This window comes from Variovorax sp. 10L426, assembly GCF_056395305.1.
Map to the genome: position 1 here is coordinate 172,421 of NZ_JBFTJF010000007.1, position 113,449 is coordinate 285,869.

The following is a 113,449-nucleotide window of genomic DNA, read 5'->3' on the forward strand; positions in this document are numbered from 1 at the left end:
CCGGCTTGGCAGCCGTCGATGCACGCACCGTGTTCGCCAGCGCCCGAAGTGACATCCACTCGGGCGCCGAGCGCTTCATGCGTTGGGCGTAGCGCGTGCTGGTGGCCACATACTTCTCGGCGTCGCCGGTCGCCTGGTAGAAGTCCAGCAGCGTTCGCCAGATGTCGTCCTGGCCGCCGGTCGGACTGTCCGGCGCGAGTGCCTGCAGCAGGATGGCCTCGGCCCCGGCGTCATCGCCGTGGGCGAAGCGGATCGCGGCTTCCTCGATGCAACCGTCGTGTCCCTGCGCCTGGGCGGGAGCGGCCTGTCCGGGGACCTCGCCCTGCGGCACGCCGGGCACGGTATCGGCGTAGGCCCGCGCATGCTGCTCGGCCATGGGCGCAGCCTCGCCGGGCGCGCCTTCGGGCTTTGGCTCGGTCTGATTGCCGCGGGCCTTCCACCACTGCTGCGACATCTGCTCTTCGATCTCGTCGATCTTCTTGAGCGTGAGTGCCCTGCCTTCGGTCTTGCCGGAGGTGCTGCTGACATTGAAGGAGGATGGCGTCCCGGCAGCGTCGCCGCCTCCGGCCGCTTCCCGCTGCCGGAGCTTGCGGAGCATGTCGAACTCACGGCGGCGCACGAAGTCGTTGCGCTGCCGCCGCTCGATCATTTCCTTGAGCATTTCACGGCTGTAGCCGTTTTCAAGATTGGACGAGTCCTCGGCGTCGAGCTCGGACCAATCCTTCAGCGGATTGCGCACGAACTTCGCAACCTTGGACAGCAGGCGACCGGTTTCTTCCTTGGCCATGCGCTTCGTCTCCCCTTCGGCTCCCGTCGTGATCAGTCGCCGAACATTTTCTGCTTGAGCTCGCGGCGCTGCTGAGCTTCGAGCGACAGCGTGGCCGTCGGGCGGGCCAGCAGACGGCCGACACCGATCGGTTCACCGGTCTCGTCGCAGTACCCGTAGTCGCCGGCATCGATGCGCTGGATCGACTGCTCGATCTTCTTCAGCAGCTTGCGTTCGCGGTCGCGGGTGCGCAGTTCGAGCGCGTGTTCTTCCTCGATGGTGGCGCGATCGGCCGGGTCCGGCACGACCACGGTGTCCTCGCGCAGATGCTCGGTCGTCTCCCCGGCGTTTTCAAGGATGCCGCGCTTGAGTTCCTGCAGCTTCAGGCGGAAGAACGCCATCTGCTTGTCGTTCATGTATTCCGAGTCCGGCATCGCGATGACCTCGGCGTCGGTCAGCTCCTCGGCCGATTTGGCCTTCCAGTTGTTGGCGAGCTTGGGATCTTTCTTGATCGCGACGGGCGGCGGCGGGACCAGCGGGTTCGACGAGATCTGCACGAAGCTGGATTTCGCCGCGGTGGAAGCCACCGTCTGGGGCATGGACGGCACGGTCAGCTGCGACAGCCGCGAGACGCGCCCGCCACGTGCGGGTGCAGGCGTGGTGGTCGTGGCGGTTGCTTGGGATGTCACCGTGGCGGTAGAAGTATCGGAGGCGGCAGCCGTTTTTTTCATGGGAGTCGGTGGTGCAGGTGGCGCGGTGTGAGGGCCGGCCGGTTTGGATGACGAGACGCCCGCGCTCACTACCTTGGCCTTGCTTGTGGCGTGGGCCTCGGATGGCGCTGCGGACTGGGCGGGCTTTGCGGCGGAAACCTTCTTCGCTGCGGGCACAGCCTGCTTGGCAACCTCCGTCTTCTTGACGGCCGGCTTCGATGCTGGCTTGGCTTTGGCGACAGGTTTCTTCACAGTGACTGGCTCCTTCGACGAACTCGAACGCACATTCTCAGTGGTGTCTCCCCCGTGGAAACCACGGGCGCTCGCCATTGGCGAACCCAGGGGTTATACCCCCGAAAACGGCCCGAAAACGCGTGCAGTCCTATGCCGGATGTCACACATCGCCCTTAAAGAAGGACGGGGTCTCCCCGGAACAGGCGCGCGATTGTATAGAGAACTGGGAACGGGCGGGGGAAACCGCCCCCGCGATGACGAATGGCTCGGCGCGGGCCTCAGACCAGGCACTGGTCGAGACCCTGTTCCAGGATCTCGCGCGGCAGGTCGATGCCGATGAACACCATGCGGCTGTTGCGTTTTTCGTCGGGGCCCCAGGCCGGACCGAGGTCGCTGCCCATGAGCTGGTGCACGCCCTGGAAGATCACCTTGCGCTCGGTGCCCTGCATGTGCAACACACCCTTGTAGCGCAGCATCCGGGGACCGTAGATATTGACGATGGCGCCGAGGAAGTCCTCCAGGCGAGCCGGGTCGAAGGGGCGATCGGCGCGGTAGACGAAGCTCTTCACGTCGTCGTCATGGTGATGATGATGGCCGTGGCCTTCGTGCGCGTGCGAGGGATGGTCGCAGTTCTCGCCATGCGCATGGTCATGGTCATGGTCGTCTTCCTCCTTGAGGAAGTCCGGATCGATATCCAGCTTGGCGTTGAGGTTGAAGCCTCGAAGATCGAACACGTCCTTCAGCGGCACTTCGCCGAAATGCACCTTCTGCTGTGGCGCGCGCGGGTTCATGTGCTTGAGGCGATGGATCAGCGCCTCGGTCTCTTCCGCGGCGACGAGGTCGCTCTTGCTGATGAAGATCTGGTCCGCGAACCCCACTTGGCGGCGCGCTTCCTGCCGGTCGTTGAGTTGCTGCGGTGCATGCTTGGCATCCACCAGGGTCAGGATGGAGTCGAGCAGGTAGCTCTCGGCGATTTCGTCGTCCATGAAGAAGGTCTGCGCCACGGGGCCCGGATCGGCCAGGCCGGTGGTCTCGATGACGACGCGATCGAAGTCCAGCAGGCCCTTGCGCTTCTTGGCCGCCAGCAGTTGCAAGGCTTCGCGCAGGTCCTCCCGGATCGTGCAACAGATGCAACCGTTGTTCATCTGGACGATCTGCTCCTTCGACTCGGTGACCAGGATGTCGTTGTCGATGTTCTCCTCGCCGAACTCGTTCTCGATCACGGCGATCTTCTGGCCGTGCGCTTCGTTCAGGATGCGCTTGAGCAACGTGGTCTTGCCGGCGCCGAGGAAGCCGGTGAGGATGGTGGCGGGAATGAGGGCCATGGAGTTGCTCCGGAGATCAGGAATCGGGGGGAATCAGGGGAATCGGGGAAAGGCGGAAAGTTTAGCGACGGCCGGCCGGCCATGCGCCGGCAAGGTCAACCGCTATTTGCGCACCACCACCAGGCCTTTCAAGTATTCCCCCTCGGGGAACTCGATGGTCATGGGATGGTCGGGCGCCGCGCCCAGGCGTTCCGTGATGTAGCCGTCAACCCCGGCATCGATGCCGGCGGAGGCCACGATCTTGTGGAACAGGTCGGCACCGATGCCGCCCGAGCATGAAAAAGTCAGGAGGTGGCCGCCCGGCGCCAGCAACTTGAACGCCTGGCGGTTGAGATCCTTGTAAGCCCGCGCGGCCCGCTCGGCGTGGGCGACGGTCGGCGCGAATTTCGGCGGGTCGAGCACGATGGCGTCGAATGTTCGCCCCTCATCGACGAATCGCCGCAGGGAGGCATTGACGTCGGCGTCAAGGAACTGCGCGTGAGCGTCCTCGAAGCCGTTGATCGCGAGGTGCGCCCGTGCCCGCTCCAGTGCGGGCAGCGAAGAGTCGATGGAGGTCAACTCCGCACCCTCGACCGCACCGGCTGCCTTCAGACCGGCGAGCGCCGCGACCGTAAAGCCGCCCGTGTAGCAGAAGCAGTTGAGCACGCGGCGAAACCGGCGCTGAGCGGCCAGTTCGGCAAATCGCTTGCGGCTGTCGCGTTGGTCCAGGTAGAAGCCGGTCTTGTGGCCGGTCGCGATATCGAGGCCGAGGCGCCAGTCGTGTTCGCGGATGGTGATCTCGGTGCCACCGTTGCCGCGCAGCCAGCCTGTGGCCGGCTTGAGCCCCTCGCGCTCCCGGCCGCTCGCGTCGGAGCGTTCGTAGAGCTTCTGAAGGCCGGTGGCGGCGAGCAGCGCATCCGCGAGCACCGCCTTCCACCGCTCGACGCCGGCCGACAGGAATTGCGCCACCAGGGTGTCACCGTAGCGGTCGACGATCAGTCCCGGCAAGCCGTCCGCCTCGCCGTGGATCAAGCGCACGCCGTCGCTCTGGAGATCGAACAATCCGCGCGCATCGACCGCGCTCGCCACACGGGCGGAAAAGAATGCGGCATCGATGCGCTGCCTTTCGTCGAAGCTCCACGCGCGGGCGCGGATCTTGGAATGCGGGCTGAAGGCGGCCCAGGCGAGGAACTTGCCTTCGTCCGACTCGATGCGCACGGTTTCGCCCGCGTCGCCGCCACCCTTGGCGATGGCGGATTCGAACACCCAGGGATGTCGCCGCAACAGCGAGCGCTCCTTGCCGGGCCGGAGTCTGAGAATCTTCATGGCTTCCTGCCCTTGTTCTGACGGCGGGGCTCTTCGCGCGCCTGCGCCCGGGGATGCGCCGCATCGTAGGCCCTGGCGAGATGCTGGAAATCCAGCCGCGTGTAGACCTGCGTGGTCGAGATATTGGCGTGCCCCAGCAATTCCTGCACGGCGCGCAGGTCGCTGCTGGATTGCAGCACGTGGCTCGCGAACGAGTGCCGCAGCATGTGGGGATGCACCGGCGTTGCCAGGCCAGCCTTGAGGCTGCGCTGGCGCAATTGCTTCCACACCGAATGCGCCGAGAAACGCAGGCCGTTGCGGCCGATGAAGAGCGCCGCCGCACTTTCGGGGTCGCGCACGCGCGCCGCTTCGAGCGCCGGGCAGTCTTCGCGCACTGCAAGCCATGCCTTCACGGCTTCGGCTGCCTTGCTGCCCACCGGCACCAGGCGCCGCTTGCTGCCCTTGCCCAGCACGTTGGCTTCGGCGGCGTCGAGGTCGATCCAGCCGCGCGCCGTGCCGCTCGCCCGCGCATCCAGGCCGGTCAACTCGCTGACGCGAAGGCCGCAGCCGTAGAGCAGTTCGACGATCGCCCGGTCGCGTGCCTCGGCCCAGGGGTCGGCTTCCGCGTCGTGGAGTTCGGCGAGCTGCACCGCGTCATCGACGGCGAGGGCCTTCGGCAGAGGCCGGTCGGACTTGGGCGCGTGAACATCCTGGACCGGGTTCGCGCCCACCAGGCCCTCATTGCCGAGCCAGCGATAGAAACTCCGCCAGCAGGAAAGGACCAACGCAATGCCGCGCGCCTCGCGGCCTGCCCCGTGCAGTTGCGCCATCCAGCGACGCACGTGCGCTGTCTGGACCTTGTCGAGCGCGAGTCCCGCCGTTTCGGCCTTTTCGACCAGCGTCTTCAGGTGGATGGCATAGAGCTCGACCGTGCGCGCCGCCAGCCGACGTTCGACCCGCACATGCTCGAGATATTTCTCGATCAGGGTCATGCGCAGTGTGTCGTCAGAAGAGGTAGCCACGGCCAGCATTGTTCACGATGGCCAGAGGTTCGCGCAAAGCGCCCTTGAAGACCATGCCCCAACGCTGCCAACAGGAAGTCGAAGCTGCCGCATATTGCACGTCGAAGAGCTGATCGAACCCGCCGGCCCGGGCGAGTCGCTCGGCGCGCCACAGATGGTACGGCTCGGTCACGATGATCACGCTCTTCACGCCGGCCGCCTGCAGGACGCTGCGCGACATCGAAAGGTTTTCCCTGGTGGACGACGAGACCGGCTCCAGCAGCAAGGGCCCGCTGTAACCAGCAGCCCGCGCGTGTCGCTCCATGACTTCGGCCTCGACGCGGCCGTCTTCCCAATCCACGCCGCCGCTCAACAGAAGACGCTGCACACGGCCCGCCTCGGCAAGGGCGATACCGGCATCGACGCGGCCGGTCAGACATGGGTTGGGCTTGCCGTCGCGGTAGGCGCGATTGCCCAGGATCAACGCCGCATCGGCCGCACGTTGCGGCGGATGGTCCAGCACCCAGCGGGCGTGCCGCCACACCATGACGGTGATCGCCAGGTACCCGAGCAACAGGATGAGCAGCGCGCCCCCCAGCCCGCGCCGCAGCGCGCGATTCAAGGCCGCAGCCGCGACAGCGCGGCCGAGGCGAGCTCGGCGATGCGATCCAGGAAGTCCGTGCCCATGTCCGGGTTGTAGCGTTGCGCGTCAGGCGACGCGAGCAGCAGCAGGCCGAAGGCCGGCGCCTCGGGCTCCGGCCGCAATGGGATCAGGGCGATCGACACGGCGGCATGCGGCTCGGCCAGCCAGCCGGACACCTCGAAACCGGAGTTCAGGCCGCAATAGGGCGCCGTCAGCGAGGTCGCAAGCGCCTTCACGTCGTCGCTCACCCACTGCGCGTAGGGCTCGTTCAGATAGGCGCTGTCGCAATCCCAGATCTTGATGGCGGTCTGGGGCACCAGGAAGAGGCTCTCCAGCTCCGAGGCGATCTGCGTGGGCAGTTGGCGCGGGTCGCGCGTGGTCAGCAGGCCGCGGGTCCAGCGCTGAAGACGGTCGGCGGTCACCATGTTCTCGGTGCCATGCCGCACCATGTCCATCACGCGATGCTCCAGCGCCTTGATCTTCTCGCGCAGCATCTCTGCCTGCCGCTCCTGCAGGCTCACGGCGCGGTTGCCGTGCGGGCTGGTGAGCTGAACCTGGCTCAGCAATTGCGCATGGCGCTCGAAGAAATCCGGCGTGTTCGCCAGGTAGTTGGCAATGTCGTCTTCGGTGATCGGATTCATGGAAGTTTGGTTGAAATGATTCATGGCTGGTCCGGCACCTCGATTTCGCCTTCGAACACCGTGACGGCCGGGCCGGTCATCAGCACCGGCGCGCCGTCGCCGGCCCATTGGATGGTGAGCAGGCCCCCGCGCGTCTCGACATCGACGCGCGAATCGAGCAGGCCGAGCCGAATGCCCGCGACCACGGCGGCACAGGCGCCGGTGCCGCAGGCGAGCGTTTCGCCGGCACCGCGCTCGAAGACACGCAGGCGCACATGCGAGCGGTCGACCACTTGCATGAAGCCAGCGTTGACGCGCTGCGGAAAGCGCGGATGGTGTTCGATCAGCGGGCCCTGCTTGTGGACCGGCGCGGTATCGACGTTGTCGACGATCTGCACCGCATGCGGATTGCCCATCGACAGCACCGCCACCGACACGATGGCGCTCTCGGCGTGCGTGCCGAGCGCCAGATGCCATTTCTGCCACCCGCCTTCATGGAGCGGATCGAGCCCGGCGGTGTCGAAGGGCACGAGCGCAGGCTCGAAGACGGGTGCGCCCATGTCGACCGTCACGCGACCGTCGGCGCCCATGCGCGGCTCGATCACGCCGGAGAGTGTCTGCACGCGCACGCTGTCCTTGGGTGTCAGACCGTGTTCGCGCACGAAGCGCATGAAGCAGCGCGCGCCGTTGCCGCATTGCTCGACCTCACCACCGTCGGCGTTGTGGATCACGTATTGGAAATCGATGCCTTCGCCCGGCGACGGCCGCACCGAGAGGATCTGGTCGGCGCCGACGCCGAAGTGGCGGTCGGCCAGGAAGCGGTACTGCTCCGTCCTCAAGCCGAGCGGGTTGTGGGTTTCGTCCAGCACGACGAAGTCGTTGCCGGCTCCTTGCATCTTGGTGAAACGAATTCGCATCGGGGGATTATCTGCTGCGGCGGTTGGATGCTCTTTGCACCCCGCTGAATGGCACAGGGCGGTGCCTAGAATGGAGAAAACGAGATGGCAAGTTCAGGGAGGAAAAGGTGATTCAACGCATCGCCATGGGCCACGGCATGGCTGGCCGGAAGCTTCTGTGGAAGCTTCAATCAATGTTCAGAGGCGGCCCGCGAACCACGCGCTTCGCGGCTTCCGTCGGCTCGATCAATTTTGACAATTCACATAGACCGTTAACGGGTTTTCTGTCTCGCGGTCTTGTTTGTTTGTCGGCAGGACTTGCGCTCGGTGCCTGCTCAGACACGACCAGTACACCGCCTGTTCATTCGGAGGAAAAGATCATGCCCAGTTCAGCCCCCACCGCGGCGGCGCCCCACGATGCGCCCGAAGTGCTCCGCCGATTGCTGGCGCTGATCGACACCTTGCATCAACCGCAGGACCTGACGATTGAACGGGTGGCGCAGTTCAGCGGATTCGCCATGACTCCCTTTTCTGACAAGCCGACCAACGATGCGTACGAGATATTCCAGCCGCTGACGGAGATGTGGTCGTATCAGTACATCTGGAAGTTGAACAGCGCCACGAGGCTTCCCGACCTTGGCTTCGGGTTTGACAAGACTGATAAATTTTCCGATCTACATCCTCCCAAGACAGGTATCTGCCAACTCGACGCGGCGCGGTTCCAGGAAATGCTCCTCCAGATGGGCTATCGGCACGTCGGCAGCACGCGTCGCGAGAGTCCAGCCAAGCAATTTCAGCGCGGATTGGTCGAAGTTGAGATCGCGATCGTTGGCGAGAGCAACGAAAGTCTCGAGAAGATTTCGCATGACTGCGTCAAGAGAGTCTCCATTGGTTTCCTTGTGGAATACATGGACTTGGGGGCTATGCAATGACCGCCGCAATCAGCCCCCAACTCGAGCGCGTGATCCGTGAGGTCGGCAACCCGACGTCATCGGCCTACCGAAATCTTCGCGCTGTCGTTGAAGAATCGCCGGTGTTGATGCAGCAGATGAACGACGCTGTCGCACTTGGGCATCTGAAGCATTTCGCGCTGATGCCCGCGAGCGAGAACGCGGGAGCCAGCTATAGCCCTGACACGCAGACCATCAGCCTGAAGCACAACAATCTACTGGACCCAAAACAGCGCGATGTGCTCACCTTCCTCATGGGCCATGAAATCCAGCATGGCATCAACCGTGAGCGCACCAGACAAGGTCTGGAGCAGTTCGACCAGAACGTCCGGCGCGTGCTGGCGAGCGGCCAGCCCGTCCATGACTACAGCACTGTGCTGGACCAGATGCTGGCGATCAACCGCAGGGACGAAGCCAGCGCGCATATCGCCGGTTGGAATGCGTTGGTCAGTCGGGTGAAGCATGGCAATCCAGCAGCTGACTTGTCTGACCTCCGCAACTTGGCGAAAGATGTTGGCTACATCAACGACTTCGTCGGGAGCAAGGAAATCGCCGGACGCAAGCAATTCACCGCAAAGGACGGCTTCACCGTCAACGCTGATCTTTCCATCACGCCCAACTCCCGGAACATCGAGGCCGCCGGAAAGCACTATTTCGACAAGAAGCCCGACGACACTCGACTGGGCCACCACGGCAATTCCGACTACGCAAACTACTATGCAGCCGGTCTAGTCGGCTCCGTCTGCCAATATGAAATGCTCAACCCGGCCGTGGCCGGCAAGGTGCAGTTGGACATGCGCGGGCTGAAGCTGCAAGAGTCATTGCTGGAGCAAAACGGCATTTCGCTCGGCGGGCGGGCTGCGCGCTGCACCTATCACGACACCCGCACTCCAGATGTCGCGGGGCATTTCGACCACACCACCGACAGCCACCAGCACGTGCCGATCTACGGCCTGCCCGCGCCGACCCGGCTGTCGTCCGGATTGAATCAAGGCTCAGCGGCTGCCCAACTCGACCACCCGACGCATCCCGACCACACGCTGTTCAAACAAGCCCGAGCCGGCGTGCATCTGCTCGATGCCGAGGTCGGCCGTACCCCCGACCAGCGCAGCGATCAGCTGGCTTCTGCCCTTGTCGTCGCAGCCCGCACGCATGGAATGAATCGCATCGACCACGTGGTGCTGAGCACGGACGCCGCCAAGGTGTTCGCCGTCCAGGGCGCGCTGGACTCCGCCCTCAAGCGGACCGCCAGTGTCCCGACAGTAGAAGCCCTCAACACGCCAATTTCGCAAAGCACCATGGTGTGGGAACAAGCAACTGAACAAAATCAGCGACAGGCGCAGGAGCGTGCCGCGGACCAACCGCACACCATCCGGCGACAAGCGCCGGCAATGAGCCTCTAGCCAACGGGACGCGAGGCGCGCAGCCGATCCAGCGCGCGGTCCAGAAACACCAGCCGATCCTGCCCCCAGAAGCGTTCCTCGTCGAGGATGTACGTGGGTGCACCGAACACGCCTCTTTCAACCGCTTCGGCGCTGTTCGCACGATAAGTCGCCTGCGTCTCCGGCGTCTGCTCCAGCGCCTGGAGCGCCGCGCCGTCGTAGCCGTTCTCGTCGGCGACCGCGATGCGCACCGCCGCATCGGCCGTGTTGCGCTCTTCCGCCCAAAGCGCGCGCAACAGCGCGTGCGAAAGCGGCTGGGCATCGAACCCCTGCAATTGCGCGGCAATCACCATCCAGCCCGGATACTTGTTCCAGTTGGGATCGCTCGCCTGCCCCTTGGGATAGTGCGCGGGCTCCAGGTTGAGCGGCATGCCCAGGTGCTCCCGCCAGCGCGCGAGTTCCAGCGCGTGGTACGTGCGGCGCGGTTCGGGCCGGGTCTTGAGCGGAATGCCGCCGGTCTGCGGAACCACGGCCTGGAAGTCGTAAGGCTTGAGCGTGAGGCGCACGTGGTGGCGGCGCACGATGTCCTGAAGTTGGGGGCCTCCGAAGTAGGCCCAGGGCGAAGAGAGGCTGTAGTAGCAGTCGAGCGAGATCATGTTCTGGATTATCTTCAGGCAATGGCATCCGACGACCCTATTTCCGACGCACGCCCCGACGCCCTGCCGCCGGTGCCGCTGCAGTTCATCGCCAGTCCGCGAAACACGGCTGCGCTCGACCGCCTCGCGGCGCAGGCGCGTGCCGACCTCGAACGCATCAACGTGCCGCCGCCGGCATGGGTGCTGCCGGCCGCATCGTCCACCGCCGAGGCGCCGGTTCTCGACGTCCTGATCGCCGGCGCCGGCATGTGCGGGCAAACGGCCGCCTATGCGCTGCGCCGCGAAGGCGTGACCAACATCCGGGTGATCGACCGCGCCGAGCGCGGCGAGGAAGGCCCGTGGGGCACCTACGCGCGCATGCTCACGCTGCGCAGCCCCAAGCACGTCGGCGGCCCCGAGCTCGGCGTGCCTTCACTCAGCTTTCGCGCATGGTACGAAGCGCAGCACGGTGAAGGCAGCGCGATGTCCGACCAGGGCACGCCCGGCTGGCAGGCGCTGCACAAGATCGGCCGTGTCGACTGGCGCGACTACCTGCTCTGGGTGCGCGACACGGTCGGCCTTCCGGTGGAAAACGGCGTGTCGCTGCGATCCGTCTCGCACACGCAGGACGGGTGGGTGCTGCAAATCGAACTCGAAGACGCCCATGGCCGGCGCGAATCCGTGCGTACGCGCCAATTGGTCCTGGCGCTGGGACGCGACGGCAGCGGCGCGCCGCGCTGGCCCGCGTTTCCTTCGTTGCGGCGCGACGATCCGTTTGCGGCCGGGCGCGTGTTCCATTCCGCCGACACGATCGACTTCGCTGCCCTTGAAGGGCGACGCATCGGCGTGCTCGGTGCCGGCGCCTCTGCCTTCGACAACGCTGCATGCGCGCTCGAAGCCGGCGCGGCGAACGTCACGCTGTTCGCGCGCCGCGCACAACTTCCGCAGGTCAACAAGAGCAAGGCCGCGTCCAGCCACGGCTTCCTGCGCGGCTTCGAAGGACTGGACGACGCGCGCAAGTGGCGCGTCTACACCTACATCTTCGACGAACAGGTTCCACCGCCCTGGGAAACCGTGCGCCGTTGCGACGTGCACGACGCCTTCGAACTGCGCCTGGGAACGCCCTGGGATGATGTCGCGCCTGACGAAGACGGCGTGACGATCACCATGCCGAACGGGGGCCTGGAGCGCTTCGACGCGGTGATTTTCGGCACCGGCTTCGACGTCGACCTGCTCGACCGGCCGGAGATCGCCGCCTACACGTCGCAGATCGACACCTGGGCGAACCACGTTTCGGCGACGGAAGCCGAACATCATCCGGAGCCGGCGCGCTTTCCGTACCTGGGCGCCGGCTTCGAACTGCGCAGCGCCGATCCGGCCGACCCACAGGCCGACGCATTGGCGCGCATGCGTCTCTTCAACTGGGGCGCGACCATGAGCCATGGCGCACTGGCCGGCGACATCCCCGGCCTCGCGATCGGCGCCACGCGGCTCGCGCAGGCGATCGCGCGCGACCTCTTCGTGGAAGACGCCGATCGGCACTGGGAGCGCCTGCAGGCGCACGATGAGCCGGAACTGATCGCGACCCGGTGGTACGTGCCGGGCTCGTCGGACGAATAAGTCAGCCCGGCGCCGAACGGCTTTCGATCAGCTTGACCAGCGCATGCAGCACGCGATTGACCGGCGTCGGCACGCCGAGCAATTCACCCTTGCGCATCACATAGCCGTTGAGATGGTCGATCTCGCTGCGCTTGCCGCGCGCCAAATCCTGCGCCGTGGATGAATACTGCGTCGGCATGGTCTGGACGAGCCCCGCGACGGTCTGCCAGGCATCGCCGGGAAGCGCCACGCCGCTGGCATGCGCCACGGCAAGGCATTCCTGCACCACGTCGCGCATCACGCTCTCCACGCCCACGCCCTGCACCACACGGCCATAGGGCAGCTGGGCGATGGCGGACAAGGCGTTGTAGGCGCAGTTCAGGATCAGCTTCATCCACAGCGCGCCGATCACGTTGTCGGAGACCTGCGTCGGCACGCCCGCCTTCTCGAACATCGCTGCGACCTCATTGCTGGTTCTTGAAGGCGCAATGACCAGTTCGCCGCGACCGTGGTGCTTGAGATGGCCGGGCCCCGCCATTTCGGTCGCAACGTAGACGACCGCGGGCGCCACCTCCTGCGGCAGCACCGCCTGGAGCCGCTCGGCGTTGTCGACGCCGTTCTGCAGCGTGAGCACGAACGCAGCGGGCATGAGGTGCGGCTTCAATTCAGCGGCAGCGCTCTCCGTGTCAGTGGACTTGACGCAGAACAACACAAGCTCCGCGCCCTTGACGGCGGCGACGTCCGTGCTGGCATCGATCGGCACATGGGCCTTGAACGTCCGTGTGTCGAGCAACAACCCATCGCGACGAATCGCTTCCACATGCTGCGCTCGGCCGATCAGCGTCACCGAATGTCCGGCGCGCGCGAGCATGCCCCCGTAGTAGCACCCGACCGCGCCGGCGCCCATCACTGCAATCTTCATGGCGGGTGCCTGCCTACGCTTGCTCGATCGAATCGACGCGATCCGGGTAGAAGGCCAGATGGTCCTTGATCTGCGCAACCGCAGCGTAGGGCGCCTCGTAGGTCCACACGGCATTGACGGCACGCTCGCCGCCCGCGGGGATGCTGTAGTACGCGCAGTCGCCCTTGAACGGGCAGTACGTCGCATGGTCCGTGCGCGCCAGCAGAGACATGTCGACATCCTTGCGCGGAATGTATTGAACCGCCGGATACGACGCCTCGCGCAGCGACAACGCGTGCGTCGTATCGGCGATCACGCGGCCGGCGGCCTTCACGACGACGCGTTTGGGATTCGCCTCAATGGTGATCGGGTGATCGGGTCCGGGGACTTTGATCGGCTTGGCTGTCATGGCTTCTGTCCTCAATCAATCGTGAAATTTGCGCGAGAACCGCTCTTCTTTTCGACGAGATCGGCACCACGCGCTGTTTATATTTTGAGCCCGGCTCGCGCACGACGCAGGCCGTCTTGAAATCAGGGAGGAATCAAAACGAAACACGCTTCAAGCGGTGGGCAACGCCTGCCCGTCTCATCTCGGCACACGCCAAGGCCCATGCATGCATGGCCACTGCGGCGATGGTCGCCATCTTTCTCCTTCTTCCATTGAAAGCTCTCATGCACAACAACAACTTCAAAATCTGGTCCGCTGAATTCCTCGGCACGTTCTGGCTCACCTTCGGCGGCTGCGGCAGCGCAGTGCTCGCCGCCGCATTTCCCGAACTGGGCATCGGCTTCCTCGGCGTGTCGCTCGCATTCGGGCTCACGGTGGTCACCGGCGCCTATGCATTCGGTCCGATCTCTGGCGGCCACTTCAATCCCGCGGTCTCGCTCGGCCTGGTGGCGGCGGGCCGCATGCCGGCCAGCAAGCTCGCCGGCTACATGATTTCGCAAGTGGCGGGCGCATGCGTTGCTGCGGCCATCCTGTACGTCATCGCCTCCGGCAAGCCCGGCGCGGAGCTCGGTGGTTTTGCGGCCAACGGTTTCGGTGAACACTCACCGGGGCAATACGGCATGAACGCCGCATTGCTCTGCGAGGTGGTGATGACAGCCGTCTTCCTGATCGTGATCCTCTGCGCGACCGCGAAACGCGCCGCCAACAGCTTTGCGGGGCTGGCGATCGGGCTTTGCCTCACGCTCATCCACCTGGTTTCGATTCCCGTGACCAATACGTCGGTCAATCCGGCGCGCAGCACCGGGCCGGCATTGTTCGCGCCGGCATGGGCGATGGACCAGCTCTGGATGTTCTGGGTTGCGCCGCTGGTCGGCGCCGTGCTGGGCGCGCTGATTTACAGGGTGGCACTCGCCGACGAGCAACCGAAGGTGCCTGCAACGCAGACCGCCTGAGGCTGTCTCAGGACTTGCCGGGCCGGCGGCCGTCGGCCCACGCCTCCAGCACGGCCACGGCTTCGCGGTCCAGCCGTTGCTCGGAAGGCGTGGCGCGCCCCGCCAGAGGCGCGCCGGCCTCCGCTCGGAGGTCTTCCACGTCGATCGGATGCCGCGCCGCGGTTGGCACACCGGCAAAAGCTTCGGCCGATTGCGCCAGCGAAGCCGCGTAGTAGAGCTTCCCGATGCCCGCAATCCGCATGGCGGCAACGCACAAGGCACAAGGTTCACAAGACGTGTACAGGTCGCAGCCGCTCAGGTCCACGCTCTTCAGATTGCGACAGGCATCGCGGATGGCCTCCACCTCGCCGTGCGAGGTCGGGTCGAAATGAGCGACCGAATGATTGAAGCCCTCGCCCACCACCACGCCGTCTCGCACGACGACCGCGCCGAAGGGCTCGGTTCCGGGCGTGCGCAGCGCTTTGGACGACAAGTCGATGGCGCGCTGCATGAACTGTTCCTGATACATCAACGTTCCTTTTTCTCGATTCACTTGACTGCAGCCGAAGCCGGCTGATGCATGGCTGCGCCCCCCGATGGTCGGCGCGCATCGAAGAGCCCGGCCGTCACCCGCGCGTAACGCCGCGGATCAAAGAACCAGGTCAGCGGCAGCAGAAGCATGACGATGGTCCCCAGATAGATCCACGCCGATCCGAAGCCGCCGCTGGACTCGCGCACCCAGCCTGTCACGAAAGGCGCCAGCGCCGCGATCATGAAGCCGAAGCCCTGCATGAAGGCAGCCAGGGTGCCTGCTTGCCTGGGATCGGGCAAATGGTCGAGCGCCAGCACCATGCACAGCGCGAAGGCGCCGCCCAGCCCGAAGCCAAGCAGCGCGACGACGCCCGAGGCGGGTGCGTTGAGCCACAGGCCTGCGAAGCCGGCCAGCTGGGCCAGCAACATGGCAGCGAGCCAGGGCCGCAGATCGCGGCGACCACGCGCCAGCGCAGGCATCACCAGCGCGGCGATCAATTGCGCCACGGTCATCCATGCCAACGCAGCGCCTGCGCGTTCCGTGCTCCAGCCTTGCTGCGCGTAGAAATGCGGCAGCCAGGCGACGAGGCTGCTGTAGCCGCCGTTGATCAGACCGAAGTACGCCGCCAGCAACCACGCGCGGCGATTTCCGAAGCATTGGAGCCAGCGCGCATCCTTGTGTCGGCCTCTCGGACGGGCAGATTCAGCCGGCGTCACGAGAAACCACACCAGCCATGCGAGCGCAGCCGGCAGGGCCCATGCCGCGAGCCCGGCTTGCCAATCGTTGGCGACACGCGCGATCCAGGGACTGCCCACGGCGCCGAGCCCGCCGCCCCCCATGAGCGCTGCGGAATACAAACCCATCGCCCATCCCACGCGCGTCGGCCAGGTGCGCTTGATGACGGCCGGCATCAGCGCCTGGACCAGTCCGACGCCGATGCCCGCGAGTGCCGCACTGACGAGCAACGGGAGCGCCGCGTCGGCGACAAATCGGCTCGCACAGGCCGCGGCGATGGTCGCCAACCCGAGCAGAATGCCCGCCCGATCACCCAGGCGCTGCCCCACCGCGACGCCGAGCAAGGACATCGGCCCCATCGCCAGCATCGGCAGCACGGTGAGCATCGCGGCCCAATGAAAACCCAGCCCCGTGGCGGCGCGGATGGCTTCGAGCAGCGGACTCGTCGATGTCAGGAACGCACGCAGATTGAGCGCCACCAGCACGATCGCAAGCGCGAAACCAAATCCGCTTTCGCTTGCGCCCGCTTCTTGCCGGCCCTTTCCGGCCCGGGTCACGCGGACACCACGCCCGGCAGCAGTTCGCCGTTGCGCGCGACGATGCGACCGCCCGCCACGACGAGCCGCCGCGGCGGCCGCGACACGACCGCTTGCGCGACGGTCTGCGCATCGACCAGGACCAGGTCGGCACGGCTGCCGGGCACCAGTCCATACGCTTCGAAGCCACAGCCCCGCGCACCGGCGTGCGTGACGCAGTCGAGCGCGATGTCGAGTTCATCGTCGCGGCGCAGGTTGTAGCGCAGGCCGATGAGCATGGCGCGCTCCAGCATGTCCGGATTGCCGTAGGGCGACCAGGTGTCGCGGATGCCGTCGTTGCCGCCGAGCATCGTCACGCCGGCCTGCCGGCAGGCCATGAGCGGCGGCACGATGCGCGATGGCGGCGCGCTGGTGATCAGCACCACGCCGAGCTTCGCCATGCGTGCGAGCAACACGTCGCGCTCGCGTTCGGGCAGTTCACCGAGGCAGAAGCCATGGCTGATCGCTACCTTGCCCTGCATGCCGAGCGCGGCCGTGCGCTCCAGGATCAGTTCGAGCGAGAAGGCACCCATCGCGCCCGGCTCGTGCAGATGGATGTCGATCGGGCAGGCATGGCGTTCGGCGATGCCGAAGAGCGTGTCGAGCGAACGCACCGGATCGGCATCGATCGCACAGGGGTCGAGGCCGCCCAGCACATCGGCGCCTTCGGCCATCGCACGGTCGAGCAATTCCGCCGTGCCGGGTCGCTGCAGGAGCCCCGATTGCGGAAAGGCCACGATCTGGATCTGCTGCAGCGCCAGCATCGCATCGCGCGTGCGAATCACGCCTTCGAGATGGCGCAGGCCGGCCTGCGTGTCGATATCGACATGCGTGCGCAGCCGCGTGGTGCCGAGCGCGAGAAAGGCCTTGGCGAGCGCGAGCGACTGCCGCGCCGCGTCATGACCACTCGCCGCGCGGAAGGCGCGCTCGTTGTCGATCTTGTCGACGAGTCGGGTGCCCACTTCGTTGCGATACCAGTCCATGCCCCACATCGTCTTGTCGAGGTGCGTGTGGCCCTCGACAAGTCCGGGCATCAGCAAAGCGCCCCCACCCTCTTCCACCGCGCAGTCGTCTTCCATCGGCAGCGCCGCACCGATGGCGGCGAGCCTGTCACCGTGCACCAGCACGTCGACCGGGACGGCGCCCAGCGGGCGCACGTTGCGGATGAGAAGGGAGGAAGACTGGGACATGGAAAGCTCGATACGAAGAAAAAGTGGCGAGGGTCAGGCCGGTACAGCCGCAGCATCGCGCGCCACCGGACGCCGGCCGAGCAGCGTGACGAGCGTGAACACCAACGTGTTGGTCGCCAGGGCCACGAGCCCGATGTTCATCGATTTGAAGCCCGCCGGTGCGTTCGGGAACATCTGGCCGATGCTGGTGTTCGCGATCATCACGTAGCCCAGGACGGCGCCGCCCGAGAGGATGCCGGCGAAGGCGGCCTGCTTGTTGCCGAAGGACCGCTTCGGCAGGCTGAACAGAAGCGACGGCAGCAACTGCGTGAGCAGGCTGGACGCGAAGATCGCGATCGACACAATGGTCGTGCCGCCGCGCAGCACGAAGTACACCGCCACCAGCGCGAACAGAGGCAGCACGGCGCGGGCGACCCTCGACACCTGCTGGTCGGTCGCACGCGGCGAGAAGCCTTCCTTGTAGATGTTCTTGCCGATCACGGTGGATGCGGTCAGCAGGATCATCGAGCCGGGCACCAGCGCGGTGAGCACGCCGGTGCCGCCGATGATGCCGACAAACCATGGGTCGAATGTCGCCTTGGCAAGGCCGAACAGCGCCAGGTCGATCTCCGCACCCTTGAGTCCCGGCACCTTCAGGATGGCCGCGAAACCCACCAGGAAGAGGAAGGCAATGACGATCTGGTAGAGCGGCATCAGGATCGTGTTGCGGCGCACCGCGCTCGCGCTCTTGGCCGCATAGACCGAGGTCAGGTTGAAGGGATACAGGTAGTAGCCCAGCGCCGTGAGCAGGATCGTGGAGTTGTACCAGGTGAGGGTCAGGCCCTCTTTCGGGAACTCGAAGAAGGTCGGGTTCGACGCGTGGATGGCGGTGAACATCGGCGCGACGCCACCGTAGTAGTGCCAGGGCAGGTAGATGCCGAGGAAGATCGCCAGCGCGAGGATCAGGATGTCCTTCACGATCGCGATGCTGGCCGAACCGTGGATGCCCGAGAACAGGATGTAGACCACCATCACCGCGGTGCCGATCCAGATCGAGACCTGCGGCGCGATCGTGCCGTACGAGGCCTCCGAGACGATGATGCCCAGCCCGCGCAACTGGATGGTGAGCAGCGCCACCATGCCCATCAACGCCACGATGGAAACCAGCACGCCGAGCGCGCGGCTGTCGTACTTGCTCGCGAAGAAGTCGGAGAACGACACCAGCTTGTGCGCCGTCGCATAGCGCCAGATGGCCGGCAGCATCCAGAAGGCGAGCAAATAGGCGAGGCCGCCGTAGGCCAGGATGTAGAAGGCCGGCGCACCCTTGCTGTAGGACCATCCGCTCGCACCCAGGAAGGTGAAGGTGGAGAACGATTCGCCCGCCATCAGCAGGAACACCATGAGGGCGCCGAGGCCGCGTCCGCCCAGCGCCCATTGCTCGAGGCTCATCTTGCGGCCACGGCGCGCCAGCACCGCCAGCGCGAGCGCGCCGACGACGAAGAGGGCAATGATCAGCAGTGCGGCGTTCATCGTGCGTCTCCTGCTGCTGCGTCGGGCGCGTCGAGGTCGCCCTCGCTATGGTCGATGACGACCATGATCAGCGAGGTCAGGACCAGCCAGGACACGTTCCACACCATGAGGAAGGGCATCCCGAGGACGAAGGTGGGGGCGAAGGCGGACAGCCATCCGCCGCTGAAAAAGGCAATCACCGGCAGCAAGGCCAGCCATTTGACGGGGTTCACTTGAGGCCTCGCTCTCTGTGAGGGTTGGATTATATAGTTGACCAAACAAAACATGTTTGGTTAACCAAAACTAAATGGTATGGGTGACGATCCGCGGCGTCAATCTCGCGTTAATACCTAGACGCCGGCCTCGACAGGGGCTTCCAGAGTCCGCATTGCGCCTCGATTGAGGAGAGATCTTGAAGGCCCGGCACGCCGCCCGGGAGCTGTTGCGCGCAGCGCGGCGGCGGGGGTTAATGCGGTCCATCGCAACCCACACCGCATCGAATGAACCCAGCGCAACTCGGCATCGCCGTCTTTGTCAGCCTCCTGCTTTTCGTGTTCTGGCGCATCCTCCAGCAGCGGACCGATACCGTTCGACGGCCTCCTCGCCCCGTCTTGAAGCCCCACACGGCGGGGCCGCGCAACCAGGCCGACATCCGGCAGTTGCTCAGCCAGATGTCGGAATCCCTGCGTGCCCGCCTGCAAGCCGCCGGAATGGCGCTGGAACTCAGGCTTCCCGCCGATCCCCTGCCCGTCCTCCTCGATCGTTCGGGCATGCAGGAGGTGTTCGGGCAGATCGTCGACCTGGCATGCCGCGCCATGCACGCCGGCAGCACGCTGCGCGTGCTCGGCCGCATCGAGGGCACGCACGCGGTCGTCAATTTCATGGACACGACACCCGACACCAGCGAGCCGCGACTGGCGCGCTGCTTCGACGCGGCCTCCGCCGGCGTTGCGCGACAGCGCGAAGACACCGAAGCCGTAGCGAGCGTGGCGCTCTGCACGCAGATCGTGGCCGAGCACCGCGGTCGCCTCTACGCCGCGCCCTCGCCGTTGGGTGGCCTCGGCATCACCCTGCGGTTGCCGCTGCAGGGCGCCATCGCCAACGTGTATTGACAAAACGGGGACTCCACGTTTTCTCCCAGATCGCCACGCAAAGTCGGCGCTTCGCGCCATTGGCGCTGGAGAGAAATGAACATGGCAAAGACCCATCCCCGGATCGGCCGGCCCGACGTCGCGCGGCGCCACGCGCTGGGCGCCATCGGCTCGCTCGGCCTCTGCGCCTTGGCCGGTTGTGGCGGCGGCGGCAGCGGAAGCACGACCTCGTCCGGCGCATCGACGCTGTCGCCGATCCTGGCGACCGGTTCTTCATCGGCGGCGACGACGGCCACGGGCACGACCGCCACGACAGGCAGCGCTGCCACGTCCACGACATCCTCCACATCCGCAAGCACCAGCGTTTCCGGCAATTCGGGCAGTTGCCAGGTCGTGCCTGAAGAGACCGCGGGGCCGTACCCGGCCGACGGCTCCAACGCGAGCAACGCCACTTACAACGTGCTTGCGCTGGACGGCATCGTCCGCTCGGACATCCGCGCCAACATCGGCAGCACGATACAAGTGGCTGGCGCGCCGTTGACGATCACGATCACGCTCACCAACACGACGAGCAGCTGCGCGCCGCTCGCGGGCTACGCCATCTACCTGTGGCATTGCACCCGCGAGGGCACCTACTCCGTCTACACCACGCAGAGCCTGACCGACAATCACCTGCGGGGCGTGCAGGAGACGGACGCGAACGGACGCGTGAGTTTCACCACCGTCGTGCCGGGCTGCTATTCGGGACGCATGCCGCACATGCACCTGGAGATCTATCCGAACCTCTCGACGGCGAAATCGGCGAGCGGCAAAGTCAAGACGACGCAGCTGGCCTTTCCGACCGAGACCCTGCGCGCCATCTACACCGGCACCGCCGGCTATTCGCAAAGCGTGGTCAACCTGAACGCGATCAGTTTCGCCACCGACAACGTCTTCAGCGACGGCACCGCGCTGGAGATGGTGAACTTCAGCGGCGACGCCACGAGCGGCTACAGCGCCGAGATCGCGGTCTCGATCGCGGCCTGATCCGGCTGCCGCTTGCGCCGCACGTGCTGCGGCATCCCGCAAAATGCGGCACGCCCGTCCATCGCTCCATGCCCCGTCTGACGCTCTTCCGAAAGATCTTCCTCGCGCTGGCCGTGCTCCTTCTGGCGTTGCTGCTGATCTTTGCGGCCTTCTCGCGCCTCGGCTTGCAGCGCGGACTCGGCCCCTACGTTGCAGAGATCGAGATCCGGCGCATGGACTGGCTCGCCGATCTGTTGAAGAAGCGCCATGCGGCGCACGGCAACTGGGATGACCTGCGCGGTGACGAGGGGGCCTGGCATCGGCTGCAGATGGGCATCTTCGCGCCGCCGCCCGAGCGCGACTCGGAGATCGGGAGACCGTCCCCCGATGGCGCCTTGCGGCGCGTGCCCCCCTGGCCGCCGCAAGATTTCCGCCCACCGCCGTGGGAGACAGGGCCACCACCCAATGAATCTCCCGGTCCGCCGCCACTGCCGCCCGACCTGCTGCCTCCGCGACGAACTGCATCGTCGCAGCCGGGACCGCGCGACGATCCGCGGAGCAATCCGGATTCGGTCTATCGCCGCCTGGGATTGGTCGACGCCAAGGGTGACTGGGTCGCCGGTGCGAAGGTCGATCCTGCGTCCGCCGCACGCCTTCCATTGCGCGACGGCGAGCACCTGATCGGCACGCTGCTGCTGGCGCCGCTGGAGGGACTGGCGAACGACGCCGACCGCGCCTTCGTCGCGCAGCAATCCAGCTTCGTCGTCTGGACCGGCGTCGCGGGCCTCGCCATCGCACTGCTTCTTTCCTGGCTGCTCGCGCGCCGCTGGTTTGCACCCATCGATGCGTTGACGCAAGGCGCACAACGCATTGCGCAAGGCCGCCTGGATGCGCGCGTGCCGGTGCACGGAAGCGATGAACTTGCGCTGCTGGGCCGCACCTTCAACGACATGGCAGAGAGGCTGGACGGCATCGAGTCATCGCGCCGCGCCTGGCTCGCCGATGTTGCGCACGAACTGCGCACGCCGCTGGCGGCGATGCGCGCCGAAATCGAGGCCCTGCAGGACGGCGTGCGCAGCTTCGACGACAAGACCGCACTTCGGCTGCACCGGCAGGTGATGCGGCTGGGCCAACTGGTCGACGACCTGCGCAGCAGCATGCGCGAGCAGGACGGAGCCTCGCCGCTCCTGGTCCCGGTGTTTCCGCTGGCCCTGTTGAAAGAAGCTCTCGCGCTGACGCGGGAGCGCTTCGCGCAACGCCGCATCTCGCTGGATGCGACCGAGATCGATGCACTCACCGCCCAGCGCCAGCCGCAAGCACGCGGCGATACGCGCGGCCTGCATCAGGCCTTCATCAACCTGCTCGAAAACACCCTGTCGTACACCGACGCCGGCGGTCGCCTGCGCATCGGGGCACGGATTGAGAGCGGTAACGAGACGGAACGCCTCGTTCTTCACTTCGACGACAGCCCGCCCGGCGTTTCGCCCGACGAACTGCCTCGCCTGTTCGAACGGCTGTTCCGCGGCGAGGCATCGCGCAGCCGGGCACTCGGTGGCTCCGGTCTGGGGCTGGCCATCTGCCGCGTCACCTTCGAAGCGCATGGAGGTTCGATCGACGCAGCGCCATCGCCGCTCGGCGGCTTGCGGATCATCGTGACCTTGCCATTGGAGAATGCCGCATGACGCGCATCCTGGTCGTCGAGGACGAAGACGACATCGCATCGGTACTGGTGGACTATCTGCGGCACGCGGGCTATGAGGCGGAGCGCGTCGCCGATGGCGAGAGCGCACTGGCGCGAATGGTCGCCGATCCGGCGCCCGATCTCACCCTGCTCGATGTGATGCTGCCGCGGCTCGACGGCATGGCCGTTCTGAAGCGGGCGCGGCTGCACACGACGCGCCCGGTCATCATGCTCACGGCCCGCATCGAGGAAGTCGATCGCCTCCTCGGCCTCGAACTCGGCGCGGACGACTATGTGTGCAAGCCTTTCTCGCCGCGCGAAGTCGTCGCGCGGGTCGCTGCGGTACTTCGTCGCAGCACGGCAAACACGGTATCGCCCCCACCCCCGCGACGCCTCCAGTTGGAAGACACCCAGTGGCGCGCCACGCTGGACGGCACCCCGCTCGCCCTCACCCGCCTCGAATTCCGCCTCCTCCAGGCGCTGTCGCGACAACCGGGCCGGATCTTCTCGCGCGCGCAGTTGCTGGACCTCGCCTACGACGACACGGCCGACGTGACCGAACGGGCCGTCGACAGCCACGTCAAGAACCTTCGCCGCAAGATGGCCGCCGCCGGGCCGGGGCACGACTGGATTCGTTCCGTCTACGGCGTCGGCTTCGCGTTCGAAGAACCCGCCGACTGAGCGCCGCGCGGGTATCCCGCCCTCCCACATTCCTCCGAAGTTGCGCGCGACCATGAGCGCCTCCCGCAACGACAAGGAAACCGACAATGATCCGAACCCGGGGATGGGGCCTGCTTGCCCTCGCCGCGATTCTTCAGGGCTGCATGATGCCGCCACCACCTCCTCCTCCCCCTCACGGCGGCCGGCCATTGCCGCCCGAGTTCATGCAGGCTTGCGAAGGCCAGGCGGAGGGTGCCGGGCTGCAGGTCCCCGGCCGCCACGGCGAAGCGCTGCAGGGGACGTGCCAGCGCACCCCCGACGGACGGCTGGCCTTCATGCCGGGTCGCCCGCCACGCTGAACGCCGCCGCCAGACACGCCAGCGCCACGGTTAACATTTCCGGTGACGGTCGGCCTCCGCCGACGCCACCCACCGGATCTCCATGCCCACGTCCGTCCGCCGCCGCACCACCGACCCCGCCACGCCACCGAGTCCGGCGGAATCCGCCGACAACGCGAGCGACGACGCATCGACCACCGATGCGAGCGTGGACGAACGCGTCTACGCGGCGGTCTCGAAGGCGCTCCTCAGCGGGAAGCTCCGGCCCGGCACGCCGCTGCGCGAGCGCGCGCTGGCCGAAGCGCTCGGCTGCACGCGCGGCGCGATCCGCAAGGTGCTAGCACGGCTGGGCGCCGAAAAGAAGCTGGACCTCGAATACAACCGTGGCGCTTTCGTGCCGAACCCGTCGATCGACGACATGCGCGGCATCTACCGCGCGCGCCGCATCGTCGAAGCCGGCCTGATCACGACGCTGTTCGGCCAGCTGTCGCGCGAGCAGACCGCGGCGCTTCGCAAGCATGTCCTGGCCGAGCAGCGCGCCTTCAAGGAAGGACGGCGCGAGGACTCGATCCGGCTGGCGGGCGACTTCCATCTCTTGCTCGCGCAAATGGCGGGCAGCGACGAACTGCTCTCCTACATCCAGCGGCTGGTGTCCAACACCGAGCTCTACAAGGCCCTCTACGACACAGTGGAAGCTGCAAGCTGCGCGCCGAGGGAGCATGAGGAAATCATCGAGGCGCTGACGGGTCCGTCGCTCGAAAGTGCCGTTTCCGCGGCCATGGCGCATCTCGACGAACTGGAGCAGCGCGTGATCGCCGGCGCCGCGGCGGAGCAGGAAGTCGATCTCGCGAGCCTTTTCGCCGAAGGCAATGCGGCGCCGCCTCAGACCCAGCCGGCGCGCCGGAAGCGGTAATACAGATAGCCGCAGAGCGCCACGATGACCACCAGCGCGGCCGGGTAGCCAAAGCGCCAATCCAGTTCCGGCATGTTCTTGAAGTTCATGCCCCAGATGCCCGCGAAGGACGTGCACACCGCGAAGATGGCTGCCCATGCGGCCAGGCGCTTGGTGACTTCGTTGTCCTCGATCGTGACCATCGACAGGTTCACGCTGATCGCCGTCCCGATGGTGTCGCGGATGGCGTCGATGGACGCGTTGATGCGCCCCAGATGGTCGACCACGTCCCGAAAATACTCCTGCGAACCCATGCAGATCTGCGGCACGCGACCCCCATGCAGCTTGCCGACGCCTTCGAGCAGCGGCGCGACGGCATGCTTGAGAAGGGTGAGCCGCTGCTTCAACTCGTACAGGCGCCGGACGTTCTCGCGCGCCTCGCCCTTGGTGAAGATGCGCTGCTCGATGGTCTCCAGCTCGACCTCGAACGCATCGATGATCGGGAAGTAGCGGTCGACCACCGCATCCATCAGCGCATACAGCACAAAGCCCGGGCCGTTCCTCAACAGCTCGGGCTCGCGCTCGCAGCGCTCGCGCACTTCAACGAATCCGTGCTCGCTGCGGTTGCGCACCGAAACGACGTAATTGGTGCCGACGAAAACATCGACCTCCCCGACGTTCAGCTCCAACTTGTCGTGCTTGTCGGGCTCCAGCAGGTGCATGACGACGAACAGCGAGCCTTCGTACTCTTCCACCTTCGGCCGCTGATGACCGTGCTGGGCGTCCTCGACCGCCAGCGGATGCAGGCCGAATTCGATCTGCACCTCGGCAAGTTCCTCGGGCGTGGCATCGTGCAATGCCACCCATACGAAGCAGCCCGGCAGCGACACGTACTCGCTGATGCTGGAGACGGGAATGTCGGCAAGCTTGATGCCGTTTTCGTAGACGACGCAATTGACCAGCATGCGATGGCACCGGATCGAGACAAAGACGGGGCATCTTGCCACGGCCCGGTGCCACCGGGGGTGCCGATCAAAGCTGGCTCATGCCTCCGTCGACCACGATCTCGGTGCCTACGATGAAGGCGGACTCCGGCGCGGCGAGGTGAAGCACGGTGGCGGCGATTTCTTCCGGCGTGCCGAAGCGGCCAAGCGGAATCTGCGCCTGGATCTGCGCCGCGGTGGCTTCCAGCGTGGGGGCGTCCAGGCCGAGCTTGCCGTAGATCGGCGTCCGCACGGGGCCAGGACTGAGGACGTTGACGCGCGCGCCGCGCGGCAGCAGTTCGGCCGACAGCGTCTTGGCGAGCGAGATGACTGCCGCCTTGCTGGCCGCATAGACCGCCGTGCCGGGCATGCCGATGTGTGCGTTGATCGAGCCGTTGATCACGATCGACGCGCCCTGCGCGAGCAGCGGCGTCACGGCCTGGATCTGGAAGAACAGGCCCTTGACGTTGATGTTGAAGATGTCGTCCCAGAAGGCTTCCGTCACATCCGACAGCCCCGCGAATCTCGCGACGCCGGCGTTCAGGAAGACGGCGTCGAGCTTCAGGCCGTGGCCGGCAATGGCGGCGGCCAGTTCCTTCGCGGCCGACGGCACCCCGGCGTCATTGCGAATGGCGATGGCCTTCGGCCCGAGTTCGGCTTGCGCCTTTTCGAGCGCGGCGGCGTCGCGGCCGGTGACGACGACGCGCGCGCCCTCCGCCGCGAAGGCCTTGGCGGCGGCCAGGCCGATGCCGCTCGTGCCGCCGGTGATCAGTACTGTCTTGTCTTGAAAGCGTTCCATGATGTGCTCCATTGAGTTCCGGTGAAATGACCGTGACTGAATGGTCGGCTTCAGTCGCACTTTTGACGTGCCGGTTTCCGGTGCGGACATGTGCGAAAACTTCGAACGTCTTGGGCCTTCGTGCCATCATTTCGCCCAACTTGTTCGAAGGACTCGACGATGCTCTCAGACGACGAACTCGCGCTCCTGGAGGCCATTCGGGTGAGCGGAAGCCTGTCGCGCGCCGCCGCGCGGCTCGGCAAGGCGCCTTCAACCGTTTCGCACGCAGCGCGCCAGCTCGAAGAGAAGTTCGATGCACTGCTGTTCGACCGGCGCCGCTACCGGTTGCAGCTGACGCCCGCCGGGCAGCTCCTTGCCCAGGAGGCCGCTCGGCTGGCAGTGGACGTGTCGCGGCTTTCGCAGCGGGTTCGGCAGGTCGCCAGCGGCTGGGAAGACCGCCTGTGGATCGTGACCGACGAGATCATCGAATTTGAAACGCTGTTGCCGGTGATCGGCGCGTTCGATGCGCTCGAATCGGGCGTTCCGCTGCGCGTGACGCACGAAGTCCTGCGAGGCACCTGGGAGGCCTTGCGCGACGGCCGTGCCGATATCGTCATCGGGGCGACGAACGAGCCGCCGTCGATCGAGGGGCTGCGCTGGTTCGAACTCGGCGTGATGGAGTGGGTCTTTGCCGTCTCGCCGCGTCATCCCCTCGCTTCGGCGAAAGAGCCGCTCGGCCGGGATGCGGTCACCGGCCACCGTGCGGTGGTCGTCGCCGACTCATCGCGCACCACCGCGGGCAGCGCCTACGGCATCCATGGCGGCCAGCCCGTGCTGGCGGTGCCGACCATGCGCGCGAAGATTCTTGCGCAGCGCGAGGGCCTCGGCGTCGGCTGGTTGCCTCGCCAACGCGCCGGCGCCCTGCTCAAGCGCGGCGAACTGGTCGAAAAGCAGACCGCCGACCCGCGCGAGCCGAACATCCTCTACGTGGCCTGGCGCGGCGAGCACGAAGGCCGCGCGCTCGAATGGTGGCTGGAGCAGCTCCGGCAGCCCCGCCTGTCGAAGCGGCTGGTGCAGGGCCTGGACGCATTCGGCACCTGAACGACAAGCAGCTATGAACCAGACCCGCCGGGCGGCCCGGGCTTCCGGTCCAGCCACGTCATCAACGGCCCGATCAGTTCGAGTGGCAGCGGAAAGACGATGGTCGAATTCTTGTCGGCCGCGATCACAGTCAATGTTTCAAGGTAGCGCAACTGAATCGCCTGCGGCTGGCGACCCAGGATCTCGGCGGCCTCGGCCAGCTTGACGGACGCTTGCAGTTCGCCCTCGGCATGGATCACCTTGGCCCGCCGCTCGCGCTCGGCCTCAGCCTGCCGGGCAATCGCGCGCACCATGTTGTCGTTCAGGTCCACGTGCTTGATCTCGACGTTGGTCACCTTGATGCCCCAGAGGAAGGTCTGCGCCTCCAGCGTCTTCTGGATGTCGAGGTTGAGGCGCTCGCGCTCCGCCAGCAGGTCGTCGAGTTCGTGCTTGCCGAGCACCGCGCGCAAGGTTGTCTGCGCCAACTGGCTGGTGGCCTCGAAGTACTTCTCGACCTGGATGATCGCCTTCTCGGGGTCGATGACGCGAAAGTAGAGCACCGCGTTCACCTTCACCGACACGTTGTCGCGCGTGATCAGGTCCTGGCTGGGAATGTCGAGCACCATCACGCGAAGCCCCACCCGCACCATCTGCTGGACCCCGGGGATCAGGATCACCAGCCCCGGCCCCTTGACCTTCCAGAAGCGCCCGAGCTGGAACACCACGCCGCGCTCGTACTCGCGCAGGATGCGCAGCGACGCGGCCGCGAGCATCGCCAGCAGCAGCACGATGAAGCCGATGAAAAAGAGGCTGAAGTTGATGAACATGGTCAGGCTCCGGCCGGGCTTTCCTTGTCCTCGGCGACCTGCAGCGCCAGGCCCTGCACGCGCGTGACGCGAATGCGCCGTCCGGGGCTCAGGCCCTCCGCGCCGCGCACCTTCCAGTAGTCGCCCTGGATCTGCGCCCAGCCCTCGCCGTCCGCGAACTCGATCAGTTCGCCCGTGGCGCCGACAAGCGTCGAGACACCGACCGCCAACGGCCGTCGTCGCGTTTTCGCCGCGATCCCGCCGACGACGAGGATGAACGCCGCGGACCCGAGCGCCAGCAGCCCCACCAGCCACAGCGGCACGCCGAAGCCCGGCACGTCGTTGTCGATCAAGAGCAGCGCGCCGACACAGAACGCCGCAATGCCGCCCACGCCCAGCACGCCAAAGGTCGGCAGGAAAGCCTCGGCGATGAGGAAGGCCACACCCAGGAAGATCAGCCCCAGCCCCGCGAGATTGATCGGCAGCATCTGCAGGCCGAAGAGCGCGACGATCAGGCTGATGGCGCCCACCACGCCAGGCAACACGAAGCCCGGGTTGGAGAACTCGAACAGCAGGCCGTATACGCCGACCATCAGCAGGATCAGCGCCAGGCTGGGTTCGGTGATCACCGACAGCAGACGAGTGCGCCAGTCGGCGTCCACCACGAGCACTTCCGACCGCAGCGTGGCCAGGCGCACCTTGCCCTTGGCCGTTTGCACTTCGCGCCCGTTCACCTGCATCAGCAGGTCGGACACGTCCTGCGCGATCAGGGTGATGACGTTCTTCTCCAGCGCCTCCTGGGCCGACAGGCTCACCGATTCGCGCACCGCCTTTTCACCCCAATCCGCATTGCGCCCGCGCAGTTGCGCCAGGCTGCGGATGTAGGCCGACGCATCGGCAAGACGCTTGGCGGTCATGGGATCGCCGGCGGCTTCTCCCTTGGCCGGCGACTCGGGCTTCGCGGTCGGCGCAGCCGGGGTCGGCATGCCGATGGCCACCGGCGTCGCGGCGCCGAGATTGGAAGCGGGCGTCATGGCCGCGATATGGCTGGCGTAGAGGATGTAGGTGCCGGCACTGGCGGCGCGGGCGCCATTGGGCGCGACAAAGCTTGCGACCGGAACCGGTGACGCGAGGATGTCCTTGATGATGTCGCGCATCGAGGCGTCCAGCCCGCCGGGCGTGTCGATCTGGATCACCACCAGCCGCGCGTTTTCTTTTTCGGCGAGCTTGAGTCCGCGGTGGATGTAGTCGACCGTCGCCGGGCCGATCGCGCCATCGAGTTCCATCAGGACCACCGTCCCGGCATTCGCCGTGGCGGACGAGGCGTCGTCGGGCACGGCTTGGGCATTGGCCGCTCCCACCACAAGGGCGAGGAGGATCCATACCGTCAACCATGCTCTGGCGGACCTCATCGTCCGATTCTAGGGAGCGCGGAGGACGCTGTCACATTGCGTCGCAGCAGATACCTCCCCGCCCTGTCCCCGTAGGGACGAGCCCGGCCAACTCAGTCGATGTGGATGTTGGCCGCCTTGGTGACCTCGGCCCACTTCACGCGGTTGGCGTGAACGGTCTGCTTGAACTGCGCGGGCGACTCGATGCGGATGGTGTTGCCCTGGTTCTCGAACTTTTCGCGGATCTCGGGCTGTTCGAGCACGGACTGGATGGCGGCATTGAGCTTCTCCACGATGCGCGGGTCGGTGCCCTTCGGCGCGAAGACGCCGAACCAGATCGAGCTGTCGAAGTCCTGGGTGCCAGGCAGTCCGCTCGACGCGATGGTCGGCACCTCCTTGATGGCCGCGACGGGCTTCGCGGTGGTGACGCCCAGCAGCCGCACCTTGCCGGCCTTGTACTGCGGCAGCACGGTCTGCACCTGGTTCATGATGCAGCAGGTCTCGCCGCGCACGACCGAGGTGATGGCCTCGGGGCCGCCCTTGTAGGGCACATGCACCATGTTCAGGCCGAGCCGCGAATTGAACTCGGCAAAGGCCATGTGCGTGCCGGCGCCGTTGCCGGTGGACGCGTAGTTGTACTTGCCGGGGTTCGCCTTCACCACATCGACGAACTCCTTGAGCGTCTTCACGTTGATCACATCAGGATTGATCGTGAGCACGTTCGACACGTCGAGCACCGGCGCCACCGGGACGAAGTCGGCCTCGACGTCGAAGGGCAGCTTCTTGTAGAGCGCTGCGTTGCTGCCGTGCGTGGCAGCGGTGCCGAAGGCCAGCGTGTAGCCGTCGGGCTTGGCATGCGCGACGTATTCGCTGGCGATGTTGCCGGCTGCGCCCGACTTGTAGTCGATCACCACCGTCTGGCCGAGCTTGCGCTGCAGCGGCTCCTGGATGATGCGCGCGACGACGTCGACGCCCGAGCCGGCAGGGAAGCCCATGATCAGCGTGACGGGTTGCTGCGGCCAGTCGACTTGCGCAAAGGCCGGTGTGGCGGCGCACAGGGCAAGTGTCGAGAGCATCAGGAGACGAAGTGCGCGTCCGGTGAAAGATTCGGTCATGAAGGCTTTTCGTGACAAGTGAGGAAGGGCGGAATTGTGGCGTCTTGCTCATGAAGAATCGCACAGAAGCTTATGCCCCCCAAAACCGCGTCGCACGCGCCGGCGGGCTTCTCCCGATAATCCCGGATCATGGTCCGTCCTACCCAACTGCTTCACCCCCAACGCGAACCGGCTCCGCTGCGCGCCGCCGCCACCGTGCTCCTGCTGCGCGATACGCCAGAAGGCATCGAGGTGCTGATGACCCGGCGCTCCGCGACCGCGAGCTTCGCGCCGGGCGCCTACGTCTTCCCGGGAGGACGCATCGACGAAAGCGACACCACCGCCCGCCCCATCGCAACGCGCCGGCGCACCCAGAGCCGCACGCAACTCACGCAGGCCATCGCCGCCGTCCGCGAGAGCTTCGAGGAACTCGGCGTTTTGCTCGCCCATCACCCCGACGGCCGGCCGGTGAGCGCCGAAGAAGTCGCGTCGATGGATCGCAGCACGGCCACGACGACCGTCGCGTTCGCGGACCAGTGCGCCGAACTCGGCCTGCTGCTGTCCACCGACCGCGTCTATACCTTCGCTCACTGGATCACCGATCGCGACCTGCCCAAGCGCTTCGATGTGCCCTTCCTGGTGGCGCGGATGCCCGAGGGCCAGACACCCACGGCTGACGAGACCGAGCAGTTCGAGCCCTGCTGGGTGCGTCCCGAAGACGCGCTCGCACGCCACGCGGCGGGCAGTTTCTTCATGATCTTCCCGACGCTGCGCACGCTCGAAAGACTCGCCGCCTACAAGACGGTGGACGCCGTGATCTACGCCTGCGCCAACCGCCACGGCGGCGAGGGCCCGCTATGGACGAGTTGCCCGCGCGCCGGAATGCTCAAGGGACAAGAGGCGCGCTACATGGAGACCGATTCGCCCTTCGGTGAACTCGCGATGGTCAGCCCCGACGGCCAACTCGTGCATGCGCTCGACTGGCAAAGCGAGCACCCTGTGCCGCTTCTGAAGAACGTGCAGCGCCTGACCGCGCCCAACCCCAGCGCCATGACCGGCCCCGGCACCAACACCTACATCGTGGGCGATGCCGCGACCGGCTACATCGTGATCGACCCGGGACCGAACGACTTCGACCACATCGGCCGCCTCTGGCGCGCGACGCACGGCGACATCCGCGTGATCGTCTGCACGCATTCGCACGCAGACCATTCGCCCGGCGCCCAGCCGCTGCAGAAGCTGTGCAAGACCCCGCCGCCCATCGTCGGTCTGGCGTCGGCGTCCACCGCGCGGGCCACGGCCCGGTTCACGCCCGACCGCGTGCTCAAGGACGGCGAGCACATCGTGTTGACCTCCGCGGCCCACACCCACACGCTGCGCGCGATCCACACGCCGGGCCACGCGGCCAACCACGTCTGCCTGGTGCTTGAAGAAGACGGCCTGCTGTTCTCCGGCGACCACGTGCTGAACGGCAGCACGACCGTGATCGACCCCCCGGACGGCAACATGAACGCCTACCTCGCATCGCTCGACAAGCTCGACGCCGCGTGCGCCGAAGGCGGACTCTCATTCATCCTGCCCGCCCACGGCTACGTGCTGGGCGAAGCGCGCGCGGCCCTGGCCTACCTGAAGGCACACCGCCTCAAGCGCGAAGCCAAGATCGCGGCCGCCATGCGCAAGCTTCCCCAGGGCACGCCGGAGGACTGGTTGCCGATCGCCTACGACGACGTGCCGCAGCGCATGTGGCCCGTGGCCGCACGCTCGCTGGCCGCGCACGTCGAGCGCATCCGGCAGACGGCGAAGGAATGAGGATGCCCACGTGACCGACGCCGAAGACGGCATACGCCTGGCCAAGCGCGTCGCCGCGCTCGCGGGCTGCTCGCGGCGCGAAGCCGAACTCCTGATCGAGAACGGCGCCGTGCGCGTCGACGGTGAACCCGCACTCCTGCCGCAGTCGCGCGTGCATGCGCACCAGCACGTCGAAATAGAAGCCGGCGCGCGCCCCGAGCCGGTAGTCCCTGTGACCCTTCTCCTGCACAAGCCCGCCGGCATGGCGACCGACCACGCCCACCGCCTGCTGGTGGCCGCCAACCACCAGGAACCCGAACGCGCCGGCCTGCGCTTCCTGCCACGCCACGTGGCCGCACAGCGTTGCATGACGGCCCTGGAGACCGGCGCAAGCGGCCTGCTCGTCTATACCCAGGAATGGCGCATCGAGCGCAAGTTGCAGGAAGACGCCGGCATCCTGGAGCACGAAGTGATGGTCGACGTAGCGGGCCCCGTAGGCCCCGAGACGCTGGCCCGCTTCGAGCGCACGCCGGCCCGCGTCAGCGTCAGCCAGCAAGCCGAAGGCCACACCGGCCTGCGCTTCGCCCTCAAGGGTGCCCGCCCAGGCCAGATCGCGCACCTGTGCGACGAAGCGGGCCTGCAAATCCTCTCCATGAAGCGCATCCGCATCGGCCGCGTACCCCTGGCAGGCCTGCTGCCAAACCAGTGGCGCTACCTCTCCCCCCAAGAACGCTTCTGAACGAGGGCCGGCGAAGCCCGGCCAGTTCGTGAAACACCGCGGAACCGGCTTTGCCGGGCCGCCGGTGTTGCCCCCGGTAGGGGGTGGGCGCCCGGACACGAAGTGCCGGGCAACCTGGGGGCGAGCCAAATGAAAATGTGAAGCACACCTATAAGCCGGATTCTGTGCACTGAAGTCCCTTCCGGGTCCTTCAGCGTGACCGCCATTACTCTGGGCCGTTTGTCGCCAAACGGCTCGGTGCCACCTACCCGCCAGCTCTGCGGAACCACATCGACGCTGGCCTACTTGGTGTTGCTGCGCGCAGAGATTGCCCGTTTCACCCGGCCTGGGTTGCCCCCGGCCGACTCGTCTCTGTTGCTCTGATCCTCACCTCGCGGTGGGGAGCCGTTAGCTCCTGCGCTGTCCTGTGCAGTCCGGACGTTCCTCCAGTGCGCTCTTTCGAGACTTGCACCAGCGGCGGTCCAGCGTGCTTCACCCGGCGATTATCGCCACAATGGCGCTCCGATTCATTCATTGGCCCGGTACCAGTCCACCGCTCTTCGCAAGCACGCCAAATCCAGAAATACCGCGGAACCGGCTTCGCCGGGCCGCCGGTATTGCCCCCGGCAGGGGGTTGGCGAAGCGACACGAAGTGCGCGAAGCCTGGGGGCGAGCAACGATCATGAGAGCTGACAACATCCTGCAAACCATCGGCAACACGCCGCACATCCGCATCCAGCGCCTGTTCGGCCACGCCACGCAACAGGTCTGGATCAAATCGGAACGCGCCAACCCGGCCGGCTCGATCAAGGACCGCATCGCGCTGTCGATGGTCGAGGATGCCGAACGCTCCGGCGCGCTCAAGCCCGGCGGCACCATCGTCGAGCCGACCTCGGGCAACACCGGCATCGGCCTCGCGATGGTGGCGGCCGTCAAGGGCTACAAGCTGATCCTGGTGATGCCCGACAGCATGTCCGTCGAGCGCCGCCGGCTCATGCTGGCCTACGGCGCGAGCTTCGATCTCACGCCGCGCGAAAAGGGCATGAAGGGCTCCATCGCCCGTGCGGAAGAGATCGTCGCCGGCACGCCCGGCGCATGGATGCCGCAGCAGTTCAACAATCCGGCGAACGTGGAGGTTCATGAACGCACCACGGCCCAGGAAATCGCGGACGACTTCCCCGAAGGCATCGACGTGCTGATCACCGGCGTGGGCACCGGCGGGCACATCACCGGCTGCGCCAGGATCCTCAAGCAGAAGTGGCCGAAGCTCCAGGTCTTCGCGGTGGAGCCGGTGGCCTCGCCGGTGATTTCCGGCGGACAGCCCTCGCCCCACCCCATCCAGGGCATCGGCGCGGGCTTCATCCCGAAGAACCTCGACACCTCGCTGCTCGACGGCGTGCTCCAGGTCGATGCCGAACCCGCGCGCGAGATGGCGCGGCGCTGCGCGCAAGAGGAAGGCATCCTCGTCGGCATCTCTTCCGGCGCGACACTGACCGCCATCGCGCAGAAGCTGCCCTCGCTGCCGCCGAATGCGGTGGTGCTGGGCTTCAACTACGACACCGGCGAGCGCTACTTGTCGGTCGACGGATTCCTGCCCGCGTGAGCAGGGACAACCAAGACACCACGCCTGCATGCGCATCCTGCTGGTAGAAGACGAAGCCGAACTCGCCGCGTGGCTGGTGCGCGCCCTGAAGCAAAGCGGCTTCGTCACCGACCATGCGCCCGATGCGCGCACGGCCGAGGCCCTGCTGGCCGGCAACGAATACGACGCCGTCGTGCTCGACCTGCGCCTGCCCGACAAGCACGGCCTGATGCTGCTCTCCACCATGCGCGACGAAGGCGACCGCACGCCGGTGCTGGTGCTGACGGCCGAAGGCTCGCTGCAGGACCGGGTGCGGGGCCTGCATCTGGGCGCAGACGATTTCCTCAGCAAACCCTTCGCGGTCGAAGAAGTGGAAGCGCGTCTCACGGCGCTGGTGCGGCGCAGCCGCGGCACGCAGCATCCGCGCATGCACTGCGGCTCGCTGACCTACGACAGCGAAAGCCACGCCTTCATGCTCCAAGGCAACCTGCTGGCGCTCACGCCGCGGGAGCACGCGGCCCTCACCGCGCTGTTGCTGCGCAGCGGCTCGCCGGTCGGCAAGCAGCGCCTCTCGGGCAAGGTGTTCCCCCACGACAGCGAGGTCGGCCCGGCGGCGATCGAACTGGTGCTGCACCGGCTGCGCCGCAAGCTGGCAGACAGCGACGTGCGCATCACCACCGTGCGCGGCCTCGGCTACATGCTGGAAGACGTCTCCGCGGTCTCGGACGATGGCTGAATCGCGCCGCATCGGCATCCGGACGCTGCTGCTCGCGATGCTGCTGCCGGTGATCGTCGCACTGCTGGCGATCGATACGTGGATCGACTACCGCACCGTTTCGCGGGTCGTCGTGGACGCCTACGACCAGACACTCATCGAACCGGTCGAAGCACTGAACGACAGCATTGCGATCGGTGACGACCTGAAGCCGCGTGTCGATGCCGCGTTTTCGGTCCAGTCGATGTTCGAGTCGACCCGGTCGATCCACAAGCATCTGCACGTGGGCTACACGCCACTGTCGAGCAAGGGCGGCGGCAATACGGCGCCTGCCGAGGAAACGCTGGTGGGCGTCTCCGATCTCCCGCCCCCGCCGCCCGGCCCGGACGACATTCCGCAGTTCTACGACGCGACCTACCGCGGCTATCCGGTTCGCATCGCGGCGATACGCCGCACCGTCCGCATCGACGAAACCAAGGGATACCGCGTGCTCAGCCAGGCTGCGGAAAGCACGGGCTTCCGCCAGCAGGCGCTGGCGGATTCATGGCACCAGGCGATGTGGAACGACGTGCGGGTCGTGGCCGTGATGGTCGTGCTGGTGTGGCTCGGCGTGGCGCTGTCGCTGCGGCCACTGGAGCGCCTGCGCCGGTCCCTTGCGACACGCGCGCCGGGCGACCTCCAGCCGCTCGACGCGCGCGACGTGCCTTACGAAGTCGCACCGCTGGTCGAGGCGGTGAACCACCACATCGCCAACCAGGGGGACCTGCTGGCCAAGCAATCGCGCTTTCTCGCCGATGCGTCGCATCAACTGCGCACGCCGCTCGCCATCATGCTGACGCAGGCCGGCTATGCGCTGCGCGAACGCGATCCCGAAACCACGCGCGAGACGTTGCGCGCCATCGTTGCCCAGCTGGTGCGCGCCCGTCGCCTGAGCGAGCAGCTGCTGGCCCTCGCCCACGCGAGCGAGGCCGCATCCGACGCCGGCCCCATGCCCATCGCCGATCTCAACGCCGTGGCCAGGGAGGTCGTGCTGCAGCACCTGCCGCTCGCGCACGAGAAGAACCAGGATCTCGGCTGGATCGACGCACGCGGGGATGCCGCTTCCGACGACGCGGACCACGAACCCGACGACAGCGGCGCTGTCCAGCCACCGGTCGCGCCGGTCGCCGCGAACGCTGCCGAGCTGCACGAGGCGCTGTCGAACCTGGTGCACAACGCGATCAAGTACACGCCCGCTCGCGGCCATGTCACCGTGGCGGTTCGTTTCGACGGCGACTGGGTCGAAGCCGAGGTCTGCGACACCGGCCCCGGCATTCCCGAGAGCCGGCGCGCCGCGGCTTTCGAACGCTTCCAGCGCTCGGATACGGCCGGTCCCGAAGAGCGCCGCGGCGCCGGCCTGGGGCTCGCCATCGCACACGCCTATGCGCAACGCAACGGCGGCGAAATCACGCTCGGCGACGCCCCGTCGCTCGATGGTCTGCCGGGCGGATTGCGCGCCGCGCTGAGGTTGCCGTGTGCGGTTCAACCCGATAAGTGATAACACGTATTTTGAAGAGGCCGCCTCGCACTGAAAGCAGATTGGAAGCCTTGATTCCTAGACTGCCCTTCGCTCAGCGTGCACACCGCATGCGACAAAGGAGACAAACATGCAGTGCCAACGCAGGCATACGGGCCACAGGCTCGGGGGGCAGCAATGAAGCCTCTCACATCGAAGGTCAAGAAGGACTACTACGGCGGCGCCTTGATGGTGTTCGTCGGGCTCATCGCGGTCTACGCGGGGCTTGATTACCGGACCGGCACGCCGGCCCGCATGGGCCCCGGCTTCTTTCCGGTCGCCATCGGCGCGTTGCTGGCCATCACCGGCCTGCTGATCGCGATCACCGCCCGGTCCGACAGCGGCAGTTCCTCCAAGATCGCCGTCGGCCATGGCCATGGAGCGGGCCTTCCCGACCTGCGCGGCGGCATCTGCATCATCCTGAGCGTGCTGGCCTTCCTGCTGGTGGGCGTGTATGGCGGGCTGGTCCCGGCGACTTTCGCCATCGTCTTCATCTCGGCGCTGGGCGACCGCACGAACACCATCACGCAGGCCATCCTGCTGGCGCTGTCGATGTGCATCGTCGCGGTGATCGTGTTCTGGTGGGCGCTGCGCTTGCAGCTTCCGCTCTTCCAGTGGGGGATGTAAATCATGATGCAGTCTCTCCATGATCTCTGGTTCGGGTTCGGCGTCGCCTTCCAGGGCACGAACCTGATGTGGTCGTTCTTCGGCGTGCTGGTCGGCAATCTGATCGGCGTGCTGCCCGGCATGGGGGCGCTGTCGGCGATCTCGATCCTGCTGCCGCTGACCTACGCGATGCACCCGGTTCCGGCCATCCTGATGCTGGCCGGCATCTTCTACGGCTCGCAATACGGCGGCGCCATCGGCGCCATCCTGCTGAACCTGCCCTCCCATCCGCCGCACGCAGTGACCTGTCTCGACGGCTATCCGATGACGCGGGCAGGCAAGGGCGGGACGGCGCTCGGCATCACGATGATCGCGTCCTTCTTCGCGGCGTCGGTGGGCATCCTGGTGATGATCTTCGCGTCGCCGCTGCTGGTGGCCGTGGCCTTCAAGTTCGGACCGACCGAGATCTTCTCGATCATGCTGCTGGGCCTGCTGGCGGGTTCCACCATGTCGCGCGGCTCGCCGCTGAAGGGCGTCGCCATGACGCTGTTCGGCCTGCTCTGCGGCGTGGTCGGCACTGACGTGAACTCCGGCAGCTTCCGCTTCTCGTTCGGCATTCCCGAACTCAGCGACGGCCTGGAACTCGTGGCGATCGCAATGGGCCTGTTCGGCGTGGCCGACTTCCTGCTGAACGTGAACCGCATGACGGTCATCAGCGCCAACACCACGCTGCGCATGCGCGACATGCGGCCGAGCCTGGCCGAGCTGAAGGAAGCCTTCTGGCCGATGGTCCGCGGCACGATGGTGGGTACCGTCTTCGGCGCTATGCCCGGCACCGGCCCGACGATCACCACCTTCATCGCCTATGCGCTCGAGCGCAAGGTGTCGAAGACGCCGGAGAAGTTCGGCACCGGCATGATCGCCGGCGTGGCCTCGCCCGAAGCTTCCTCGCACTCGAAGACGCAGGTCGACTTCATCCCGACGATGAGCCTGGGCATTCCGGGCGACGCGGTGATGGCGCTGATCCTCGGCGCACTGATGATCCAGGGCATCGCCCCCGGACCGCAGCTCATCACCGAGCATCCGGACATCTTCTGGGGCCTGATCGCCAGCTTCTGGATCGGCAACGTGCTGCTGATCATCCTGAACGTGCCGATGATCGGCGTGTGGGTCAAGATGCTGCAGGTGCCCTACCGCTACCTGTTCCCGTCGGCGATGTTCTTCATCGCGGTGGGCGTCTTCAGCACGCAGAACAGCCTGTTCCAGATCTGGGAAGTGCTGGCCTTCGGCGTCATCGGCGCTCTGCTGATCACGCTGGAGTTCTCCGTGGCGCCGATCATGCTGGGCTTCGTGCTCGGGCCGATGGTGGAAGAGAACTTCCGCCGCGCCATGCTGCTGTCCCGCGGCGACGTCGGCGTGTTCGTGCAGCGCCCCATCAGCGCCGCCTTCATCGCGCTGTCGGCCATGCTGCTGATCGGCGTGACCTGGTCGAGCTTCCGTGGCCGTGCGCTCAAGCGCGTGGAGGCGGATGCCGATCGACTGGGCTCGGAAGCCGTTTCGGAAGCGTGATCGAAGCCTGATCGCACCATTCCCCCGACCGAATGACCTGCGGCGCAATATGCGCGCCGCAGGTCATTTTTTCATTCAGTTCGGGGATTTATGATCCGGCCTCTGCTTGATAGACCCAAGCCACCCCCCATGTTGCGAATCTCCGAAATCAAACTGCCGCTCGGCCACGACGAAGCGGCCCTCCCCGCAGCCATCGACGCCGTGCTCGGCACCCCGTCCGGCACCGTGCGCGAGTTCAGCATCTTCAAGCGCAGCTTCGACGCGCGCAAGGCGCAACTGCTGCAGGTCTACATCGTCGACGTGACGCTCGCCGACCCGGCCACCGAAGCCGCACTGCTTCGCAAGTTCGCCGAAAACCCCCGCATCGTTCCGACGCCGGACATGACATGGCAGGCGCCCGCGCAAGCGCCGGCGGCGCTGCCGCTGCGGCCGGTGGTGATCGGCTTCGGCCCTTGCGGCATCTTCGCCGCGCTCGTGCTGGCCCAGATGGGCTTCAGGCCCATCGTGCTGGAGCGCGGCAAGACCGTGCGCCAGCGCACCAAGGACACCTGGGGCCTCTGGCGCAAGAGCGTGCTGAATCCGGAATCGAACGTGCAGTTCGGCGAAGGCGGCGCCGGCACCTTCTCCGACGGAAAGCTCTACAGCCAGATCAAGGACCCACGCTTTCTCGGCCGCAAGGTGATGGAAGAGTTCGTCAAGGCCGGCGCACCGCCCGAGATCCTCTATGTCGCGCATCCGCACATCGGCACTTTCAAGCTCGTGAAGGTGGTGGAGAACATGCGCGAGCAGATCACCGCGCTCGGCGGCGAGATCCGCTTCGAACAACGCGTGACCGACGTGCTGATCGAAGACGGGCCCGAGGGCAGGCACCTGCGCGGCCTCACCGTGCTCGACCAGCGCACCGGCCAGACCAGCGAGTTGCGCGCCGATCACGTGGTGATGGCGCTCGGCCACAGTTCGCGCGACACCTTCGCCATGCTGCACGAACGTGGCGTGCACATCGAGGCCAAGCCCTTCTCGATCGGCTTCCGCGTCGAGCATCCGCAGGGCCTGATCGACCGCGCGCGCTGGGGCCGGCACGCCGGCCACGCATTGCTGGGCGCGGCCGACTACAAGCTCGTGCATCACGCGAGCAACGGTCGCTCGGTGTACAGCTTCTGCATGTGCCCCGGCGGCACCGTCGTGGCCGCGACCAGCGAACCGGGCCGCGTGGTCACCAACGGCATGAGCCAGTATTCGCGCAACGAGCGCAACGCCAACGCGGGCATCGTGGTGGGCATCGACCCGCACGACTATCCCGGATGGGAAGAAGGGCGCACCGGCTCGCCGCTGGCCGGCATCGAGATGCAGCGCGCTCTGGAGTCCACCGCCTTCGTGCTCGGCGGCGGCGACTACCGCGCGCCGGGGCAACTGGTCGGCGACTTCGTTGCGGGCAAGCCCTCGACGGCGCTCGGAAGCGTCGAGCCCTCGTACAAGCCGGGCGTGACGCCGGGCGATCTCCATGCCGCCCTCCCCGCCTATGCGATCGAGGCCATGCGCGAAGCCTTCCCGGCCTTCGGACGCAAGATCAAGGGCTTCGACCTGCACGACGCGGTGCTGACCGGCGTCGAGACCCGGACCTCGTCGCCGATCAAGATCACGCGCGGGGAGGACTTCCAGAGCCTCAACGTGCGCGGGCTGTACCCCGCGGGGGAAGGCGCGAGCTATGCGGGGGGGATTCTGTCGGCAGGGGTCGACGGGATCAAGGTGGGTGAGGCCGTGGCGCTCAGCGTGGCCTCGCAAAATTGATCCGGCGGACTGTCCAACTGGGACTTCGGCACGATTCACTTTCCCTCCTTGGGCGAACTCGGAAGCGTGCGCTTTCCTCCTGCCCGCAGTGTTTTCACGCCGATGTACCTTGGCGTACCCTAGTGGAGCGCTCGGCGCTCGTCGTCAATTTCCGCGCCGGTAGCGCCGCACCACGCCATCGCCCCAATTGCCCACGGCGACTTCCGAGCCTTCGGGGGACCGAGCCATCGCCACCGGGCCGCGCAGGTCCTGAATCAATGCCCTCGCGGAGCCGTCTCTGGTGACACGCCACACCGAAGTGCCGCCGTAATCAGGCACAAGTACAGCATCGGGCCCGTCTGCCACGATGCCAACCGCGGGTGCGCCTAGCTTTCCAGTTAGCTCGCGCCGCGTAGCATCGGGTCGAATCTCCAAGACGCTGCCAGCCAAATTTGCGACAACCAGCGCGCCATCGGCAAACTCCACGGCACCAACGGGCGTCGGCAGCCCATCCGCTATGACCCGCGTGTTACCCGTCGCATCCGCGCGCAAAACTTGGTTGAGCCCCCGATCGGCGACAAGCAAGGTATCGTCTTGTCCGATGGAGAGGCCCGCCGGAGTGCGGAGACCTCGAACAAACATCGCGGGTTTTCCGCCCGGAGACAAGCGATGGACCACTCCGCCCGAGTAGGACGACACATAAATCACCCCGTGGCGATCCACCGCAATGCCAGAGGGCGACTGGATCTGGTCAGTGATGAGCCGCTTGACGCCTGCCAGGTCAACGTGCATGACTCGATGCGCTGACCATTCAGTGATATACAAGCCCCCGCCGGCATCGTACGCCAAGCCAGTCGGCGCAGAAAAAGCGCCAACTGTTGCAATGCTGGTCCACGGTTTGGTTGGCTCTGCCGCGAAGGCAGAAACTGCGATAAGCGCGGCAAGGCCGGCCGATGCGAAGCGCTTGAAAAAGACCATAGGTCCTCGAAATTGGGGTTAACTACCGTGCCAATCTATCGGGTGGAGGCTCGCCGCCCGAGATTCAGTCGATGCGTGCAGGCGATCCGTCCACCTCGCGTACGCGGCGCCGACAAGGCGGGAGCGCGCCGTGCGCGACAGACCGCTCAGGCGACCACTGTCGCCCTCTGGACCAGCGAGACGGCCCGTGCCCGTGCAACTTCGTCCACCGCTGCGATCAGCCGCTGCGGCCAGCCGCGCGTCCGGGCAAGCTCCCCCAGCCGTGGATCACCGATCACGGCTACAGGGTGCCCGACCGCCTCAAGCATCTGGGCGTCTGACAGATCGTCGCCAAATGCCCAGCAATCGGCCGCCGCAACGCCTTGCTCCGTGAGGAACTGTCGGATCGCGATGGCCTTGCCCGCTCCGATGGTCTGCGGTGGCACGAACTTCCCTGTGTACTTGCAACCGTCATGGACCAAGCGAGTCGCCAGCACATGGGAGACACGAAGGTACTCCGCGATCGGCCGCAGGAGTTCCTCGAAGGAGCCCGAGACGAGCACTGGCTCGATGCCTTGCGCGCGCAGGCGCTCCAGTTCAGCGAGCACCTCCTGGTGGAAGCTCGACGGTTGACGTGCATGGCGCGTGGCCCAGGCTCGCCCGCAGGACTCGACCAAGTCTACGGGGCGGCCGGCGAAGAAGTCGTAGTAGCGGCGGTTGACAACCTCGCGCGGCACGTCTGACTCGATCAGCGTGCTTAGGATGGCGACCACATCCTGCGGTTCGAACTCCGGATGCGGCGACTGCATCTGGCTCCAGCCGCTGTACCAGGCCTGGTTGAACTCGAACATGCTCTTGCCTTTCAGCAAGGTGCCGTCTACATCGAAAAACGCGAAAGCTTTTGTCATTTTTAATTCCTCCTTGGATAGGTCTGCCGGAACGGGTACTTCAGGGCGATCGGCGCCGGCTCAGGGTAGCGAAATCCGGGTCGCTTCCGAGCGTGCCGCCTTCACCCCAGCGGTTTGTTTGGATCTCTTGAATCAGCACGGTGATCTTGTCAAGCGGTGCGCCTGTGACCTCGCGGGTGGCTCGCGTGAGCGCCTCGATGAGCGCCTTGCTGCTGTCGTCGCCGAGAGTCGGCCAGGTCATGACGGAAATGATGGGCACGGGACTCTCCTCAGTTCGATTTGGTCGTGAATTGCTCGAAGCCCGGGTCTTGGAGCTTGAGCTGCGCATGGATGTCGCCGCCGAGGCCGTAAAGCCCAATGGCGCCGCCGTAGTTCATCTGATAGCTCATCCACAGTACGATGACGTTCACGATACGGTTCGCACCACCCAGACACGCGTCTGGGAATGGATTCGGCAGCGTCACCTTGTAGCGTCCCCGGCCGCGCTCGTCGCTTACGAACACGTTAGGCACGCCGAGCGGGCCGGGGCGGGTTGGCGCGGCCTGATCGAGGTCGCGGCTGCGCAGACTCATCACGGTGTAGAGGCTGTCGGGGATCAGTCCGGACATTTCCAGTTCGAACGTTGCCGTCCTGCCGGAAGCGTCAGTGCCCACGCGCAGTTGGCCGGTGGCCTCGACCCATTGACCCAATGTCACCGGATCATTCCGGCGGCGTCCATCTTCAAGACGCAGATCTGGAATCGGAACGAGGTGGAACGGATAACTTGGTCGCCGTTCGGTGGCGGCGTGCGGTCGCTGAACGGGTGCAAACGTCATTGGATAGTTGTTGCAGGGAAGCGGCACCGGTAGGGTGTGCAGGACCATGGCTCGGTCGACCTCGTCCAGGCGATCGGGAAGCCAGCGCACGATCTCGTACGGAACGTTGCTGCCGAACGCCGGCACCGGCGAACGTGCCGAAACAATCGCGCGCCTCCAGGTCGAGCGGACGCCGCCGTCCACGCTGGACTCGTTCACCCGGCCAATGACGACGAAATCGCCGTCGACGTTCATGACCTCGCTCGGCGGGTAGGAAGGGCCCTGGGTAGTGACGCTGAGGTCGTAGGTCGCGTTCATCGTGCGACCTCAGCCCTGCGTCCTGCACCGCCTGAGTCTGCGCCCCGGGCAACTGGCGCCGCCGGCGAGCAGGACGCGCGGCTTGCGCAATAGACGCCCATCCATTCGCCCACGGTATCGAGCACCCTCGCCGCCTGCTCGGTCTCCTTCACCTCGATACGGCTGGCCAAGAAGGCCGTGAACTCGAAGCCGATTCGGGTTGCGCGCTTTCCCGCCTGGCCGACCTCGATTGCCACCTTGAAGTGCATGCGAGCCCGGTTATCCACGCGCTTGTCCAGGATTTCGTAACGAAGGCTCGCGCCGACCGGAAAGACGAATCTCTGGAACGCGACCTCCATGTTGTCAATCACGAAGTAGTAACCCGAGTTGTCGTCGCAGCCAATGAAGAATTCTTCGGTCACGGCAAGGAACATCTGGCGCGCTGCCTCGATTAGCACCATGCCCTGGATGTGCTGCCCGGTTTGGTGGTCTCCCATCAACTCAGAGCGCTCATCCAACAATAGCTCGGCCTCGAATGAGTCGGGGCCGAGGCGCACAGGAGTGGAAATGATGGCGTTCTCGATGCGACGCTTGTGGGTCAGCAGCCGGCTCGCCCGCACTGGGCGCTGCGAGAGGCCCCGCAGGCGTTCGACCCCAGGGACACCGTCCTGGGCCTGCATCGCCATCTGTTTGACCTGAAGGACTTGCGACTCAGAGAGCCCCTGCCCCGGCACGACGACGGCATCTGAAAGCACGCGGCCCAACGCCATTGTTCTCGATAGCTGCTCGAACTGCGCAAGCGTCAGGACGCAATCATGCTTGGCGAATTCGCGAAACTTATCGCCAACAACGAATATGGATTTCATGGGTTCTCTCCTCGGTTTGAAAATGTCTCTCTCATGAGATCAGTCGCCTGTGTGCTGCGGCGATCCAAGAGCAGTGCGGCAATCGCGCCCCCGACCGACAGGGTGGCTGCGGCGATGACTCCTGACCAGCCGGAGGCGGTCCAAAGGGGTCCGAGAGCAGTGCTTGCCAAGCTGCCCGCGCTCAAACAGGTCAATAGGTAGAGCGATGAGGTAGCTCCTCGGCGGGTCGGTTCAACGTGCTGCGTGATTCGCATGAGAAGTGCCGGTTGGCTCGCGAAGACGCCGAGGAACAGCAAGACGAGCCCCGTGCCGAGCGCCGCGCTACCAGCGGCGGCGCCGAGCGTGAGTACCGCGCACAACACGATCGACAAGCCGCCGAGCGCAACTGACAGCGAGCCGAAGCGGCCCGCAAGACGGCCGGAAAGCGGCGCCCCCAAGAGCGCGCTCAATCCCAGCAAGCTGAAGGCGCCGATCGACGCAGCGTCGTAGCTGAACGGTGGCTGATGCAGACGCAGAGTCAGAAAGGTCAGCGTGCCGAGATAGCCGAAGAACATCAAGAAGCCAACCAGGAACAACCTTGCCGTCGAGGCGTTGGTCAGAACCGAGACGCTGCGCATGTATGCCACAGCTAAAGAGCCCGCCTGGCGAGGCGGCGCCAGCGTCGGCAGTGCCTGGTTGACCGCGGCCGCAAGCAGCAACAGGACAGCGAAGGCCCGCAGAGCACCGTCTACGCCCAGGTGCGCGGCGAGCAGTCCCATGCTCGCGCGCCCTGTGGTGATGCCGGCCACGGTAGCAGCGAGGACGAGACCGAAGTAGGTCCCGATCTGCTCCTTGGGAACGATCCGAGGCACGATGGCGAACATCGCCGCGGGCACCATCGCCGCAGCGACGCCCTGCACGAGAAGGATCACGAGAAACAGGTGGAAGTCGGAAGTGCACCAGCCTGCGGCATAGGTCGCTGCGGCGCAGGCCAAGAGGCCTGCGCGCGACATGGCACGCGCGTCCCAACGGTCGGACAAGGGGCCGACGAAATAGAAGGCGACGGCATAAGCGAGACTGACAATACCGAACGCCAGGCGGGCATCGGCAGGTGCGATGCCCATGTGCGCCGCGAGTTCGGCGAGCACCGGTTGCAACAGGTATACCGCGGCCACGGCAATGCAAGTCGTCATGCAGGCCGCGATGGAAATTAACATTGAGCCCGGTTGCGGCGCGGCGGGATGATTTGTCGACATGGCGAAAGTCATCGTTGGTCAGAGGGCGGCGGTGAGGCCACCGTCGACATCGATAACAGCGCCGTTCAGGTAGTCGCTGCACGGGTTCACCAGCATCTCCACGGCGCTTGCCACGTGGTCAGGCGAGGCCAGCATACCTAGCGGGATGCGGTCGATCACGGCGCGGTCCGCTTGTTCTAATGTTGTGCCCAGCCGCCTTGCGAGTGCCGCGATGGTGTCACGCCAAAGCGGGCTCTCCACAGGGCCAGGGCTGACCACATTGACGCGCACGCCACGACGAGCGATGTCCCGCGAGATCGCCTTCGCGAATCCGAGCAGGGCACAGTTCACGGTGCTATTGATCGGGAACAGCGGATCCGGCTCCTTCGCAAACACGCCGTTCACGAGGATGACCTGACCGCCTCCCGCGGCGGCCATTGGCCGGCACACGGCACGCGCGAGGCGCACCGCGCCCATCAGCTTGCCCTGAAGGCCATCCTGCCACTGCTGCTCCGTGCTTTCCAAGAGGTCGCCCAACGGGCCGGACCCAGCGGCATGCACGAGCAGGTCGATGCGTGGGAAACGCGCCAAGATTCCGGCGAACGCGGCGTCAAAGCCGTCGCTCGCGCCGATGTTGATGACTGCCGTGTGTACGCGTTTCCGCGAGATCGCGTTTGCCCCAAGTGCATCGCGGGCCACTCGCAGGCGCTCTTCATCGCGCCCGAGCATTACCACCTGCATGCCTGCGTTAGCCAAGCGAGCAGTAACGGCCGATCCAATTGCCCCGCTTGCGCCGCTGACCAACGCAACACCGGCCGGATAAAGCCGATTGATAGTCGATTTCATAGCGACCTCAGAGGTCCATCCGGCGATAGAACCGCGTGTACAGCCCCCTATCCCCACCGGTGATGAAGCGCGACCCAGCCTGGCGCACGATGTCGACGTAGCGTTCCGACTGGAACACGGATTGATAGGCTTCCAACTCGCAGCTGAAACCGGAGAAGAACATCACCCCTGGCTCCGAACTGATCACGGAGTGGTAAGCCAAAAAGGTCTCAACCTCTGGCGCATGGCGTACCACATCGAAAATGGTGCGATCACGCCAAGCCCTGTAATCCGCGTGGACAGCCGGCGGCACCTCGACGTGGCGTAGTTGCAGCCACGGCGTACGCGGCAGTGGCTCGGCGCAGTCTTTCGGGGCTTCGACAAACTCGAAGACCTGCCGGTTGAAGTCGCTTGCCGCGTCAGGCGCCAAGGCTTGCCATTCCTCGCGCCAGGTTGCATGAAATGAGCTGACCGAGTCGAGTTCATCGAGGGCGATGAGTTGCAGCACGCTATTCCCTTCGGTGCATGCATAGAGCTCGCTTCTTTCCGCGGGCATTCGAGACGCGACTTGGGCCCATGCGGCCGCGAGAGATGATTGGCGACCTGGCAAGGCCTGGATTTCGCTAGCGATGATGATTTTGGAGGACATGCTTTTCCCTGAGCAAAGTTGACTGATTGAAGGGGAACCGTTTGGCGGCGCTCATTGCCCGCGTTCGCGGAGGACGTCCTGGACGACCAGCATCCCATTGATGGCCGCGGGAAACCCGGCATAGGCTGCAACATGCGTGACGGCCTCGACCACTTGCGCGCGCGTGCCCCCGACGTTGAGCAGCCCGTGGACGTGCACCTGCAGCTGCGGCACAGCTGTGCCCAAGGCGACGAGCGAGGCGACGGTCACAAGTTCGCGATCGAGCAGGTCGAGCCCGGCACGACCGTAGATCTCGCCGAAGCTGAACTCGATGATCATCCGCCCGAGGTCAGGGCAGATATCGTGCAACGACTGGATGACGCGCTCTCCGGCCTCGCCGTCGATGCGCTGCAGGGTCGCCCAGCCGGTGTCGTAGCGTCTGGAACTGGAATCCGCTGCGGGCGACGCTGGCGCCGTGATGCCACGTTCCGCGAAGATCTCCTTCAACACGAACATCCCGTTTAAGCAGGCCGGGAAGCCGGCGTAGACGGCCAGATGAATCATCGTCTCGACCAGCTGTGTCGGAGTGCATCCGGCAAGCAGGGCACCAGTCAAATGGAATTTCAGCTGCGGGCGGGCATTGCCCAGAGCGGCGAGCACAGCAACGGTTACCAACTGGCGTCGCGCGAGATCGAGTCCGTTCCGGCTGTAGATCTCGCCATAAACGAAGCGAATGATCATCTCGCCCAGGTCGGGCGCGATGTCGTCCAGCGTGTCGAGGATGGCCGGAGTGTTGTTGCCCTCGATGCGGCGCAAGTTTTCAAGGCCGCAGAGGTAAGTAGGGTTGTCAGTCATGGTGGCTCGGTGATTCGACGTAGGTCAACGTTAGTCGACACCACGCTGGTCAACCAATGCCACTTTTGTTGATACCCTTTTGGACATTCGCTCCGCCCTTAGGGGAGCAACAACAAGAGATCAGGGAGTCGCCATGAGTCGGGAATTCAGCCTCAAGCAGCTGCGCAGCTTCGTTGCCGTCGCAGAGGAACTCAACTTCAGGCGCGCCGCCGCGCGCCTGTTCATAACGCAGCCGCCGCTCAGCCGGCAGATCCGCCGCCTGGAGGAGTTGCTCAAGTCACCACTATTCGTCCGCGATCGTCAGGGCGTGCTCCTGACCGAAGAGGGCCGGCGCTTTCTCGAGAAGGCACGGCTACTGCTGGAGCACTCGTGCGAGGTGTTCGAGTCCGTACGCTCGAAAGCGCCGATGGTTCGCGCCAGCCTCCGTGTCGGCGTGACGGTGGCCCTTGATCCCGACTTCTTTTCAGCGGTCGGCCAGATTGTCGAATCTCGCTTTCCTTCCAGCGAAATCATGATCAAGCGGCAGATCTCGATCCGTTGTATCAAGGACGTCTTCAAGGGGGTGCTCGATCTTGCACTAATCGGAACACCCGCCGACATGGAGGGCATGCTGAGCCGCCAGTTGTGCAAGGACCCGCTCGTGGTCGCGATGTCGACGTCTCATCCACTCGCTTCTCGACGCCAGGTTTCGCTCACCGAGATCCAACAGGACACTCTGTTCTGGTTCGACCGCAAGCTCAACCCGGCCTTTTACGACCATTGCGAGCGCGGCTTCCGCCGCTTCGGCTTCTCGCCGGAGCGCGCGCCTGAGCCGGCGGAGCACCATGTGCTCCTGGCCATGGTAGCCGCAGGCCAGGGAGTGGCGCTCATACCGGGCTCACTTCGCGCCGTCCGTCGCAAGAACGTCGTCTACAAGACGATCAAGGAAGCGTCTTATTTTCAGATCGGGGTAGCAGCGATTTGGCGTGAGAATGCGCCCGAAATCGTAGAACTCGTCAATGCGCTCGCGGCGCACTACGAAGCCCTGTTGCGCTAAGCCAAGAGGTTCAGCACAGGCCGTCGTCGAATCAACCCTGCGCGTTCTGCAATGCGGCAATGCGCTGTTCGATCGGCGGGTGCGTCGCAAACAAGCTGCCCAGCTTGCCGGTGATGCCCATCGCTTCGACGGACTTCGGCAACTCGCCCGGAGTCAGTCCGCCCAACCGGGCCAGCGCGTTCATCATCGGCTGCTTGCGGCCCAGCAGTTGCGCAGAGCCCGCATCGGCACGGAATTCGCGCTGGCGCGAGAACCAGGCCACGACGATCGCAGCGGCAAAGCCGAGCACGATGTCGAGCACGATCGTGGTCACGAAGTAGCCGATGCCGGGGCCCGAATTGCGGTCGTCGCCGCGGCGCAGGAAGCTGTCGACCGCATAGCCGATCACGCGCGAAAGGAACACGACGAAGGTGTTCATCACGCCCTGGATCAGCGTCATCGTGACCATGTCGCCGTTGGCGACGTGCGCCACTTCGTGGCCGATCACGGCCTCGACCTCTTCGCGGGTCATGTTCTGCAGCAGGCCGGTCGAAACGGCAACCAGCGACGAGTTCTTGAAGGCGCCGGTGGCAAAGGCGTTGGGATCGCCTTCGAAGATGCCAACCTCGGGCATGCCGATGCCAGCCTTGTCGGCGAGCTTCTTCACGGTCTGCACGATCCAGGCTTCGTCGGGCGACTGCGGGTCGTTGATGATCCGCACGCCTGCCGACCACTTGGCCATCGGCTTGCTGATGAGCAGCGAGATGATCGCGCCACCGAAGCCCATGATCAGCGCGAAACCGAGCAGCGCAGAAAGATCGAGTCCGTTGGCAGTGAGGAAGCGGTTGACGCCGAGCAGGCTTGCGACGACGCCCAGCACCGCCACCACCATGACGTTGGTCAGCACGAACAGAAGGATGCGTTTCAAGTTGGATTCTCCGTGAGGAAACGTGTGCACAGTTGGGGGCCGGACGGCCCCGATTCAAGCGGTGCGGAACAGCAGGGCCTATGGATTTGAGCTTGGTTCTGCGACCCTGCGAGGACGAAAAACATCCGAATCATCATAGAAGGAAAAGTTCTCATTGGGCACCCACCACCCGGGCACGCCGAGCACCGGCAGCGGCACGAAGGGCTTGGCCACGAGGTGTGCGGGATCCAGTGCCGAGACTATGCCGGCATCGTGGGGCGCGATCGAGGCATTTCCCCCCGGCGCGATGAGGACATGGGCCGTCGCGGCCTTGCGGGGCGAGGTGAGTTTTTCCAGCAATGCGTGGCCGAAGACCAGGAGCCGTGCGTGGCGCCAGAGTACGCGCCGGCTCACGAAAAGGCTGTGCCAGTCGCGCGCACGCAGCGCGTCCCACAGCGGCGGCGGCGCGTCGAGCACAGCGCCGTTCTCATCGAAGAGCGTGAGCGCGTCGCGCAGCGGTCCGCGCGTCGCTCCCACGCCGGCACGGGCGATCTCGGCGGCCTGCAGTTCATTCAGACGCAGTTTGGCTTCGGGGCAGTGCGACCAGACGAGGCCGTTGAAGAAGTCATGCAGGTTGTGGCGCGTCGGCACCGTGCGCCTCGCAAAGATGTGGGCCTCGTAGGCGGTGCCGGCCGGCAGATCGTCCTGTGGAACGAAGCGGACGGGCGCATGGCCGGCCGCATTGAGCGCATCGCAGCCGTGCGCTCCCCCGTCGAGCGCCGCCTGGAGGCGCACGCCGCGCTCGCGGTAGGGTGAAAGCCATGGCGGGCTCCAGTCGACCGCGAGATGGGCCGGTCGATCCACGGGCCGGCGCCTCAGTTACCGTACGTCTTCGCCTGCCGGCGGTCGCGCACGGCCACCGAGTTCTTGCCTTCGTCCCGCAACTCGAACAGGTCGATCACCTTGAGCAGCTTGGTCCAGCTGCCGTAACCATAGTTGAGGAAGTGCTTGGACGACTGGTTGCGGATCTGATGGCCCAGTTCGCCGACGCGCGCCCACCCGTCTTCGTCGGCCGCGGCCTTGATGACGCTGCGCAGCAGATTGACGAGCGCCGTGTCTTGCTTGAGCTCGTTGGGTGGCACGCGCAGCGGCGGCGCGGGCTTCGCGGCCGGCGAATCCACCTCGGACTCCTCAGGCACCTGATCGACGTACAGGAAACGCGTGCACGCATTGACGAAAGGCTTGGGCGCCTTGCGTTCGCCAAAGCCGAACACGGCGGCGCCCTTGGCGCGCAAGTGCATCACAAGCGGCGTGAAATCGCAGTCCGAAGACACGAGTGCGAAAGCGTCCGGCCGATCGACGTAGAGAAGTTCAAGCGCATCGACCACCATGGCGATATCGGTCGCGTTCTTTTCCTTCACGAGGTCGTACTGCTGCATGGGTCGGATCGCATGGTCATGCAGCTTGGCCTCCCAGCCGCGCAGACCTTCTTTCTTCCAGTTGCCGTAAGCGCGGCGGACGTCGGTCATTCCCAGCGTCGACAACTCGCTCAGGATGAACTCGATCTTTCCTGCCGGCGCGTTGTCGGCGTCGATGAGCATCGCGATGCGGTAGCTGTCGGGTTGGTCCGATTTCATTCGAGTCTCCAGTTCACCTGTTCGCCACCACGCAGCGGCTTCAGCGTCGCATCGCCGTACGGCACCGTTTCAGGCACGGTCCAGCTTTCGCGCCGCAGGGTCACGGCGCCCTTGTTGCGCGGCATGCCGTAGAAGTCGGCGCCGTGGAAGCTGGCGAAGCCTTCGAGCTTGTCCAGCGCACCGGCGTTGTCGAAGGCTTCTGCGTAGAGCTCCAGCGCGGTGAGCCCGGTGTAGCAGCCGGCGCAGCCGAGGGCGTGTTCCTTCAGGTGCGCGGGGTGCGGTGCGCTGTCGGTGCCGAGGAAGAATCGGTCGCTGCCGCTGGTGGCCGCTTCGACCAGCGCCACGCGATGGGTCTCGCGCTTGAGCACCGGCAGGCAGTAGTAGTGCGGGCGGATGCCGCCCGTGAAGATGGCGTTGCGGTTGTAGAGCAGATGGTGCGCGGTGATGGTGGCTGCCGTGAAGCGGCTCGCGTCGCGCACGTAGTGGGCGCCTTCCTTCGTCGTCAGGTGCTCGAACACCACCTTGAGTTCGGGGAAGTCGCGGCGCAAGGGGATCATCACGCGGTCGATGAACACAGCCTCGCGGTCGAACAGGTCGACGGCCGGGTCCGTCACCTCGCCGTGCACGAGCAGCAGCAGGCCATGCTTCTGCATGGCTTCGAGCGTGGCGTAGGTCTTCCTGATGTCGGTCACGCCGGCATCGCTGTTGGTGGTGGCACCGGCAGGGTAGAGCTTGAGTGCGCGCACGCCCGCTACGGCAGCACGCTCGATCTCGTCGGGCGGCAGCTTGTCGGTCAGGTAGAGCGACATCACGGGCTCGAAATCAATGCCGGCGGGCACTGCGGCGCGGATGCGTTCGCGGTAGGCCACGGCCTGGTCGGCCGTCGTCACGGGAGGACGCAGGTTCGGCATGATCAGCGCGCGCCCGAACTGGCGTGCGGAGTGCGGCACCACGGCTTCGAGCGCTGCGCCGTCGCGCACGTGCAGGTGCCAGTCGTCGGGGCGGGTGATGGTGAGGGTGTCGGCGTGGCTTGTCATGGGGAGAGATTGTCCCATCGCCCTGCGGGGCCACGCGAAACAACATCGCGAAGGAGCCGGTTGATACCATTGAACCGCGGAACCCGGCGGGAGGGCCTTTCCTCCGCTCGTGAATTACCGAAGAGACAGGCAAGATGGCTTATTTGAAGGAACTCAAGGTCACGTTCACCCGCAAACGGGTGGACGATGACCTGTTGAACAAGCCCGTGGAGAACCCCAGGCAGGTCTACGAGCTGTTCAAGGACATGCAGGACGAAACGAAGGAGAAGGTCGTTGTCCTGCATCTGAATCCTCAACTGGAAGTTCTTTCCTATGAGGTGGCGTCCATGGGTACGGCGCATCACGCAGTGCTCGAGCCCGTGGAAATATTCAGGAACGCCATGCTCGCGCGGGCCTCGACGCTCATCGTCGTCCACAACCACCCGTCCGGTACATGCCGGCCGTCGGAGGCGGATATCGAGGTGGCGTTGCGTATGCATGAACTCGGCAAGCTGCACAACATGTTGCTGCAAGACTTCATCATCATCGGCTATGGCGAGTTCTACAGCTTTCGGGAGCATGGGCAGTTCTGATCCGTTTCACCCCAGCTCCGACGATCAGTCCGCCGTTTTGCTTTTTCGACGCCGCCGAATTTCACAGCGTTCTACGTCTACAGGGCGTGCGCCGCCGCCAGGACGAAGGGAAGAAGCAGTTCAGGAACGAGATAGCCGATCCAGACCCCGGCCGGCTTCGGAAGCCCTACCTTGGCGATCGACAGGAGCCGCCCGCAGCCGGCGATGAAAACCCCCAGGGCAATCAGATAGACCAGGAAGCCCTGCTCGCGCACGGTGATCCCCGCCCACAGGCAGATGAATCCCATGGACAGGTAGATCCCCGCCATGAATCGATGGACGTTGTCCAGGCGCGGACTGGTGTCCGGCTGTCCGAGGACCATCTGCAAGGTGCCGCCGAACATGGCGATCGCGGCAAAGATGAAAAGGCAGACCCTGACGACGATCTGGCTTGCGAGGAGCGCGTCGGGCGCCATGCTCAGACCGCGCTCTTCACGACGCCGCCGTCCACGCGCAGCGCAGCGCCGGTCGTCGCCGACGAGAGCGGGCTGGCGATGTAGGTGACCATCGAGGCCACTTCCTGCGGCGACGCGAAACGCTTGATGAGCGAAGTCGGCCGCACTTTCTCGAAGAATTCCTTTTCGAACTCATCGAAGGTCTTGCCGTCGGCCTTCGCCAGCGCGTCGACGAAATCGCCGACGCCGCGCGACTTGGTGGGCCCGGGCAGGATGCTGTTGACCGTGATGCCAGTCCCGGCCACCGCTTCGGCCAGCCCGCGGGACACGGCGAGTTGCGCGGTCTTTGTCATGCCGTAGTGAATCATCTCGGCGGGGATCTGGACCGCGCTCTCGCTGGAGATGAAGATGATCCGGCCCCAGTTCGCGCGCCGCATTGCGGGCAGGCAAAGGCGGGCGAGGCGCACCCCGCTCAGTACGTTCACATCGAAAAAGCGCAGCCAGTCGGCATCGTCGATCGCCTCGAAGGGCTTGGGCTCGAAGATGCCGAGGTTGTTGACGAGAATCTCGATGCCCGGGAAGCGCCTCAGCAGCGCCTCGGCGACGTCAGGCTTGCTCAGGTCGCCCGCGAAGCCGAGCACCTCGCCGCCCGGTCCGGCGCTGATTGCAGCGACCGCCGCATCCACCGATGCCTGCGAGCGGCCGTTGACGATGACGCGCGCGCCTTCGGCAGCGAGGGCCGTCGCGATGGCGTGGCCGATGCCGGCGGTGCTGCCGGAGACCAGTGCGAGCTTGCCTGCGAGCTGGGTATCCATGTGAAGACCTCGTGTGAACCGTTGCGGGAGGTCGGATGATTGCCCGGGATGTCGGCGCGGTCAACGCTTCTAAGTGCGAGCGCCCGTCGCATCGACGGGCCGCGCACCGCGCGCCCGCTCCAGGATGAAATCGATGAAGGTGCGCGTCGCCCGCGTGTGCTGCCGGTTCGGCATGTAGAGCATGTACATCTGCGTGCCGAAGATGCTCAGTCGCCAGTCGTCGAGCGTGGTCATGACGTCGCCGCGCCTGACGTCGTCGTTCACCACATAGTCGGGCACCAGCCCGACGCCGAGACCGGCGAGGATGGCTTGCCGCAGGAAGAGGAAGTTCTCCGAGATCAGCGTGGGCTCGAGCACCACTTCCCGCCGCTCCTCGCCCTGGTAGGCGGAGACGCGCAGTTGACGACCGATCACGGCGGCGGTGATCAGCGGCGCGCCCTGCAGCGCGTCCAGTTGCGTCGGAAGGCCGTGTTGCTTCGCATAGTCGGTCGACGCACAGGCCACGTAGCGCACCGGCCCGAGTTCGCGCGCGACCAGGTTCTGCGGCGGCTCGGGAATCACGCGGATCGCGATGTCGACTTCGTCGCGCAGCAAATCCTGGATGCGGTTCTCGAACAGCACGTCGAGCACGATGCCCGGGTACTGCCGCTTGAAGTCGAGAAGCCATTCGGACATCACGAGCTGCCCGTAGCCGCTGGGCACGCTCAGGCGCACGCTGCCCAGCAGGCTCTGGCCCAGCGTGGCGACGGACTCCCTCGCCGCCATGAGTTCGCCCTGGATGGCGATGCCGTGCTGGTACAGGCGCAGGCCGATCTCTGTCGCTTCGGCGCGTCGCGTGGTGCGACGCACGAGCTGCGCGCCGACGGAGCGTTCCAGCTGGTTCAGGTGGTAGCTGACGTTGGCGCGGCTCATCTTGAGCCGGCGCGCGGCCTCGCTGAGGTTGCCGGCATCCAGGATTTCGACGAGAAGAGTGAGCGATTGCAAGTCCATGGCTTGGGCGCCATTTTGTCAAAAATTCTTTGACAGTCTGTCAACGAGCAATGCAATTGTCAAAGCGGCACGCCGGATGAAGAATGCCAAGTTCGCCTTCGGAGACACATACAGCATGGCCGCTTCCTCATCTTCTTCTGCTCCCCTGCCCGTCACCTTCCGCCGCGATGCCGACGTGATGGTGGTGACCGTCGACAACCCTCCTGTCAACGCACTCGGCGTCGATGTCCGCCGGGGCCTGGTGGCCGCGATCGAGGCGGCCGAGGCCGACAGCGGCGCTGCCGCGGTGCTGATCGTGGGCGCGGGACGCAACTTCATCGCCGGCGCCGACATCCGCGAGTTCGGCAAGACGCCACAGCCGCCGTCGCTGCCCGAGGTCTGCAAGCGCATCGAAGACTGCACCAAGCCTGTGGTGGCCGCGATCCACGGCGCCGCGCTCGGCGGCGGCCTGGAGATCGCGCTGTCAGCGCACTACCGGCTCGCCGTGCCTTCGGCCAAGCTGGGCTTGCCTGAAGTGGCGCTCGGCCTGATCCCCGGCTCCGGCGGCACGCAACGCACGCCCCGCCTGATCGGCGTGAAGCCGGCCATCGAGTTGATGCTGAGCGGCCGCCACGCCGGTGCCAAGGAAGCGCTGGCGCTCGGCCTGATCGACCGGCAGGGCGTTGGCGCCGATGCGCTGGCGGAAGGCCTCGCCTACGCCAAGGAACTCGTCGCCGCCAAGGCACCCGTGCGCCGTACGCGGGACGCACAAGCCCTGGCCGATGCCGAAGCAAGCCGCGCCGCGCTCGAAGCCGCCCGTGCCGACACCGCCAGGAAAAGCCGCGGCCTCTTCTCGCCGATGAAGATCGTCGAAGCCGTCGAGGGCGCGCTCTCGCTGCCCTTCGACGAAGGCATGGCGCTCGAACGCAAGCTGTTCATGCAATGCATCGAAAGCCCGCAGCGCGCCGGCCTGATCCACGCTTTCTTTGCCGAGCGCGAAGTGCTGAAGGCGCCCGAAACCAAGGCCGCCAAGCCGCGGCAACTCGACTCCGCCGGCATCGTCGGCGGCGGCACGATGGGCGCCGGTATCGCGGTGGCCATGCTCGATGCGGGCATCCCGGTCACGATGATCGAGCGCGACGAGACCCAGCTCGCACGCGGCCGCGCCAATGTCGAGAAGGTCTACGACGGCCTCATCCAAAAGGGACGCATGACGCCCGAAGCCAAGGCCGCCGTCATGGCGCGCTTCTCGGGCTCGACCTCCTACGACGCATTGGCGAAGGTCGACATCGTGGTCGAGGCCGTCTTCGAAGAGATGGGCGTCAAGAAGGCCGTCTTCGCCGAGCTCGATCGCGTGTGCAAGCCGGGCGCGGTGCTCGCCACCAACACCTCCTACCTGGACATCGACGAGATCGCCGCAAGCACCTCACGCCCCGCCGACGTGGTGGGCCTGCACTTCTTCTCGCCGGCCAACATCATGAAGCTGCTGGAGATCGTGGTGCCCGCCAAGGTGAGCGCCGACGTGGTCGCGACCGGCTTCGAGCTCGCCAAGAAGCTCAAGAAGGTGCCGGTGCGCGCCGGTGTGTGCGACGGCTTCATCGGCAACCGCATCCTCGCGGTCTATCGCCAGGCGGCCGACCACATGATGGAAGACGGCGCATCGCCCTACCAGATCGACCAGGCGGTGCGTGACTTCGGTTATCCGATGGGCCCGTTCCAGGTCTCCGACCTCGCCGGCGGCGACATCGGCTGGGCCACGCGGAAGCGCAAAGCTGCGACGCGCGACCCGAAGGCCCGCTACGTGCAAGTGGCCGACCGCATCTGCGAGCGCGGCTGGTTCGGCCAGAAGACGCAGCGTGGCTACTACCTCTATCCCGAAGGTGCGCGCACCGGCACGCCCGACCCCGAAGTGCTCGCCATCATCGACACCGAGCGCCAGCGCGCGGGCATCACGCCGCGCAGCTTCACCGACGAGGAAATCATGCGCCGCTACATGGCCGCGATGATCAACGAGGGCGCCAATGTCGTGCACCAGCGCATCGCGCTGCGGCCGCTCGACGTCGACGTGACCTTCCTCTACGGCTACGGCTTTCCGCGCCATCGCGGCGGCCCGATGAAGTACGCCGACACCGTAGGCCTTGCCAAGGTGCTGGCCGACATCCGCGAGTTTGCCAAGCAGGACCCGGTGTTCTGGAAGCCCTCCCCGCTGTTGGTCGACCTGGTCGAACGCGGCGCCGATTTCGCAAGCCTCAATCAAGACTGAAAGCCAATCACCATGCGCGAAGCTGTCATCGTTTCCACCGCCCGCACCCCGCTCACCAAGGCGCACCGCGGCGAATTCAACATCACGCCCGGCCCCACGCTGGCCGCCTTCGCGGTGAAGGCCGCGGTGGAGCGCGCGGGCATCGATGCCGCGCTGATCGAGGACGCGATCCTCGGCTGCGGCTACCCCGAAGGGACGACGGGCCGCAACATCGCACGCCAGAGCATCATCCGCGCGGGACTGCCGATCTCGATCGCCGGCACCACGGTCAATCGCTTCTGCGCATCGGGCCTGCAGGCGATCGCGATGGCGGCGGGGCGCATCGTGGTGGACGGCGCGCCGGCCATGATCGCGGGCGGCGTGGAGAGCATCTCGCAGATCCGCACCCGCAGCGCGACCGACACCGGCGACAGCGGCATGGACCCGTGGATCGTGGAGCACAAGCCCGCGCTCTACATGGCGATGATCGAGACCGCCGACATCGTGGCGCAGCGCTACGGCATCAGCCGCGAGGCGCAGGACCGCTTCTCCGCCGAAAGCCAACGCAAGACCGAAGAGGCGCAGATCGCCGGCCGCTACAAGGACGAGATCGTGGCTTGCACCACCACGATGGCCGAAACGAACAAAGACACCAAGGAAGTCACGCAGCGCGAAGTGACGATCGACCACGACACCTGCAATCGCCGCGGCACCACCTACGACGCGCTCGCCAAGCTGCAACCCGTGATGGGCCCGGACAAGTTCATCACCGCAGGCAATGCCTCGCAGCTTTCCGACGGCGCCTCGGCCTGCGTGCTGATGGAAGCCAAGGAAGCCGAACGCGCCAACCTCAAACCCCTGGGTGCATTCCGCGGCCTCGCTGTGGCCGGTTGCGAGCCCGACGAAATGGGCATCGGCCCTGTGTTCGCGGTGCCGAAACTGCTGGCGCGCCACGGCCTGAAGGTGAGCGACATCGACCTGTGGGAACTCAACGAAGCCTTCGCCTCGCAGTCGATCTACTGCCAGGACAAGCTCGGCATTCCGTCGGAGCGGCTCAATGTCAATGGCGGCGCGATCTCCATCGGCCACCCCTTCGGCATGACGGGCGCGCGCCTCGCGGGGCATGTGCTCATCGAAGGCAAGCGTCGCGGCGCGAAGTACGCAGTCGTGACGATGTGCATCGCCGGCGGCATGGGCGCGGCGGGCCTGTTCGAAATCTATTGATCTGTTGATTCATTGAGGAGTCCGGCATGGACCTGAAATTCACGCCCGAAGAGGAAGCCTTCCGCAGCGAGGTGCGCGCCTTCCTGGCTGCCAAGCTGCCCAAGCGGCTTTCCGACAAGGTCGCCACCGGCAAGCACCTGAGCAAGGCCGACATGCAGGAATGGCACGCCATCCTGAATGAACGCGGCTGGCTCGCGAACCATTGGCCCGAGCAGTACGGCGGCCCGGGTTGGACCGCCGTCGAAAAGTTCATCTTCGAGAACGAATGCGCGCTGGCCCATTCGCCGCGCATCGTGCCCTTCGGCGTCAACATGCTCGGCCCGGTGCTGATCAAGTACGGCAACGAAGCGCAGAAGCGCCACTGGCTTCCGCGCATTCTCGACGGCTCCGACTGGTGGTGCCAGGGTTACTCGGAGCCGGGCGCGGGCTCCGACCTCGCCGCGGTCAAGACGCAGGCCGTGCGCGGGCACGACGCGCAGGGCGACCACTACATCGTCAACGGCCAGAAGACCTGGACCACGCTGGGCCAGCACGCCGACATGATCTTCTGCCTGGTGCGTACCAACCGCGAGGCCAAGAAGCAGGAAGGCATCAGCTTCCTGCTGATCGACATGAAGTCGCCCGGCGTCGAGGTGCGGCCGATCATCACGCTGGACGGCGAGCACGAAGTCAACGAGGTGTTCTTCTCGGACGTGCGCGTGCCGGCGGAGAACCTCGTCGGCGAGGAAGACAAGGGCTGGACCTGCGCCAAGTACCTGCTGACCTACGAGCGCACCAACATCGCGGGCGTGGGCTTCTCGGTCGCGGCGATGGAACAGCTCAAGAAGATTGCCGCGAAGCAGACGAAGAACGGCCGCCCGCTCGCGGAGGATCCGGCCTTTGCTGCACGCATGGCACGCGTCGAGATCGACCTGGAGAACATGAAGACGACCAACCTGCGCGTGATCGCTGCCGTGGCCGGCGGCGGCGTGCCGGGCGCGGAAAGTTCGATGCTCAAGATCCGCGGAACCGAGATCCGGCAGGAGATCTCGTCGCTCACGCGCCGCGCGATGGGCGCCTATGCACGGCCCTTCGTCGCCGAGGCGCTGAAGGAAGGCTTCGACGCCGAACCCTTCGGCCCAGCCTATGCCGCGTCCGCGGCAGCGCGCTACTTCAACAACCGCAAGCTGTCGATCTTTGGCGGCTCCAACGAAATCCAGAAAAACATCATCTCCAAGATGATCTTGGGACTCTGAGAGAACTGCCATGAACTTCGAACACACCGAAGACCGGCGCATGCTGGCCGACAGCCTGAACCGTTTCATCGCGGAACAGTACGGCTTCGAGACGCGCGACCGCATTGCACGATCGGCACACGGTTACAGCACCGAAATCTGGCAACAGTTCGCAGAGCTGGGCGTGATCGGCGCGCTGTTCAAGGAGGCCGACGGGGGCTTCGGCGGCGCGGGCTTCGATGTCGCCGTGGTCTTCGAGGCGCTCGGTCGCGGCCTTGTGGTCGAACCGCTGCTCGGCGCCGTGATGGCCGGCGAGGCGATCGCTGCCGTTGGCAACGACGCGCAGAAGGCCGTGCTCGCGGACATCGTCGCCGGCACCACCGTCGCAGGCTTCGCGCACGACGAGCCCGAATCGCACTATGAACTTTCGCGCGTGCAGACGCGCGCTGTGCGCAGCGGCGACGGCTGGGTGCTCGACGGCGCCAAGGCGGTGGTGGCTCAGGGCGAGCAGGCCGGGGTCTTCGTGGTCTCGGCCCGCACTTCGGGCGCCGTGGATGACGAAGCCGGTATCTCGCTCTTCCTCGTTCCCGCGAACACACCGGGCCTGAAGGTGCGCGGCTGCCCCGGCATCGACGGCGGCCGCGTGGCCGAACTCACTTTCGACCATGTCAAGCTCGGCGCCGATGCGCTGCTGGGTGCCGAAGGCCAGGGCTTCGCGACGCTCGAGCGCGCGGTCGGCCGCGGTGTTCTCGCGCTGTGCGCCGAAGCCCTCGGCGCCATGGAGGCGGCGAAGACCGCCACGCTCGAATACCTGCGCACACGCAAGCAGTTCGGCATGCTCATCGGCAGCTTCCAGGCACTGCAACACCGCATGGCCGACCTGCTGCTGGAGATCGAGCAGGCACGCTCGGCCGTGATCAATGCCGCAGCGGTCATCGATTCGGACCGGCTCACGCGAGAACGTGCGCTGTCGGCTGCGAAATTCAGCATCGGCCGCATCGGCACGCTGGTCGCGCAGGAGAGCATCCAGATGCACGGCGGCATCGGCATGACCTGGGAACTGCCGTTGGCCCACTATGCCAAGCGGCTCGTGATGATCGACCATCAACTCGGCGACGAAGACCATCATCTGCAGCGCTACATCGAACTCGGCAGACAACTGTCATGAACACGACAGCCATGCCCACTGCTGCGCCGTTCAGCCAGGCATTCCCGGTCCGCAGCATGGCGGATATCCGCAAGCTCGAGGAAACGCCGTTGAGCAAGGCGCTGACGGTCCGCAGCACGTACGAGATCTTCCGCAATTCGGGCGCGGCCTTCGGTGACAAACCGGCACTGACTTTCCTGCGCACGGGCAATCCCGCCGACGAACCGATCCGCTGGTCCTATGCCGAGCTGCTGGCCGGCATCCACCAGACCGCGAACCTGCTGCACGATCTCGGCGTCGGTCCGGACGATGCAGTGGCGGTGCTGCTGCCGGCATGCCTCGAATACCACCTCGCGCTCTGGGGCGGCGCGGCGGCGGGCATCGCGCAGCCGCTCAACCCGCTCCTGACCGACGAGAAGCTGGTCTCGCTGATGACGGCGGGGTGCGCCAAGGTGTTGATCGCGTACGGCGCCGAGTCCGATTCGGGGATGTGGTCCAAGGCGATGCGGCTGCGCTCGCAGGTGCCCACGCTCACCACCGTCCTGCGCGTGGCACCGCACGACGAAGTGCCTGGCAGCGCCGGTCCGCTCCCAGAGGGCGTGGCCGACTTCAACGCACTGCGCACAAAGGAGCCCGCCGACCGGCTGGTGAGCGGGCGCGACATTCAGCCCGGCGACATCGCGGCGTACTTCCACACCGGCGGCACCACCGGCGCGCCCAAGCTCGCACGGCACAGCCACGGCGCGCAGGTGTTCACGGCGTGGGCCAGCATCCAGATCACCGGCCAGGGTCCGAAGGACGCCGCCATCAACGGCTACCCCCTGTTCCATGTGGCGGGCGTGCTGCCGGCCTCGCTTGCGTTGCTCTCGGCGGGCGTGGAAATGATCATTCCGACCACCACCCTGCTGCGCAACAAGGAGGTGCTCGCCAACTACTGGCGGCTGGTCGAGAAGTATCGGCCGACCTCGCTGTCGGCGGTGCCGACGGTGCTGGCTGCGCTGGCCAACGTGCCGCTCGACGGCGCGGACATCTCGTCGATCAACTACTGCCGCACCGGCGCCGCCGTGCTGGCGCCGGAACTCGCGGCTCGCTTCGAGCGCCTGTTCGGACTGCACGTGCATGAAAGCCTCGGCATGACCGAGATGGCCGGCATCTCGACCATCACGCCGCCGGGCGTGATCGGGCCGGCCGGCTGCGTCGGCTTCCGCCTACCCTATTCGCAGTTGCGCATCGTGGCGCTCGATGAGAACGGCAACGCCAGCGATCGCGACCTGCCACCTGGCGAGCAAGGCATGGTGCTCTTCAAGTCGCCGAACGTGTTCTCGGGTTTCGTCGACCCGGCCGACAACGCCAAGGCATTCACTGCCGACGGCTGGCTCGCCACGGGCGACCTGGGTTGGCTCGACAGCGAAGGGCGGCTCAACCTGAGCGGCCGGTCCAAGGACCTGATCATCCGCAGTGGCCACAACATCGATCCGAAGACGATCGAAGATGCGCTGGGCGCGCACCCGGCCGTTCAGTTGTGCGCAGCGGTCGGTGCGCCCGATGCCTATGCGGGCGAACTGCCGGTGGTCTTCGCGACGCTCGTCCCCGGTGCATCGGCGAGCGAAGCCGAACTGCTGGCCTTCACGGCGGAGCACGTCGACGAGGCGCCGGCCAAGCCGAAGGCGGTGATCGTGATCGAGACCATGCCGATGACCAACGTCGGCAAGATCTACAAGCCCGAACTGCGCGCGATGGCCGCGCGCAAGGTGGCTGCCGCGATGGTCGATGAAGCTTGCGCGGCGCTGGGCATCGATGCCGCTGTGCGGCCCGAAGTGCAGGCAGCGGGCGAGAACGCGCTGCGGGTGGTCATCGATGCGGCGGCGGTCGGCGCGCACGCGGGGCAACTGCAAGATCGATTGCAGCAAGCGCTCGGGCGACTTCCCTTCAAGACCCAAGTGGTCCTGGCATAGCGCCTTTTCGCCGGGAGGGAGACCGGCGAAAAGGCGCGGCAGCTAAGGAAACCCCCGATGAGCGAAGTGGTCATCGATCGTTACGATTCATCATCGCTTCGCTGTCGAGGTGCACGGATCCCGTCCCGGCGTCCGCCCGGTGACACGGCCTCTGCCTCATCTGCCCGCAATCCCGATGACCACTCCCAACGAGTCCGGCCCCGTGCTGGACGCCGCCAGCCCCATTCCCCCTGAACTCGAAGCCGCCGACGAACCCACGCGCGTGCCGCTTGCCATCGAGGACTGGGCGACGGTGATCATCATGGGCCTGCTGGCCTGTATCACCTTCGCCAATGTGCTGGTGCGCTATTTCACCGATTCGTCCTTCGCGTGGACGGAAGAGTTCTCGGTGTTCCTCATGATCCTGCTGGCACTGGTCGCGGGCTCCGCCGCCGTGGCGCGTGACAGGCACATCCGAATCGAATACTTCGCCGAAAGCGGCTCGATGTCGCGCCGCAAGCGCCTCGCACAGTTCGGCGCTGCCACGGTGGCGGTCCTGTTCTTCCTGATCGCCGCACTCAGCGTGCGCGTGGTGTGGGACGACTACCGCTACGAGGAAACCTCGCCGGGCATCGGCGTGCCGCAGTGGTGGTATTCGATCTGGCTGCCGATCGTGTCCTTCGCGATCGCGCTGCGCGCCGTGGGCCTGTTCGTCCGCCGTGGCCGCAAGACGAACTACGGGTCGAATGACAGGGACGTGGACCGATGATCCCCACCCTTCTCTTCGTCGCCTTCATCCTGATGATGCTGGTCGGCGTGCCGATCGGCGCCGCGCTCGGGCTCGCGGGCGCGGCCTGCATTGCGCTGGCCAACGGCGACGCGCAGTGGTTCGGCCTGCTGGCCGTACCGCAGAACTTCTACGCCGGTCTTGGCAAATATCCGTTGCTCGCGATTCCGATGTTCGTGCTGGTCGGCTCCATCTTCGACCGCTCGGGCGTGGCGCTGCGGCTGGTCAACTTCGCGATCGCCATCGTCGGTCGCGGGCCCGGCATGCTGCCCCTGGTGGCGATCGTCGTGGCGATGTTCCTCGGCGGCATCTCGGGTTCGGGCCCGGCCAATGCGGCGGCAGTCGGTGCGGTGATGATCACGGCGATGTCGCGTGCCGGCTATCCCGATGCGTATTCGGCGAGCGTGGTCGGCGCAGCGGCGGCGACCGACATCCTGATCCCGCCCTCGGTGGCCTTCATCGTGTATTCGGTGCTGGTGCCAGGTGCTTCGGTGCCCGCGCTGTTCGCCGCGGGCATGGTGCCGGGCATCCTGGCCGGCATTGCGCTGATCGTTCCGGCAGTGTGGCTGGCACGCAAGCACAAGATGGGCGCGCTCGAATCGAGCCTCCCGCGCCCGCCGTTCTGGAAGAGCTTCCGCGAAGCGACCTGGGGCCTGGCGGCGCCGGTTCTGATCCTCGGCGGCATGCGCGCAGGCCTCTTCACGCCGACAGAAGCGGCGGTGGTGGCGGTGTTCTACGGCCTCTTCGTCGGCATGGCGATCCATCGCACGATCAAGGTCAAGGACCTGTTCATGATCCTGCGCGAGTCGGGCGAGTTGTCGGCGGTGATCCTGCTGGTGGTGTCGCTGGCGGGCATCTTTGCGTACTCGTTGTCGACACTGGGCGTGATCGATCCCGTCACACGCGCGATCGTGAATTCGGGGCTTGGTGAATACGGCGTGCTGTCGCTGCTGATCCTGCTGCTGATCACCGTGGGCATGTTCCTCGACGGTGTGTCGATCTTCCTGATCTTCGTGCCGCTGCTCTGGCCGATCGTGCAGCACTACAAGTGGGATCCGGTCTGGTTCGGCGTCATCCTCACGCTCAAGGTTGCGCTTGGTCAGTTCACGCCGCCGCTGGCCGTGAACCTGATGGTGTCTTGCCGCATTGCCAATGTGCGCATGGAAGAGACCGTGCGGTGGGTGGGCTGGATGCTGTTCGCCATGTTCCTTGTGATGGTGGCCGTCATCATCTGGCCGGAACTGGCGTTGTGGTTGCCGCGGAAGTTGGGGTACTAGGAATGCTTGTGCAGGAAGGGTGTGGTTGGCGATGGCGGGCGGTGTGCGCTGGGCCGGCCGACGTCACCGGCCGCTTCGCGGCTCCCCTGCGCTGCTCACGGTACGCGGGGTCCGCGCGAAACTCGCTTCGCTCAAACACGCGCGGCCCTGATCCGCGTACCGCTGCGCTGCTCGGCGGTGCCTCAACGGCCGCCCCAGCGCACACCGCCCGCCATCGCGGAAAGGGTGGGGGTGGACTGTCCGCCGCCATCGCCGTGACCAACGCGCAGGCTGTCGACGTTCGAGGCGCGCGCATTCGTCGCCAACAACGGAGCCCGGTATGCGGTGCGGGCTGTGCGACCCTTCTGCGCCGCCGAAGCGCGCAGCCTCAGGCGGATCAGGGCCGCGTGTGTCTGAGCGAAGCGAGTTTCACGCGGACCCCGCCTGAGGCGAGCACTGCAGGGAAGCCCGAAGGGCCGGCGCAGCGGGGTCGCACAGCCCGCACCGCATACCGGGCGGCCCCCCAACAGACGCCCCCACCCTTCCAAACGAATTACCCAAAGGAGACCTGACCCATGAAATTCCGTCGTTCCCTGCTCGGCATCCTGGCCGTTGCTGCCGCGTTGGGCGGCTTCTCCGTAGCTGCCCCCGCGCAGACCTACAAGGCCGAATACAAGATGTCGCTGGTGCTAGGCCCCCCGACACCGTGGGGCGAAGCCGGCCGCATCTGGGCCGACCTGGTGAAAGAGCGAACCCAAGGCCGCATCAACATCAAGCTCTACCCCGGCGTGTCGCTGATCCAGGGCGACCAGACGCGCGAGTTCAGCGCATTGCGCCAAGGCGTGATCGACATGGCCGTAGGCTCGACCATCAACTGGTCCCCGCAGGTCAAGCAGCTCAACCTCTTCTCGATGCCCTTCCTCATGCCCGACTATGCGGCCGTGGATGCGCTGACGCAAGGCGAGGTTGGCAAGGAGATCTTCGCGACCCTCGACAAATCGGGCGTGGTGCCATTGGCATGGGGTGAGAACGGCTTCCGCGAAATCACCAACTCCAAGAAGCCCATCAAGTCCCCCGAGGATCTGAAAGGCATGAAGATCCGCGTCGTCGGCTCGCCGATCTTCTCCGACATGTTCAGCACACTGGGCGCCAACCCGACGCAGATGAGCTGGGCCGACGCGCAACCCGCGCTTGCCAGCGGCGCTGTCGACGGCCAGGAGAACCCGCTGTTCCTGTTCACCGTGCTCAAGATGCAGACCGTCGGCCAGAAGTTCGTGACCACCTGGGGCTACGTCTGCGATCCGCTGGTGTTCGTCGTCAACAAGGAAATCTGGGCCTCATGGTCGCCGACCGATCAGGCGATCGTCCGTCAGGCCGCAGTCGACGCCGGCAAACAGAACATCGCGTTGGCCCGCAAGGGACTGACCGGTACCGACAAGCCGGTGCTCAAGGACATCGCCGGCATGGGCGTGACGGTGACCCAGTTGACGCCGACGGAACGCGAGGCCTTCGTCAAGGCCACGCGGCCGGTCTACACCAAGTGGAAGGCGACCGTCGGCAACGACCTGGTGGCGAAGGCCGAGCAGGCCGTCGCGGCGCGCAAGCAGTAGTCAACGCCAACGGGACGCGGGCGCTCAGCCCGCGTGCTGCATGAAGCCGTCAAGCACATTGACGGCGTTGGCGCCCACCTCCGCCACCGCATAGCCGCCCTCGAAGACGAAAACCGTCGGCAGGCCGGCGCGCGCCAGATCCTCGCCGATGCACAGGTAGTCAGGCGTGGCGAGCGTGAAGCCCGCAATCGGATCGCCCTCGAAAGTGTCGAGCCCCAAGGACACGACCAGCGCGCCGGGCTTGAACTCGGCGATGCCGCGCAGCGCATTCTTCAATGCATCACGCCAGACCGTGAAGCCACTGCCGCGCGCCAGCGGCAGGTTGCGGTTGAAGCCCAGCCCCTCGCCGACGCCGCGCTCGTCCGCGTAGCCCAGGTAGTAGGGGTACTCGGTGTGAGGATCGCCGTGGATGCTGGTGAACTGCACATCGGCGCGCTCGTAAAAGATCGCCTGCGTGCCATTGCCGTGGTGATAGTCGATGTCGAGCACTGCGACACGATCGACGCCCGCATCGCGCAACGCCTGCGCGGCGATGGCCGCGTTGTTGAGGAAGCAATAACCGCCGAAGAAGTCCGCGCCGGCATGGTGTCCCGGTGGCCGTGTGAGCGCGAACGCGGCGCGCTCGCCTTGCAGCGCGCGCGTGGCAGCGGTCAGCGCGCAACAAGCGCCCGCGCGTGCGGCTTCCCAGGTGCCGGCGGTGAGTGGCGTGCCCGCGTCATAGGAAAACAAGCCCATGCGCGCGGGGAAGCTGGCCGGCAGCACGTCGGAACGGAAGGTGCGAATCGGCCAGTACGAAGGCAGTGCATCGCGCTCGGCATTGGCCGGATCGAGTGCGACCCACTCGCTCCAAGCGTGGGCGAGGAAATCGAGATAGCGCGGTGCGTGGACGCGGGCGACGGCGGCATCGTCGAATGCATCCGGCGATTCGATCGCGCCGAGCTTGCGCTGCTTCAGTTCCTGCAGGACGTAGTCGGCACGGGCCGGTATTTCGAAGCACGGCACGAGTTCGCCGCGGAACATCTCCAACTTGCCGTGGTGGACCGCGTGGCGGTCGTTGTAGATCGTGAGCATGTATGTAGCGTAGCGCCTGAACACCCCCGGAGCCCGGTATGCGGTGCGGGCTGTGCGACCCTTCTGCGCCGCCGAAGCGCGCAGCCTCAGGCGGATCAGGGCCGCGTGTGTCTGAGCGCAGCGAGTTTCACGCGGACCCCGCCTGAGGCGAGCACTGCAGGGAAGCCCGAAGGGCCGGCGCAGCGGGGTCGCACAGCCCGCACCGCATACCGGGCGGCCCCCCCACCGGAACAACTCACCATCAAGCCTCGCGCCGCACCGCCGCGGGCTGCGCGTCCTGCACGGGCAAGGTCAACACCACGTGCTTCTCGCGCGACCGCGCCAGCACCGGCGCAAGCGCAACCCCCGTGTGCGTGCCCAGCCGCACCACTTCTTCCGGCGGTGCGGCAGCCACCACACGCCCACCGGAATTGCCACCTTCGGGACCGAGATCGATCAGCCAATCAGCTTCGGCGATCACGTCCAGGTCATGCTCGATCACGACCACACTGTGACCGCCGTTCACCAACCGGTGCAGCACATGGATCAGCTTCTCCACATCCGCCATGTGCAACCCCACCGTCGGCTCGTCGAGCACATACAGCGTATGCGGCGCCTTGTTGCCGCGCCGCGTGACATCGTCCCGAACCTTGCTGAGTTCGGTCACCAGCTTGATACGCTGCGCCTCTCCTCCGGAGAGCGTCGGTGAAGGCTGACCCAGGGTGAGATAGCCCAGCCCCACATCCTTGAGCAACTGCAGCGGATGGCTGATGTTGGGCATCGACGCGAAGAACTCGACCGCCTCATCCACCTCCATCTGCAACACATCGCCAATGCTCTTTCCGCGCCAGCTCACCGCCAGCGTCTCGGGATTGAAGCGCGCGCCATGGCAGACCTCGCACGGCACCTTCACGTCCGGAAGGAAGCTCATCTCGATGGTGCGCACGCCCGCGCCGTCGCAGCCGGGGCAGCGGCCCTCGCCCGTGTTGAAGCTGAAGCGCGCCGGCCCGTAGCCGCGCGCCTTGGCTTCGAGCGTGTCGGCAAACAGCTTGCGGATCGTGTCCCAGAAGCCAATGTAGGTCGCCGGGCAACTGCGCGGCGTCTTGCCGATGGGCGTCTGGTCGACCTCCAGCACGCGGTCGATCGTCTCGTAGCCTTCGACCGCACTGCACCCGGCCCAGGCAGGGTGCTTGCCGGCGGCGTCAGCATCGCGGCCCGCCTTGGTCATGCGTTGAACCACCACCGCATACACGTTGGCCAGCAGCACGTCACGCGCCAGCGTCGACTTGCCGGAGCCGCTGACGCCAGTCACCGCCACAAGCCGATGCAAGGGCAATGACACCGTCACGTCCTGCAGGTTGTGAAGATCGGCGCCGCCCACCGTGAGCCAGCCCGGCGCTCCCGGTTCAGGCGCAGGCACCGGACGCCGCGCCTGCAAAGGATGCTTGATCGCATCGCGGAGATAGCGACCCGTCTGCGAATCGGCCGCGCTCTGAATATCGGAAACCGTGCCCTCCGCCACCAGTCGCCCGCCGCGCTTGCCCGCGCTCGGACCGATGTCGATGATGTGATCGGCACGGCGGATGGTGTCCTCGTCGTGCTCCACCACCACCAGCGTGTTGCCCTTGTCGCCCAGCTTGTGGAGCGCGTCCAGCAGGATCTGGTTGTCCCGCGCATGCAGGCCGATCGTCGGCTCGTCGAGCACATAGCAGACGCCTTGCAGGTTGCTGCCGAGTTGCGCGGCAAGTCGAATGCGCTGGGCCTCGCCACCGCTCAGGGTCGGCGCGCCACGGTCAAGCGTGAGATAGCCCAGCCCAACCTCTTCGAGGAATTCGAGACGACTCTTGATCTCGGGCACAAGGTCGCGCGCGATCTCGGCTTCGCGGCCAGCCAACCGCAAGCCTTCGAACCACACGCGGATGTCGCTCACGCTCATGCGCGCCAGTTCGGTGATGCCGATGCCGCCGTTGCCGTCCACGTCCGATGTCCCGAAACTCACGGCGCGCGCCGTGGCGTTGAGCCGCGTGCCCGCGCACGTCGGACACGCCACGTCGCCGACGTCTTCAGCCTCCGGCTCGGCGAAGGTCTGCTCGCGCCCCTTCTGGTCATCGGCCATCACCGAATCGTCGTAGACCTTGCGCTGCTCCTTCGTGAGCCTGACGCCGGTGCCCACGCAGTCGGGACACCAGCCATGCTTGCTGTTGTACGAGAACAGGCGCGGATCGAGTTCCGCATAGCTGGTGCTGCACACCGGGCACGCGCGCAGCGTCGAGAACACATGTGCACGCCCGATGCCGACGGTCGGCGCGCCGGCCATCATCGCGCCGCGCAGTCCGGTGAGATCGCTCAGCACATGCACCACGCCCTTGCCGTGTTCCAGCGCGCGCGTCAGCGCTTGCCGCAGCTCGGTTTCCTGCGCGGGCAGCACATCGAGGCTCGCCACCGGCAGCTCGATGCTGTGCTCCTTGAAGCGATCGATGCGCGGGAAATTCGTCGTCGGCAAGAACTCGCCGTCGACCCGCAGGTGGGTGTAGCCGCGCGGCCGCGCCCAGTCGGCCAGTTCGGTGTAGACACCCTTGCGGTTGCTTACCAGCGGCGCCAGCAGGCCGATGTGCTGGCCCTTGAAGTTCTTCAGAAGTTGCGCCGCGATGCTGTCGGGCGTCTGCGGCTGAACGGCAGCGCCTTCGTGGATGCAATGCTGGATACCGAGCTTGACGTACAGCAGCCGCAGGAAATGCCACACCTCGGTGGTCGTGCCCACCGTGCTCTTGCGGCCACCGCGCGACAGCCGCTGTTCGATCGCAACGGTCGGCGGAATGCCGTACACCGCATCCACTTCCGGCCGGCCGGCCGGCTGCACGATGCTGCGCGCATAGGCGTTCAGAGATTCGAGGTAACGCCGCTGCCCCTCATTGAAAAGGATGTCGAAGGCCAGGGTGGACTTGCCCGAGCCGCTCACGCCGGTCACCACGCTGAACTTGCCGCGCGGGATGTCGACCGAAAGATGCTTGAGGTTGTGCTCGCGCGCATTGACGATCTGGATCGCGTCGCGCCCCGCCGTCGGTTGCGCACGTGCAGCGTAGGACCGCGCCGCGCGTTCCGCCACCTTGTAGGCACCGGGGCCGATTGCGAGTTCGTAGTCCGCCAACGCTGCGCCGGTGAGGGACGCGCGGTTCTCGCGCACCTGCTCCGGCGTGCCGACAGCCACGATCTGCCCGCCACCCTCCCCGCCTTCGGGGCCCAGGTCGATCAGCCAGTCGCTGGCGCGGATCACGTCGAGGTTGTGCTCGATCACGACGAGCGAATGCCCGGCATCGAGCAGCTTGCGCAACGCGCGCATCAGCCGCGCAATGTCGTCGAAGTGCAGGCCGGTGGTCGGTTCGTCGAAGAGGAACAGCGTGCCCTTGCGCGCCAGCGGTTGCTTGCTGGCGCTGCCGTTCTTTGCCGCCTCGGCCAGGAAGCCCGCCAGCTTGAGGCGCTGCGCCTCGCCGCCGCTGAGCGTGGGCACCGGCTGGCCGAGCTTCACGTAATCGAGCCCCACGTCGACGATGGGTTGCAGCATGCGCAGCACGTCGCGATCGGCCTCGAAAGCCGCTGTAGCTTCGGCGACAGTGAGGTCGAGCACGTCCGCCACGTTGACGCTGCGGCCCGCGCGCTCGATCTTCACTTCGAGAATCTCGGGGCGATAACGCTTGCCGTCGCAATCGGGGCAGCGCAGGTAGACGTCGGAGAGAAACTGCATCTCGACGTGCTCGAAACCCGAGCCGCCGCAGGTCGGGCAACGCCCGTCACCGCTGTTGAAGCTGAACTTGGACGCGGTGTAGCCACGCTGCCGCGACAGCGCAGCCGTGGCGAAGATTTCGCGAATCGCGTCCCACGCGCCCACGTAGCTCGCAGGATTGGAACGCGCGGTCTTGCCGATCGGCGACTGGTCGACGAAGACCACATCGCTCAGGTGATCGGCGCCCAGCAGACGGTCATGCGCGCCCGGCGATTCAGTCGCCCTGCCGAAATGCCGCATCAGCGCCGGTGCGAGCACATCCTGCACCAGCGTCGACTTGCCCGATCCGCTCACGCCGGTGATGCACACCAGCCGCGACAGCGGCAACTCGACCGTCACGTTCTGCAGGTTGTGCTCGCGCACGCCTTCCAGGATGAGGCGCGGCGTGTTCTCGCTCACCATGCGGCGGAAACCCATGCCGATCTGCTTGCGTCCGCCGAGGTACTGGCCGGTCAGCGTCTCGGCGTCGCGCAGCGCGTCGGTGCTGCCGTCGAACACCACCTGTCCGCCGCGCACGCCGGGGCCGGGGCCCATGTCGATCACGCGGTCGGCGGCCAGCATGACGGCCGGGTCGTGCTCGACCACCACCAGCGTGTTGCCCGCGTCGCGCAAGCGCAGCATGGCTTCGGTGATGCGGTTCATGTCGCGCGGATGCAGCCCGATACTGGGCTCGTCGAGCACGAAGAGGGTGTTGACCAGCGACGTGCCGAGCGCGGTCGTGAGGTTGATGCGCTGCACCTCGCCGCCGCTCAGCGTGCGGCTTTGCCGGTCGAGCGTGAGATAGCCGATGCCGACATCGTGCAGGTAGCGCAGCCGCGTCGTGATCTCTTCGAACAGCAGCTTGAGCGCCTGCACATCGCCTTCGTTCGCGGTGGCTCCGCTGCCGTGGCTCTCGATCCCGTCGAAGAAGCGCCGCAGCCGCTCGATGGGCAGCAGCATCAGGTCGTGCAGGCAGAGGCCGGGCAGCGCTTCCAGCTGCTCCCGCGACCATTTGGCGCCCACCGGCATGAAGCGCTTCGCCGGGTCGAGCACGGCGTCGGCATCCTGCTTGCTGCCGATGCGCCACAGCAGGCTTTCGAGCTTGAGCCGCGCGCCCGCGCAGGTCGGACATGGCGTGTAGCTGCGGTACTTCGACAAGAGCACGCGGATGTGCATCTTGTAGGCCTTGCTCTCCAGGTAGGCGAAGAAGCGGCGCACGCCATACCACTGCTTGTTCCAGTTGCCTTCCTTGTAGTTGGGGGTGCCTTCGATCACCCAATGCTTCTGCTCGTCGGTCAGCTTGTTCCACGGCGTGTCGCGTGGAATGCCGGCGACTTCGGCGTGGCGCATGAGGTCGTCCTGTGCTTCTTTCCAGGCGGGGGTCTGGATGGTCTTGATCGCACCGGCGCGCAGCGTGAGCTTGTCGTTCGGGATCACGAGGCCGAGATCGACACCGATCACCCGGCCGAAGCCACGGCAGGTCTCGCACGCGCCCACTGCGGAGTTGAAAGAGAATTTCGACGGGATCGGGTCGGTGTAGCGGATGTCGCTCTCGGGGCAATGCAGGCCGGTCGAGAACTTCCAGATGTCCGGGTCCGCACCCTCTTCCGCCGACAGCGCGTAGACCGTCAGCCGTCCGCTGCCGCGCTTGAGCGCCACCTCGATCGCTTCCACCACGCGCGCCCTTTCGGCGCCGGCCACGCGGAAGCGATCGGCCACCACGTCGAGCACCTTGCGCGGCCCGGTCGGTGTCGCGACGTCCCGCTCGGCCTGCACCCGCGTGAAGCCGCTGGCGGACAGCCATTGCGTCACTTCGTCCGCGCTGGTGCCGGCCGGCAGTTCGACCGGAAAGGTCAGCACCACGCGCGGATCGCCCGCTGCGGTGGCGCGCGAGACCAGTTCGACGTAGATCGAATCAGGTGAATCGTGCCGCACCGGCAACGCGGTCTGACGGTCGAAAAGCTGCGCCGCGCGCGCGAAGAGCAGCTTCAGGTGGTCGTTGAGTTCCGTCATCGTGCCGACGGTCGAGCGCGAGGAACGCACCGGATTCGTCTGGTCGATCGCAATGGCGGGCGGCACGCCTTCGACCTTGTCGACGGCCGGCTTGTCCATGCGGTCGAGGAACTGCCGCGCGTAGGCCGAGAAAGTCTCCACGTAGCGGCGCTGGCCCTCGGCGTAAAGCGTGTCGAACACCAGGCTCGACTTGCCCGAACCGCTCGGGCCGGTGACCACCGTCATCTCGCCGGTGCGGATGTCGAGGTCGAGATTCTGGAGATTGTGCTGACGTGCACCGCGAATCCGGATGGAGCCCTGTGTCATGAATGCCTTGCGGGATAGGGCAGACATTCTAGGAAGACCGGCCAACTTGCGTTGGCCCCGGCGCATGGTTGTCGGCTTTGCAGGGGATTACGAGGCGGACTCCCCGCAATCGGCGTTTACGCGTGGATACATTGGCCGGAAAGGCTCAAGTTGCGCCGGGTTGTCGGTCGCGCGACCACCGCATCCTTGGCGGTTCAGACGCCCAGATGGCGCTGCAGAATCGCGGGTTGGGCCTTCAGATCCTGCGCGGAGCCTTCATAGGCCATGTGGCCGTTGTTGATGATGTACACGCGCTGGGCGAGGGCGAGCGTGGCGGCGAGGTTCTGCTCGACGAGGACGATGGTCTGCCCCGCAGCGGCAAGTTCCCGGCAGGCCTCCATGAGATCGCGCACGATGACCGGGGCCAAACCTTCGAACGGCTCATCCAGCAGGATGATCTTCGGATCGCGGATCAGGGCTCGCCCGATGGCGAGCATCTGCTGCTCCCCGCCGGAGAGATCGGTGCCGCGGCTTTCCCGCCTTTCCTTCAGGCGCGGAAACATCTCGTAGATGCGCGCGAGCGGCCAGCGGCCCTTTGCCGTCAATCCCGCAAGGATGAGGTTTTCCTCGACGTTCAAGCTACCGAAGATCCGTCGCTCTTCATGCACGAGCTGCATGCCGCAGCGCGCGATGGCGTGGCTCTTCCGGCCTGCGAGCTCGATACCGTCGAGCTTCACCGAGCCCGCGCGCGGCGTGACGACACCCATCAGGCTCTTGAGGGTGGTGCTCTTGCCAGCGCCATTGCGCCCGAGCAAGGCGACGACCTCGTTCTTCTCGACGCGAAGCGCCACGTCGAAGAGGATGTGCGAATCCCCGTAGTAGCTGTTGAGGCCGTGGACTTCGAGAAGACTCACTGAAGAACCCCTGCGCTGCGCTCTACGGACCCACCACCCTGAGGAGCGATCCTCCGGCTCATGCTGCAACCGCCTCGTGGACACCGCCCAGATAGGCCTCCTGGACCCGCCCATTGCCCTTGACCTCTTCGGGCGTGCCCTCGACGAGCAGTTTGCCTTCCTGCAAGACGGTGATGCGCTCGGCAAGCTCGAACAGCGCATCCATGTCGTGATCGATGATCACCAGCGTGCGGCCCTTGGCGATCGACTTGAGCAGCGACACGGTCTCGAGGCGCTCGCTCGGACTCATGCCTGCAAGCGGCTCGTCGAGAAGCAGCAGACTGGGTGAGGAGGCGAGCGCCAGCCCGATCTCCAGCCGGCGTTTCTCGCCGTAGGCGAGCTGTGAAACCGAGGCATCCGCGCGGCCTTCGAGCCTGATCAGGCGCAGCGTGCGCTCGACCTGTTCCTGCAGGCCTTGCACCTTCCCGACGGGGCGCAGCAGATCCAGCTTGAACTTCCCGCGCAGCTCGGCGAGCGCGGCGATCGTCACGTTCTCGCGCACGGTGAGGCGATTGAACAGCTGATTGACCTGGTAGCTCTTCGTCAAGCCGAGTTGGCATACCTCGGTCACGCGCATGCCCGTGATGTCACGCCCTTCGAACATGATCCGGCCAGCGGTGGGCGGCACTTCGCAGGTGAGCATCTTGAAGAAGGTCGATTTGCCGGCGCCATTCGGACCGATGATTCCACGCAGCTCGCCGGCATTCACGGTGAAGTCGATTCCCTCGTTGGCGATCACGCCGCCGTAGTGCTTGGTCAGACCTATCACTTGCAATACGGGACCGGAGTGGGCCGCATCGGCGTGATGCGTGGCATGCTCCGCCGCATCGGCGGGATCGGCGTTCGATGGGAGCGACGTTTCAATCATCGGCGCGTGAGCCTCCGCGGCGCGGCCACCGGTCGCCCTCCGGTACACCTCCCGCAGTCCGCCAATGATCCCTTGGCGCAGGAAGCACACCAGAAGAACAAAGACCAGGCCCAGCACGAGTTTCCATGCGGCGCCGAGGTTCAACGTGGCTTGCAGGAAGTCCTGCAGGAACAGCCACACGGCAGCGCCCACGAGCGGACCGATCAAGGTGCCGCTCCCGCCGATGGCCGTCTGGATGATGAGCTGGCCGGAAGTGGCGAACATGAAAGCGTCGGGCGGCATGAAGCCTTGCAGCGCACCGAGCAGACCACCCGCAAACCCTGCGTATGCGGCCGCGATGACGAAGGCCGTGAGCTTGTATGCCTGCACGTTGTGCCCGACTGCTGCCGCGCGCAGGGGGTTCTCGCGGATCGCCGCGAGAACGGCGCCGACCGGTGAGCGCACGATGCGCAGCGCCAGCACGAGACCGACGAAGTAGCAGAACGCGAGGAACGGGTACAGCGACCAGCCCGAGGTGAAGTTCAAGGTCGTGAAGCCGAGATCGATGCTCGGCGTCGGTACACCAGGCAGGCCGTTCTCACCGCCGGTCCAGTCGGCAAGCGGGTTGAATTCCACGAAGAAAAAGATCTCCCCGATCGCCACCGTGATCATCGCGAAGTAGATGCCCGTGCGCCGCAAGGCGAGCATGCCGACGAGCCATCCGACGATCGCTGCTACCACCATGCCGATCACGAGCGCCGTGATCACATGTGGAAACCCCGCGCGCGTGAGCAGGTAGGCTGCGACGAAGCCGCCCGTGCCATAGAACGCCGATTGCCCGAACGACAGCAGGCCTGTGAAACCGAAGAGGATGTCGAAGCCAAGCCCGAACAGACCCCACACCAGGATGCGGTTGACCGTGTTCGGCGCGGCGTTGAGGTACGGAAGGACAAAGGGAGCGGCGATGAGGCAAGCCGCCGCCAGAAGCAGGAACCGGAGGCGGCGGATGCGGGCCATCACACGCGCCCCTGAACGCCGAGCAGGCCCCGGGGACGCACGAGCAGCACGAGCGTCATCGCGACAAACAGCATCACGTACGCGTAACCCGGATTGACCATCGATGTGAGGCTGATGATCTGGCCCGCGATGAGCCCGCCGAGCACTGCCCCCGGAAAGGAGCCGACCCCGCCAATGACGACAACCACAAAGGTTTGCACGAGGATCGCTTCGCCCACTTCCGGCGTCAGCGAGACCACGGGCGCATTGACGATGCCGGCGAAACCCGCGGCCATCGCGCCGATGCCGAAGACGACCATGAAGACGCGATAGACGTTGATGCCGAGCGAGTCGACCATCACGGCGTCGTCGATGCCGGCGCGCACGATCATCCCGAGGCGCGTGCGATAGAGCAGCACGTAGAGTGCGAGCAGCGCGAGGGCGCAGATGCCGACCACCGCCAGGCGGTACGTGGGATACATCATCACGCCGAGCGAAGTGATGCCGGTGAGCGCAAGCGGAGGCGGCACGGTGAGCGACTGGCTGGAAAAGATGAGCCGCACGGCTTCCACCAGGCAGATCGACAGGCCGAAGGTCACCAGCAGTTGATCCTCATCGGGCCGAGCGTAGAAGTGGCGGATGATCACGCGCTCCATCACGAGGCCAAGCAGTCCGACAGCCAAGGTGCCGGCCGCAAGTGCCACGAGAAAGGAGCCCGTGGCCTGGAACGCCGCATAGCCCGCGTAGCCACCCAACATGAACATCGCGCCGTGCGCGAGATTCAGCACGCCAAGCGTCCCGTAGATGATGGTGAGGCCCGAACTGATCAGCGCCAGCAGGGCCCCCAGGGCGAGCCCGTTGAAAAGCTGTGAGAGGAAGTTCGTCCAGGTGATCACTGATCAGCTGTATGAGCCAAGGTTGCAACCGAAGGCGTCGGGCTTCTGCATCAGCCCCGCGCCCGGCACCACTTCAACGACTTCCCAGAAATCTTCCTTGTTGCGCATCGCGCTGGGCTTCTTGCCGCGCACGATGACCACCGGTCGCACCAACTGGTGGTCTTCGGGCCGCCAGCTCACCTCGCCCACCAAAGACTGAAGCTTGCGCGGGGTTTCGTACGACTTGATGACATCCGGCGGGTAGAACGTGCCTGCATGCTCCACGGCCTCGGCCCACAGGGCGAACTCCATGTACGCGTTCTCGGCGCCCCACTCGGGCTTGTAGCCGTACTTCTTCTCGAACTCCTGCACGAACATCTTGGCGAGCGGGTACTTGTCTTCGAGCGTCCACCAGAAGTCCGTCGCGGCGAAGACGCCTTCCGTCGTTTCGGCGCCGACCTCGCGAGCCAAGAAAGGGATTTGGTAGGGAATCACCAATTTCATCTTCGGCAGGAGTCCGAATTGCTTCGCCTGCTGAGTGGAGAGCACCGCGTCGTGGCCCCAGTTCACGTTGATGAGGAATTCGGCGCCGGAATTGGCGATGTTCGTGAGATAGGAGCTGTAGTCGGGCGCGCCGAGCGGCGAGACCTGATTGGTCACCATCTGCCACCCGCCGTTCTCGGTGAGAAAGTCGTTCACCGATTTCGTGACCGTGTGGCCGTACGTGTAGTCCGGCGTCATGAAGGCGGCCTTCTTGTTCTTGCCGTAAGCCTTGAGCAGCGCTGGCCCGATGGCGTTGGCGGCAGTCTCACCGTAGAAGTTCTGGCGCACGCCGTAGCGCACGCAGTCCTTGCCGGTGGTGTCATTCGAGCCCGAGATGCCGCAGACGAAAAGCACCTTCTCGCGCTGCGCCAGCTTGTTGAGTGCGACCGCCACGGCGCTGGAGGTGCCGCCGGTGATCATGATGGCCTTGTTCTCGGTGATGAAGCGCTGCTGCGCCTGCACCGCGTCGTTCGGCTTGGCGGCAGAGTCTGCAACGCCGTAGACAAGCTTCTTGCCCAACACACCTTTTGTTGTCTTGGGCGAAATGGCCTTGATGAGCGGGTGACCCGCGTTGATATGTTCGATGGCGAGCTGATAGCCCTTCAATTCGTCCTCGCCCTGCAGGGCGTAGGTGCCCGTGCGCGGGACGCTGATGCCGATGAACACGGAGTCGCCCGACGTACCCGCAGGCCACGTGCCGATGGGTGCCTTGTCGTCCGCCCATGCGGTTTCAATGACTCCGGGTAAAGCGACCAAACCGGCAGCGGCCGCGCCGATGCGGACGAATTCCCGCCGGCTCGGCGAGAAGGGGGGGGCTTTCTTGTCGTACTGCATTGCGATCTCCTGCTGGTTGGGCCATGACCACGGAAGTCCGATTTGAATTTGGATCAAATGGACTTTGATCCAATGTATCTGAACGTGATATATCCGACGTCGGCGAATACCCTCACTGAAACATGCTCCACAGTCGTGCCGACAGAAAGGGCCTCGTACCGCAACAGTACGAAGCCCCTTTGTTGAACCGGGGGCCGAAACCCTCGTGGAGCGCCGATCAATCGTTGGCGTAAATATCCACGTCCTTCGTCTCGCGGATGAAGATCGTGCCCACGACCAGCGTCACGGCGGCGATGATGATCGGATACCACAGGCCGTTGTACATGTTGCCCGTGCTGGCCACGATCGCGAACGCAGTGGTCGGCAGCAGGCCGCCGAACCAGCCGTTGCCGATGTGGTACGGCAGGCTCATCGAGGTGTAGCGGATGCGTGTCGGGAACAGTTCGACCAGCATCGCGGCGATCGGGCCGTAGACCATCGTCACCAGCAGCACCAGCCAGAACAGCAGCGCGACGGTCAGGACCTTGTTCATCTTCGCCGGGTCGGCCTTGCTCGGGTAGCCGGCGGCCTTGAGCCCGTCGGCGACCGACTTCTTGAACGCTGCGATTTCCTTGCTCGATGCCTCATCGAATTTGTGGTTGACCACGTTGCCGGCCGGCGCGGTGATCGCCACCTCGCCGATCTTGACCACGGCGGGCGAGCCGGCGGGGCCATCGATGCGCTCGTAGCTCACCGAGTTCTGCACCAGGAAGCGCTTGGCAATGTCGCAGGAACTGCTGAAATCAATCTCACGCGCCACGGGATTACCCTGGAATGAGCAGGACCGCGGATCTGCAGTCACCGTCACGCCGGCGGTGGCCTGTGCCCTCGCCAGGTCAGGGTTGGCGGCTTCGGTCAGCATCTTGAAGACCGGGAAGTAGGTCACGACGGCCAGCAGGCAGCCGGCCATGATGATCGGCTTGCGGCCGATCTTGTCGGAGAGCGCGCCGAACACGACGAAGAAGGGCGTGCCGATCAGCAGTGCGAGGCCGATCATCAGGTTCGCGGTGGTGCCGTCGACCTTGAGCTGCTGCGTCAGGAAGAAGAGCGCGTAGAACTGGCCCGAATACCAGACCACCGCCTGGCCGGCCGTCAGGCCGATCAGCGCCAGGATCACGATCTTCAGGTTCTTCCACTGGCCGAAGGATTCGGCCAGCGGCGCCTTCGAGGTCTTGCCCTCGGCCTTCATCTTCTGGAACGCCGGCGACTCCGACAGCGACAGCCGGATCCAGACCGACACGGCGAGCAGTGCAATCGACACCAGGAACGGAATGCGCCATGCCCAATCGGCGAAGGCGGCCTCGCCCACGCCTTCACGCACGCCGAGGATGACCACCAGGCTCAGGAACAGGCCGAGCGTGGCGGTGGTCTGAATCCACGAGGTGTAGGCGCCGCGCTTGCCGTGCGGCGAGTGCTCGGCCACATAGGTGGCGGCACCGCCGTACTCGCCGCCGAGCGCGAGGCCCTGCAGCATGCGCAACGCGATGAGGATCACGGGTGCCGCGACGCCGATGGTGGCGTAGCTGGGCAACAGACCGACGATGAAGGTCGACAGGCCCATGATCAGGATGGTGACCAGGAAGGTGTACTTGCGGCCGATCATGTCGCCGAGCCGGCCGAACACGATGGCGCCGAAGGGACGCACCAGGAAGCCCGCCGCAAAGGCCAGCAGCGCAAAGATGAAGGCCGCGCCCGCTTCGAGACCGCTGAAGAACTGCTTGGCGATGATCGCCGCGAGCGAGCCATAAAGATAGAAGTCGTACCACTCGAACACCGTGCCCAGCGAGGAGGCGAAGATGACCTTCTTCTCCTCGGCGGTCATCGGTCGGGGGGCGCTGTGCGGCGCTCCCCTTGAATCTAGTGTGGCTGACATGTCGTCTCCTTCGTATGAAATGCGCCCACGGCGTGGGACGTGACGCATTCTTGGAGAGCCGACTGACCCGAGCCTGTCGCGAAACTGAATGCTCGCTGACGACTTAAGGTGAAACCCGCTCTTCGCGTTTCAGGCTGTAAAAAAGCTCGCCCCCAGGTTGGCTCACTTCGTGTAGCCGCCCACCCCCTACCGGGGGCAATACCAGCGGCCCGGCCGAGCCGGTTCCGCGGTATTCCTGGCGTGGATTACTTGCGCAGCAGCGAAGGGCGCTGGTCCGCGTTGATCCAATCGGGACCGTCGAACCATGCATTGCCTTCGAGGTAAGAGCGGAGCATCCCGAGGCCGTCGAAGCCCCAGAACAGGCGATCGTCGACTTGGTAGGTCGGCACGCCGAAGACGCCTCGCGCGATGGCCTCGTCGGTGTTCACCTTGAGTTGCGCCTTTACTTCGTCGCTGCCCATGTCGCGCACCTGCTTGAGTTGCGCGGCGAGCGTCGCCAGACGCGCCGCATCGCCGGCCTCCTCGCCGGTGCACCACACATCGCGCAAGATCGTCTCGGCCACATGGCGGTTGATGTCGCCGTCCGTCGTCGTCGAGAGCGCGAGCCGCAGATGCGGCAGCGGGTTGTAGGGATGCGATGCGGGCATCTGCATCGGAATGCCGTTCGCTCGCGCCAGCCACAGGACGTGGCGGTAGGTCCAGGCGCGCTTCGCCGGGATCTCCGCCGGGCCCAGCTGGCCGTGGTGCTTCAGCAGCGCGCCGAGCAGCACCGGCCGGTAGGCCACGCTGTAGCTCACGCCTTCGAGGGCCTGCGGCAACTGCTCGAAGGCGAGGTAAGCATAGGGCGAGAGAAAGTCCAGATGGAAGGTGATGTGCTTCAAGGCTTGTCTCCTGCGGCGACGAGGAACCCGGCCTCCGCGCGCAGCTCGATCGCGCGCCATACCCGGCGCTTCTCGGCATCGTCCATGCGGCTCCATGCGGCGATCTCCGCGATGGTGCGCAGGCAGCCTTCGCAGAATCCGCTGCCGGGGTCCATGCGGCAGATTGAAATGCACGGCGACGGCACGTCGCTCGCCGTTTCGCGCGCGGCGATGGCTCGATGGGCGAGCGACGACGCGGCGTCAGCGGTCACACCACATCCGCGACCGGCGCGCCGGTCAGGCCTTCGAGATCCTGCGGACGCAAGCGCACCACCGCATGCGGATGTCCGGCCGCTGCCCAGATGTCCTCGAAGCGGAAGAGTTCGCGGTCGATCAACATCACCGGCGGGGTGGCATGCGCGAAGGGCGAGACGCCGCCGATCGAGAAACCGGTGCGCGACTTGACGAACTCGGCATCCGCACGGCCGAGCTTGCCGACCAGCGCCTCGACTTTCTTCTCGTCCACGCGCTTGTCGCCCGAAGTCACGACCAGCACCGCGACGTCGTCGGTCTTGCGGCGAAAGACAATGCTCTTCGCGATCTGTCCGACGTCGATGCCCAACGCATCGGCCGCCTGCTGTGCGGTGCGCGCCGCATCGTCGAGCATCTGCGGCGCGTGGGGATGGCCCCTGTCCTGCAGATGGCGTGCGACACGTTGCACGCCATCCGGCAGTGAAGTCAATTCAGCACCACACATCATCCAGCCCTCTTCGCGAGGATGGCCTTCGACGCGCGCGAGTTCGGCGCACGGCCCAGCGCATCGCTGATGTAGACGCCCGCATCGATCAGGCGGTCGAGATCGATGCCCGTCTCGATGCCCATGCCGTGCAGCATGTAGACCACGTCCTCCGTGGCAACGTTGCCCGTCGCGCCCTTCGCATAGGGACAGCCGCCGAGGCCGGCCGACGAAGCGTCGAACTGCCACACGCCCAACTCAAGGCTCGCGAGCGTGTTGCCGAGCGCCTGACCGTAGGTGTCGTGGTAATGCCCAGAGATGTCGTCGACGCTGTAGTGCTTCAACGTCGCCTCCAGCGCCCGCTGCACCTTGAGCGGTGTGCCCACGCCGATGGTGTCGGCCACGCCGATGTGCTGCACACCGATCCCCTTCATGAGCCCGGCGAGCATCTCCACGCGCGACGGCGCGATCTCGCCCTCATAGGGGCAGCCGACCGAGCACGACATCGACCCGCGCACGTAGATGCCGTTGGCACGCGCCGCCTCGACCACCGGCCGGAAGCGCTCGATGCTCTCGGCGATGGAGCAGTTGATGTTGCGCTGGCTGAAGGCCTCGCTCGCGGCGCCGAACACCACGATCTCGTCGGGCCACTCCTCTCGCGGCGCGGCGATGGCCGCCTCGAAGCCTTTCAGGTTGGGTGTCAGCACCGAATAGCGCACGCCGGCCTTGCGCTGGATGCCATGCATGACCTCGGCGTTGTCCGCCATCTGCGGCACCCACTTGGGCGATACGAAGCTGGTGACCTCGATGTCCTTCAGCCCCGCGTCCTGCAGGCGATGGACGAGGCCGATCTTGATCTCGGCCGGCACGGGCTGCTTCTCGTTCTGGAGGCCGTCGCGCGGGCCGACGTCGACGATCTTGACTCGGGTGGGGAGTTTCATGGCAGTTGTCTTTGGATCTCTAAAAGGCAAGGGCGAGTCAGTATCCGCGTTGGACATCGACCACGCCGGCAACAGGCTCTCCGCGCTCGATCGCCCGGATCTTTCCGGCGATCTGCGTGATCGAGGCTTCGCGCTCGGTGCGCGCGGAACAGTGCGGCGTCACCGTGATCTTCGGGTGCCGCGAGAAGGGATGGTCGGCGGCCAGTGGCTCGACTTCGAACACGTCGAGCGTCGCGCCTGCGAGTTGCCCGCTGTCGATCAACGGAATCAGGTCGGCTTCCACCAGATGCCCGCCGCGCGCCACGTTGATCACATAGCCGCCAGGCTGGCCGCCGTTGAGCTTCGACAGCGTCTCGCGATTCAGGATGCCTCGCGTCGCAGCCGTCAGGGGCAGCAGGTTCACCAGCACGCGGCTCGCGCCCAGGAAGTCATCGAAAGCCTCCTCGCCGGCAAAACAGCGAATACCGTCGATGTCCTTGGCGGAACGGCTCCACCCATTGACCGGGAACTCGAACTGCGCGACAGCCTTGCCAACACGCTCGCCCAGCACGCCGAGCCCCATGATCCCGACCGCGAAATCCTTGCGCTCGCGCGGCTTGCGGTAGCTCCATCGCCCCGCGCGCGACTCGGCCTCATAGGCGTCGAATTCGCGGAAGTGCCGGATCAACGCATGACAGACGTACTCCGCCATCTGCACCGACATCCCCGCATCGTCGAGCCGCACCACCTGCGTCTGTGGCGGCACCTTGAGCTTGAGCAGCGCGTCCACGCCCGCGCCGATGTTGAACAGCCCCCGCAACCCCGGCTGGTCATCCAGCAGCGCCTGCGGCGGCGCCCAGACCACCGCGTGATCGGCAGGCGCCGCCCCCGGCGCCCAGTTCTCGACTTCCGCCCCCGGCAAGGCGGCACGAAGTCCATCGATCCACGGTTCAGGCCGGTTGTCGGTCAAGCTAACGATGATTCGCATAAGTCAAAAATGGAATTCAGAACACGGCGACAAAGTGCTCCCATTGTCCCGCCTGCAGCCGCCCCTCTTCCCCTTCGTGAAACACCGCGGAACCGGCTCCGCCGGGCCGCCGGTGTTGCCCCCTGCAAGGGGGTGGGCGGCTACACGAAGTGAGCCAACCTGGGGGTTAGTCATAAAGTACGGCAGCGATCTTCGGATCGCCGATGTTCGTCTTGTCGTACCAGAAGAACCCCGTATCAACCACCTTCGGCACCGGCTCGCCCTTGATCGCCTTCACGGCCATCTCCACGGTCTTGTAGCCCATGCCCACAGGGTTCTGCGTGATGGCGCCGGCCATGCTGCCGTCGAGGATCGCGTTCTTCTGCTGCTTGCCGGAGTCGTAGCCGACGATCACGACCTTGCCGTTGCGCTTCATCTCCTTCACGCCGTTGACCACGCCGATGGCCGACCCCTCGTTGGCGCCGAAGATGCCCTTGAGGTTCGGGTAGGCCTGCAGGATCGACTTGGTGATCTCGGTCGACTTCAGCTGATCGCCGCCGCCGTATTGCACGCTCACGATCTTGATGTTCGGGTAGTTCGACTTCATGCGGTTCACGAAGCCGTCGCGCCGGTCGATGCCGGTGCGGCTGGTCTGGTCGTGCACCACGAGCGCCACTTCGCCGGACTTGCCGATCAGGTCGGCCATCTTGTCGGCGGCGAGCGCCGCAGCGGCCTTGTTGTCGGTCGCGGTGGTCGTCAGGGGGATGTCGCTGTCCACGCCCGAGTCGAAGGCGATGACCGGGATCTTCGCCGCCTGCGCCTTCTTCAGCAGCGGAATGGCGGCCTGGCTGTCGAGTGCGGCGAAGCCGATGGCCTGCGGTTTCTTGGCCAGCGCGGCGGCGAGCATGTCGATCTGCTTGTCGACCATCGACTCCGACTCGGGCCCCTCGAAACTGATCTTCACCTTCAGGTCCTTCGCGGCCTGCTCGGCGCCCGACTTCACGGCCTGCCAGAACTGATGCTGGAAGCCCTTGGACACCAGCGGGATGTAGATCTCCTGCGACTGCTGCGCATTGGCAAGACCCGACAGGCCGATGAGGGCCGCGCCGAGGGTGGTCGTGACTGCTCTTCTCTGGATCATGCGAAGTCTCCTGTGGTTGTGAAATCGAATCGACTACTGCTTGCTGGCGCTGCGACGGCGCAGGATATCTGCATACACGGCGAGGATGATGATCACGCCGGTCACCACGGTCTGCCACTCCTGCGCGACCGAGAGGATGCGCAGGCCGTTGGTCAGCACGCTCATGATGAAGGCGCCGATGATCGTGCCGACGATCGTCCCGGTGCCGCCGCTGAGAGAGGTGCCGCCGATGACCACCGCCGCAATGGCATCCAGTTCGTAGCCCTGCCCCAACGCAGGCTGCGCGGAATTCAGGCGCGACGCGATCAGCAGACCCGCAATGCCGCAGATGCCACCGCTGACCGTGTAGACCAGGATCTTCCAGAAATCAGTGTTGACACCCGACAGGCGCACCGCCTCTTCGTTGCTGCCAAGCGCGAAGGTGTAGCGCCCCAGGATGGTCTTGTTGAGCACGATGCTCGCAACCACGGCCACGAGAAAGAGGATCAGCACCGCATTCGGAATCGGCAGCGCCGGAATGAAATAGCCGATCAGCGAGTCCTGCGAGATCGCCGTGAAGTCCGGTGTGTCGTTGAAGTAGATCGGCTTGGTGCCCGAGATCACGAGCGACAGCCCCTTGAGCAGCATCATCATGCCCAGCGTCGCGATGAAGGGCGGGATCTTGAGCTTGGCAATCAGCATGCCCGAAACGAATCCGGACAACGCGCCGAAGAAGATCGCCGCCGCGATGCCGAGCGCGAGCGGCATGCCCATGTAGGTGAGCACCACGCCGGCCATCACGGCGCAGAAGGTCATCAGCGTGCCCACCGAGAGGTCGATGCCCGCGGTGATGATGACGAAGGTGCAGGCAATGGCCAGCACGCCGTTCACCGCGGTCGATTGCAGGATGCCCACCAGGTTGTCGGTTTGCAGGAACTGCGACGACGCGAGGCTGAAGAACACCATCAACGCGATCAGGCTGGCAAAGGCGAGTAGCTTCTGTCGCGTGGCCGGACGAAAGAGCCGCGCCTTCAGCGAGAAGCCCGGTGCGGCGGCAGTGCTGGTGCTGCCGGCGGTAGGTATCGTCAAGGCGCATCTCCGGTCGTTGCGGCTTCGCGCCGGGTGGCGAGCTGCATGATCTTTTCCTGCGAGGCCTCGCGGCCGGCGAGCTCGCCGGTGATGCGGCCTTCGCACATCACGAGCACCCGGTGGCTCACGCGCAAGATCTCGGGCAGCTCCGAAGAGATCATGACGATCGCCTTTCCGCGCGCGGCCAGCGCATTCAGCAGGCGATAGATTTCTGCCTTGGCACCGACATCGATGCCGCGCGTGGGCTCGTCGAAGAAGAGCACGCTGCAGTCGCGCAACAGCCATTTGGCGATCACGATCTTCTGCTGGTTGCCGCCCGACAGCAGCCGCACCGGCTGGCGTACCGAGGGCGTCTTGATGTTGAGCTGCTTGACGTAGCTTTCGCCGGCGGCCTCGATGGCGGCCTGGTCGATGAAGACCCCCATCGACAGGAATCGCTTCATGCTCGGCAGCGCGATGTTGGTTTCCACGTCCATGCCGGTGGCGAGACCGAAATGCTTGCGGTCTTCGGAGAGATAGCCGATGCCGTGCGACACGGCGTCCTCCGGCGACTTGATCGACACCTTCCGGCCTTGCAGCCAGATCTCGCCCGAGTCGACGGTGTCGGCACCAAACACCGCGCGCGCCAGTTCGGTGCGGCCCGCGCCCATGAGGCCGGCGAAACCCAGGATCTCGCCCTTGCGCAGCACGAAGCTGGCATCGCGCACCATCGCGCCACGGTTGATGCCTCTGGCCTCGAGCACGATCTCGTTGCGCGATGTGTCCGGGAAATCGTTCTCGACTTCGGCAAGCTGGCGTCCCACCATCATGGCGATGAGCGAGTCCATCGCCGTGTCGGCCATCGGCACCGTGGCGATGTACTGGCCGTCGCGCATCACGGTCACGCGGTCGGCGATGCGCTTGAACTCGTCCATCTTGTGCGAGATGTAGACGATCGCCACGCCCTGCGATTTCAGCTGGCCGATGATGCGAAACAGGTCGGCCACTTCCTCGTTGTTCAACGCGGCGGTGGGCTCGTCCATGATGAGCACGCGCGAGTTGTGCGAGAGCGCCTTCGCAATCTCGACCATCTGCTGCTTGGCCACCGTGAGTTCGCCCACGGGCGTGTCCGGGTCGAGCCGCAGGTTCATGCGCTCGAAGATGCGCCGCGCCTCGACGCGCATCGCCTGCTCGTCGATGAAGACACCGAAGCGCCTGCGCGGCTCGCGGCCGATGAAGATGTTCTGTGCGGCGCTCAGATGGTTCATCAGGTTCAGCTCCTGATGAATGATCCCGATGCCCAGGGCCTGCGCAGCGCGCGGGCTCTCGATGTCGACGGGCTGGCCGTCGAAGGTCACCTCGCCGGCGTCCTTGCGGTAGACGCCCGCGAGCACCTTCATCAAGGTGGACTTGCCCGCGCCGTTCTCGCCCATCAGCGCATGCACCTCGCCGGGCAGCAGGTCGAACTGCGCCCTGTCGAGCGCACGCACGCCGGCGAAGGATTTGGTCAGATCACGGATGGTGACGATGGGTTGCGGCATACGATCTCAACCGGTCGTCCGACGACTCTGCCATAGGCCCGAATTGGCCTGACCAGAACAAACCCTTGCTGATCTGCCACCGGGGAATCCGTGCGCCTTGCCTCAGGCGGCGAGAGTCAGCAGCTCCGCGCCTTCGGCGACCTGGTCGCCGGGTGCGTAGAGCAGTTCCTGGACCGTGCCATCGGCGGGCGCGGCGATCGTGTGCTCCATCTTCATGGCCTCCATGACGGCGAGCGGCTGGCCGCGCGTCACCTTGTCGCCAGCCTTGACGGCGAAGGAGACGACCTTGCCGGGCATCGGCGCGGTGAGGCGGCCGCCTTCGGCATGCGTCTCGCCCGCATGCGCCAGTCGATCGACGGCTGTGATGCGTGTCGCGCCGTCCGCCGCGAAGACGTACGCGGTCGATTCGTCTTCATAGACGTTCAACGTGTGGCGGTGGCCGGCGAATTGCAGTTCGATCTCGCCCGAAGGGAAGCTGCCGATTTCGAGGAGTCCCGACACGTCGCCGACGCGCAGCGACAGCGCGCCGTCGTGCAGATAGCGCAACTCGGCGCTCTGCGTTTCGCCGCGGAACTCGAATTCGAAGGGTCGCACCGCGACGCCGTGCAACTGCCAGCCGTCGCGGCGGCTGAACGGATCGGCGGTCGCGGTCGCGGATTCGGCCAGCAACGTGCGCGCGATCGACGCAGCGGCAGCGAGCGGGAGTCCCAGCGGCTCCTGGTCGAAAAGCACCGCGCGCTCGCGTTCGATCAGTGCCGTATCGAGCCTCGCGTTCGCGAATGAATCGGTGCGCAGGATGCCGCGCAGGAACTGCACGTTGGTCGCAACGCCCACGATGTGCGTCTGCGCCAGCGCGAGGTCGAGCCGCGCGAGCGCCTCGTCGCGCGTAGCGCCATGCACGATGAGCTTAGCGATCATCGAATCGTAGAAGGGCGAGATCACGCCGCCTTCGCGCACGCCGTCATCGATGCGCACCCGGCTGCGCTGGAACGCCGTGGCCTGCGGCTTGCGGTAGACGTGAAGCGTGCCGGTGGCGGGCAGGAAGTTGTTGTCCGGGTTCTCGGCGCAGATGCGCGCTTCGATGGCATGGCCGTGGATCTGAAGTTGGTCCTGCTTCAATGGCAATGCTTCACCCGAAGCCACGCGGAGTTGCCATTCAACGAGGTCGAGCCCGGTGATCGCTTCCGTCACCGGATGCTCCACCTGCAGCCGCGTGTTCATCTCCATGAAGAAGAAATTCATCTCCCCTTCGCCGCGCTGCTCGACGATGAATTCCACCGTGCCAGCGCCCACGTAGCTCACGGCACGCGCCGCAGCCACGGCCGCCTCGCCCATCTGCTTGCGCATCGCCTCGGTCATTCCCGGCGCAGGCGCTTCTTCCAGCACCTTCTGGTGGCGACGCTGCACCGAGCAATCGCGCTCGAACAGGTAGACGTAGTTGCCTTTCGTATCGCCGAAGACCTGGATCTCGATGTGACGCGGACGCTGCACGTATTTTTCGATCAGCACCGCGTCATCGCCGAAGCTGTTGATCGCCTCCCGCTGGCACGACGCCAGCGCCGCCGCGAAGTCTCCGGCTTTCTCGACCACGCGCATGCCCTTGCCGCCACCGCCCGCGCTGGCCTTGATGAGCACGGGGTAGCCGATGCGATCGGCTTCGCGCTGCAGCAGCGCCGGATTCTGATCGCTGCCGTGATAGCCCGGGACCAGCGGCACGCGGGCCTTTTCCATCAGTTGCTTGGACTCGGCCTTCAGGCCCATCGCCTTGATGGCTGAAGGCGGAGGGCCGATGAAGACTAGTCCGGCATCGGCGCAGGCCTGTGCGAACTCTTCGTTCTCGCTCAGAAAGCCATAGCCGGGATGCACTGCCTCGGCGCCCGTGGCCTTGGCGGCTTCGAGGATCTTTTCCCAGCGCAGGTAGCTGTCCTTGGGTGCGCTGCCGCCGAGGTGGACCGATTCGTCGCAGGCGCGCACATGGTTGGCATGCGCGTCGGCGTCGGAATAGACGGCCACCGTGCGGATCGCCATGCGGCGGGCCGTCGCCGCAACTCTGCATGCGATTTCACCGCGGTTGGCGATCAGGATCTTCTTAAACATGGTGCGTCTCCGCGGTGAAATCGCCTCGGCACGCTGCGCGTGCCATGCGATGTGGCTTCGCCGCTGCGCCGCTTCGCGGCTGGTCACCGCGGTTGGCGATCAGGATCTTCTTGAACATTCGATGAGTCTCCGGGAGGATTCTTCTTGAGTTGGAACGCGGGCACCACGCCCGGATCGGCACGGCCGCTGAAGATGCGGGCCACGCGGCTGAAAAGGGATTTGAGGAAGCGCCAGCTCTTTCGGATCAGCCAGACGCTGAGCACGAGCACGGCGATGAAGAGCACGCCGAACACCAGGGGATGAGCCACCGCCAGCCACAGCGCTGCGGGCACCATGCCGTCCTCGACCAGCGAGGCGCCGACATTGGTGAAGGGTTCCGGCGAAGTGTTGATGGCGGCGCGCGTCGTCGCCTTGGCCGCATGCGCGGTGGCCGCAAAGCCACCGCCAAGCAGCGCCGCGACCAGCGCCATCACCGTATGGTCCGCGCCGAAAACGCCGGCTGCCAGCGCGGCGCCGGCCGGGATGCGGATCGCCGTGTGAACCATGTCCCAGATCGAATCGAGCCCGGGAATCTTGTCGGCGAAGAATTCGACGAACACCATGAACCCGCTCGCCGCGATGACGACCGGATGCGCCAGCAACTGCAGCCCTTGCGGCAGCGGCAGCCAGCCGAGGTAGCCGGCAAGCCCTGTCAGCAGCACGACCAGGTAGAGCCGCACACCGCTGGCCCAGCCTAATGCGGCGGCAAGCGCCAGCAGTTGGGGCATGTCAAGGGTGTCCATCTTGCGTGGCCTGTTTCAGCCGACGAGCCAGGAGGGCTTGCGCTTCTGCAGGAAGGCCTGGACACCTTCGCGGCCTTCGTCGCTGGCGCGGATGTCGGCAATGCCCTGCACAGTCCTGGCGATCAGTGCATCGTCGATCTCTCGGCCCGCAACATCGGCGATCAGCGTCTTGCAAGCACGCACCGCCGCCGGGCTGGCGCTGGTGAGCGCCTTGACGATCTCCGCTACCTTGGCGTCGAGCGCATCGACGGCGACCACCTCGTGCACGAAGCCGATGCGATGCGCTTCTGTAGCGGTAAAACGCTCGGCCGTCAGGAACCAGCGCTGCGCGGCGCGCGTGCCCATCGCGCGCAGCACATAGGGGCTGATGGTCGCGGGGATCAGCCCGATCTTGACTTCGCTGAGGCAATACCAGGCCGTGTCGACGCTGACCGCGATGTCGCACGCGGCGACCAGGCCCATGCCGCCCGCATAGACATCGCCTTGCACGCGCGCGATCACCGGCTTCGGGCTCTCGTGGATCGTGCGCAGCATCGCCGCAAGACCGGCCGCGTCGGTCGTGTTTTCCTCGTGCGTGAAATCGGCCGCGCGGCGCATCCAGTTGAGATTCGCACCGGCGCAGAACGCGGGCCCGTTGGCGCCGAGCACGATCACTCGCACGTCGGGCGCCGCGCTCGCCTGCGCAAAGGCAACGCCGAGTTCGCGGATGACGACGTCGTCGAAGGCATTGCGCAACTCGGGCCGGTTGAGCCAGATGCGCGCGACGGCGCCTTCGATGGCGAGTTCGAGGGTGGTGAACGATGTGCTCATGATGGGGAACGAGCTTCCTGTTGCAGCAGATAAACCCAGTCCAGCTCCGGTCCGGGATGGACCATTGCCGTCAGCGCGGCCGTCAACTGGCCGCGATGGTGGGTTGCGTGGTTGAAGACATGGCCGAGTGCCGGTGCGAAGGGAATTTGCACCTGCTCACCGTTGTTTCGGGTGTACGCCAACTCGCCGTCGAAGCGGTCCGGCGCCAGCGTTGCGAGCCATGGGCTCCAACGCGTCACGGCCTCGCCGAGTTGCTTGCAGACTTCGGCGCGATCGGTGTGCAATTCGGTGTCGAGCGCGACGCGCAGCGACTTTCCCTCGGCGAAGCGGGAGAACCAGATGTTGTCGGTCAGCAGCAAATGATTGACGGTGCGATGCACGGAGCGAAAGAACAGCCCGCAGTCCCGATACCAGTCGTCGTCGGACAGGCCGTGGAGATTCGTCCCGATCAGCCTCTGGGTAGCCCAGACGTGATATCGCCCCAGGCTTGCGAAGTAGTTCGGCAGCGTCATGGTCGTTACCTCACATGCGGAAGATGCCGAACTTCGGCTCGGGGATCGGCGCGTTGCGCGCGGCGGCCAGGCCCAGCGCCAGCACGCGGCGCGTGTCGGCCGGGTCGATGATGCCGTCGTCCCACAGTCGCGCGGTCGCGTAGTAGGGATGGCCCTGGGCCTCGTACTGGTTGCGGATTGGCGCCTTGAAGGCCTCTTCTTCCTCGGCGCTCCACTGCCCGCCCTTGCCCTCGATGCCGTCGCGCTTGACAGTGGCGAGCACGCTCGCGGCCTGCTCGCCGCCCATCACGCTGATGCGCGCGTTGGGCCACATCCAGAGAAAGCGCGGCGAGTAGGCCCGGCCGCACATGCCGTAGTTGCCCGCGCCGAAGCTGCCGCCGATGATGATGGTGAACTTCGGCACGCTGGCCGTGGCCACGGCCGTCACCATCTTGGCGCCGTGGCGCGCAATGCCTTCGTTCTCGTACTTGCGGCCCACCATGAAGCCGGTGATGTTCTGCAGGAACACGAGCGGGATCTTGCGCTGGCAGCACAGCTCGATGAAGTGCGCGCCCTTCTGTGCCGATTCGGAGAACAAGATGCCGTTGTTGGCCACGATGCCCACCGGCATGCCCTCGATCTCGGCGAAGCCGCAGACCAGCGTGCTGCCGAAGCGAGACTTGAACTCGTGGAACTCGCTGCCGTCGACGATGCGCGCGATGATCTCGCGCACGTCGAAGGGCTTGCGTGTGTCGACCGGGATGACGCCGTAGAGCTCTTCGGTCGCGAATGCGGGCGGCCGCGGCGTTCCGCTTGCAGAGGCCTTCGCGTCGTTGGCACGAGCGCCTGCGTTGAGATTCGCGACCGCCGTGCGTGCCAGCGCCAGGGCGTGCAGGTCGTTCTGCGCCAGATGATCAGCCACGCCCGACAGCCGCGTGTGCACATCGCCACCGCCGAGGTCTTCTGCCGTGACGACTTCGCCCGTCGCGGCCTTCACGAGCGGCGGGCCGCCCAAGAAGATCGTGCCCTGGTTCTTGACGATGATGCTTTCGTCGCTCATCGCCGGCACATAGGCACCGCCTGCCGTGCAGGAGCCCATCACCACCGCAATCTGCGCGATGCCCTGCGCGCTCATGTTCGCCTGGTTGTAGAAGATGCGGCCGAAGTGATCGCGGTCCGGAAAGACCTCGTCCTGGTTCGGCAGGTTGGCGCCGCCCGAGTCGACGAGGTAGATGCAGGGCAGGCGGTTCTGCTCGGCGATCTCCTGCGCGCGCAGGTGCTTCTTGACGGTCATCGGGTAGTAGGTGCCGCCCTTCACCGTCGCGTCGTTGCACACGATCATGCAGTCGACGCCGCTGACGCGGCCGATGCCGGCGATGAGGCCCGCACCGGGCGCCGCGCCGTGGTACATCGCGTGCGCCGCGAGCGGCGCCACTTCGAGAAAAGGCGTGCCGGGGTCGAGCAGTTGCGCGACGCGATCGCGCGGCAGCAATTTGCCGCGCGCCGTGTGCTTGTTGCGTGCGGCCTCGCCGCCGCCGGCTTCGACCTTGGCGAACTGTTCGCGCAGGTCATCGACCAGCGCGCGCATGGCCGTTGCATTGGCCTGGAAGTCGGTCGAGCGCGCGTTGAGTTTCGTATCCAGCTTCATGCAGTCTTGTCCTCATCCAAGCCCAGGCGGCTCTTCATCGCGTCGCGAATCTTGAATTTCTGAATCTTGCCGGTGACGGTCATCGGGAACTCGGTGACGAATTCGATGTACCTCGGCACCTTGTAGTGCGCGATCTGACCTTTGCAGAAGTCGCGGATCTCGTCGGCATTCACGGTCTGCCCCGGCTTGGCGATGACCCAGGCGCAGAGCTCTTCGCCGTATTTCTTGTCGGGCAGGCCCACCACCTGCACGTCCTGCACCTTCGGATGGCGGTAGAGGAACTCCTCGATCTCGCGCGGGTAGATGTTCTCGCCGCCACGAATCACGAGATCCTTGATGCGGCCGACGATGTTGACGTAGCCCTCGGCATCCATCGTGGCGAGGTCGCCGGTGTGCATCCAGCCTTCGCTGTCGATGGCTTCGCGCGTCTTCTCTTCGTCTTCCCAGTAGCCGTGCATGACCGAGTAGCCGCGCGTGCAGAACTCGCCCGACTGGCCGCGCTCGACGAGCTCGCCCGTGGCGGGGTCGATGATCTTGATTTCGAGATGCGGCTGCACCGTGCCCACGGTCGACACGCGCTTTTCGAGCGGCGTGTCGGTCGAGCTCTGGCAGCTCACCGGGCTCGTCTCGGTCATGCCGTAGGCGATCGTGATTTCGCGCAGGTGCATCTGCTCGACCACGCGCTTCATGACTTCGGTCGGGCACGGCGAGCCGGCCATGATGCCGGTGCGCAGTGTCGAGAAGTCGAACTCCTTGAAACGGGGATGGTCCAGTTCCGCGATGAACATCGTGGGCACGCCATGCACGCCGGTGCACTTCTCGTCTTGCACCGTCTGCATCACGGTCAGCGGGTCGAAGCCGTCATTCGGATAGACGATGGTCGAGCCGTGCGTGATGCACGCCAGATTGCCCAGCACCATGCCGAAGCAGTGATAGAGCGGCACCGGGATGCACAAGCGGTCGGCCGGCGAGAGCTTCATGCATTCGCCGATGAAGAAGCCGTTGTTCAGGATGTTGCGGTGCGTCAGCGTCGCGCCCTTGGGGAAGCCCGTGGTGCCGCTGGTGAACTGGATGTTGATCGGGTCGGTCGCCTTCAATGTCTTCGCGACAGTGGCGACCTGCGGGTCGTCGGCCGATCCACTGGCCAGCAAGGCAGAGAAGCGCAGCAGCCCCGGCAGCTCGCCGCTATCGGCCTCGGAGTCGATCCACGCCACCGTGCGCAGATGCGGCAGGCGCGCGGCATTCAAGGCACCAGGCTTGGCGCTCGCGAGTTCGGGCGCCAGTTCGCGCAACATCCCGACGTAGTCGCTGGTCTTGAAGGTCTTCATCGTGACCAGCGCCTTGCACGCCACCTTGTTGAGCGCGTATTCGAGCTCCGAGGTGCGATAGGCCGGATTGATGTTGACCAGGATGATCCCGACCTTCGCCGTGGCAAGCTGCATCAGCACCCAGGGCGCGTTGTTGTGCGACCAGATGCCGACGCGATCGCCGGACGCCAGGCCCAGCTTCAGCAAGGCGCTGGCGAGCCGGTTGGCTTCGCGCTGCAGTTCGAGGTAGCTGTAGCGCTTTTTCTCGTGGGCGCTGACCAGCGCTTCGCGGTTGCCCTGTCGCGCGGCCATGTCATCGAAGAAGTCGCCGATGGTCTGCTCGATCAGCGGGATGTCGGTGGCGCCTTGCGCCATGCTGCGCGTCAGGGTCATGGCAGCTCCTTCAGGCTGTTTCCGAAAACAACTCGCGGCCGATCAGCATGCGCCGGATTTCCGACGTTCCCGCGCCGATCTCGTAGAGCTTGGCATCGCGCCACAAGCGCTCGACCGGAAAGTCCTTGGTGTAGCCGACACCGCCGAGCGCCTGGATCGCCTCGCCGGCCATCCACGTGGCCTTCTCCGCCGAGTAGAGGATGGCGCCGGCCGCGTCCTTGCGGAAGGTGCGCGCGTGGTCGTTGCGGTCGCAGGCCTTGCCGACCGCGTAGACGTAGGCGCGCGTGGCCTGCCAGGTCGAATACATGTCGGCGAGCTTGCCCTGCATCAGCTGGAATTCGCCGATGCTCTGGCCGAACTGCTTGCGCTCGTGGACGAAGGGCAGCACGGCATCCATGCAGGCCGCCATGATGCCCAGCGGGCCGCCGGAGAGCACGGCACGCTCGTAGTCGAGCCCGCTCATCAGCACCTTGGCGCCCTGGCCTTCGCCGCCCAGCACGTTTTCCTCGGGCACTTCGCAGTTGTCGAAGAACAGCGGGAAGGTGTTGGAGCCGCGCATGCCGAGCTTGTCGAGCTTGGTGCCGGCCGAGAAGCCCTTGAAGCCCTTCTCGACGATGAAGGCCGTCATGCCGCGCGCGCCCATCTCGGGCTCGGTCTTGGCGTAGATCACCAGCGTGTCGGCGTCGCCGCCGTTGGTGATCCACATCTTGCCGCCGTTGAGCACGTAGCGATCGCCCTTTTTCTCGGCGCGCAGCTTCATGCTGACGACATCGGAGCCCGCGTTGGGCTCGCTCATGGCCAGCGCGCCCACGTGTTCGCCGCTCACCAGCTTGGGCAGGTATTTTTTCTTCTGCGTGTCGCTGCCGTTGCGGTGGATCTGGTTGACGCACAGGTTGGAATGCGCGCCGTACGAAAGGCCCACCGAGGCGGAGGCCCGCGAGACTTCTTCCATCGCCACGATGTGCGCGAGGTAGCCGAGTTCGGTGCCGCCGTATTCCTCTTTCACCGTCATGCCGTGCAGGCCGAGGTCGCCGAGCTTCTTCCAGAGATCGTGCGGGAACAGGTTGTCGCGATCGATGTCCGCGGCGCGCGGCGCGATTTCCTCGGCGGAAAAGTGCTGGATGGCGTCGCGCAGGGAATCGATGGTTTCGCCCAGGTCGAAGTTCAGGCCGGGATCGTGCATGGGTTGTCTCCTCAGAAGCATCAGCCGCGCGAGATGTTTGTGCGCGGAAAAGCCGCAGCTTACGCCGTGTGTCGTTGCAATTGGCGCCACAATGGTTGCAAATCACGCCACCGACTTCGGCCTCTCCCATGTCCTCATCCCCCTTCCGGAACGCTGGCCGTGCGGCCACGCCGATGGCCTTCGTGAGAGCCATTGTGCTGGGCTACGAGCGCTACGGCATGGACCCCGCGGGCGCCTTGGCGGAGGCACAGATTGCGCCGCATGAGGTGGAAAATCCGCAGGCCAGGGTGACGGCGGTGCAGTTCGAGGCGCTCTCCGGCCACGCGATGCAGGAACTCGACGATGAAGCGCTCGGCTGGTTCTCGCGTCGGCTGCCCTGGGGCACCTACGGCATGCTGTGCCGGGCGTCGATCGGGTCGCCCGACCTCGGCGTGGCGATCAAGCGCTGGTGCCGGCACCACCGGTTGCTGACGGAGGACATCACCCTCGACCTCGCCGTGGCCGGCGGCATGGCGACCGTGTCGATCACCGAGCATCGGGCGCTGGGCGTGTTCCGGGAGTTCTGCCTCGTATCCAACCTGCGCTTCCTGCATGGCTACGCCTGCTGGGCCGTCGACTCCCGGGTTTCGTTGAGCTCCGCCTCGTTCTCCTTCGAGGCGCCGCCCCATCGCGATGCCTATCCGCTCATGTTCGGCGGCGAATTGCACTTCGGCGCCGACCGGACGAGCTACAGCTTCGATGCACGCTACCTGGCGCTTCCCCTGCAGCGCGACGAGCGGGCGCTCCGGGTCATGCTGCGGCGCGCCTTGCCGCTCACGGTGCTGCAATACCGCCGCGACCGGCTGCTCGGACAGCGCGTGCGCGAACTCTTGCGAAAGCGGGGCGGCGAAGCCGCCACCGCCGACGCCATCGCCGGCCTGCTGAACCTGTCCAGCCGCACCCTGCACCGGCAGTTGCTGGAGGAAGGCGTGTCGCTGCAGACACTGAAGGACGAGGTCCGGCACGAATTGGCTGCGGAACAGTTGCGCCGCACCGAGCGGCCCATCAAGCAGATCGCGCTCGCAGTGGGATTCCGCAATGAGAAAAGCTTTTCTCGTGCATTCCGGGCGTGGGCTGGTGTCACGCCAGGGGCTTTCAGGCGCCGCGACCTGCCGAACGGAAAGCCGGCGACGCGCGCTGGAAGCCCGTAATTCCGGTATGCGAAAAACATCGGATGCCCGGATGCCAGCCAGAAGTAACGGGATGTCAATCTGTGAACAAATGCTCGCCCGAATCCTCCACGACCCTGCATTTACCGGGAACCCGGCGATGGCGCACCTAGGATGCCCGCATGCAGAACTTTCCCGACACCGACAGCGACGACTTTGCGGACCTCATGGACTTCATCGCGACGTCCGGCCGCACGCGCAACGGTGCCTTCGTGACCGAGAACGCCGAAAAGCTGGCCAATCAGATGTGGGCCGGCCGCGCGCAGGCCATGACCCAATCCCTCGTCGCCGTGGCCAACGCCGCGATGCACGCCAATCGCTGAAGCCTCCTTTTCGCGGAGCCTCGGCCCCTCCCCCTCTTTCTCCGCCCCCGACCTTCAATCGCCGTTGACGCCCAGCGACTGCCTGAGCGCCTGGAAGTCCGGTGAGCGCTGCAGCGCGCTGCGGCCCGCCGCGATCAGCCGGGTGACTTCCTCATCGCTGATCGAGAACGCCGTCGGAATCTGAAGGAGCCGCGATCGCAGTTCGCCGTCGGCGGCATCGCGCAGATTCACCTGCACCACGTGAATCTCGGCATCGGGCGCGAAAGCGTCCGTGCGGTCGGCGCTGCGGACCTTCAGGTCTTCGCGCCATTGGCGAGCGGTGTCGAGCAGGAATTCCTGCGTCTCCAGGGTCGCGCGCGCGCCGGCACCGAACAAGAGCGTGTCGGCGACTTGCCTGACGCCCGGCAGCCTGTCGCTCCGGTCGATGTTGTTGGCGGGATCGCGCGCCGAGTTGACGCTGATGACCACCAATTTGCGCACGCTGCCGGGCGGAATGCCGACTTCCTCGAAGCTCTGGCGCAGTCCGCCTCCGACCAGCGCACGGTCGAGCAGCCTGCGCACGGCCAGGTTGTCCGCGACGCCGCCGTCCACGAGGTGGATGAAGGGACGACTTTCCCCATCGAGGTAGCTGTTCGCCTGCATGCGAAACATTCGGGCCCGATAGTTGCCGCCCGAGCGTGCAGCGAGCCGCGGCACGATACCCCTGTTGCGGCAATCCAGTGCGTAGTTCTTCAGCGTCATCGGGCTCAGCAGGATCGGCACTGCCGACGAGGCCGCGACTGCGAATGACAGCGGAACAGTCTGCAGGTCGGAACAGATCAGCTCGAACTGGTCGGCCGTGAACTCGAAGGGCGTGCCCAGCGACATGTCGGTGGCGGCGATCACGAGTTGCGGATGTCGCGGATTGCGCTCCACGTCGGCGTAGGTCTTGCCCTCGTAGATCTCGTCGAGCCGTCGCGCCAGGAGGTGGGTGCGGCCGTACCACGGCGAGGTGAGGTCGTAGAGGCTGCCGGGGCGCAGCGCTTGCAGGATCAGGCTGTTCTGAAAATTCTGCCGCAGGAAATCCTGCTCGAAATTCGGCAGCTTCTCGGCGCCGAAGGCCGCGTAATAAGCGGCCAGGATGCTGCCGCCCGACACCCCGCTGATGACGTCGGTGGCGTCGAGCAGGTCTGTGTTGCGGCCGTTCCAGTGGAACCTGGTGTTGTGGAGTTCTTCGAGCACCCCATACCCGAAAGCGGCGGCCCGGGCGCCGCCGCCGGACAGGGTGACAGCCACCAGGATGGTCGGATCCCGACCCGTGGCCCCGGCCACGATGCTGCTCGCCGGTGGATTGTCCGGAAGCGGCTCGTTGAGCCATGGCCTCAGCGACGAACAGCCCGCGACACACGCGATGATCAGGAGACCGCAGACTGCGCGCAGACTCCGCATGCGGCGCCTCAGGCTGGCACGGAGCGCCAGTCGGCGAGCAGCGACGGCAACTGCGCCATGTCGGTGAACACATGCGCGACGCCGACCGCGCGCAGCGCCTCCGGCCCGCTGTGGCCGAGATCGCTCGGGCTGTAGCCGAAGACGGTCGCGCCCGCAGCGACGCCCGCCGTGGCCCCGGTCACGGTGTCCTCCACCACGGCACAGCGCGTGGGGTCCACGCCCAGCGCCGCGGAAGCAGCCAGGTAGACGTCGGGCGCCGGCTTGGACCGGGGCGTTTCGTGGCCGCTGAAGATGCGGCCCTTGAAGCAATCGAGGATGCCGATCTTCTCGAGCTGCAGTTCGACCTTGAACCGATCGGCGCCCGATGCGCAGGCAATGCGGCCGTCCATCGCGGCATGCAATGCACGCGCCGCCTGCGCCGCGCCGGGAATCGCGACCAGGTCACGTTCCAGCGCTTCGTTGCGGCGCAGGCGGAAGCCGTCCAGCCAGTCGGGCGTGATCGCAAAGCCGGTCTGCGCCTCGATCAGCGCGGCCTCGTCCTTGACCGCCTTGCCGGTGAAGATCCGCATCGATTCCTCGACGCTCAATGCCCAGCCCAGTTCGCCGAGCATTTCGGCGAGGACGCGGTTGGTGATGGGTTCGGAGTCGACGAGGACGCCGTCACAGTCAAAGAGGACGGCGTCGAAGGGGATGGAATTCATGGGGGGCCATCCTATCAACGAACCCCCGTACGGTCATTCCGCCTTGCTGTGTATCGGTATGTACATCTCGCCGCCCGCGGCCTTGAACTCGGCCGACTTGCCGGCCATCCCGTCTTCCACGGCCCGCGCCTCGTCGATACCCTTCTGCGCCGCATATTCGCGGACTTCCTGGGTGATCTTCATCGAGCAGAATTTGGGGCCGCACATCGAGCAGAAGTGGGCGACCTTGCTGCTGTCCTTCGGCAGCGTCTCGTCGTGGAATTCGCGCGCGGTGTCGGGGTCGAGGCCGAGGTTGAATTGGTCCTGCCAGCGGAAGTCGAAGCGGGCCTGGGAGAGCGCGTCGTCGCGTGCACGCGCGCCCGGATGGCCCTTGGCCACGTCCGCGGCGTGCGCCGCGATCTTGTACGCAATGATCCCCTGCTTCACATCGTCGCGGTCCGGCAGCCCGAGATGCTCCTTGGGCGTGACGTAGCACAGCATCGCGGTGCCGAACCAGCCGATCATCGCGGCACCGATCGCACTGGCGATGTGGTCGTAGCCCGGCGCGATGTCGATGGTCAGCGGGCCGAGCGTGTAGAACGGCGCTTCATGGCAGTGCTTGAGCTGCTCGTCCATGTTGGCCTGGATGAGGTGCATCGGCACGTGGCCCGGGCCTTCGATCATGGTCTGCACGTCGTGCTTCCACGCGATCTGCGTGAGCTCGCCGAGCGTGCGCAGTTCGGCGAACTGGGCTTCGTCGTTCGCATCCGATGCGCATCCCGGGCGCAGGCCGTCGCCGAGCGAGAAGCTCACGTCGTAGGCCTTCATGATGTCGCAGATGTCTTCGAAGTGCGTGTAGAGGAAGCTTTCCTTGTGGTGCGCGATGCACCACTTGGCCATGATCGATCCGCCGCGCGAGACGATGCCGGTACGGCGGTCCGCCGTGAGGTGGATGAAGGGCAGGCGCAACCCCGCATGGATGGTGAAGTAGTCGACACCCTGCTCGGCCTGCTCGATGAGCGTGTCGCGGTAGATCTCCCAGGTGAGGTCTTCGGCGACGCCGCCGACCTTCTCGAGCGCCTGGTAGATGGGCACCGTGCCGATCGGGACCGGGCTGTTGCGCACGATCCAGTCGCGCGTGGTGTGGATGTTGCGGCCGGTGGAAAGGTCCATCACGTTGTCCGCGCCCCAGCGGATGGCCCAGACGAGCTTCTCGACCTCTTCCTCGATGCTGGAGGTCACGGCCGAGTTGCCGATGTTGGCGTTGATCTTGACCTTGAAGTTGCGGCCGATGGCCATCGGCTCGACTTCGGGGTGGTTGATGTTGGCCGGGATGATGGCGCGGCCGCGTGCGACTTCGTCGCGCACGAACTCGGGCGTGATGATCTTCGGGATGCTCGCACCCATCGGGTTGCCGGCCAGGCGCTTTTCGCGCGCGGCGTCGGCGAGATATTCGGCCATCCACTCGCGGCGGCCGTTCTCGCGGAGGGCCACGTATTCCATCTCGGGCGTGACGATGCCGCGGCGTGCGTAGTGCATCTGCGTGACGTTGCCGCCCGCCTTGGCGCGGCGCGGCGTGCGCTGCAGTGCGGCGGCGCCGGCGCGCAGTTCGGCGATGCGCTGTGCATCGCGGTCGGCGTTGGTCGCGCCGTCGTCGAGCGCGAGGTGCAGACGGCCTTCGTAACTTTCGGTGTCGCCGCGTTCGGCGATCCACGCGTCACGCACGCCGGGAAGGCCGCGTCGCACGTCGATGTCGGCGGCTGGATCGGTGTAGGGGCCGGAAGTGTCGTAAAGCGATACGCGCTCGCCGTTGGTGAGCAGCACTTCGCGCACAGGCACGCGCAGATCGGGCCGGCTGCCGGTGATCACGCTCTTGGTCGAAGCAGGAAAGGGCTCACGCGTGAGCGTGAGGAGGGAGGCGAACTTGTCGACGGCATTCATGCGGGGCACTCCTGGTTGTGGGACAACGGGTGCTCCGCGATCGCTCCGGGCGGTATCGGTCCATGGAAGACGGACGGGATACCGTGGAGTCGCAGCTCTTCTTACGCTGGTATGAACCAGATCAAGTTCGCGGGTTCGGCCGCTTGGCCATCTCAGTACGCATCTGCGTGCACCCCGGAGCGGGGACGATTCTAGGCCCAGCCCGGGACGGGGATCAAGCAGGATTGACGACGGCCATCGGCGCATCGGCCAACAGAGCCCCTTCGCCGGACTGCGCTGCCCACGCATCCAGGCCGCCAGTGAGCACGCGCACACGGGTCATTCCGGCGGTCCGCAGCACCCGCGCTGCCGCGATGGCGGAGCCGTCGTCGGGGCAGTCGCAGAAGACGACAAGCTCGCGTCCGTCCGTGAATGCATCGAGCCGCTTCGGAAGCTGCTTGAGCGCAATGCCGAGGGCGCCGGGAATGGCGCGATCGTCGAGCGCGCGTGCCTCGTCGGAACGCACGTCGATCAGCGTGAGCCCCGCGCCCGCCGTCAGCGCCGCGCGCAGCGCCGCGACTTCGATGCGCTCGATGTCATCGGAGCGCAAGGCCATGCGACGTTTCTGATAGCGCCACAGCACGAATGCGGCAAGCAGCAGCGCGCAGATCACCGTCGCCGCTACGCCGATGCTGGAAAGCACCGACAACACATCCTGGATGGCGGCGTGGAACACGCGGCCGATCAGCAGGAAGCCCAGCGTCCAGATCAACGCGGCCACGGTCTCGTAGGACAGGAACCGGGTGTTCGACATCCCCAGCGCACCCGCCATCGGCGGCGCAACCACTGACACCCCCGGCACGAACTTCGCCGCGATCAACGACCAGCCGCCCCAGCGACCGATGATGGATTCGCTTTGCCTGACGCACGAGTCAGGCGACAGCGAAATGCGGCACAACAGCCGCATGACGCGATAGCCCCAGCGCCGCCCGGCGATGAACCAGACGCCATCGCCCAGGATGTTGCCGAGCACTGCAGCCACCGTCACCGCCAGGAAAGAGACCTGCCCGCCGACCGTGAGGCCGCCGGCGACGATCAGGAAAGGCACCGCCGGCACCGGCGCACCCAGGCGCGTCGCCAGGGTGGCGACGAACACCAGGGCGGGGCCCTGACTGGCGAGGAGCGCGACGAATTCGTTCATGGCGGGAATATGGCGTTGATCTCAATCGATGGCGGGCCGCTATTGCGCAGGTTTCGCTGCGGCCGGGGCAGGCGCCGCAGCGGGTGCGCCGCGCAGGTCGACGTCGGAAAAATAGGAAATCCCGTGAGCCTTGGTGTTGTCCGCGTCGGCTTGAATCGCGACGCCCACCACGTCCGGCAGCAAATCGCCCGCCTCGCCGCCGAAGGCTCGCTTGTAGTCGGCCTGCAGGTTGCGGCGCTCGGTCAGCCAGCCGCCTGCCTTGTCGGTCGCGCCCGATTCGATCACGTCCATGCGAATGCGCTTGGTGAAGGCGTTGTCGAATTCGCTGCCCTTGCTTTCCTTGACGTCCCAGACGTAGCACAGGGTTTCGGTGGGCACCGCTTCGCCGGTCGAGCCTTTCGCCAGCGCCAGCTTGGTGCGCTCGCCCACCGACAGCCGGTCAGACGGGAAGTCGAAGAAGACACAGATCTTGGCCGCGCCGTCGTCGCCGCCCTTGGTGCGCAGATCGGCACCTTCCACGAATTCCTCGACCTTCCAGCGCCAGGCGAGCGTGGCCTCGTCATTGAGCTGAACCCGCGTGGGATGGACCAGGTTGCCGTAGGACTTGTCGGCATCGACCTTGAGCACCTTCTGGCCATCGAGCTGCGTGATCTCGAACTTCGTCGGCGCCTTGTTGGGCAAGGTCGTGAAGCGCCACGGCGCGGGCGCCTGCGGACCCGGCGCGGTCGAGAACGGCGTCAACACGCCCTCGGCGCGCGCGGCTGGGGCCGCCATGCAGAGCAGCGCGGCCGCAGCAGGCAGCGCCGCCGCGGTGATCGAATGCCGTCCGCGTCCAAACCGGAATCTCGTGTTGTCCATGGCTGGCCTCTATGGCTGGTGGTTGGGAGATGGGCACCATGCGCCCGCCGACACGGAGTGTGATCCAGGCGCGCCGCAAGATAAATACCCCATTGGGAATCGCTCTGTCTCCCGCCAGCACACAATCGCCCGGCGCTACGCAATCAATAGCACCATCCGCAGGCGCTACGCCAGCGCCAGCTTCATCGACCCGATCGGTCAGCCCAGGTCGCCGTCGACGTAGAACCAGCGATGGTGAGCCCCGTCGATTTCGCGGACGAAGCGGCTGCGCTCGTGCAGCCGGGTAGCCACGCCGGCGCTGCTGCGCTGGCGGGCGACGAATTCGACCTCCGCATGGTCGGCATCGAGCACCGAGCGCGAGCGCACATCGAGGCCAAGCCATTTGACGCCCACCTCGAAACTGACCGATGCCGGACGCGTCGAGGGGTGCCAGGTCGCAAGCAGGTAGTCGGCGCGCTCGCGGACGAAGGCCGTGTAGCGCGAGCGCATGAGCGATTCGGCGTCGGGGGCCGGCGTATTGTCGAATTCGTCGACGTAGCGACCGCAGCACTGCCCGTAGACGAGCGGCAGCTCCCTTCGGTCGCGGCGCCCGCAGGGACAGGGAATACGGGCAGGGTCGGGTGCGGGCATGGGGGATGTTGGCGAGGGGTTCAGCGCGTATTGTGCAGACCCCCGCATAAACCCTTAGGCCAACGCGCGCTGAATCAGCAGCTTCTGGATGTCCGAAGTGCCTTCATAGATCTGGCACACACGCACGTCGCGGTAGATGCGCTCGAGCGGAAAGTCGTTGACGTAGCCGTAGCCGCCCAGCGTCTGGATCGCCGCGCTGCACACGCGCTCGGCCATCTCGCTCGCGAAGAGCTTGGCCATTGCCGCTTCCTTGAGGCAAGGCCGGCCGGCATCGCGCAGGCTCGCGGCATGCCAGATCAGCTGGCGCGCCGCTTCGATCTGCGTGGCGCAATCGGCCAGCCGGAAGCCCACCGCCTGCTGGTCGAAGATCGCGCCGCCGAAAGCCTGGCGCTCCTTGGCGTAGGCAACGGCCACGTCGAAAGCGCTGCGCGCCATGCCCACGCTCTGGGCGGCGATGCCGATGCGGCCGCCTTCCAATGCACCGAGCGCGATCTTGTAGCCTTCGCCTTCCTGTCCGATCAGGTTCTCGGCCGGAATGCGGCAGCCGTCGAAGTTGATCTGCGCGGTGTCGCTCGAGTGCTGGCCGAGCTTGTCTTCAAGGCGCGCGACGTTGTAGCCCGGCGCATCGGTCGGCACGATGAAAGCGCTCATGCCGCGCTTTCCCGCGCCCTTGTCGGTGACGGCGATCACGATCGCGACCTGCCCGTTCTTGCCGCTGGTGATGAACTGCTTGACGCCGTCGATCACCCAGCCTTCGCGGTCCTTGCGCCCCGTGGTGCGCAGCGACGATGCATCGCTGCCGGCCTGCGGCTCGGTCAGACAGAACGCACCGAGCATCTGACCTCGCGCCAGCGGCTGCAGCCACTTCTTCTTCTGCTGCGCGTTGCCGTAGCGCATGAGGATGGCATTGACCGGGCAGTTGGTGACGCTGATCGCGGTGCTGGTGCCGCCGTCGCCGGCAGCGATTTCTTCCAGCACCAGCGCAAGCGTCAGGTAGTCGAGCCCCGCGCCGCCGTCTTCTTCCGGCACGCAGATGCCGTAGGCGCCGAGTGCCGCCAGGCCGGTGTGCGCCTCCTTCGGAAAGCTGTGCTCGCGGTCCCAGCGCGGCGCATTGGGCCAGAGTTCGGCTTGTGCGAATTCGCGCACGGCGTCGCGAATCGCTTCCTGGTCAGTGGTTAGCAGCATGTCTTCAGAGGAGTTCGATCGCCACCGCGGTGCCTTCGCCACCGCCGATGCACAGCGTCGCGACGCCGCGCTTCTTGCCACGCTGCTGCAGCGCATGGATCAGCGTGACCATGATGCGCGCGCCGCTCGCACCGATCGGATGACCGAGCGCGCAGGCGCCGCCGTGCACGTTGACGATCTCGTGCGGCACCGAGAGCTCATGCATCAGCGCCATGGGCACCACGGCGAAGGCCTCGTTGACTTCCCAGAGATCGACGTCCTTCACGCCCCAGCCGGTCTTCTTGAAGAGCTTGGCGACTGCGCCGACCGGTGCGGTCGAGAACCACTCCGGCTGCTGCGCATGCGTGGCATGGCCGACGAGTCGCGCGATGGGCTTCGCGCCGTACTTCTTCGCGGTGCTCTCGGTCATCATCACCAGCGCGGCGGCGCCGTCGTTGATCGACGAGCTCGATGCGGCGGTGATGGTGCCGCCATCCTTCTTGAAGGCGGGCTTGAGCGTCGGGATCTTGTCGAGCTTGACCTTGCCAGGGCCTTCGTCGATGTCGATCACCGTCTCGCCGCCACGGCCCTTCACCGTCACTGCCGCGATCTCGGCCTTGAACGCGCCCGACGACGTCGCAGCCTTGGCGCGCTCGACGCTGGCAATGGCGAAAGCATCCTGCTGCTCGCGCGTGAACTTGTACTTGGCTGCGCAGTCCTCGCCGAAGGTGCCCATCGAACGACCCGGCTGGTAGGCGTCTTCGAGGCCGTCGAGCATCATGTGGTCGAAGATGCGGTCATGGCCCATGCGATAGCCGCCACGGCCCTTGAGCATGAGGTAGGGCGCGTTGGTCATGCTCTCCATGCCGCCGGCGACCATGACTTCGTGCGTGCCCGCGAGCAGCATGTCGTGCGCGAGCATCGCCGCCTTCATCGCGGATCCGCACATCTTGCTGAGCGTCACCGCGCCAGCGCTGTCGGGCAAACCGCCCTTGTAGGCCGCCTGGCGTGCCGGCGCCTGGCCCTGGCCCGCCATGAGGCAATTGCCGAACAGCACCTCGCCGACGCTGTCGGCCGAGATGCCTGCGCGCTCGACAGCGGCCTTGATGGCGACGCCGCCGAGGTCATGCGCCGCGAGAGAAGAAAAGTCGCCCTGGAAGCCGCCCATTGGGGTACGGGCTGCGCCGACGATCACGATCGATTCGCTCATGGAGATGCTCCTTCAGTGGTCTTGAAAAGTTGTCAGAAATAGGGGTTGTGACTGTCGTGACGAAAGCGGTGTGCCTCGTCATAGGGAAACACGTCCAGCATGTGGCCCGCCTGGATGCGCTGCTTGTGGCTCTGCCAGAAGGCCGCGTCGAGCAGGTCGGCGTGGTGTGCCATGAAGGCTTCACGCACACTTGCGTTGCCGAGCAGGAAAGGCCCGAAGGTCTCCGGAAAGACATCCTTGGGGCCGACCGAATACCAGACCTCGCCGCTCATCTCTTCCTCTTCGTTGTGCGGTGTCGGCACCTTGCGGAAGTTGCAGTCGGTGAGGTATTCAATCTCGTCGTAGTCGTAGAACACGACCTTGCCGCCACGCGTGACGCCGAAGTTCTTGAACAGCATGTCGCCCGGAAAGATGTTGGCGGCCACCATGTCCTTGATCGCATTGCCGTACTCGATCACCGCATGCTCGAGTTGCTTGCTCGCGCGATGGGCGTGATCGGGGTGATCGAGCTGGTCGAATGCCTCCTGCAGGTAGATGTTGAGCGGAATCATGCGGCGCTCGATGTAGACGTGCTTGACCACGACTTCCATCTCCCCATTCCCGTCGCGGTCGCCGATCTCGAGCTGGCTGGGCGCGAACTTCCTGATCTCCTCGATCAGTTCGGGCTCGAAACGGTCCATCGGAAAGCCCACGTCGCTGTACTCCAGCGTGTCGGCCATGCGCCCCACCCGGTCGTGCTGCTTCACCAGCATGTACTTGCTCTTGATCTGCTCGCGCGTGGTGTCCTTCTGGGGCGGAAAGAAGTCCTTGATGAGCTTGAACACGTACGGAAAGGACGGCAGGTCGAACACCAGCATCACCATGCCCTTGATGCCCGGCGCGCTGCGAAACTTGTCGGTCGAATAGTTCAGGTGATAGAGAAAGTCGCGGTAGAAAAGCGTCTTGCCCTGCTTGGCGAGTCCCAGCGCGTTGTAGATCTCGGCGCGCGGCTTCCTGGGCATCAGTGATCGCAGGAATTGCACGTACGCGGAAGGCACTTCCATGTCGACCATGAAATACGCGCGCGCGAAGCTGAAGAGCATCTGCAGGTCTTCTTCGCCGAAGAGCGTTGCATCGACGTAGAACTTGCCTTTTGCGTCGTGCAGGATCGGCAGCGAAAAGGCCAACTCGGTGAACCCGTTGATGATCTTGCCGACCACGTACGCACCCTTGTTCCGATAGAACAGCCCCGACAGCACCTGCACCTGGAAATTGGCACGCAGCTTGACCTGGTGATAGCGCCCGAGGATCGTGGCCGCCACGCGCTCCGCATCGCGGCGCATGTTGGCGTAGCCGCCTTGCAGCGCGTAGTCCTCCAGGATGCACTCGATCGTATCGGCCAGCGTTTCCTGCGCCGGGTAGTACGCACGGTAGGTCGGCGCCCCGCGCGGCTCGAGGTACTCCGTGCTGATGGCTGGCCGCACGAAGATGAAGTCGTTCTGGAAGTACGCCCGATGCAGGATCTTGGTGGTCACCGAGTTGAAGAAGGTCTCGGCCAACTCCGGCTGGTGGTGTTCGACCAGAAGGCCGATGAAGTGCAGCTTGACCTGGTGCCAGACGTCCATCGGCTGCTCGCCCGCCTTGAATTCCTTCTCGAGCCGCGCCACCGCTTCGTTCACGCGCAGGTCGTAGAACTCGATGCGCTCCCGCTGCGCGCGCTGTTGCCCATGCCAGTCCGCGGTCTCGAAACGATGCTTGGCACGCGCCGATTCGGCCCGAAAGAGCCTGTAGTGCCGGTCGAAGCCGTCGCGCATCGCCTTGGCGATGTCGTAGGCAAGCGGCGAGTCGAGGCGCTGCGGGAACATGTCTTCTGGCGACTACTTGATGTATTCGGAAGGGGATGCTTCGGCAGGCTTGCTCCACTTGTAGCGGATGCGCTGCACCGCGGCGCGGTACTGGTTCTCGATCGGCTTGCTGCCGTCGACCGTGATCTCGAGGTCCTGGATGAGACCGTCGTGCACGCCGAACGCCCAGCCGTGGATGGTGACGGCCTGGCCGCGGCTCCACGCATCGACCATCACCGTGCTGACGGACACGTTGACCACCTGCTCGGCGACGTTCAGTTCGCACAGCGCATTGGCGCGGGACGCTTCGGGCAGCGTCTCCAGCATCACGCGATGCCGGTCGCGCACGTCCTGGATGTGACGCAGCCAGTTGTCGGCAATGCCGATGCGCGCGCCTTCGAGCGCCGCCTGCACGCCCGAGCAGCCGTAGTGGCCGACCACCATGATGTGCTTCACCTTCAGGCGCTCGACGGCGAACTGGATCGCCGACAGCGCATTGAGGTCGGAGTGCACCACGATGTTCGCGACATTGCGATGCACGAACACCTCGCCCGGCTCCAGGCCGGTGATCTGGTTCGCCGGCACGCGGCTGTCGGAGCAGCCGATCCACATGTAGCGCGGGGTCTGCTGCTTCACCAGGCTCGTGAAGAAGCCGGGCCGGTCGCGCTCCATGCGCGCGGACCATGAACGGTTGTGGGCAAACAGGTCGTCGAGGTTGTCGAGGTTGTCGGGTGCGTTTTCCATGATTTCGAATGTTTTGAATGGTGGGATGAGGTGTTCAACGCGCCTTCGGCTTGGCGGCGCGCGCGAGCGCGGCACGCGCCTGCTTTTCCTGCTCGCGGATCTCGTCGATATTGGCCTGCACTTCGGCCAACTGCGCTTCCAACTGCTCGCGATGGGTGCCGAGCACGCCCAGGAAGCGCTGCAACTGCAACGCCGTGTCGCGCGGACTGTCGTACATGTCGAGGATTTCCTTCACCTCCGTCAGCTTCAATCCGAGACGCTTGGCACGCAAGGTGAGCGTCAGGCGGGTGCGGTCGCGCGGGGTATAGATACGCTGCAGGCCCGCTCGCCGAGGCGCGAGCAAGCCCATGTCCTCATAGAAGCGGATCGCCCGCGTGGTGAGGTCGAACTCCTTGGCGAGCTCGCTGATGGTGAAGGTTTGCGACTGCATGAGAATGGCGGAAAACGGTTGTGACAGCAGGTTGAAGCGGCACTGCCTACAATGGTGGCTCCTTGCCATGACGTTTACGTTAACGTCAATCGTACATGAACCTCCTCGAACGCGAACTCCATTACCCCCACGGCGACACATTGCCGGCCCCCGGGGAGGCGCTTGAAGTCGCTCCCGGCGTGCGCTGGATCCGCATGGCGCTGCCCTTCGCACTCGATCACATCAACCTCTGGCTGCTGCGCGACACGATCGACGGCGTCGAGGGCTGGACGGTGGTCGACTGCTGCATTTCCCACGAGGCGTCGCGAAAGCAGTGGGAACAGATCTTCGAAACACAGCTGCAGGGCCTGCCGATCCTGCGCGTGATCGTGACCCACATGCACCCCGACCACATCGGCCTGGCCGACTGGCTGTGCAAGCGCTGGAATGCGCCGCTGTGGATCAGCTCGACCGACTACCACGTCGCGCGCGTGCTCACCTCCGCCGGCGACACACTGGCCGGCGGCGACGCGGCCGCGGACTTCTTCGCAACGCATGGTCTCACCGACCCGGAAGCGATTGCCAAGATTCGCGCACGCAGCAACTACTACGCCAACATGGTGCCCGCGGTGCCCGAGAACTTCGTCCGCATGATGGACGGCGACGTCATCCGGATCGGCGGCCGCGGCTGGCGTTGCATCAGCGGCTATGGCCACGCGCCGGAGCACATTGCGCTGTACTGCGAGGAACTCAACGCCTTGCTCGGTGGCGACATGATGCTGCCGCGCATTTCGACGAACGTGAGCGTGCACGCCGGCGAGCCCGAGGCCAATCCGCTGCGGCTCTTCCTCGACAGCATCGAGCGCTTCAAGACCTTGCCGGAGGACACGCTGGGCCTGCCTTCGCACGGCAAGCCGTTCACCGGCATCCACCGTCGCGTCGAGCAGCTCAAGGAGCACCATCGCGACCGACTCGCCGAACTGCTCGAAGCCTGCGTTGCCAAACCCCACAGCGGCGCCGACGGCCTGCCGATCCTCTTCAAGCGCGCGCTCGACCTGCACCAGATGACCTTCGCAATGGGCGAGACGGTCGCCCACCTGCATCTGCTGTGGTTCTCGGGCCAGGTGCAGCGCCGGCGCGGCGAGGACGGGATCTACCGGTTCGGCGCGTTCGCATGAACACCCTGAGCCAACTGCGCACGGGCCAGTTGGCCGGGTCGCGGCGGCTGAAACTCAGCTGCGGTCTCTCGGAATTTCCGCGCGAAATCTTCGATCTGGCGGACACGCTGGAAGTGCTGGACCTTTCGGGCAATGCACTCACCGCCCTGCCCGACGACCTGCATCGGCTGCACGGCCTGCGGGTGCTGTTCTGCTCCGACAACCGATTCACCGCGCTTCCGGAAGCCCTCGGCCGGTGCCCTCGACTCAGCATGGTCGCGTTTCGCTCGAACGACATCCGCGACGTGCCGGCGGCCTCGCTGCCGGCCGAATTGCGCTGGCTGATCCTGACGAACAACCAGATCGAAGCATTGCCTCCCGAACTCGGCCGCTGCACGCAGTTGCAGAAGCTGTTGCTCGCCGGCAATCGCCTGCGCGCCCTGCCGCCCGAAATGGCGGCCTGTCGCGCGCTGGAGTTGGTACGGATCTCCGCCAACGAGCTCGACGCCCTGCCCGCGTGGCTGCTCTCGCTGCCGCGCCTCTCATGGCTCGCTTTCGCGGGCAATCCCTTCGACGAAGGGCCGGAAGCGACGGTGCTCGAAGCGCACCCGACCGCATCGATCGAGTGGCGCCAGCTCTCGATGCAGCACAAGCTGGGCGAAGGCGCTTCCGGCGTGATCCATCAGGCGGAATGGCGTCAGCCGGATGGCAGCGCGCGACCGGTTGCAGTGAAGCTCTTCAAGGGCGCGGTGACCAGCGACGGCTGGCCCCACAGCGAGATGGCCGCCTGCATCGCGGCCGGCACGCATCCCAACCTGATCGCGGTGCTCGGCCGCGTTCAAGACCACCCCGAGGCGACACCCGGCCTTGTGTTGAAGCTGGTGGATGCCGGTTTCGGCAATCTGGCCGGTCCGCCCAGCCTTGCGTCGTGCACGCGCGACGTCTACGCAGACGGCGCGCGTTGGCCTGTTCCCACTGCCTCGCGCATGGCCAGCGGCATCGCGTCCGTCGTGGCCCAGCTGCATGCGCGCGGCATCCTCCATGGCGACCTGTACGCCCACAACATCCTGTGGAACGGCGAGGGCGACGCCATGCTGGGTGATTTCGGCGCGGCATCCTTCCTGCCGGGTGACGACAACGCGCGAGCCGATGCGCTGCAACGTATCGAGGCGCGCGCCTTCGGCTGTCTGCTCGAAGAGTTGCTGGCGCATTGCGTGCCCACAACGCCGGACGAGGACGCCACCGTCGCACTCCTTGCCGACCTTCAATCGCGCTGCATGGACACCGAGGTCATGGCGCGCCCGGCCTTTTCCAAAATGGCTGCCGCCCTGGCCGTCGCCGGGCCGACCGGCCACTGAGCGCGCGCTCGCGATGCACACCTTGCCGTTGCCCATGCGAGACGGCGTCGGCCCAAGTTGCGTCGCCCTTCCGACCGGCGACTGGCCGACGATCGCGGCTTTCCTGCTGCAGCGCTTCGCGGCGATTCCGCGTGCGACATGGGAAGCCCGCATCCAGGCCGGCGAGGTGGTCGACGAACACGGCGCGCTCGTCACCGAGACGCGGCCCTACGAGCCCCGGCTGCGCGTCTACTACTACCGCAGCCTCGAAGCGGAG

At 65.7% G+C, this 113,449-nt stretch carries 104 protein-coding genes, 1 other RNA gene and 1 riboswitch (2 of these 106 cut by a window edge); of the genes, 34 read left to right on the forward strand and 71 right to left on the reverse strand.

From position 1 onward, the window contains the following. The 8 genes from AC1DHL_RS12540 to dapF form a co-directional block, all read right to left on the reverse strand. On the reverse strand, positions 1–787 hold the 5' portion of the coding sequence (locus tag AC1DHL_RS12540; RefSeq protein ID WP_478162162.1) for an STAS domain-containing protein. Its footprint begins 761 nt before the window's first position; 787 of the gene's 1,548 nt are visible here — the first part of the coding sequence; the start codon lies at positions 785–787; its stop codon lies off the left edge, out of view. Between the two features lie 32 nt (positions 788–819). Beyond that, a complete protein-coding gene (gene dksA, locus AC1DHL_RS12545; protein ID WP_478162248.1) occupies positions 820–1,653 on the reverse strand; it encodes an RNA polymerase-binding protein DksA in 834 nt (277 codons plus the stop codon). 335 nt (positions 1,654–1,988) lie between these two features. Further along, complete coding sequence (locus tag AC1DHL_RS12550; RefSeq protein ID WP_478162163.1) at positions 1,989–3,035, reverse strand: CobW family GTP-binding protein; 1,047 nt, start codon at positions 3,033–3,035, stop codon at positions 1,989–1,991. 102 nt (positions 3,036–3,137) lie between these two features. Beyond that, on the reverse strand, positions 3,138–4,340 hold the full coding sequence (locus tag AC1DHL_RS12555) for a class I SAM-dependent rRNA methyltransferase (protein ID WP_478162164.1): 1,203 nt from the start codon (positions 4,338–4,340) through the stop codon (positions 3,138–3,140). Then, positions 4,337–5,311: a tyrosine recombinase XerC gene (locus AC1DHL_RS12560; RefSeq protein ID WP_478162249.1), complete on the reverse strand. Its 975-nt coding sequence runs from the start codon at positions 5,309–5,311 to the stop codon at positions 4,337–4,339. Before AC1DHL_RS12560 ends, AC1DHL_RS12555 begins: the two co-directional genes overlap by 4 nt. A gap of 13 nt (positions 5,312–5,324) precedes the next feature. Further along, a complete protein-coding gene (locus AC1DHL_RS12565) occupies positions 5,325–5,942 on the reverse strand; it encodes a YdcF family protein (protein WP_478162165.1) in 618 nt (205 codons plus the stop codon). Further along, a complete protein-coding gene (locus AC1DHL_RS12570) occupies positions 5,939–6,628 on the reverse strand; it encodes a DUF484 family protein (RefSeq protein ID WP_478162166.1) in 690 nt (229 codons plus the stop codon). The genes AC1DHL_RS12565 and AC1DHL_RS12570 overlap by 4 nt, the downstream gene beginning before the upstream one ends. Next, complete coding sequence (dapF, locus tag AC1DHL_RS12575) at positions 6,625–7,500, reverse strand: diaminopimelate epimerase (RefSeq protein ID WP_478162167.1); 876 nt, start codon at positions 7,498–7,500, stop codon at positions 6,625–6,627. The genes AC1DHL_RS12570 and dapF overlap by 4 nt, the downstream gene beginning before the upstream one ends. A gap of 107 nt (positions 7,501–7,607) precedes the next feature. On the opposite strand from dapF, the gene AC1DHL_RS12580 reads away from it, so the two are divergent. After that, complete coding sequence (locus AC1DHL_RS12580) at positions 7,608–8,411, forward strand: hypothetical protein (protein WP_478162168.1); 804 nt, start codon at positions 7,608–7,610, stop codon at positions 8,409–8,411. Continuing rightward, the gene (locus AC1DHL_RS12585; protein ID WP_478162169.1) at positions 8,408–9,832 is read left to right on the forward strand and encodes an XVIPCD domain-containing protein; all 1,425 of its coding nucleotides are present in this window, start codon (positions 8,408–8,410) and stop codon (positions 9,830–9,832) included. The genes AC1DHL_RS12580 and AC1DHL_RS12585 overlap by 4 nt, the downstream gene beginning before the upstream one ends. Here AC1DHL_RS12585 and AC1DHL_RS12590 read toward each other — a convergent pair. Continuing rightward, positions 9,829–10,467, reverse strand: a complete 639-nt coding sequence (locus AC1DHL_RS12590; RefSeq protein ID WP_478162170.1) for a DsbA family protein — start codon at positions 10,465–10,467, stop codon at positions 9,829–9,831. The genes AC1DHL_RS12585 and AC1DHL_RS12590 overlap by 4 nt on opposite strands. Before the next feature lie 21 nt (positions 10,468–10,488). Here AC1DHL_RS12590 and AC1DHL_RS12595 point away from each other — a divergent pair, with 21 nt between their 5' ends. Continuing rightward, positions 10,489–12,066, forward strand: a complete 1,578-nt coding sequence (locus AC1DHL_RS12595) for a SidA/IucD/PvdA family monooxygenase (protein ID WP_478162171.1) — start codon at positions 10,489–10,491, stop codon at positions 12,064–12,066. Position 12,067: 1 nt separating this feature from the next. Here the strand turns inward: AC1DHL_RS12595 and AC1DHL_RS12600 are convergent, their stop codons facing one another. Further along, positions 12,068–12,967: a ketopantoate reductase family protein gene (locus tag AC1DHL_RS12600; protein ID WP_478162172.1), complete on the reverse strand. Its 900-nt coding sequence runs from the start codon at positions 12,965–12,967 to the stop codon at positions 12,068–12,070. Positions 12,968–12,980: 13 nt separating this feature from the next. Continuing rightward, positions 12,981–13,355, reverse strand: coding sequence for a DUF427 domain-containing protein (locus AC1DHL_RS12605; RefSeq protein WP_478104510.1), 375 nt, complete (start codon positions 13,353–13,355; stop codon positions 12,981–12,983). 263 nt (positions 13,356–13,618) lie between these two features. On the opposite strand from AC1DHL_RS12605, the gene aqpZ reads away from it, so the two are divergent. Next, on the forward strand, positions 13,619–14,347 hold the full coding sequence (gene aqpZ / locus AC1DHL_RS12610; RefSeq protein WP_478162173.1) for an aquaporin Z: 729 nt from the start codon (positions 13,619–13,621) through the stop codon (positions 14,345–14,347). A 7-nt stretch (positions 14,348–14,354) separates the two neighbouring features. Here the strand turns inward: aqpZ and AC1DHL_RS12615 are convergent, their stop codons facing one another. From AC1DHL_RS12615 to AC1DHL_RS12635, 5 genes are read right to left on the reverse strand one after another with little or no spacing between them, the layout of a single operon-like run. Continuing rightward, complete coding sequence (locus tag AC1DHL_RS12615) at positions 14,355–14,837, reverse strand: nucleoside deaminase (RefSeq protein WP_478162174.1); 483 nt, start codon at positions 14,835–14,837, stop codon at positions 14,355–14,357. 38 nt (positions 14,838–14,875) lie between these two features. Continuing rightward, entirely contained in the window at positions 14,876–16,150 is a 1,275-nt protein-coding gene (locus AC1DHL_RS12620) for a cyanate transporter (protein ID WP_478162175.1), read from the reverse strand. Next, on the reverse strand, positions 16,147–17,358 hold the full coding sequence (locus AC1DHL_RS12625) for an amidohydrolase family protein (RefSeq protein WP_478162176.1): 1,212 nt from the start codon (positions 17,356–17,358) through the stop codon (positions 16,147–16,149). The genes AC1DHL_RS12620 and AC1DHL_RS12625 overlap by 4 nt, the downstream gene beginning before the upstream one ends. Positions 17,359–17,391: 33 nt before the next feature. Then, positions 17,392–18,867, reverse strand: coding sequence for a sodium:solute symporter family protein (locus AC1DHL_RS12630; protein WP_478162177.1), 1,476 nt, complete (start codon positions 18,865–18,867; stop codon positions 17,392–17,394). Then, positions 18,864–19,079 carry a DUF3311 domain-containing protein gene (locus AC1DHL_RS12635; protein WP_478104500.1) on the reverse strand — a complete coding sequence of 72 codons (216 nt, stop codon included), beginning with the start codon at positions 19,077–19,079 and terminating at the stop codon, positions 18,864–18,866. Before AC1DHL_RS12635 ends, AC1DHL_RS12630 begins: the two co-directional genes overlap by 4 nt. Before the next feature lie 267 nt (positions 19,080–19,346). On the opposite strand from AC1DHL_RS12635, the gene AC1DHL_RS12640 reads away from it, so the two are divergent. From AC1DHL_RS12640 to AC1DHL_RS12665, 6 genes are all read left to right on the forward strand, one after another. Continuing rightward, the gene (locus AC1DHL_RS12640; RefSeq protein ID WP_478162178.1) at positions 19,347–19,958 is read left to right on the forward strand and encodes an ATP-binding protein; all 612 of its coding nucleotides are present in this window, start codon (positions 19,347–19,349) and stop codon (positions 19,956–19,958) included. Positions 19,959–20,039: 81 nt separating this feature from the next. Then, positions 20,040–20,963, forward strand: a complete 924-nt coding sequence (locus AC1DHL_RS12645; RefSeq protein WP_478162179.1) for a dioxygenase family protein — start codon at positions 20,040–20,042, stop codon at positions 20,961–20,963. Between the two features lie 68 nt (positions 20,964–21,031). Next, entirely contained in the window at positions 21,032–22,624 is a 1,593-nt protein-coding gene (locus tag AC1DHL_RS12650; protein ID WP_478162180.1) for an ATP-binding protein, read from the forward strand. Further along, a complete protein-coding gene (locus AC1DHL_RS12655; protein ID WP_478162181.1) occupies positions 22,621–23,304 on the forward strand; it encodes a response regulator in 684 nt (227 codons plus the stop codon). The genes AC1DHL_RS12650 and AC1DHL_RS12655 overlap by 4 nt, the downstream gene beginning before the upstream one ends. 86 nt (positions 23,305–23,390) lie before the next feature. Continuing rightward, positions 23,391–23,642: a hypothetical protein gene (locus AC1DHL_RS12660; protein WP_478162182.1), complete on the forward strand. Its 252-nt coding sequence runs from the start codon at positions 23,391–23,393 to the stop codon at positions 23,640–23,642. 82 nt (positions 23,643–23,724) lie between these two features. Continuing rightward, positions 23,725–24,534 carry a GntR family transcriptional regulator gene (locus AC1DHL_RS12665; protein ID WP_478162183.1) on the forward strand — a complete coding sequence of 270 codons (810 nt, stop codon included), beginning with the start codon at positions 23,725–23,727 and terminating at the stop codon, positions 24,532–24,534. On the opposite strand, the gene corA is transcribed toward AC1DHL_RS12665, so the two are convergent. Together corA and AC1DHL_RS12675 are read right to left on the reverse strand one after the other, a co-directional pair. Next, positions 24,504–25,478: a magnesium/cobalt transporter CorA gene (gene corA, locus AC1DHL_RS12670; RefSeq protein ID WP_478104489.1), complete on the reverse strand. Its 975-nt coding sequence runs from the start codon at positions 25,476–25,478 to the stop codon at positions 24,504–24,506. The two genes, AC1DHL_RS12665 and corA, sit on opposite strands and share 31 nt — an antisense overlap. Before the next feature lie 67 nt (positions 25,479–25,545). Continuing rightward, positions 25,546–26,295 carry an SDR family oxidoreductase gene (locus AC1DHL_RS12675; RefSeq protein ID WP_478162184.1) on the reverse strand — a complete coding sequence of 250 codons (750 nt, stop codon included), beginning with the start codon at positions 26,293–26,295 and terminating at the stop codon, positions 25,546–25,548. A 159-nt stretch (positions 26,296–26,454) separates the two neighbouring features. Between AC1DHL_RS12675 and AC1DHL_RS12680 the strand changes: the two genes are divergently transcribed. Further along, on the forward strand, positions 26,455–27,375 hold the full coding sequence (locus AC1DHL_RS12680) for a LysR family transcriptional regulator (RefSeq protein WP_478162185.1): 921 nt from the start codon (positions 26,455–26,457) through the stop codon (positions 27,373–27,375). A gap of 11 nt (positions 27,376–27,386) precedes the next feature. Here AC1DHL_RS12680 and AC1DHL_RS12685 read toward each other — a convergent pair whose 3' ends face one another. From AC1DHL_RS12685 to AC1DHL_RS12695, 3 genes are all read right to left on the reverse strand, one after another. Further along, positions 27,387–28,181, reverse strand: a complete 795-nt coding sequence (locus AC1DHL_RS12685) for a slipin family protein (protein WP_478162186.1) — start codon at positions 28,179–28,181, stop codon at positions 27,387–27,389. A 2-nt stretch (positions 28,182–28,183) separates the two neighbouring features. After that, a complete protein-coding gene (locus tag AC1DHL_RS12690; RefSeq protein WP_478162187.1) occupies positions 28,184–29,572 on the reverse strand; it encodes an NfeD family protein in 1,389 nt (462 codons plus the stop codon). Between the two features lie 92 nt (positions 29,573–29,664). Next, positions 29,665–30,627 (reverse strand): Bug family tripartite tricarboxylate transporter substrate binding protein, encoded by a 963-nt coding sequence (locus AC1DHL_RS12695; RefSeq protein ID WP_478162250.1) that lies wholly within the window; start codon positions 30,625–30,627, stop codon positions 29,665–29,667. A gap of 168 nt (positions 30,628–30,795) precedes the next feature. On the opposite strand from AC1DHL_RS12695, the gene AC1DHL_RS12700 reads away from it, so the two are divergent. Then, positions 30,796–32,454, forward strand: coding sequence for an MBL fold metallo-hydrolase (locus AC1DHL_RS12700; protein ID WP_478162188.1), 1,659 nt, complete (start codon positions 30,796–30,798; stop codon positions 32,452–32,454). 10 nt (positions 32,455–32,464) lie between these two features. Further along, positions 32,465–33,172, forward strand: coding sequence for an RNA pseudouridine synthase (locus AC1DHL_RS12705; RefSeq protein ID WP_478162189.1), 708 nt, complete (start codon positions 32,465–32,467; stop codon positions 33,170–33,172). A 135-nt stretch (positions 33,173–33,307) separates the two neighbouring features. Here the strand turns inward: AC1DHL_RS12705 and rnpB are convergent. Then, positions 33,308–33,645: RNase P RNA component class A (gene rnpB / locus AC1DHL_RS12710), an RNA gene on the reverse strand. Positions 33,646–33,833: 188 nt separating this feature from the next. On the opposite strand from rnpB, the gene cysK reads away from it, so the two are divergent. From cysK to AC1DHL_RS12740, 6 genes are all read left to right on the forward strand, one after another. Next, a complete protein-coding gene (gene cysK, locus AC1DHL_RS12715) occupies positions 33,834–34,754 on the forward strand; it encodes a cysteine synthase A (RefSeq protein WP_478162190.1) in 921 nt (306 codons plus the stop codon). Positions 34,755–34,782: 28 nt separating this feature from the next. Continuing rightward, positions 34,783–35,469, forward strand: coding sequence for a response regulator (locus AC1DHL_RS12720; RefSeq protein ID WP_478162191.1), 687 nt, complete (start codon positions 34,783–34,785; stop codon positions 35,467–35,469). Further along, positions 35,462–36,985, forward strand: coding sequence for a sensor histidine kinase (locus tag AC1DHL_RS12725; RefSeq protein WP_478162192.1), 1,524 nt, complete (start codon positions 35,462–35,464; stop codon positions 36,983–36,985). The genes AC1DHL_RS12720 and AC1DHL_RS12725 overlap by 8 nt, the downstream gene beginning before the upstream one ends. A 156-nt stretch (positions 36,986–37,141) precedes the next feature. After that, on the forward strand, positions 37,142–37,630 hold the full coding sequence (locus tag AC1DHL_RS12730) for a tripartite tricarboxylate transporter TctB family protein (RefSeq protein WP_478104476.1): 489 nt from the start codon (positions 37,142–37,144) through the stop codon (positions 37,628–37,630). A 3-nt stretch (positions 37,631–37,633) separates the two neighbouring features. Further along, positions 37,634–39,178 carry a tripartite tricarboxylate transporter permease gene (locus tag AC1DHL_RS12735; protein WP_478162193.1) on the forward strand — a complete coding sequence of 515 codons (1,545 nt, stop codon included), beginning with the start codon at positions 37,634–37,636 and terminating at the stop codon, positions 39,176–39,178. Positions 39,179–39,307: 129 nt separating this feature from the next. Further along, the gene (locus tag AC1DHL_RS12740; protein ID WP_478162194.1) at positions 39,308–40,966 is read left to right on the forward strand and encodes an NAD(P)/FAD-dependent oxidoreductase; all 1,659 of its coding nucleotides are present in this window, start codon (positions 39,308–39,310) and stop codon (positions 40,964–40,966) included. 144 nt (positions 40,967–41,110) lie between these two features. Here AC1DHL_RS12740 and AC1DHL_RS12745 read toward each other — a convergent pair whose 3' ends face one another. From AC1DHL_RS12745 to AC1DHL_RS12785, 9 genes are all read right to left on the reverse strand, one after another. Further along, a complete protein-coding gene (locus AC1DHL_RS12745; protein ID WP_478162195.1) occupies positions 41,111–41,923 on the reverse strand; it encodes an NHL repeat-containing protein in 813 nt (270 codons plus the stop codon). Positions 41,924–42,069: 146 nt separating this feature from the next. Then, entirely contained in the window at positions 42,070–42,810 is a 741-nt protein-coding gene (locus AC1DHL_RS12750; protein WP_478104470.1) for an HAD family hydrolase, read from the reverse strand. Between the two features lie 40 nt (positions 42,811–42,850). Next, positions 42,851–43,069 carry a tautomerase family protein gene (locus tag AC1DHL_RS12755; RefSeq protein WP_478162196.1) on the reverse strand — a complete coding sequence of 73 codons (219 nt, stop codon included), beginning with the start codon at positions 43,067–43,069 and terminating at the stop codon, positions 42,851–42,853. 10 nt (positions 43,070–43,079) lie between these two features. Next, positions 43,080–43,922 carry a hypothetical protein gene (locus AC1DHL_RS12760; RefSeq protein WP_478104468.1) on the reverse strand — a complete coding sequence of 281 codons (843 nt, stop codon included), beginning with the start codon at positions 43,920–43,922 and terminating at the stop codon, positions 43,080–43,082. After that, on the reverse strand, positions 43,919–44,767 hold the full coding sequence (locus AC1DHL_RS12765; RefSeq protein WP_478104467.1) for an AfsA-related hotdog domain-containing protein: 849 nt from the start codon (positions 44,765–44,767) through the stop codon (positions 43,919–43,921). The genes AC1DHL_RS12760 and AC1DHL_RS12765 overlap by 4 nt, the downstream gene beginning before the upstream one ends. Continuing rightward, positions 44,764–46,014 carry an MFS transporter gene (locus AC1DHL_RS12770; RefSeq protein WP_478162197.1) on the reverse strand — a complete coding sequence of 417 codons (1,251 nt, stop codon included), beginning with the start codon at positions 46,012–46,014 and terminating at the stop codon, positions 44,764–44,766. Before AC1DHL_RS12770 ends, AC1DHL_RS12765 begins: the two co-directional genes overlap by 4 nt. 6 nt (positions 46,015–46,020) lie before the next feature. Beyond that, the gene (locus AC1DHL_RS12775; RefSeq protein WP_478104464.1) at positions 46,021–46,827 is read right to left on the reverse strand and encodes an SDR family oxidoreductase; all 807 of its coding nucleotides are present in this window, start codon (positions 46,825–46,827) and stop codon (positions 46,021–46,023) included. A gap of 7 nt (positions 46,828–46,834) precedes the next feature. Then, positions 46,835–47,455, reverse strand: a complete 621-nt coding sequence (locus AC1DHL_RS12780) for a hypothetical protein (protein ID WP_478162198.1) — start codon at positions 47,453–47,455, stop codon at positions 46,835–46,837. Positions 47,456–47,506: 51 nt separating this feature from the next. Continuing rightward, positions 47,507–48,289, reverse strand: a complete 783-nt coding sequence (locus tag AC1DHL_RS12785; RefSeq protein WP_478162199.1) for a carboxymuconolactone decarboxylase family protein — start codon at positions 48,287–48,289, stop codon at positions 47,507–47,509. A gap of 133 nt (positions 48,290–48,422) precedes the next feature. On the opposite strand from AC1DHL_RS12785, the gene AC1DHL_RS12790 reads away from it, so the two are divergent. Continuing rightward, on the forward strand, positions 48,423–49,325 hold the full coding sequence (locus AC1DHL_RS12790; RefSeq protein ID WP_478104460.1) for a LysR family transcriptional regulator: 903 nt from the start codon (positions 48,423–48,425) through the stop codon (positions 49,323–49,325). A gap of 31 nt (positions 49,326–49,356) precedes the next feature. Here AC1DHL_RS12790 and htpX read toward each other — a convergent pair whose 3' ends face one another. The 4 genes from htpX to pyrC all read right to left on the reverse strand — a co-directional run bounded on the left by htpX (position 49,357) and on the right by pyrC (position 52,885). Then, positions 49,357–50,232 (reverse strand): protease HtpX, encoded by an 876-nt coding sequence (htpX, locus tag AC1DHL_RS12795; RefSeq protein WP_478162200.1) that lies wholly within the window; start codon positions 50,230–50,232, stop codon positions 49,357–49,359. A gap of 78 nt (positions 50,233–50,310) precedes the next feature. Further along, positions 50,311–51,075, reverse strand: a complete 765-nt coding sequence (locus tag AC1DHL_RS12800; RefSeq protein WP_478162201.1) for a DUF3025 domain-containing protein — start codon at positions 51,073–51,075, stop codon at positions 50,311–50,313. A gap of 11 nt (positions 51,076–51,086) precedes the next feature. Then, the gene (locus tag AC1DHL_RS12805) at positions 51,087–51,848 is read right to left on the reverse strand and encodes an NYN domain-containing protein (RefSeq protein ID WP_478162202.1); all 762 of its coding nucleotides are present in this window, start codon (positions 51,846–51,848) and stop codon (positions 51,087–51,089) included. Beyond that, entirely contained in the window at positions 51,845–52,885 is a 1,041-nt protein-coding gene (gene pyrC / locus AC1DHL_RS12810) for a dihydroorotase (protein ID WP_478162203.1), read from the reverse strand. The genes AC1DHL_RS12805 and pyrC overlap by 4 nt, the downstream gene beginning before the upstream one ends. Before the next feature lie 134 nt (positions 52,886–53,019). Between pyrC and AC1DHL_RS12815 the strand changes: the two genes are divergently transcribed. Then, on the forward strand, positions 53,020–53,457 hold the full coding sequence (locus tag AC1DHL_RS12815) for a JAB domain-containing protein (RefSeq protein ID WP_478162204.1): 438 nt from the start codon (positions 53,020–53,022) through the stop codon (positions 53,455–53,457). A 77-nt stretch (positions 53,458–53,534) separates the two neighbouring features. Here the strand turns inward: AC1DHL_RS12815 and AC1DHL_RS12820 are convergent, their stop codons facing one another. The 3 genes from AC1DHL_RS12820 to AC1DHL_RS12830 all read right to left on the reverse strand — a co-directional run bounded on the left by AC1DHL_RS12820 (position 53,535) and on the right by AC1DHL_RS12830 (position 55,696). Beyond that, entirely contained in the window at positions 53,535–53,912 is a 378-nt protein-coding gene (locus AC1DHL_RS12820) for a DUF4345 family protein (protein ID WP_478104452.1), read from the reverse strand. A gap of 2 nt (positions 53,913–53,914) precedes the next feature. After that, positions 53,915–54,706: an SDR family NAD(P)-dependent oxidoreductase gene (locus AC1DHL_RS12825; RefSeq protein WP_478104451.1), complete on the reverse strand. Its 792-nt coding sequence runs from the start codon at positions 54,704–54,706 to the stop codon at positions 53,915–53,917. A 69-nt stretch (positions 54,707–54,775) separates the two neighbouring features. Beyond that, positions 54,776–55,696: a LysR family transcriptional regulator gene (locus AC1DHL_RS12830; RefSeq protein WP_478162205.1), complete on the reverse strand. Its 921-nt coding sequence runs from the start codon at positions 55,694–55,696 to the stop codon at positions 54,776–54,778. Between the two features lie 115 nt (positions 55,697–55,811). Between AC1DHL_RS12830 and AC1DHL_RS12835 the strand changes: the two genes are divergently transcribed. The 8 genes from AC1DHL_RS12835 (at position 55,812) to AC1DHL_RS12870 (ending at position 67,089) form a co-directional block, all read left to right on the forward strand. Continuing rightward, positions 55,812–57,938: a 3-hydroxyacyl-CoA dehydrogenase NAD-binding domain-containing protein gene (locus AC1DHL_RS12835; RefSeq protein WP_478162206.1), complete on the forward strand. Its 2,127-nt coding sequence runs from the start codon at positions 55,812–55,814 to the stop codon at positions 57,936–57,938. A gap of 12 nt (positions 57,939–57,950) precedes the next feature. Then, a complete protein-coding gene (locus AC1DHL_RS12840; RefSeq protein WP_478162207.1) occupies positions 57,951–59,141 on the forward strand; it encodes an acetyl-CoA C-acyltransferase in 1,191 nt (396 codons plus the stop codon). A gap of 26 nt (positions 59,142–59,167) precedes the next feature. Beyond that, the gene (locus tag AC1DHL_RS12845) at positions 59,168–60,376 is read left to right on the forward strand and encodes an acyl-CoA dehydrogenase family protein (protein ID WP_478162208.1); all 1,209 of its coding nucleotides are present in this window, start codon (positions 59,168–59,170) and stop codon (positions 60,374–60,376) included. A 10-nt stretch (positions 60,377–60,386) separates the two neighbouring features. Then, positions 60,387–61,523 (forward strand): acyl-CoA dehydrogenase family protein, encoded by a 1,137-nt coding sequence (locus AC1DHL_RS12850; RefSeq protein WP_478162209.1) that lies wholly within the window; start codon positions 60,387–60,389, stop codon positions 61,521–61,523. Positions 61,524–61,579: 56 nt separating this feature from the next. Next, positions 61,580–63,457, forward strand: coding sequence for an acyl-CoA synthetase (locus tag AC1DHL_RS12855; protein ID WP_478162251.1), 1,878 nt, complete (start codon positions 61,580–61,582; stop codon positions 63,455–63,457). A gap of 175 nt (positions 63,458–63,632) precedes the next feature. Then, complete coding sequence (locus AC1DHL_RS12860; protein WP_478104443.1) at positions 63,633–64,205, forward strand: TRAP transporter small permease; 573 nt, start codon at positions 63,633–63,635, stop codon at positions 64,203–64,205. Beyond that, a complete protein-coding gene (locus AC1DHL_RS12865) occupies positions 64,202–65,500 on the forward strand; it encodes a TRAP transporter large permease (protein WP_478104442.1) in 1,299 nt (432 codons plus the stop codon). Before AC1DHL_RS12860 ends, AC1DHL_RS12865 begins: the two co-directional genes overlap by 4 nt. A gap of 554 nt (positions 65,501–66,054) precedes the next feature. Continuing rightward, positions 66,055–67,089, forward strand: coding sequence for a DctP family TRAP transporter solute-binding subunit (locus AC1DHL_RS12870; RefSeq protein WP_478162210.1), 1,035 nt, complete (start codon positions 66,055–66,057; stop codon positions 67,087–67,089). Between the two features lie 24 nt (positions 67,090–67,113). Here the strand turns inward: AC1DHL_RS12870 and AC1DHL_RS12875 are convergent, their stop codons facing one another. The 22 genes from AC1DHL_RS12875 to AC1DHL_RS12980 form a co-directional block, all read right to left on the reverse strand. Continuing rightward, positions 67,114–68,160 carry a histone deacetylase family protein gene (locus AC1DHL_RS12875; RefSeq protein WP_478105995.1) on the reverse strand — a complete coding sequence of 349 codons (1,047 nt, stop codon included), beginning with the start codon at positions 68,158–68,160 and terminating at the stop codon, positions 67,114–67,116. A gap of 241 nt (positions 68,161–68,401) precedes the next feature. Continuing rightward, entirely contained in the window at positions 68,402–74,218 is a 5,817-nt protein-coding gene (gene uvrA / locus AC1DHL_RS12880) for an excinuclease ABC subunit UvrA (RefSeq protein WP_478162211.1), read from the reverse strand. Positions 74,219–74,412: 194 nt separating this feature from the next. Continuing rightward, entirely contained in the window at positions 74,413–75,111 is a 699-nt protein-coding gene (locus AC1DHL_RS12885; RefSeq protein WP_478104661.1) for an ABC transporter ATP-binding protein, read from the reverse strand. A 58-nt stretch (positions 75,112–75,169) separates the two neighbouring features. After that, positions 75,170–77,014 (reverse strand): branched-chain amino acid ABC transporter ATP-binding protein/permease, encoded by a 1,845-nt coding sequence (locus tag AC1DHL_RS12890; protein ID WP_478104662.1) that lies wholly within the window; start codon positions 77,012–77,014, stop codon positions 75,170–75,172. After that, entirely contained in the window at positions 77,014–77,889 is an 876-nt protein-coding gene (locus AC1DHL_RS12895; RefSeq protein ID WP_478104663.1) for a branched-chain amino acid ABC transporter permease, read from the reverse strand. The genes AC1DHL_RS12890 and AC1DHL_RS12895 overlap by 1 nt, the downstream gene beginning before the upstream one ends. A gap of 3 nt (positions 77,890–77,892) precedes the next feature. Beyond that, the gene (locus AC1DHL_RS12900) at positions 77,893–79,245 is read right to left on the reverse strand and encodes a substrate-binding protein (RefSeq protein WP_478104665.1); all 1,353 of its coding nucleotides are present in this window, start codon (positions 79,243–79,245) and stop codon (positions 77,893–77,895) included. 217 nt (positions 79,246–79,462) lie between these two features. Continuing rightward, positions 79,463–81,157 (reverse strand): MFS transporter, encoded by a 1,695-nt coding sequence (locus AC1DHL_RS12905; protein ID WP_478104666.1) that lies wholly within the window; start codon positions 81,155–81,157, stop codon positions 79,463–79,465. Between the two features lie 245 nt (positions 81,158–81,402). Further along, on the reverse strand, positions 81,403–82,038 hold the full coding sequence (locus tag AC1DHL_RS12910) for a DsbA family protein (RefSeq protein WP_478162212.1): 636 nt from the start codon (positions 82,036–82,038) through the stop codon (positions 81,403–81,405). Further along, entirely contained in the window at positions 82,035–82,289 is a 255-nt protein-coding gene (locus tag AC1DHL_RS12915) for a DUF1289 domain-containing protein (protein WP_478162213.1), read from the reverse strand. The genes AC1DHL_RS12910 and AC1DHL_RS12915 overlap by 4 nt, the downstream gene beginning before the upstream one ends. Then, the gene (locus AC1DHL_RS12920; RefSeq protein ID WP_478104753.1) at positions 82,286–82,774 is read right to left on the reverse strand and encodes a YbaK/EbsC family protein; all 489 of its coding nucleotides are present in this window, start codon (positions 82,772–82,774) and stop codon (positions 82,286–82,288) included. Before AC1DHL_RS12920 ends, AC1DHL_RS12915 begins: the two co-directional genes overlap by 4 nt. Then, the gene (locus AC1DHL_RS12925) at positions 82,774–83,694 is read right to left on the reverse strand and encodes a hydroxymethylglutaryl-CoA lyase (RefSeq protein ID WP_478104670.1); all 921 of its coding nucleotides are present in this window, start codon (positions 83,692–83,694) and stop codon (positions 82,774–82,776) included. The genes AC1DHL_RS12920 and AC1DHL_RS12925 overlap by 1 nt, the downstream gene beginning before the upstream one ends. Positions 83,695–83,731: 37 nt before the next feature. After that, positions 83,732–84,661 (reverse strand): 2-hydroxyacid dehydrogenase, encoded by a 930-nt coding sequence (locus AC1DHL_RS12930; protein WP_478104671.1) that lies wholly within the window; start codon positions 84,659–84,661, stop codon positions 83,732–83,734. 166 nt (positions 84,662–84,827) lie between these two features. Continuing rightward, a complete protein-coding gene (locus AC1DHL_RS12935) occupies positions 84,828–85,781 on the reverse strand; it encodes a substrate-binding domain-containing protein (RefSeq protein ID WP_478162214.1) in 954 nt (317 codons plus the stop codon). Between the two features lie 33 nt (positions 85,782–85,814). Next, positions 85,815–86,849 carry an ABC transporter permease gene (locus AC1DHL_RS12940; RefSeq protein WP_478162215.1) on the reverse strand — a complete coding sequence of 345 codons (1,035 nt, stop codon included), beginning with the start codon at positions 86,847–86,849 and terminating at the stop codon, positions 85,815–85,817. Then, the gene (locus AC1DHL_RS12945) at positions 86,846–88,369 is read right to left on the reverse strand and encodes a sugar ABC transporter ATP-binding protein (protein ID WP_478104675.1); all 1,524 of its coding nucleotides are present in this window, start codon (positions 88,367–88,369) and stop codon (positions 86,846–86,848) included. The genes AC1DHL_RS12940 and AC1DHL_RS12945 overlap by 4 nt, the downstream gene beginning before the upstream one ends. Before the next feature lie 102 nt (positions 88,370–88,471). After that, entirely contained in the window at positions 88,472–90,466 is a 1,995-nt protein-coding gene (locus AC1DHL_RS12950; protein ID WP_478162216.1) for an acetyl/propionyl/methylcrotonyl-CoA carboxylase subunit alpha, read from the reverse strand. An 83-nt stretch (positions 90,467–90,549) separates the two neighbouring features. Beyond that, complete coding sequence (locus AC1DHL_RS12955; protein ID WP_478162217.1) at positions 90,550–91,248, reverse strand: DUF4126 domain-containing protein; 699 nt, start codon at positions 91,246–91,248, stop codon at positions 90,550–90,552. Positions 91,249–91,263: 15 nt separating this feature from the next. After that, positions 91,264–92,058, reverse strand: coding sequence for an enoyl-CoA hydratase/isomerase family protein (locus AC1DHL_RS12960; protein ID WP_478162218.1), 795 nt, complete (start codon positions 92,056–92,058; stop codon positions 91,264–91,266). After that, positions 92,055–92,570: a DinB family protein gene (locus AC1DHL_RS12965; protein ID WP_478162219.1), complete on the reverse strand. Its 516-nt coding sequence runs from the start codon at positions 92,568–92,570 to the stop codon at positions 92,055–92,057. Before AC1DHL_RS12965 ends, AC1DHL_RS12960 begins: the two co-directional genes overlap by 4 nt. A 10-nt stretch (positions 92,571–92,580) precedes the next feature. Next, positions 92,581–94,197: a carboxyl transferase domain-containing protein gene (locus tag AC1DHL_RS12970; protein ID WP_478162220.1), complete on the reverse strand. Its 1,617-nt coding sequence runs from the start codon at positions 94,195–94,197 to the stop codon at positions 92,581–92,583. Beyond that, positions 94,194–95,897 (reverse strand): AMP-binding protein, encoded by a 1,704-nt coding sequence (locus AC1DHL_RS12975; RefSeq protein ID WP_478162221.1) that lies wholly within the window; start codon positions 95,895–95,897, stop codon positions 94,194–94,196. Before AC1DHL_RS12975 ends, AC1DHL_RS12970 begins: the two co-directional genes overlap by 4 nt. 10 nt (positions 95,898–95,907) lie before the next feature. Beyond that, on the reverse strand, positions 95,908–97,080 hold the full coding sequence (locus tag AC1DHL_RS12980) for an isovaleryl-CoA dehydrogenase (RefSeq protein WP_478104687.1): 1,173 nt from the start codon (positions 97,078–97,080) through the stop codon (positions 95,908–95,910). Between the two features lie 128 nt (positions 97,081–97,208). On the opposite strand from AC1DHL_RS12980, the gene AC1DHL_RS12985 reads away from it, so the two are divergent. Together AC1DHL_RS12985 and AC1DHL_RS12990 are read left to right on the forward strand one after the other, a co-directional pair. Further along, on the forward strand, positions 97,209–98,270 hold the full coding sequence (locus AC1DHL_RS12985) for an AraC family transcriptional regulator (RefSeq protein WP_478162222.1): 1,062 nt from the start codon (positions 97,209–97,211) through the stop codon (positions 98,268–98,270). Positions 98,271–98,410: 140 nt separating this feature from the next. Continuing rightward, a complete protein-coding gene (locus AC1DHL_RS12990; RefSeq protein WP_478162223.1) occupies positions 98,411–98,611 on the forward strand; it encodes a hypothetical protein in 201 nt (66 codons plus the stop codon). 54 nt (positions 98,612–98,665) lie between these two features. Here AC1DHL_RS12990 and AC1DHL_RS12995 read toward each other — a convergent pair whose 3' ends face one another. The 11 genes from AC1DHL_RS12995 to AC1DHL_RS13045 form a co-directional block, all read right to left on the reverse strand. After that, on the reverse strand, positions 98,666–100,039 hold the full coding sequence (locus AC1DHL_RS12995) for a patatin-like phospholipase family protein (protein ID WP_478162224.1): 1,374 nt from the start codon (positions 100,037–100,039) through the stop codon (positions 98,666–98,668). Positions 100,040–100,047: 8 nt separating this feature from the next. Continuing rightward, complete coding sequence (locus AC1DHL_RS13000) at positions 100,048–100,740, reverse strand: HAD family hydrolase (RefSeq protein ID WP_478104692.1); 693 nt, start codon at positions 100,738–100,740, stop codon at positions 100,048–100,050. A gap of 33 nt (positions 100,741–100,773) precedes the next feature. Continuing rightward, positions 100,774–102,660, reverse strand: coding sequence for a phosphomethylpyrimidine synthase ThiC (gene thiC, locus AC1DHL_RS13005; protein WP_478162225.1), 1,887 nt, complete (start codon positions 102,658–102,660; stop codon positions 100,774–100,776). 81 nt (positions 102,661–102,741) lie between these two features. Then, a riboswitch (TPP riboswitch) is annotated at positions 102,742–102,847 on the reverse strand. 27 nt (positions 102,848–102,874) lie between these two features. Beyond that, positions 102,875–103,840 carry a VTT domain-containing protein gene (locus AC1DHL_RS13010; protein WP_478104696.1) on the reverse strand — a complete coding sequence of 322 codons (966 nt, stop codon included), beginning with the start codon at positions 103,838–103,840 and terminating at the stop codon, positions 102,875–102,877. A gap of 39 nt (positions 103,841–103,879) precedes the next feature. Beyond that, positions 103,880–104,698: a DUF3047 domain-containing protein gene (locus tag AC1DHL_RS13015; protein WP_478162226.1), complete on the reverse strand. Its 819-nt coding sequence runs from the start codon at positions 104,696–104,698 to the stop codon at positions 103,880–103,882. A gap of 198 nt (positions 104,699–104,896) precedes the next feature. Continuing rightward, positions 104,897–105,328 carry a YchJ family protein gene (locus AC1DHL_RS13020; protein WP_478162227.1) on the reverse strand — a complete coding sequence of 144 codons (432 nt, stop codon included), beginning with the start codon at positions 105,326–105,328 and terminating at the stop codon, positions 104,897–104,899. A 54-nt stretch (positions 105,329–105,382) separates the two neighbouring features. Continuing rightward, complete coding sequence (locus AC1DHL_RS13025) at positions 105,383–106,513, reverse strand: acyl-CoA dehydrogenase family protein (RefSeq protein WP_478162228.1); 1,131 nt, start codon at positions 106,511–106,513, stop codon at positions 105,383–105,385. A 4-nt stretch (positions 106,514–106,517) separates the two neighbouring features. Beyond that, positions 106,518–107,702 carry an acetyl-CoA C-acyltransferase gene (locus tag AC1DHL_RS13030; RefSeq protein WP_478162229.1) on the reverse strand — a complete coding sequence of 395 codons (1,185 nt, stop codon included), beginning with the start codon at positions 107,700–107,702 and terminating at the stop codon, positions 106,518–106,520. Between the two features lie 32 nt (positions 107,703–107,734). Beyond that, on the reverse strand, positions 107,735–109,546 hold the full coding sequence (gene aceK, locus AC1DHL_RS13035) for a bifunctional isocitrate dehydrogenase kinase/phosphatase (RefSeq protein ID WP_478104702.1): 1,812 nt from the start codon (positions 109,544–109,546) through the stop codon (positions 107,735–107,737). A gap of 12 nt (positions 109,547–109,558) precedes the next feature. Further along, positions 109,559–110,269, reverse strand: a complete 711-nt coding sequence (gene can, locus AC1DHL_RS13040; protein WP_478162230.1) for a carbonate dehydratase — start codon at positions 110,267–110,269, stop codon at positions 109,559–109,561. 34 nt (positions 110,270–110,303) lie between these two features. Then, positions 110,304–110,699 (reverse strand): MerR family transcriptional regulator, encoded by a 396-nt coding sequence (locus AC1DHL_RS13045; protein WP_478104705.1) that lies wholly within the window; start codon positions 110,697–110,699, stop codon positions 110,304–110,306. Between the two features lie 95 nt (positions 110,700–110,794). Here AC1DHL_RS13045 and AC1DHL_RS13050 point away from each other — a divergent pair, with 95 nt between their 5' ends. The 3 genes in view from AC1DHL_RS13050 to AC1DHL_RS13060 are tightly spaced (at most 34 nt apart) and all read left to right on the forward strand, a layout consistent with a single transcriptional unit that may run on beyond the window. Continuing rightward, positions 110,795–111,856 (forward strand): MBL fold metallo-hydrolase, encoded by a 1,062-nt coding sequence (locus AC1DHL_RS13050; RefSeq protein ID WP_478162231.1) that lies wholly within the window; start codon positions 110,795–110,797, stop codon positions 111,854–111,856. Then, positions 111,853–113,193: a leucine-rich repeat-containing protein kinase family protein gene (locus AC1DHL_RS13055; protein ID WP_478162232.1), complete on the forward strand. Its 1,341-nt coding sequence runs from the start codon at positions 111,853–111,855 to the stop codon at positions 113,191–113,193. The genes AC1DHL_RS13050 and AC1DHL_RS13055 overlap by 4 nt, the downstream gene beginning before the upstream one ends. Positions 113,194–113,227: 34 nt before the next feature. Continuing rightward, positions 113,228–113,449 carry the beginning of a pseudouridine synthase gene (locus AC1DHL_RS13060; protein ID WP_478162233.1) on the forward strand. It continues 666 nt past the right edge of the window, so 222 of the gene's 888 nt are visible here — the first part of the coding sequence; the start codon lies at positions 113,228–113,230; the stop codon falls past the right edge of the window.

Excerpts from the sequence above, each read along its gene's own strand:
- AC1DHL_RS12550 (WP_478162163.1), bottom strand. The coding sequence starts at position 3,035 with ATGGCCCTCATTCCCGCCACCATCCTCACCGGCTTCCTCGGCGCCGGC.
- AC1DHL_RS12555 (WP_478162164.1), bottom strand. The coding sequence starts at position 4,340 with ATGAAGATTCTCAGACTCCGGCCCGGCAAGGAGCGCTCGCTGTTGCGG.
- AC1DHL_RS12560 (WP_478162249.1), bottom strand. The coding sequence starts at position 5,311 with ATGACCCTGATCGAGAAATATCTCGAGCATGTGCGGGTCGAACGTCGG.
- AC1DHL_RS12570 (WP_478162166.1), bottom strand. The coding sequence starts at position 6,628 with ATGAATCATTTCAACCAAACTTCCATGAATCCGATCACCGAAGACGAC.
- dapF (WP_478162167.1), bottom strand. The coding sequence starts at position 7,500 with ATGCGAATTCGTTTCACCAAGATGCAAGGAGCCGGCAACGACTTCGTC.
- AC1DHL_RS12585 (WP_478162169.1), top strand. The coding sequence starts at position 8,408 with ATGACCGCCGCAATCAGCCCCCAACTCGAGCGCGTGATCCGTGAGGTC.
- AC1DHL_RS12590 (WP_478162170.1), bottom strand. The coding sequence starts at position 10,467 with ATGATCTCGCTCGACTGCTACTACAGCCTCTCTTCGCCCTGGGCCTAC.
- AC1DHL_RS12595 (WP_478162171.1), top strand. The coding sequence starts at position 10,489 with ATGGCATCCGACGACCCTATTTCCGACGCACGCCCCGACGCCCTGCCG.
- AC1DHL_RS12600 (WP_478162172.1), bottom strand. The coding sequence starts at position 12,967 with ATGAAGATTGCAGTGATGGGCGCCGGCGCGGTCGGGTGCTACTACGGG.
- AC1DHL_RS12605 (WP_478104510.1), bottom strand. The coding sequence starts at position 13,355 with ATGACAGCCAAGCCGATCAAAGTCCCCGGACCCGATCACCCGATCACC.
- aqpZ (WP_478162173.1), top strand. The coding sequence starts at position 13,619 with ATGCACAACAACAACTTCAAAATCTGGTCCGCTGAATTCCTCGGCACG.
- AC1DHL_RS12615 (WP_478162174.1), bottom strand. The coding sequence starts at position 14,837 with ATGCAGCGCGCCATCGACTTGTCGTCCAAAGCGCTGCGCACGCCCGGA.
- AC1DHL_RS12625 (WP_478162176.1), bottom strand. The coding sequence starts at position 17,358 with ATGTCCCAGTCTTCCTCCCTTCTCATCCGCAACGTGCGCCCGCTGGGC.
- AC1DHL_RS12630 (WP_478162177.1), bottom strand. The coding sequence starts at position 18,867 with ATGAACGCCGCACTGCTGATCATTGCCCTCTTCGTCGTCGGCGCGCTC.
- AC1DHL_RS12640 (WP_478162178.1), top strand. The coding sequence starts at position 19,347 with ATGAACCCAGCGCAACTCGGCATCGCCGTCTTTGTCAGCCTCCTGCTT.
- AC1DHL_RS12645 (WP_478162179.1), top strand. The coding sequence starts at position 20,040 with ATGGCAAAGACCCATCCCCGGATCGGCCGGCCCGACGTCGCGCGGCGC.
- AC1DHL_RS12650 (WP_478162180.1), top strand. The coding sequence starts at position 21,032 with ATGCCCCGTCTGACGCTCTTCCGAAAGATCTTCCTCGCGCTGGCCGTG.
- AC1DHL_RS12655 (WP_478162181.1), top strand. The coding sequence starts at position 22,621 with ATGACGCGCATCCTGGTCGTCGAGGACGAAGACGACATCGCATCGGTA.
- AC1DHL_RS12660 (WP_478162182.1), top strand. The coding sequence starts at position 23,391 with ATGATCCGAACCCGGGGATGGGGCCTGCTTGCCCTCGCCGCGATTCTT.
- AC1DHL_RS12665 (WP_478162183.1), top strand. The coding sequence starts at position 23,725 with ATGCCCACGTCCGTCCGCCGCCGCACCACCGACCCCGCCACGCCACCG.
- corA (WP_478104489.1), bottom strand. The coding sequence starts at position 25,478 with ATGCTGGTCAATTGCGTCGTCTACGAAAACGGCATCAAGCTTGCCGAC.
- AC1DHL_RS12675 (WP_478162184.1), bottom strand. The coding sequence starts at position 26,295 with ATGGAACGCTTTCAAGACAAGACAGTACTGATCACCGGCGGCACGAGC.
- AC1DHL_RS12680 (WP_478162185.1), top strand. The coding sequence starts at position 26,455 with ATGCTCTCAGACGACGAACTCGCGCTCCTGGAGGCCATTCGGGTGAGC.
- AC1DHL_RS12685 (WP_478162186.1), bottom strand. The coding sequence starts at position 28,181 with ATGTTCATCAACTTCAGCCTCTTTTTCATCGGCTTCATCGTGCTGCTG.
- AC1DHL_RS12690 (WP_478162187.1), bottom strand. The coding sequence starts at position 29,572 with ATGAGGTCCGCCAGAGCATGGTTGACGGTATGGATCCTCCTCGCCCTT.
- AC1DHL_RS12695 (WP_478162250.1), bottom strand. The coding sequence starts at position 30,627 with ATGCTCTCGACACTTGCCCTGTGCGCCGCCACACCGGCCTTTGCGCAA.
- AC1DHL_RS12700 (WP_478162188.1), top strand. The coding sequence starts at position 30,796 with ATGGTCCGTCCTACCCAACTGCTTCACCCCCAACGCGAACCGGCTCCG.
- cysK (WP_478162190.1), top strand. The coding sequence starts at position 33,834 with ATGAGAGCTGACAACATCCTGCAAACCATCGGCAACACGCCGCACATC.
- AC1DHL_RS12720 (WP_478162191.1), top strand. The coding sequence starts at position 34,783 with ATGCGCATCCTGCTGGTAGAAGACGAAGCCGAACTCGCCGCGTGGCTG.
- AC1DHL_RS12725 (WP_478162192.1), top strand. The coding sequence starts at position 35,462 with ATGGCTGAATCGCGCCGCATCGGCATCCGGACGCTGCTGCTCGCGATG.
- AC1DHL_RS12730 (WP_478104476.1), top strand. The coding sequence starts at position 37,142 with ATGAAGCCTCTCACATCGAAGGTCAAGAAGGACTACTACGGCGGCGCC.
- AC1DHL_RS12735 (WP_478162193.1), top strand. The coding sequence starts at position 37,634 with ATGATGCAGTCTCTCCATGATCTCTGGTTCGGGTTCGGCGTCGCCTTC.
- AC1DHL_RS12740 (WP_478162194.1), top strand. The coding sequence starts at position 39,308 with ATGTTGCGAATCTCCGAAATCAAACTGCCGCTCGGCCACGACGAAGCG.
- AC1DHL_RS12745 (WP_478162195.1), bottom strand. The coding sequence starts at position 41,923 with ATGGTCTTTTTCAAGCGCTTCGCATCGGCCGGCCTTGCCGCGCTTATC.
- AC1DHL_RS12750 (WP_478104470.1), bottom strand. The coding sequence starts at position 42,810 with ATGACAAAAGCTTTCGCGTTTTTCGATGTAGACGGCACCTTGCTGAAA.
- AC1DHL_RS12760 (WP_478104468.1), bottom strand. The coding sequence starts at position 43,922 with ATGAACGCGACCTACGACCTCAGCGTCACTACCCAGGGCCCTTCCTAC.
- AC1DHL_RS12765 (WP_478104467.1), bottom strand. The coding sequence starts at position 44,767 with ATGAAATCCATATTCGTTGTTGGCGATAAGTTTCGCGAATTCGCCAAG.
- AC1DHL_RS12770 (WP_478162197.1), bottom strand. The coding sequence starts at position 46,014 with ATGACTTTCGCCATGTCGACAAATCATCCCGCCGCGCCGCAACCGGGC.
- AC1DHL_RS12775 (WP_478104464.1), bottom strand. The coding sequence starts at position 46,827 with ATGAAATCGACTATCAATCGGCTTTATCCGGCCGGTGTTGCGTTGGTC.
- AC1DHL_RS12780 (WP_478162198.1), bottom strand. The coding sequence starts at position 47,455 with ATGTCCTCCAAAATCATCATCGCTAGCGAAATCCAGGCCTTGCCAGGT.
- AC1DHL_RS12785 (WP_478162199.1), bottom strand. The coding sequence starts at position 48,289 with ATGACTGACAACCCTACTTACCTCTGCGGCCTTGAAAACTTGCGCCGC.
- AC1DHL_RS12790 (WP_478104460.1), top strand. The coding sequence starts at position 48,423 with ATGAGTCGGGAATTCAGCCTCAAGCAGCTGCGCAGCTTCGTTGCCGTC.
- AC1DHL_RS12805 (WP_478162202.1), bottom strand. The coding sequence starts at position 51,848 with ATGAAATCGGACCAACCCGACAGCTACCGCATCGCGATGCTCATCGAC.
- pyrC (WP_478162203.1), bottom strand. The coding sequence starts at position 52,885 with ATGACAAGCCACGCCGACACCCTCACCATCACCCGCCCCGACGACTGG.
- AC1DHL_RS12815 (WP_478162204.1), top strand. The coding sequence starts at position 53,020 with ATGGCTTATTTGAAGGAACTCAAGGTCACGTTCACCCGCAAACGGGTG.
- AC1DHL_RS12820 (WP_478104452.1), bottom strand. The coding sequence starts at position 53,912 with ATGGCGCCCGACGCGCTCCTCGCAAGCCAGATCGTCGTCAGGGTCTGC.
- AC1DHL_RS12825 (WP_478104451.1), bottom strand. The coding sequence starts at position 54,706 with ATGGATACCCAGCTCGCAGGCAAGCTCGCACTGGTCTCCGGCAGCACC.
- AC1DHL_RS12830 (WP_478162205.1), bottom strand. The coding sequence starts at position 55,696 with ATGGACTTGCAATCGCTCACTCTTCTCGTCGAAATCCTGGATGCCGGC.
- AC1DHL_RS12835 (WP_478162206.1), top strand. The coding sequence starts at position 55,812 with ATGGCCGCTTCCTCATCTTCTTCTGCTCCCCTGCCCGTCACCTTCCGC.
- AC1DHL_RS12840 (WP_478162207.1), top strand. The coding sequence starts at position 57,951 with ATGCGCGAAGCTGTCATCGTTTCCACCGCCCGCACCCCGCTCACCAAG.
- AC1DHL_RS12845 (WP_478162208.1), top strand. The coding sequence starts at position 59,168 with ATGGACCTGAAATTCACGCCCGAAGAGGAAGCCTTCCGCAGCGAGGTG.
- AC1DHL_RS12850 (WP_478162209.1), top strand. The coding sequence starts at position 60,387 with ATGAACTTCGAACACACCGAAGACCGGCGCATGCTGGCCGACAGCCTG.
- AC1DHL_RS12855 (WP_478162251.1), top strand. The coding sequence starts at position 61,580 with ATGGCGGATATCCGCAAGCTCGAGGAAACGCCGTTGAGCAAGGCGCTG.
- AC1DHL_RS12860 (WP_478104443.1), top strand. The coding sequence starts at position 63,633 with ATGACCACTCCCAACGAGTCCGGCCCCGTGCTGGACGCCGCCAGCCCC.
- AC1DHL_RS12865 (WP_478104442.1), top strand. The coding sequence starts at position 64,202 with ATGATCCCCACCCTTCTCTTCGTCGCCTTCATCCTGATGATGCTGGTC.
- AC1DHL_RS12870 (WP_478162210.1), top strand. The coding sequence starts at position 66,055 with ATGAAATTCCGTCGTTCCCTGCTCGGCATCCTGGCCGTTGCTGCCGCG.
- AC1DHL_RS12875 (WP_478105995.1), bottom strand. The coding sequence starts at position 68,160 with ATGCTCACGATCTACAACGACCGCCACGCGGTCCACCACGGCAAGTTG.
- uvrA (WP_478162211.1), bottom strand. The coding sequence starts at position 74,218 with ATGACACAGGGCTCCATCCGGATTCGCGGTGCACGTCAGCACAATCTC.
- AC1DHL_RS12890 (WP_478104662.1), bottom strand. The coding sequence starts at position 77,014 with ATGGCCCGCATCCGCCGCCTCCGGTTCCTGCTTCTGGCGGCGGCTTGC.
- AC1DHL_RS12900 (WP_478104665.1), bottom strand. The coding sequence starts at position 79,245 with ATGCAGTACGACAAGAAAGCCCCCCCCTTCTCGCCGAGCCGGCGGGAA.
- AC1DHL_RS12905 (WP_478104666.1), bottom strand. The coding sequence starts at position 81,157 with ATGTCAGCCACACTAGATTCAAGGGGAGCGCCGCACAGCGCCCCCCGA.
- AC1DHL_RS12920 (WP_478104753.1), bottom strand. The coding sequence starts at position 82,774 with ATGTGTGGTGCTGAATTGACTTCACTGCCGGATGGCGTGCAACGTGTC.
- AC1DHL_RS12925 (WP_478104670.1), bottom strand. The coding sequence starts at position 83,694 with ATGAAACTCCCCACCCGAGTCAAGATCGTCGACGTCGGCCCGCGCGAC.
- AC1DHL_RS12930 (WP_478104671.1), bottom strand. The coding sequence starts at position 84,661 with ATGCGAATCATCGTTAGCTTGACCGACAACCGGCCTGAACCGTGGATC.
- AC1DHL_RS12935 (WP_478162214.1), bottom strand. The coding sequence starts at position 85,781 with ATGATCCAGAGAAGAGCAGTCACGACCACCCTCGGCGCGGCCCTCATC.
- AC1DHL_RS12945 (WP_478104675.1), bottom strand. The coding sequence starts at position 88,369 with ATGCCGCAACCCATCGTCACCATCCGTGATCTGACCAAATCCTTCGCC.
- AC1DHL_RS12950 (WP_478162216.1), bottom strand. The coding sequence starts at position 90,466 with ATGTTTAAGAAGATCCTGATCGCCAACCGCGGTGAAATCGCATGCAGA.
- AC1DHL_RS12955 (WP_478162217.1), bottom strand. The coding sequence starts at position 91,248 with ATGGACACCCTTGACATGCCCCAACTGCTGGCGCTTGCCGCCGCATTA.
- AC1DHL_RS12960 (WP_478162218.1), bottom strand. The coding sequence starts at position 92,058 with ATGAGCACATCGTTCACCACCCTCGAACTCGCCATCGAAGGCGCCGTC.
- AC1DHL_RS12965 (WP_478162219.1), bottom strand. The coding sequence starts at position 92,570 with ATGACGCTGCCGAACTACTTCGCAAGCCTGGGGCGATATCACGTCTGG.
- AC1DHL_RS12970 (WP_478162220.1), bottom strand. The coding sequence starts at position 94,197 with ATGAAGCTGGATACGAAACTCAACGCGCGCTCGACCGACTTCCAGGCC.
- AC1DHL_RS12975 (WP_478162221.1), bottom strand. The coding sequence starts at position 95,897 with ATGACCCTGACGCGCAGCATGGCGCAAGGCGCCACCGACATCCCGCTG.
- AC1DHL_RS12980 (WP_478104687.1), bottom strand. The coding sequence starts at position 97,080 with ATGCACGATCCCGGCCTGAACTTCGACCTGGGCGAAACCATCGATTCC.
- AC1DHL_RS12985 (WP_478162222.1), top strand. The coding sequence starts at position 97,209 with ATGTCCTCATCCCCCTTCCGGAACGCTGGCCGTGCGGCCACGCCGATG.
- AC1DHL_RS12990 (WP_478162223.1), top strand. The coding sequence starts at position 98,411 with ATGCAGAACTTTCCCGACACCGACAGCGACGACTTTGCGGACCTCATG.
- AC1DHL_RS12995 (WP_478162224.1), bottom strand. The coding sequence starts at position 100,039 with ATGCGGAGTCTGCGCGCAGTCTGCGGTCTCCTGATCATCGCGTGTGTC.
- AC1DHL_RS13000 (WP_478104692.1), bottom strand. The coding sequence starts at position 100,740 with ATGAATTCCATCCCCTTCGACGCCGTCCTCTTTGACTGTGACGGCGTC.
- thiC (WP_478162225.1), bottom strand. The coding sequence starts at position 102,660 with ATGAATGCCGTCGACAAGTTCGCCTCCCTCCTCACGCTCACGCGTGAG.
- AC1DHL_RS13010 (WP_478104696.1), bottom strand. The coding sequence starts at position 103,840 with ATGAACGAATTCGTCGCGCTCCTCGCCAGTCAGGGCCCCGCCCTGGTG.
- AC1DHL_RS13015 (WP_478162226.1), bottom strand. The coding sequence starts at position 104,698 with ATGGACAACACGAGATTCCGGTTTGGACGCGGACGGCATTCGATCACC.
- AC1DHL_RS13020 (WP_478162227.1), bottom strand. The coding sequence starts at position 105,328 with ATGCCCGCACCCGACCCTGCCCGTATTCCCTGTCCCTGCGGGCGCCGC.
- AC1DHL_RS13025 (WP_478162228.1), bottom strand. The coding sequence starts at position 106,513 with ATGCTGCTAACCACTGACCAGGAAGCGATTCGCGACGCCGTGCGCGAA.
- AC1DHL_RS13030 (WP_478162229.1), bottom strand. The coding sequence starts at position 107,702 with ATGAGCGAATCGATCGTGATCGTCGGCGCAGCCCGTACCCCAATGGGC.
- aceK (WP_478104702.1), bottom strand. The coding sequence starts at position 109,546 with ATGTTCCCGCAGCGCCTCGACTCGCCGCTTGCCTACGACATCGCCAAG.
- can (WP_478162230.1), bottom strand. The coding sequence starts at position 110,269 with ATGGAAAACGCACCCGACAACCTCGACAACCTCGACGACCTGTTTGCC.
- AC1DHL_RS13045 (WP_478104705.1), bottom strand. The coding sequence starts at position 110,699 with ATGCAGTCGCAAACCTTCACCATCAGCGAGCTCGCCAAGGAGTTCGAC.
- AC1DHL_RS13050 (WP_478162231.1), top strand. The coding sequence starts at position 110,795 with ATGAACCTCCTCGAACGCGAACTCCATTACCCCCACGGCGACACATTG.
- AC1DHL_RS13055 (WP_478162232.1), top strand. The coding sequence starts at position 111,853 with ATGAACACCCTGAGCCAACTGCGCACGGGCCAGTTGGCCGGGTCGCGG.